Annotated in this window: 106 protein-coding genes and 3 pseudogenes (2 of these 109 only partly in view); 61 read left to right on the top strand and 48 right to left on the bottom strand. The window is 62.0% G+C overall.

Going from position 1 to position 113,237, the window contains the following annotated elements; all coding sequences use genetic code 11:
- The 4 genes from eutC to NR193_RS07685 all read left to right on the top strand — a co-directional run.
- Positions 1-612, top strand: the 3' portion of a protein-coding gene (eutC, locus tag NR193_RS07700) for an ectoine utilization protein EutC (protein WP_256750262.1). 381 nt of this gene lie to the left of the window's left edge; the window shows 612 of its 993 coding nt (coding positions 382-993); its start codon lies beyond the left edge, outside the window; it ends in the stop codon at positions 610-612.
- Positions 613-650: 38 nt separating this feature from the next.
- Complete coding sequence (doeA, locus tag NR193_RS07695; RefSeq protein WP_256750261.1) at positions 651-1,829, top strand: ectoine hydrolase DoeA; 1,179 nt, start codon at positions 651-653, stop codon at positions 1,827-1,829.
- 5 nt (positions 1,830-1,834) lie between these two features.
- Positions 1,835-2,833: a N(2)-acetyl-L-2,4-diaminobutanoate deacetylase DoeB gene (gene doeB, locus NR193_RS07690; RefSeq protein WP_256750260.1), complete on the top strand. Its 999-nt coding sequence runs from the start codon at positions 1,835-1,837 to the stop codon at positions 2,831-2,833.
- A gap of 443 nt (positions 2,834-3,276) precedes the next feature.
- Positions 3,277-3,531 carry a DUF768 domain-containing protein gene (locus NR193_RS07685; protein ID WP_091586006.1) on the top strand — a complete coding sequence of 85 codons (255 nt, stop codon included), beginning with the start codon at positions 3,277-3,279 and terminating at the stop codon, positions 3,529-3,531.
- A 69-nt stretch (positions 3,532-3,600) separates the two neighbouring features.
- Here NR193_RS07685 and NR193_RS07680 read toward each other — a convergent pair whose 3' ends face one another.
- From NR193_RS07680 to NR193_RS07670, 3 genes are all read right to left on the bottom strand, one after another.
- Entirely contained in the window at positions 3,601-4,719 is a 1,119-nt protein-coding gene (locus NR193_RS07680; protein ID WP_256750258.1) for a P1 family peptidase, read from the bottom strand.
- Positions 4,720-4,723: 4 nt separating this feature from the next.
- Positions 4,724-6,289, bottom strand: coding sequence for an exodeoxyribonuclease VII large subunit (gene xseA / locus NR193_RS07675; protein WP_256750257.1), 1,566 nt, complete (start codon positions 6,287-6,289; stop codon positions 4,724-4,726).
- A 79-nt stretch (positions 6,290-6,368) separates the two neighbouring features.
- On the bottom strand, positions 6,369-7,325 hold the full coding sequence (locus tag NR193_RS07670; RefSeq protein WP_091586000.1) for a LysR substrate-binding domain-containing protein: 957 nt from the start codon (positions 7,323-7,325) through the stop codon (positions 6,369-6,371).
- 178 nt (positions 7,326-7,503) lie between these two features.
- Here NR193_RS07670 and NR193_RS07665 point away from each other — a divergent pair, with 178 nt between their 5' ends.
- Positions 7,504-7,794 (top strand): DUF1127 domain-containing protein, encoded by a 291-nt coding sequence (locus tag NR193_RS07665; protein ID WP_091585998.1) that lies wholly within the window; start codon positions 7,504-7,506, stop codon positions 7,792-7,794.
- Between the two features lie 171 nt (positions 7,795-7,965).
- On the opposite strand, the gene NR193_RS07660 is transcribed toward NR193_RS07665, so the two are convergent.
- The 3 genes from NR193_RS07660 to NR193_RS07650 form a co-directional block, all read right to left on the bottom strand.
- Positions 7,966-8,967 carry a DUF937 domain-containing protein gene (locus tag NR193_RS07660; protein WP_256750256.1) on the bottom strand — a complete coding sequence of 334 codons (1,002 nt, stop codon included), beginning with the start codon at positions 8,965-8,967 and terminating at the stop codon, positions 7,966-7,968.
- Positions 8,968-9,057: 90 nt separating this feature from the next.
- On the bottom strand, positions 9,058-10,431 hold the full coding sequence (locus tag NR193_RS07655; protein ID WP_256750255.1) for a glutamate--cysteine ligase: 1,374 nt from the start codon (positions 10,429-10,431) through the stop codon (positions 9,058-9,060).
- A 245-nt stretch (positions 10,432-10,676) separates the two neighbouring features.
- Positions 10,677-11,411, bottom strand: coding sequence for a 16S rRNA (uracil(1498)-N(3))-methyltransferase (locus NR193_RS07650; protein ID WP_256750300.1), 735 nt, complete (start codon positions 11,409-11,411; stop codon positions 10,677-10,679).
- Between the two features lie 150 nt (positions 11,412-11,561).
- Between NR193_RS07650 and NR193_RS07645 the strand changes: the two genes are divergently transcribed.
- The gene (locus NR193_RS07645; protein WP_256750254.1) at positions 11,562-11,957 is read left to right on the top strand and encodes a GFA family protein; all 396 of its coding nucleotides are present in this window, start codon (positions 11,562-11,564) and stop codon (positions 11,955-11,957) included.
- A 9-nt stretch (positions 11,958-11,966) separates the two neighbouring features.
- On the opposite strand, the gene NR193_RS07640 is transcribed toward NR193_RS07645, so the two are convergent.
- Complete coding sequence (locus NR193_RS07640) at positions 11,967-12,602, bottom strand: hypothetical protein (RefSeq protein WP_256750253.1); 636 nt, start codon at positions 12,600-12,602, stop codon at positions 11,967-11,969.
- A gap of 88 nt (positions 12,603-12,690) precedes the next feature.
- Here NR193_RS07640 and NR193_RS07635 point away from each other — a divergent pair, with 88 nt between their 5' ends.
- Positions 12,691-13,389 carry a type 1 glutamine amidotransferase gene (locus NR193_RS07635; protein WP_256750252.1) on the top strand — a complete coding sequence of 233 codons (699 nt, stop codon included), beginning with the start codon at positions 12,691-12,693 and terminating at the stop codon, positions 13,387-13,389.
- A 293-nt stretch (positions 13,390-13,682) separates the two neighbouring features.
- On the top strand, positions 13,683-13,814 hold the full coding sequence (locus NR193_RS07630; RefSeq protein ID WP_256750304.1) for a hypothetical protein: 132 nt from the start codon (positions 13,683-13,685) through the stop codon (positions 13,812-13,814).
- Between the two features lie 37 nt (positions 13,815-13,851).
- On the opposite strand, the gene NR193_RS07625 is transcribed toward NR193_RS07630, so the two are convergent.
- The 3 genes from NR193_RS07625 to NR193_RS07615 are packed head-to-tail and all read right to left on the bottom strand — an operon-like array spanning position 13,852 to position 16,619.
- Positions 13,852-14,625 (bottom strand): metallophosphoesterase, encoded by a 774-nt coding sequence (locus NR193_RS07625; RefSeq protein WP_256750251.1) that lies wholly within the window; start codon positions 14,623-14,625, stop codon positions 13,852-13,854.
- Positions 14,626-14,660: 35 nt separating this feature from the next.
- Positions 14,661-15,797 carry an alpha-hydroxy acid oxidase gene (locus NR193_RS07620; RefSeq protein WP_256750250.1) on the bottom strand — a complete coding sequence of 379 codons (1,137 nt, stop codon included), beginning with the start codon at positions 15,795-15,797 and terminating at the stop codon, positions 14,661-14,663.
- An 18-nt stretch (positions 15,798-15,815) separates the two neighbouring features.
- The gene (locus tag NR193_RS07615) at positions 15,816-16,619 is read right to left on the bottom strand and encodes an FCD domain-containing protein (RefSeq protein WP_256750249.1); all 804 of its coding nucleotides are present in this window, start codon (positions 16,617-16,619) and stop codon (positions 15,816-15,818) included.
- A 209-nt stretch (positions 16,620-16,828) separates the two neighbouring features.
- Between NR193_RS07615 and NR193_RS07610 the strand changes: the two genes are divergently transcribed.
- The 5 genes from NR193_RS07610 to glcF all read left to right on the top strand — a co-directional run bounded on the left by NR193_RS07610 (position 16,829) and on the right by glcF (position 23,078).
- Positions 16,829-18,151 carry a DUF3422 family protein gene (locus tag NR193_RS07610; protein ID WP_256750248.1) on the top strand — a complete coding sequence of 441 codons (1,323 nt, stop codon included), beginning with the start codon at positions 16,829-16,831 and terminating at the stop codon, positions 18,149-18,151.
- Positions 18,152-18,319: 168 nt separating this feature from the next.
- Positions 18,320-19,816, top strand: coding sequence for an FAD-linked oxidase C-terminal domain-containing protein (locus NR193_RS07605; protein WP_256750247.1), 1,497 nt, complete (start codon positions 18,320-18,322; stop codon positions 19,814-19,816).
- 224 nt (positions 19,817-20,040) lie between these two features.
- Entirely contained in the window at positions 20,041-21,297 is a 1,257-nt protein-coding gene (locus NR193_RS07600; RefSeq protein ID WP_256750246.1) for an FAD-binding protein, read from the top strand.
- The gene (locus NR193_RS07595) at positions 21,294-21,689 is read left to right on the top strand and encodes a DUF4870 domain-containing protein (protein ID WP_256750245.1); all 396 of its coding nucleotides are present in this window, start codon (positions 21,294-21,296) and stop codon (positions 21,687-21,689) included. The genes NR193_RS07600 and NR193_RS07595 overlap by 4 nt, the downstream gene beginning before the upstream one ends.
- Positions 21,690-21,752: 63 nt before the next feature.
- Positions 21,753-23,078, top strand: a complete 1,326-nt coding sequence (glcF, locus tag NR193_RS07590) for a glycolate oxidase subunit GlcF (protein ID WP_256750244.1) — start codon at positions 21,753-21,755, stop codon at positions 23,076-23,078.
- A gap of 15 nt (positions 23,079-23,093) precedes the next feature.
- Here glcF and NR193_RS07585 read toward each other — a convergent pair whose 3' ends face one another.
- Complete coding sequence (locus NR193_RS07585; RefSeq protein WP_256750243.1) at positions 23,094-24,014, bottom strand: bifunctional 5,10-methylenetetrahydrofolate dehydrogenase/5,10-methenyltetrahydrofolate cyclohydrolase; 921 nt, start codon at positions 24,012-24,014, stop codon at positions 23,094-23,096.
- A gap of 272 nt (positions 24,015-24,286) precedes the next feature.
- Entirely contained in the window at positions 24,287-25,033 is a 747-nt protein-coding gene (locus NR193_RS07580) for a L,D-transpeptidase (protein WP_256750242.1), read from the bottom strand.
- 215 nt (positions 25,034-25,248) lie between these two features.
- Between NR193_RS07580 and NR193_RS07575 the strand changes: the two genes are divergently transcribed.
- A complete protein-coding gene (locus NR193_RS07575) occupies positions 25,249-25,887 on the top strand; it encodes a DNA-3-methyladenine glycosylase I (RefSeq protein WP_256750241.1) in 639 nt (212 codons plus the stop codon).
- Positions 25,888-25,890: 3 nt separating this feature from the next.
- On the opposite strand, the gene NR193_RS07570 is transcribed toward NR193_RS07575, so the two are convergent.
- Positions 25,891-26,145, bottom strand: a complete 255-nt coding sequence (locus NR193_RS07570; RefSeq protein ID WP_256750240.1) for a hypothetical protein — start codon at positions 26,143-26,145, stop codon at positions 25,891-25,893.
- A gap of 455 nt (positions 26,146-26,600) precedes the next feature.
- Between NR193_RS07570 and hisS the strand changes: the two genes are divergently transcribed.
- The 7 genes and pseudogenes from hisS to NR193_RS07535 all read left to right on the top strand — a co-directional run.
- The gene (gene hisS, locus NR193_RS07565) at positions 26,601-28,178 is read left to right on the top strand and encodes a histidine--tRNA ligase (RefSeq protein WP_256750239.1); all 1,578 of its coding nucleotides are present in this window, start codon (positions 26,601-26,603) and stop codon (positions 28,176-28,178) included.
- Between the two features lie 181 nt (positions 28,179-28,359).
- Positions 28,360-29,481: an ATP phosphoribosyltransferase regulatory subunit gene (locus NR193_RS07560; RefSeq protein WP_256750238.1), complete on the top strand. Its 1,122-nt coding sequence runs from the start codon at positions 28,360-28,362 to the stop codon at positions 29,479-29,481.
- Positions 29,478-30,176 carry an ATP phosphoribosyltransferase gene (gene hisG / locus NR193_RS07555; protein WP_256750237.1) on the top strand — a complete coding sequence of 233 codons (699 nt, stop codon included), beginning with the start codon at positions 29,478-29,480 and terminating at the stop codon, positions 30,174-30,176. Before NR193_RS07560 ends, hisG begins: the two co-directional genes overlap by 4 nt.
- Before the next feature lie 134 nt (positions 30,177-30,310).
- The gene (locus NR193_RS07550; RefSeq protein WP_256750236.1) at positions 30,311-32,083 is read left to right on the top strand and encodes an AMP-binding protein; all 1,773 of its coding nucleotides are present in this window, start codon (positions 30,311-30,313) and stop codon (positions 32,081-32,083) included.
- 168 nt (positions 32,084-32,251) lie between these two features.
- Positions 32,252-32,830: an SIR2 family protein gene (locus NR193_RS07545; RefSeq protein WP_256750235.1), complete on the top strand. Its 579-nt coding sequence runs from the start codon at positions 32,252-32,254 to the stop codon at positions 32,828-32,830.
- Between the two features lie 32 nt (positions 32,831-32,862).
- Positions 32,863-34,728, top strand: coding sequence for a hypothetical protein (locus NR193_RS07540; RefSeq protein ID WP_256750234.1), 1,866 nt, complete (start codon positions 32,863-32,865; stop codon positions 34,726-34,728).
- A gap of 9 nt (positions 34,729-34,737) precedes the next feature.
- Positions 34,738-35,154, top strand: a pseudogene (locus tag NR193_RS07535) (AMP-binding protein); the annotation flags it as partial.
- Positions 35,155-35,249: 95 nt separating this feature from the next.
- On the opposite strand, the gene NR193_RS07530 reads toward NR193_RS07535, so the two are convergent.
- Positions 35,250-35,852, bottom strand: a complete 603-nt coding sequence (locus NR193_RS07530) for a sulfotransferase family protein (RefSeq protein WP_256750233.1) — start codon at positions 35,850-35,852, stop codon at positions 35,250-35,252.
- Positions 35,853-36,269: 417 nt separating this feature from the next.
- On the bottom strand, positions 36,270-36,947 hold the full coding sequence (locus NR193_RS07525) for an MIP family channel protein (protein WP_256750232.1): 678 nt from the start codon (positions 36,945-36,947) through the stop codon (positions 36,270-36,272).
- Positions 36,948-37,263: 316 nt separating this feature from the next.
- Here NR193_RS07525 and NR193_RS07520 point away from each other — a divergent pair, with 316 nt between their 5' ends.
- From NR193_RS07520 to NR193_RS07505, 4 genes are all read left to right on the top strand, one after another.
- Positions 37,264-38,553 (top strand): RsmB/NOP family class I SAM-dependent RNA methyltransferase, encoded by a 1,290-nt coding sequence (locus NR193_RS07520; RefSeq protein WP_256750231.1) that lies wholly within the window; start codon positions 37,264-37,266, stop codon positions 38,551-38,553.
- A gap of 73 nt (positions 38,554-38,626) precedes the next feature.
- Positions 38,627-39,079, top strand: a complete 453-nt coding sequence (locus tag NR193_RS07515; protein ID WP_256750230.1) for a TspO/MBR family protein — start codon at positions 38,627-38,629, stop codon at positions 39,077-39,079.
- A 99-nt stretch (positions 39,080-39,178) separates the two neighbouring features.
- A complete protein-coding gene (locus NR193_RS07510) occupies positions 39,179-39,637 on the top strand; it encodes a PaaI family thioesterase (protein WP_256750229.1) in 459 nt (152 codons plus the stop codon).
- Positions 39,638-39,778: 141 nt separating this feature from the next.
- On the top strand, positions 39,779-40,417 hold the full coding sequence (locus NR193_RS07505; RefSeq protein WP_256750228.1) for a 5'-methylthioadenosine/S-adenosylhomocysteine nucleosidase: 639 nt from the start codon (positions 39,779-39,781) through the stop codon (positions 40,415-40,417).
- Positions 40,418-40,429: 12 nt separating this feature from the next.
- Here the strand turns inward: NR193_RS07505 and NR193_RS07500 are convergent, their stop codons facing one another.
- A complete protein-coding gene (locus NR193_RS07500; RefSeq protein WP_256750227.1) occupies positions 40,430-40,747 on the bottom strand; it encodes a hypothetical protein in 318 nt (105 codons plus the stop codon).
- A gap of 84 nt (positions 40,748-40,831) precedes the next feature.
- On the opposite strand from NR193_RS07500, the gene NR193_RS07495 reads away from it, so the two are divergent.
- Positions 40,832-41,335 (top strand): MarR family winged helix-turn-helix transcriptional regulator, encoded by a 504-nt coding sequence (locus tag NR193_RS07495; protein ID WP_256750226.1) that lies wholly within the window; start codon positions 40,832-40,834, stop codon positions 41,333-41,335.
- Positions 41,336-41,390: 55 nt separating this feature from the next.
- Positions 41,391-42,953, top strand: coding sequence for a glutamine-hydrolyzing GMP synthase (gene guaA, locus NR193_RS07490; RefSeq protein WP_091583892.1), 1,563 nt, complete (start codon positions 41,391-41,393; stop codon positions 42,951-42,953).
- A gap of 48 nt (positions 42,954-43,001) precedes the next feature.
- On the opposite strand, the gene NR193_RS07485 is transcribed toward guaA, so the two are convergent.
- Positions 43,002-44,144, bottom strand: a complete 1,143-nt coding sequence (locus tag NR193_RS07485; protein ID WP_256750225.1) for a helix-turn-helix domain-containing protein — start codon at positions 44,142-44,144, stop codon at positions 43,002-43,004.
- 362 nt (positions 44,145-44,506) lie between these two features.
- Here NR193_RS07485 and NR193_RS07480 point away from each other — a divergent pair, with 362 nt between their 5' ends.
- From NR193_RS07480 to NR193_RS07455, 6 genes are read left to right on the top strand one after another with little or no spacing between them, the layout of a single operon-like run.
- Entirely contained in the window at positions 44,507-45,556 is a 1,050-nt protein-coding gene (locus NR193_RS07480) for a UDP-glucuronic acid decarboxylase family protein (protein ID WP_256750224.1), read from the top strand.
- On the top strand, positions 45,556-46,542 hold the full coding sequence (gene galE / locus NR193_RS07475; RefSeq protein ID WP_256750223.1) for a UDP-glucose 4-epimerase GalE: 987 nt from the start codon (positions 45,556-45,558) through the stop codon (positions 46,540-46,542). Before NR193_RS07480 ends, galE begins: the two co-directional genes overlap by 1 nt.
- A complete protein-coding gene (locus NR193_RS07470; RefSeq protein WP_256750222.1) occupies positions 46,539-48,377 on the top strand; it encodes a glycosyltransferase family 2 protein in 1,839 nt (612 codons plus the stop codon). Before galE ends, NR193_RS07470 begins: the two co-directional genes overlap by 4 nt.
- A gap of 40 nt (positions 48,378-48,417) precedes the next feature.
- On the top strand, positions 48,418-48,741 hold the full coding sequence (locus NR193_RS07465; protein ID WP_256750221.1) for a hypothetical protein: 324 nt from the start codon (positions 48,418-48,420) through the stop codon (positions 48,739-48,741).
- 15 nt (positions 48,742-48,756) lie between these two features.
- Entirely contained in the window at positions 48,757-49,338 is a 582-nt protein-coding gene (locus NR193_RS07460; RefSeq protein ID WP_256750220.1) for a DUF995 domain-containing protein, read from the top strand.
- Positions 49,335-50,303 (top strand): glycoside hydrolase family 26 protein, encoded by a 969-nt coding sequence (locus tag NR193_RS07455; RefSeq protein WP_256750219.1) that lies wholly within the window; start codon positions 49,335-49,337, stop codon positions 50,301-50,303. The genes NR193_RS07460 and NR193_RS07455 overlap by 4 nt, the downstream gene beginning before the upstream one ends.
- 132 nt (positions 50,304-50,435) lie before the next feature.
- Here NR193_RS07455 and NR193_RS07450 read toward each other — a convergent pair whose 3' ends face one another.
- The 9 genes and pseudogenes from NR193_RS07450 to NR193_RS07410 all read right to left on the bottom strand — a co-directional run bounded on the left by NR193_RS07450 (position 50,436) and on the right by NR193_RS07410 (position 59,769).
- A complete protein-coding gene (locus NR193_RS07450) occupies positions 50,436-51,401 on the bottom strand; it encodes a glycoside hydrolase family 26 protein (RefSeq protein WP_256750218.1) in 966 nt (321 codons plus the stop codon).
- Positions 51,402-52,053: 652 nt separating this feature from the next.
- A pseudogene (locus tag NR193_RS07445) lies at positions 52,054-52,416 on the bottom strand (alcohol dehydrogenase catalytic domain-containing protein); the annotation flags it as partial.
- Between the two features lie 10 nt (positions 52,417-52,426).
- A complete protein-coding gene (locus NR193_RS07440) occupies positions 52,427-52,603 on the bottom strand; it encodes a hypothetical protein (protein ID WP_256750217.1) in 177 nt (58 codons plus the stop codon).
- A 324-nt stretch (positions 52,604-52,927) separates the two neighbouring features.
- Complete coding sequence (locus NR193_RS07435; RefSeq protein ID WP_256750216.1) at positions 52,928-53,266, bottom strand: hypothetical protein; 339 nt, start codon at positions 53,264-53,266, stop codon at positions 52,928-52,930.
- An 18-nt stretch (positions 53,267-53,284) separates the two neighbouring features.
- Entirely contained in the window at positions 53,285-53,845 is a 561-nt protein-coding gene (locus NR193_RS07430) for an ATP-binding protein (RefSeq protein ID WP_256750215.1), read from the bottom strand.
- Positions 53,846-53,847: 2 nt separating this feature from the next.
- Positions 53,848-56,214, bottom strand: a complete 2,367-nt coding sequence (locus NR193_RS07425) for a SpoIIE family protein phosphatase (RefSeq protein ID WP_256750214.1) — start codon at positions 56,212-56,214, stop codon at positions 53,848-53,850.
- Positions 56,211-57,389 (bottom strand): class I SAM-dependent methyltransferase, encoded by a 1,179-nt coding sequence (locus NR193_RS07420; RefSeq protein WP_256750213.1) that lies wholly within the window; start codon positions 57,387-57,389, stop codon positions 56,211-56,213. The genes NR193_RS07425 and NR193_RS07420 overlap by 4 nt, the downstream gene beginning before the upstream one ends.
- Positions 57,386-57,907 carry a ubiquinone biosynthesis methyltransferase UbiE gene (locus tag NR193_RS07415; RefSeq protein WP_256750212.1) on the bottom strand — a complete coding sequence of 174 codons (522 nt, stop codon included), beginning with the start codon at positions 57,905-57,907 and terminating at the stop codon, positions 57,386-57,388. Before NR193_RS07415 ends, NR193_RS07420 begins: the two co-directional genes overlap by 4 nt.
- Before the next feature lie 176 nt (positions 57,908-58,083).
- Positions 58,084-59,769, bottom strand: a complete 1,686-nt coding sequence (locus NR193_RS07410; RefSeq protein WP_256750299.1) for an EAL domain-containing protein — start codon at positions 59,767-59,769, stop codon at positions 58,084-58,086.
- A gap of 628 nt (positions 59,770-60,397) precedes the next feature.
- Here NR193_RS07410 and NR193_RS07405 point away from each other — a divergent pair.
- A complete protein-coding gene (locus NR193_RS07405; protein ID WP_256750211.1) occupies positions 60,398-60,610 on the top strand; it encodes a hypothetical protein in 213 nt (70 codons plus the stop codon).
- Between the two features lie 222 nt (positions 60,611-60,832).
- Here the strand turns inward: NR193_RS07405 and NR193_RS07400 are convergent, their stop codons facing one another.
- Positions 60,833-61,771, bottom strand: coding sequence for a LysR family transcriptional regulator (locus NR193_RS07400; RefSeq protein ID WP_256750210.1), 939 nt, complete (start codon positions 61,769-61,771; stop codon positions 60,833-60,835).
- 102 nt (positions 61,772-61,873) lie between these two features.
- Here NR193_RS07400 and NR193_RS07395 point away from each other — a divergent pair, with 102 nt between their 5' ends.
- Positions 61,874-62,881 (top strand): NADP-dependent oxidoreductase, encoded by a 1,008-nt coding sequence (locus tag NR193_RS07395; RefSeq protein ID WP_375162691.1) that lies wholly within the window; start codon positions 61,874-61,876, stop codon positions 62,879-62,881.
- Between the two features lie 251 nt (positions 62,882-63,132).
- Here NR193_RS07395 and NR193_RS07390 read toward each other — a convergent pair whose 3' ends face one another.
- Genes NR193_RS07390 through NR193_RS07375 form a run of 4 tightly spaced genes read right to left on the bottom strand, consistent with a single transcriptional unit; the run spans position 63,133 to position 65,273 of the window.
- Positions 63,133-63,306 (bottom strand): hypothetical protein, encoded by a 174-nt coding sequence (locus NR193_RS07390; protein ID WP_256750209.1) that lies wholly within the window; start codon positions 63,304-63,306, stop codon positions 63,133-63,135.
- Between the two features lie 32 nt (positions 63,307-63,338).
- Positions 63,339-64,466 carry a WD40 repeat domain-containing protein gene (locus NR193_RS07385; protein WP_256750208.1) on the bottom strand — a complete coding sequence of 376 codons (1,128 nt, stop codon included), beginning with the start codon at positions 64,464-64,466 and terminating at the stop codon, positions 63,339-63,341.
- Between the two features lie 13 nt (positions 64,467-64,479).
- Positions 64,480-64,803, bottom strand: coding sequence for a hypothetical protein (locus NR193_RS07380; protein ID WP_256750207.1), 324 nt, complete (start codon positions 64,801-64,803; stop codon positions 64,480-64,482).
- The gene (locus NR193_RS07375; protein ID WP_256750206.1) at positions 64,800-65,273 is read right to left on the bottom strand and encodes a hypothetical protein; all 474 of its coding nucleotides are present in this window, start codon (positions 65,271-65,273) and stop codon (positions 64,800-64,802) included. Before NR193_RS07375 ends, NR193_RS07380 begins: the two co-directional genes overlap by 4 nt.
- A 557-nt stretch (positions 65,274-65,830) precedes the next feature.
- On the opposite strand from NR193_RS07375, the gene NR193_RS07370 reads away from it, so the two are divergent.
- The 9 genes from NR193_RS07370 to NR193_RS07330 all read left to right on the top strand — a co-directional run bounded on the left by NR193_RS07370 (position 65,831) and on the right by NR193_RS07330 (position 74,967).
- Positions 65,831-67,504: an aromatic/alkene/methane monooxygenase hydroxylase/oxygenase subunit alpha gene (locus NR193_RS07370; RefSeq protein ID WP_206077143.1), complete on the top strand. Its 1,674-nt coding sequence runs from the start codon at positions 65,831-65,833 to the stop codon at positions 67,502-67,504.
- A 54-nt stretch (positions 67,505-67,558) separates the two neighbouring features.
- Positions 67,559-68,620 carry an NADH:ubiquinone reductase (Na(+)-transporting) subunit F gene (locus NR193_RS07365; RefSeq protein WP_256750205.1) on the top strand — a complete coding sequence of 354 codons (1,062 nt, stop codon included), beginning with the start codon at positions 67,559-67,561 and terminating at the stop codon, positions 68,618-68,620.
- Between the two features lie 48 nt (positions 68,621-68,668).
- A complete protein-coding gene (locus NR193_RS07360) occupies positions 68,669-69,727 on the top strand; it encodes an aromatic/alkene monooxygenase hydroxylase subunit beta (RefSeq protein WP_256750204.1) in 1,059 nt (352 codons plus the stop codon).
- Between the two features lie 16 nt (positions 69,728-69,743).
- Entirely contained in the window at positions 69,744-70,115 is a 372-nt protein-coding gene (locus tag NR193_RS07355; RefSeq protein ID WP_091583801.1) for an MmoB/DmpM family protein, read from the top strand.
- 73 nt (positions 70,116-70,188) lie between these two features.
- Positions 70,189-71,211: an amidohydrolase family protein gene (locus NR193_RS07350; protein ID WP_256750203.1), complete on the top strand. Its 1,023-nt coding sequence runs from the start codon at positions 70,189-70,191 to the stop codon at positions 71,209-71,211.
- A 5-nt stretch (positions 71,212-71,216) separates the two neighbouring features.
- A complete protein-coding gene (locus NR193_RS07345; protein WP_256750202.1) occupies positions 71,217-72,014 on the top strand; it encodes an iron-sulfur cluster assembly protein in 798 nt (265 codons plus the stop codon).
- Positions 72,015-72,091: 77 nt separating this feature from the next.
- A complete protein-coding gene (locus tag NR193_RS07340; RefSeq protein WP_256750201.1) occupies positions 72,092-73,723 on the top strand; it encodes a molecular chaperone GroEL in 1,632 nt (543 codons plus the stop codon).
- Positions 73,724-73,761: 38 nt separating this feature from the next.
- Complete coding sequence (locus tag NR193_RS07335; RefSeq protein ID WP_111547135.1) at positions 73,762-74,805, top strand: NAD(P)-dependent alcohol dehydrogenase; 1,044 nt, start codon at positions 73,762-73,764, stop codon at positions 74,803-74,805.
- Positions 74,806-74,838: 33 nt separating this feature from the next.
- Positions 74,839-74,967: a hypothetical protein gene (locus tag NR193_RS07330; protein ID WP_256750200.1), complete on the top strand. Its 129-nt coding sequence runs from the start codon at positions 74,839-74,841 to the stop codon at positions 74,965-74,967.
- Positions 74,968-75,085: 118 nt separating this feature from the next.
- On the opposite strand, the gene NR193_RS07325 is transcribed toward NR193_RS07330, so the two are convergent.
- Together NR193_RS07325 and NR193_RS07320 are read right to left on the bottom strand one after the other, a co-directional pair.
- Positions 75,086-77,137, bottom strand: coding sequence for a sigma-54-dependent Fis family transcriptional regulator (locus NR193_RS07325; RefSeq protein WP_256750199.1), 2,052 nt, complete (start codon positions 77,135-77,137; stop codon positions 75,086-75,088).
- A 114-nt stretch (positions 77,138-77,251) separates the two neighbouring features.
- A complete protein-coding gene (locus NR193_RS07320; protein WP_256750198.1) occupies positions 77,252-77,725 on the bottom strand; it encodes a hypothetical protein in 474 nt (157 codons plus the stop codon).
- 722 nt (positions 77,726-78,447) lie between these two features.
- Here NR193_RS07320 and NR193_RS07315 point away from each other — a divergent pair.
- The 5 genes from NR193_RS07315 to NR193_RS07295 are packed head-to-tail and all read left to right on the top strand — an operon-like array spanning position 78,448 to position 85,210.
- Positions 78,448-79,425: an ABC transporter permease gene (locus tag NR193_RS07315; protein WP_256750197.1), complete on the top strand. Its 978-nt coding sequence runs from the start codon at positions 78,448-78,450 to the stop codon at positions 79,423-79,425.
- A 33-nt stretch (positions 79,426-79,458) separates the two neighbouring features.
- Entirely contained in the window at positions 79,459-80,463 is a 1,005-nt protein-coding gene (locus NR193_RS07310) for a sugar ABC transporter substrate-binding protein (protein ID WP_256750196.1), read from the top strand.
- A 27-nt stretch (positions 80,464-80,490) separates the two neighbouring features.
- Positions 80,491-82,611, top strand: coding sequence for an SMP-30/gluconolactonase/LRE family protein (locus NR193_RS07305; protein WP_256750195.1), 2,121 nt, complete (start codon positions 80,491-80,493; stop codon positions 82,609-82,611).
- The gene (locus NR193_RS07300) at positions 82,608-83,720 is read left to right on the top strand and encodes a strictosidine synthase (protein WP_256750194.1); all 1,113 of its coding nucleotides are present in this window, start codon (positions 82,608-82,610) and stop codon (positions 83,718-83,720) included. Before NR193_RS07305 ends, NR193_RS07300 begins: the two co-directional genes overlap by 4 nt.
- Positions 83,717-85,210, top strand: coding sequence for a sugar ABC transporter ATP-binding protein (locus NR193_RS07295; RefSeq protein WP_256750193.1), 1,494 nt, complete (start codon positions 83,717-83,719; stop codon positions 85,208-85,210). The genes NR193_RS07300 and NR193_RS07295 overlap by 4 nt, the downstream gene beginning before the upstream one ends.
- A gap of 120 nt (positions 85,211-85,330) precedes the next feature.
- Here NR193_RS07295 and NR193_RS07290 read toward each other — a convergent pair whose 3' ends face one another.
- The 5 genes from NR193_RS07290 to NR193_RS07270 all read right to left on the bottom strand — a co-directional run bounded on the left by NR193_RS07290 (position 85,331) and on the right by NR193_RS07270 (position 90,462).
- On the bottom strand, positions 85,331-86,068 hold the full coding sequence (locus NR193_RS07290) for an SDR family oxidoreductase (RefSeq protein WP_256750192.1): 738 nt from the start codon (positions 86,066-86,068) through the stop codon (positions 85,331-85,333).
- A 101-nt stretch (positions 86,069-86,169) separates the two neighbouring features.
- Positions 86,170-87,648 (bottom strand): aldehyde dehydrogenase, encoded by a 1,479-nt coding sequence (locus NR193_RS07285; RefSeq protein ID WP_256750191.1) that lies wholly within the window; start codon positions 87,646-87,648, stop codon positions 86,170-86,172.
- 41 nt (positions 87,649-87,689) lie between these two features.
- A complete protein-coding gene (locus tag NR193_RS07280; protein WP_256750190.1) occupies positions 87,690-88,076 on the bottom strand; it encodes a carboxymuconolactone decarboxylase family protein in 387 nt (128 codons plus the stop codon).
- Positions 88,077-88,102: 26 nt separating this feature from the next.
- Positions 88,103-89,524, bottom strand: a complete 1,422-nt coding sequence (locus NR193_RS07275) for an MmgE/PrpD family protein (RefSeq protein ID WP_256750189.1) — start codon at positions 89,522-89,524, stop codon at positions 88,103-88,105.
- A 23-nt stretch (positions 89,525-89,547) separates the two neighbouring features.
- Complete coding sequence (locus NR193_RS07270) at positions 89,548-90,462, bottom strand: NAD(P)-dependent oxidoreductase (RefSeq protein ID WP_256750297.1); 915 nt, start codon at positions 90,460-90,462, stop codon at positions 89,548-89,550.
- Positions 90,463-90,657: 195 nt separating this feature from the next.
- Between NR193_RS07270 and NR193_RS07265 the strand changes: the two genes are divergently transcribed.
- A complete protein-coding gene (locus NR193_RS07265; protein WP_256750188.1) occupies positions 90,658-91,584 on the top strand; it encodes a LysR substrate-binding domain-containing protein in 927 nt (308 codons plus the stop codon).
- Between the two features lie 178 nt (positions 91,585-91,762).
- Positions 91,763-92,635 carry an MBL fold metallo-hydrolase gene (locus tag NR193_RS07260; RefSeq protein ID WP_256750187.1) on the top strand — a complete coding sequence of 291 codons (873 nt, stop codon included), beginning with the start codon at positions 91,763-91,765 and terminating at the stop codon, positions 92,633-92,635.
- A gap of 84 nt (positions 92,636-92,719) precedes the next feature.
- On the opposite strand, the gene NR193_RS07255 is transcribed toward NR193_RS07260, so the two are convergent.
- On the bottom strand, positions 92,720-93,886 hold the full coding sequence (locus tag NR193_RS07255) for an ABC transporter substrate-binding protein (RefSeq protein WP_256750186.1): 1,167 nt from the start codon (positions 93,884-93,886) through the stop codon (positions 92,720-92,722).
- A 582-nt stretch (positions 93,887-94,468) separates the two neighbouring features.
- Here NR193_RS07255 and NR193_RS07250 point away from each other — a divergent pair.
- From NR193_RS07250 to NR193_RS07240, 3 genes are read left to right on the top strand one after another with little or no spacing between them, the layout of a single operon-like run.
- Positions 94,469-95,368, top strand: coding sequence for a branched-chain amino acid ABC transporter permease (locus NR193_RS07250; RefSeq protein WP_256750185.1), 900 nt, complete (start codon positions 94,469-94,471; stop codon positions 95,366-95,368).
- 9 nt (positions 95,369-95,377) lie between these two features.
- A complete protein-coding gene (locus NR193_RS07245; RefSeq protein ID WP_256750184.1) occupies positions 95,378-97,222 on the top strand; it encodes a branched-chain amino acid ABC transporter ATP-binding protein/permease in 1,845 nt (614 codons plus the stop codon).
- Positions 97,219-97,947: an ABC transporter ATP-binding protein gene (locus tag NR193_RS07240; protein WP_256750183.1), complete on the top strand. Its 729-nt coding sequence runs from the start codon at positions 97,219-97,221 to the stop codon at positions 97,945-97,947. The genes NR193_RS07245 and NR193_RS07240 overlap by 4 nt, the downstream gene beginning before the upstream one ends.
- Before the next feature lie 42 nt (positions 97,948-97,989).
- Here the strand turns inward: NR193_RS07240 and NR193_RS07235 are convergent, their stop codons facing one another.
- The 3 genes from NR193_RS07235 to NR193_RS07225 form a co-directional block, all read right to left on the bottom strand.
- Complete coding sequence (locus NR193_RS07235) at positions 97,990-99,003, bottom strand: ABC transporter permease (RefSeq protein ID WP_256750182.1); 1,014 nt, start codon at positions 99,001-99,003, stop codon at positions 97,990-97,992.
- Entirely contained in the window at positions 99,000-100,517 is a 1,518-nt protein-coding gene (locus NR193_RS07230) for a sugar ABC transporter ATP-binding protein (RefSeq protein ID WP_256750181.1), read from the bottom strand. Before NR193_RS07230 ends, NR193_RS07235 begins: the two co-directional genes overlap by 4 nt.
- A gap of 67 nt (positions 100,518-100,584) precedes the next feature.
- Complete coding sequence (locus NR193_RS07225) at positions 100,585-101,514, bottom strand: sugar ABC transporter substrate-binding protein (protein WP_256750180.1); 930 nt, start codon at positions 101,512-101,514, stop codon at positions 100,585-100,587.
- A 426-nt stretch (positions 101,515-101,940) separates the two neighbouring features.
- On the opposite strand from NR193_RS07225, the gene NR193_RS07220 reads away from it, so the two are divergent.
- Positions 101,941-102,723, top strand: coding sequence for an SDR family NAD(P)-dependent oxidoreductase (locus NR193_RS07220; RefSeq protein ID WP_256750179.1), 783 nt, complete (start codon positions 101,941-101,943; stop codon positions 102,721-102,723).
- A 142-nt stretch (positions 102,724-102,865) separates the two neighbouring features.
- Here NR193_RS07220 and NR193_RS07215 read toward each other — a convergent pair whose 3' ends face one another.
- Entirely contained in the window at positions 102,866-103,744 is an 879-nt protein-coding gene (locus NR193_RS07215; protein WP_256750178.1) for an N-acyl homoserine lactonase family protein, read from the bottom strand.
- A 24-nt stretch (positions 103,745-103,768) separates the two neighbouring features.
- Positions 103,769-104,245, bottom strand: coding sequence for a hypothetical protein (locus NR193_RS07210; RefSeq protein WP_256750177.1), 477 nt, complete (start codon positions 104,243-104,245; stop codon positions 103,769-103,771).
- A 204-nt stretch (positions 104,246-104,449) separates the two neighbouring features.
- On the opposite strand from NR193_RS07210, the gene NR193_RS07205 reads away from it, so the two are divergent.
- The 6 genes and pseudogenes from NR193_RS07205 to NR193_RS07180 all read left to right on the top strand — a co-directional run bounded on the left by NR193_RS07205 (position 104,450) and on the right by NR193_RS07180 (position 109,656).
- Positions 104,450-105,439 carry a LacI family DNA-binding transcriptional regulator gene (locus NR193_RS07205; RefSeq protein ID WP_256750176.1) on the top strand — a complete coding sequence of 330 codons (990 nt, stop codon included), beginning with the start codon at positions 104,450-104,452 and terminating at the stop codon, positions 105,437-105,439.
- Positions 105,440-105,591: 152 nt separating this feature from the next.
- Positions 105,592-106,425 (top strand): SDR family NAD(P)-dependent oxidoreductase, encoded by an 834-nt coding sequence (locus NR193_RS07200; protein WP_256750175.1) that lies wholly within the window; start codon positions 105,592-105,594, stop codon positions 106,423-106,425.
- Positions 106,426-106,483: 58 nt separating this feature from the next.
- On the top strand, positions 106,484-107,284 hold the full coding sequence (locus tag NR193_RS07195; protein ID WP_256750174.1) for an N-acyl homoserine lactonase family protein: 801 nt from the start codon (positions 106,484-106,486) through the stop codon (positions 107,282-107,284).
- 39 nt (positions 107,285-107,323) lie between these two features.
- Positions 107,324-107,794: pseudogene (locus NR193_RS07190) on the top strand (NAD(P)-dependent oxidoreductase); the annotation flags it as partial.
- Between the two features lie 30 nt (positions 107,795-107,824).
- Complete coding sequence (locus NR193_RS07185; protein WP_306279994.1) at positions 107,825-108,235, top strand: NAD-binding protein; 411 nt, start codon at positions 107,825-107,827, stop codon at positions 108,233-108,235.
- A gap of 32 nt (positions 108,236-108,267) precedes the next feature.
- The gene (locus NR193_RS07180; RefSeq protein WP_256750173.1) at positions 108,268-109,656 is read left to right on the top strand and encodes an MmgE/PrpD family protein; all 1,389 of its coding nucleotides are present in this window, start codon (positions 108,268-108,270) and stop codon (positions 109,654-109,656) included.
- Positions 109,657-109,876: 220 nt separating this feature from the next.
- Here the strand turns inward: NR193_RS07180 and NR193_RS07175 are convergent, their stop codons facing one another.
- The 4 genes from NR193_RS07175 to NR193_RS07160 form a co-directional block, all read right to left on the bottom strand.
- Positions 109,877-111,199, bottom strand: coding sequence for an FAD-binding oxidoreductase (locus tag NR193_RS07175; RefSeq protein WP_256750172.1), 1,323 nt, complete (start codon positions 111,197-111,199; stop codon positions 109,877-109,879).
- 11 nt (positions 111,200-111,210) lie between these two features.
- On the bottom strand, positions 111,211-112,098 hold the full coding sequence (locus NR193_RS07170; protein ID WP_256750171.1) for an ABC transporter permease: 888 nt from the start codon (positions 112,096-112,098) through the stop codon (positions 111,211-111,213).
- Positions 112,099-112,108: 10 nt separating this feature from the next.
- A complete protein-coding gene (locus NR193_RS07165) occupies positions 112,109-113,059 on the bottom strand; it encodes an ABC transporter permease (RefSeq protein WP_091581854.1) in 951 nt (316 codons plus the stop codon).
- A 107-nt stretch (positions 113,060-113,166) separates the two neighbouring features.
- Positions 113,167-113,237: the 3' portion of a peptide ABC transporter substrate-binding protein gene (locus tag NR193_RS07160; RefSeq protein WP_256750170.1), read on the bottom strand. It continues 1,600 nt past the right edge of the window; only the last 71 of its 1,671 coding nucleotides appear in the window; the start codon falls outside the window, past its right edge — the gene reads right to left on this strand; the stop codon is at positions 113,167-113,169.

The following is a 113,237-nucleotide window of genomic DNA, read 5'->3' as shown; positions in this document are numbered from 1 at the left end:
TCGCGGTCGGATTCGGCTGTCGCCACGATCTTCGGCGCCGGCGTGCAGGCCGGATTGCAGCTGGAAGCTCTCATGCTGGTGCGGCCGATCGCCGAGGCGCGTATCTGGGCGCGCGATGCCATCAAGGCCGAGGTCGCAGCCGGCGCCTTGCGCGAAAGGCTCGGCATCGTCGTGCGCGCCGAGCCCGATGCAGCAAGGGCCGTTGCCGGCGCCGACATCATCGTCACCACCACGCCCTCGACCGAGCCGCTGATCAAGGCGGGTTTCGTTTCCGCCGGTCAGCACATCACCGCGATGGGCTCGGACGCCGAGCACAAGAACGAAATCGCACCAGCCATCCTGCGCATGGCCGATCTCTATGTCGCAGACAGCGCCCGCCAGACAAGACGGCTGGGCGAGCTGCACCACGCCATCGCGGCGGGCGTCATGGCCGCCGACGAACAAGTGACCGAACTCGGCCAGATCATCGCCGGCGAACGACATGGCCGGCGTTCGGCCAGCGACATCACCGTCGCCGACCTGACCGGCACTGGTGTGCAGGACACCGCGATTGCCACGCTCGCTCGCGACGGGGCGCGCGTGACCAATTCCGGAACGATTTTCGAAAGCTGATGCTGGCCGAAAGGCCCAACAAACGAGGAAGCAAAAGAATGATGCCGAACCTGAAATTCTCGCGCGGCGAATATGCGGAGCGCCTCGCCAAGACGCGGCAAGCCATGGAGGCCAAGGGTGTCGATCTCCTGATCGTCAGCGACCCGTCCAACATGGCCTGGCTGACCGGCTATGACGGCTGGTCGTTCTATGTGCACCAGGCGGTCATCGTGCCACCATCGGGTGAGCCGGTCTGGTACGGCCGTGGCCAGGACGCCAACGGCGCCAAGCGCACCGCCTATCTCGCGCACGACAATATCGTCGGCTACGCCGACAACTATGTGCAGTCGACCGAGCGCCACCCGATGGATTATCTCTCCGGCGTGCTTGCCGATCGCGGCTGGGGCAAGCTCTCCATCGGTGTCGAGATGGACAATTACTGGTTCTCCGCCGCCGCCTTTGCATCGCTGCAAAAGCATTTGCCCAATGCCCGCTTCGTCGATGCCACCGCTCTGGTGAACTGGCAGCGCGCGGTGAAGAGCCCCACCGAAATCGACTATATGCGTAAGGCCGCCCGCATCGTCGAAGCCATGCACCAGCGCATTTTCGACAAGATCGAGGTCGGCATGCGCAAATGCGATCTGGTCGCCGAGATCTATGATGCCGGCACGCGCGGCGTCGACGGCATTGGCGGCGATTATCCGGCGATCGTGCCGCTGCTGCCGTCCGGCGCCGACGCCTCGGCGCCGCATCTGACATGGGACGACAGACCGATGAAGCGGGGCGAGGGCACTTTCTTCGAGATCGCCGGCTGCTATCACCGCTATCACTGCCCGCTGTCGCGCACCGTGTTCCTCGGCAAGCCCACGCAAGAGTTCCTCGATGCCGAGAAGGCGACGCTGGAAGGGATGGAAGCGGGCTTGGCGGCCGCGAAACCCGGCAACACCTGTGAGGACATCGCCAATGCCTTCTTCGCGGTGCTGAAGAAACATGGCATCGTCAAGGACAACCGCACCGGCTATCCGATCGGCCTGTCTTATCCGCCGGACTGGGGCGAACGCACGATGAGCCTGCGCCCCGGCGATCGTACCGAGCTCAAGCCCGGCATGACCTTCCATTTCATGACCGGCCTGTGGCTGGAGACGATGGGACTGGAGATCACCGAGTCGATCCTGATCACCGAAACCGGTGTAGAGTGCCTCGCCAATGTGCCGCGCAAGCTGGTGGTGAAGGATTGAAACCGATGTCCAGTCTCCGCCCCTCGCCGATAGCGCCGACCGTCGATTTCGACCGCGACGGTGTCCAACACGGCTTCCTGCGCCTCCCCTACAGCCGCGACGATTCGGCCTGGGGTTCGGTGATGATCCCGATCTGCGTCATCCGCAACGGCAAGGGGCCAACAGCGCTGCTGACCGGCGGCAACCATGGCGACGAGTATGAGGGGCCGCTGGCGCTCTACGAGCTCGCCCGCACGCTCGACCCGAAGCATGTCGGCGGCACGGTGATCATCGTGCCGGCGATGAACTATCCGGCCTTTCGCGCCGGCACACGCACCTCGCCGATCGACAAGGGCAACATGAACCGCAGCTTTCCCGGCCGGCCGGACGGCACGGTGACCGAGAAGATCGCCGACTATTTCCAGCGCGAATTGCTGCCGCGCTCCGACATCGCGCTCGATTTCCATTCCGGCGGCAGGACACTCGACTTCGTGCCCTTCTGCGCAGCCCATATCCGGCCGGACAAGGCGCTGGAGGCGCAGGGGTTCGCGGCTGTCGAAGCATTTTCCGCGCCCTGGTCGATGAAGATGCTGGAGATCGATGCGGTCGGCATGTTCGACACTGCCGCCGAGGAGATGGGGAAACTGTTCATCACCACAGAACTGGGCGGTGGCGGCACCTCGCGCGCGCAAACCGTGCGGATCGCGCGGCGCGGCGTGCTCAACGTGCTGCGCCATGCCGGCATCGTCGCCGGCGCGGTCGAGACGAGCCCGACGCAATGGCTCGACATGCCGTCGGGGGACTGTTTCTCGTTCGCCGAGGATGACGGCATGATCGAGACTATGGTCGATCTTGGCGAACCCGTCGAAGAAGGTATGGTGCTGGCGCGGATCCATTCCGTCGGCCGTACCGGTATTGCGCCCCAGGAAATCCGGGCAAAAATGTCGGGCCTGCTGGCGGCGCGACATTTCCCCGGCCTGGTCAAGGCCGGCGACTGCGCGGCCGTGGTGGCTGTGGAAGTCTGAACGATTCCGCAGGGGATTTCTTGCCTTGCATTCCTCGCTGAGCCCTCTGACGCGGCGGAAAGAAGCAGGATGACGAGCAGAGTCGACATTGCATGAGGATGTCACTATATAGCGGCGGCTTCGACCCGCGAGCCTGAAGGCAGCACCCCGGGGCAACTGTAAATGTGTTACGCATTGCGCCATCTATTGTGACGAAATCGGCTCGGAAACCGGAAAAAAGCAAATAGAAACAGTGGCGCAAAGCTGAGTGTGGCCCAGCCAACGGTACCAACCCTCCAGAATCAGAAAATGCTCTTGAACCCTCGATTTCCTTTGGCTCTGTGGACCTTGGATCAGATCGGCTTGCCGGTTGGCGACGACTCGGCTGGAATAGGGACATGCATCCTTTGCGGGATGCCGACGTTTATGATTACCAACCGGCTTTGCCGCCAGGGAACAGCAGTATGAGTGAACACGCGATCGAGTTCTTGCGGGGATGGATCGGCGAAAAGGTCCAGTGCCAGCCGTCCCAGGCCAGGATCGAGAAGCAGGCCGAGACACTGGCCAAGGAATGCGCTGCCAAGGCGGCGGAAGTCGGCATACCCCTGGAGGACATCCAGGAGGAAGTCGGCGATATTCAGGAACTCATAGCCTCCCGGCTCGAGGAAGCGGCCGAGGCCGACGAAAATCAGCAGGCGTCCAGCAAGGCCGCGGAATGACCGCTTAGGGGCGACCCTGTCTTGAAACGCGGGTCCATTCGGGCCGCGTTTTTGTCTCGGCTGTTCCGTTCAGCCAAACTTCTCTTTCAGCCACGTCTTCGGCAGCGCCGGGACGAAGTTACCGTCGCGCCCAGTCATGTCGTCATTGGCGACCAATGCGTTGAGGATCGCTTCCTCCACACTCTGGATCACCGCATCGAAAAACGGATCGATGTCGGTGTCCGGAACAAAATCAGCGTTGGCGATCCGGCCTGACGGTGCCAGCGCCGCGCTCGCATTGGCGGTCGAGAAGGCGAGAAAAATGTCGCCGGAACTGTGATAGCCGAAGCCGCCGGTCATGGCGACGCCGAGCGGCACGCGGCGTGCCAGCCGCTTCATCTGATGCGGCAGGAACGGCGCGTCGGTGGCAATGACGGCGATGATCGAGCCCTTTTCGGCGCGCGGCGTGCCTTCGCGGATCGCCGGTTCGGCGAGCTCGGCCCCGGCGCGCAGGCCGCGAACCGTGAAATTGTGCCGCTTGCCGAAATTCGACTGCACGAAGGCGCCGACCACATAGGCGCGGCCGTGCCATTCGACGACGCGCGATGCGGTGCCGGAACCGGCCTTGAAGCCGAAGGTGATCATGCCGGTGCCGCCGCCGACACTGCCTTCCTCGATCGGGCCGCTGGCGGCGCCGTCAAGCGCATGGGCAACGTGTTCGAACGTCAGATGGTGGCCGTTGATGTCGTTGAGGAAGCCGTCATAGGTCTCCGCCGCCACCGGCAGGCCCCAGGCGCTGTCGAGTGCCGCCGGCAGCACGCGTTGCATCCAGTGCAGCGTGCCGTCGCGTGAGACGCCGCAGGAATGCGTGTTGGTGATGGTGATCGGAAAGTTGAAAGCGCCGGTTTCCTCGACGATGTGTGAGCCGGTCAGTTCGCCATTGCCGTTCTGGCTGAAGATGCCGGCAAAGACCGGCGTGGCAAGATCGGCGCGCGGCCTGGGCAGGATCGCGGTCACGCCAGTGCGCACCGGTCCCTGGCCGACGACGAGCGCGCCATCGCCCGAAACAAGCGTCGAATAACCGACCGCGACGCCGGCCACGTCGGTGATCGCATTGAACGGCCCGGGCGTCCCATCGAAGCCGATGCCGAAGCTCCTTGCGCGCGGCTTGCCGGATGGTGCTGCCAGATGGTGCGGATTGTCGGTCATGGCCTTAGAATAGCGATCCCTGATTGCCGGGCTCCTTGACCTTGGCCGCTGGCCTGGCCACCGTTTTCGGTTTTGCCGCGCCGCTGGTCGCAACCGCATCCGCGGTGCCGTCGGCGAACTCCAGCGAAAGCGCCATCCCCGACGCCACATCGGCCGCCTGCTTGATCACGGCGCCGTCGGCGTTCTTCACCAGGGCGAAGCCACGCGCCAGCACGGCCTTGTGCGAAAGCGTGGTCAGCAGGCGATCGGCCTGGCTCAGTTGTCCGCGCAGGCGCTCCAACCGCACCGAGATCACCCGATCCTGCCGGCGCGCCAGTGCTGCCAGCGCGTCTCCTTGCAGTTTCTGGCGCCGTGCGATCGGTGCCGGCGACAGCCGCGTCGCGGTGCGCGAGAATCGCGCGCGGCGCTCGCGTACGATGGCGAAGAACGCCGCCTGCGCGCGGGCGAGGTCGCGGCCGGTCAGCGTGCGGGCTTCGTTGATGCGCCGCGACAGCGTGGCCGGCGTCAGCCTTTGGCCTTGAAGCCGTGCCCGCTTGCGGTCGACGCTGACGGACAGGGCCCGGCCGAGCCTGGATGTCGCTTCGTCGAGGCGTCGGCGCGGCAGCGCCAGCAATTGATCGGGCGAGGGCAGCGCGCGGGCGGCCGCTCGGGCCGCCTGCCGCTTGCGTTCGAAATTGCGCAAGACCGCCGCCTTGAGCCGCGCGCCAAGACTGGCAAGCGTCGCCTCGAGGTCGGCCTTCACCGGCACGGCAATTTCGGCCGCACCCGTCGGTGTCGGCGCCCGCACATCGGCGACGAGGTCGATCAGCGTCCAGTCGGTCTCGTGGCCGACGGCCGAGATCACCGGAATGCCGGAGGCGGCGACGGCGCGGGCGAGCGCCTCGTCGTTGAAGCCCCAGAGGTCTTCGAGGCTGCCGCCGCCGCGCGCCACGATCAACAGGTCCGGGCGCTGAATGGGGCCATCCCAGGCCAGTGCGTTGAAGCCGTTGACGGCGGCGGCCACTTCCGCGCCTGATGTCTCACCCTGCACGCGCACCGGCCAGACCAGGACATGCAGCGGAAAGCGGTCCTTGATCCTGTGGATGATGTCGCGGATGACGGACCCTGTCGGCGAGGTGACGACGCCGATGACGCGCGGCATGAATGGCAACAACCGCTTGCGACCGCTGTCGAACAGGCCCTCGGCCTGCAGCCGGCGCTTGCGCTCTTCCAGCAGCGCCATCAGCGCTCCGGCGCCGGCGGGCTCCAGATTGTCGATGACGATCTGGTAGTTGGACTTGCCGGGATAGGTGGTGAGCTTGCCGGTGGCGATTACCTCCATCCCCTCCTCGGGGCGGAATTTCAGCCGGCTCATCGTGCCCTTCCACACCACGGCGTCGAGCCGGGCGCGGTCGTCCTTCAGCGCGAAATAGGCGTGGCCGGAGGAATGCGGCCCGCGATAGCCGGATATCTCGCCGCGCACCCGCACATTGCCGAAGACGTCCTCGACCGTGCGCTTCAGCGCGCCGGAAATCTCGCTCACCGTGTATTCGGTGGCGTTGGTGCGTGATTCGGATGCTGCCTCGCTCATCGTCCGATTGGGCGATGGTTGGCGCCCCACGTCAAGGCGTCCGTGTCACTCCAGGCGTTCATAAGCCGGGAGACCCCGCCTACCAGCCCGGCAGGATCTGGTTCGGCTTGGCTCGCTTCATCTTGGCGAAGGCGAGCGCGGCGAAGTCGAATGTCCCGGTCTCTTCGCCCAGCGGCACGGAGATGTTGTCCAGGCTTTCCGAAATATGGCGGGCGAGCGCGTCGACGATCTCCGGCCGCGATGTCTGGCCGCGCATGATGCCGATGCGGCAATCGGGCAGGGCGCCGAAGCCGTCGGCTTCGCCCAGCACCCGCATGCCGGGCCTGAGCGCGCATTCCGGCAGCACCGAGATCGCCAGTCCCGAAAGCACCGCCGCGGTGATGACGGTTGCCGAGAAACTGGTGAACAGGATGCGATAGTCGCGGTTCTGCCTGTCGAGCACGTCGACGGCGGCGCGCCGCCAGATGCAGTTCGGCCGGCCAAAGGCCATCGGCAGTGTCTGCTGCTCGTGCGTTGCATGGTTGGCCGAGGTGACCCACAGCAGCGGCTCGCGCCGCACCACTTCCGACTGGCCGCGCGTGTCGTTGTGCGTCACCAGCGCCAGATCGAGATTGCCGCGCTTGATATGTTCGACCAGCCCCGGCGTCGGTTCGCAGATGACGGTCAGTTCGACGCGCGGATTGGAGCGCGTGAAGCGCGCCATGATCTCGGGCAGGAAACGGTCGGCATAGTCGTCGGGCGTGCCGATGCGGATCGTGCCTTCGAGCCGCTGGTCGTCGAAGGCCGCCAGCGTTTCGCGGTTGAGATAGAGCAGTCGCCGCGCGTAGGAGAGCAGCTTGTCGCCTTCCTCGGTCAGCTTGTTGGTGCGCCCATCCTTCTCGAACAGCGGCTTGCCGATCCGCTCCTCCAGCCGGCGCATCTGCATGGATACCGCCGACTGGGTCCGGTGCACCTCTTCGGCCGCCCGTGTGAAGCTGCCTGTGTCGGCAATCGAGATGAAGGTCTGCAACTGATCAAGATCGAGCGGCGCTTTCATCGGTCCAATCCATCACTAGTGTTGATGCTAAAGATTAGAAACATTCGTTGGATTAATCAATCGGGCGATGGCAAATTGCCGATATCCACATGAAGGCATGTGAATCGAAGCCGAAACGGCGCTGTCGCCAGCGCCGTTTGGCAAGGCTTTGCCCGTTCGAGTCTGAAGGAGACCGACAATGACCACGTTTGATTTCGCCACCGAGACCTCGCGTATTACCTCGCGTCCGGCCGTTGCGACGCGCGTGGCAAACACCGTCTCCAACGCCTACCGCGCCTGGAAAAATCGTCGCGCCTTCTATCGTCTCGGCGAAATGTCGGATGCCGAACTCGCCGATATCGGCCTGACGCGCGCCGACCTCCATGTCGCCATCGACGTGCCATTTGGCCGCGACCCGACGGCGATCCTGCGCGAAATCGCAAGTGATCGCGTCGAGACGATCGAGGATATCGCCCGCAAGGTGGCGTGATCGGCTGAGTTTCGGTCCTGTTGAACCTTTTCGGGGTTCAGCGCGACCAAGGTTCTGCAGGCTCCCCACTCCCTGCCGGTTCCCCGCCGGCCTGCCTGCACGTTGCCCGGTCCTCCCAAGGACCGGGCTTTTCTTTTCTGCGTTGCCGAAGACCGGCCGTCGGCTTGCCGGCTAGCGCCGGTCCATATCGCGCTTGAACTGGTCGAAAATCGTTTCCACGCCCTTCTGATACTCGTCGCGCTGCTGGGCGCCGGTCTCGAACATCTTGCCGAACAGATCGTCGAACGGGTTCCGTGGCCGGCCGCTCGGGTTGGTCTGCGGCTGCGGTGCCTGAGGCTGCTGCGGTGCCTGAGGCTGCGGCGCCGGCTGTCCGCCGGGCAGGCCGAAGCCGCCGCCACCACCTTGCCGCAGCATCTCCTCGAAGATCTTCCCCAGCGGGTTGTCGCCGTAGGGGCCCTGTGTCTGTGGCGGCTGCGGTTGCGCCCGGCCTTGCGGCTGCGGCGCGCCGCCGCCGAACATGTCCTGCAGCACCTTGCCGAGCGGATTGTCGCCATAGGGATTGGGTGCCGGCTGCGGCTGGCTTTGCGGCTGCGGCGTCCCGCCACCGAACATATCCTGCAAAACCTTGCCGAACGGATTGTCCATCGGAGGCTGTGGGGCCGGGGCCTGCATGCCGCCTTGCCGCATCATCTGTTCGATGATCTCGCCCAGCGGATTGCTGCCGCCACCGAAACCGCCAGCGGCCTGCATCTGGCTGGTCGTCTGCTTGAACAGTCCCCCCATGACCATGGAGGCGATCGCCGGCAGCATCTGCTGCAGGATCTGCTGGCTGACGCCGCTCGCCTGCGCTGCCTGGCTGGCCACGGCGCGCGACAGATCCTTCGAGCCGAACAGATGCCCCAATATGCCGTTGCCCTCGTCGACGCCTTGCGGCGAGAAGGCCCGCGTTGCGTCCTCGAAATACTTGGCGTGCTGGCCGCTCGCCATCGCCGTCATGAAGGCGCCGAGCCCATAGGGGTCCGCGGTGTTGCGTTGCAGCCCCTGCGAGAAGGCCGGCAGCAGTGCGGCAACCGCTGCCTGCGTCTGCTGCATCGAAAGCCCGTATTGCTGGGCAAGCGCCTGCATGCCGTTGCCGTTCTGGGCCTGCGCCAGCATGTCGAACAAGGTAGGCATCGGCTTCTCCTCCGGGAAATCCTCGGCGGAGAGCCTAATTCGTTTCGATGCCCGATTGAAGCGACTTTTGCCGCTCCTTAACGCGCAGGGTCAATAGGCGTATTCCATGAACACCGGCTCGATCGAGCCGCCCCAGCGCGTGTGATAGGCGGAGAGCAGTTCCTCGGCGCTGGTGGTGCCACGCGCGACCACTTCGTCCAAAGTGTTGAGGAACGAGGTTTCGTCGTAGCCGTCGCGGTTCTTCTTGCCGCGGTTCTTCAGGCCCATGCGCGAGATGACCAGCACGTCACGCGCGATCTCGCGCAGAGTGGTGTTGCGGAAGGGCGCGGAAATGCCTTGTTCCGGCACCGCATTGCGCATTGCCAGCACCTCGTCGTAGGCCCAGCTCGAGGTCAACGCCTCGGCGGCGTCGAGCGCTGCCTCGTCATAGAGCAGCCCGACCCAGAAGGCCGGCAGCGCGCAGATACGCCGCCACGGCCCGCCGTCGGCGCCGCGCATCTCCAGAAACCGCTTCAGCCGCACGTCTGGAAACAGCGTCGACAGATGGTTCGCCCAGTCGCCCATCGTCGGCAGCCCGTCCGGCACTTCGTTGCGCGCGGCGCCGGCCATGAACTGACGGAAGGTGACATGTGTCATGTCGTGATAGTGGCCGTCGCGAATGACGAAATACATCGGCACGTCGAGCGCCCATTCGACATAGTCGGCGAAGCCGAAATCAGGCGAGAAGCAGAATTCGAGCAAGCCCGAGCGCTGGTTGTCGGTGTCGCGCCAGATGTCGCCGCGCCAGCTTTGCAATCCGTTCGGGTGGCTCTCGGTGAACGGCGAATTGGCGAACAGTGCCGTCGACAGCGGCTGCAGCTTCAGCGACACCTGCATTTTGCGCCGCATGTCGGCCTCGCTCTCGAAGTCGAGATTCACCTGGATCGTGCAGGTGCGGTACATCATGTCCAGGCCCTTGCTGCCGACCTTGGGCATGTAGCGCGTCATGATCTCGTAGCGCGACTTCGGCATTTTCGGGGTCTCGGCCAGCGACCATTTCGGGCTGCCGCCAAGGCCAAGAAACCGGATGCCCATCGGTTCGGCGATCTCGCGCACCTGCGCCAGATGGGCATTGCCCTCGCGACAGGTCTGGTGGATCGTCTCCAGCGGCGCGCCGGACAATTCGAACTGGCCGCCGGGCTCCAGCGAAATCGCACCCTGGCCGGTGGGCTCGACCAGGCCGATGATGCGGCCGTCATCGATGATGGGATCCCAGCCGAGCTTTTCCTGCATGCCCTCGAGGATGGCGCGGATGCCGCGCTCGCCGCCATAAGGCACAGGCGCGTTGCCGTCGACATAGAACGGGAATTTCTCGTGCTCGGTGCCGATGCGCCACTTGTCGCGCGGCTTGTTGCCTTCGGCCAGGTGCTCGACGAGTTCGTCGATGCCTTCGATGGGCCTGAAATCGGTTGTATCGCGCGCCATGATCAAGCCCTCCGCACATGACCCCGAAAATCGGCCTTCGATTTCGGAAGGGATCATGTGCCCAATCAAAGTGCTACAGCGTTCTTTGCGCGTCCGAAAGGTGGCGCGGCGCTGCAGGGCGGCCGGACGGCCGCCGGCGCTAGATGGACGAAATGTCAGCAGACGATCAAGCGAAAAATCCTGAGCCACAGGTCAACAGGAATTGAACGCCACGGCCCGGTCCGTCCCTTGCAGGAGATGAAGTCTCACCAGTCTCCGATCGTTGCCTGGATCACAGCCAGTGCTGCCACCGCCGCCGTATCGGCGCGCAGGATGCGCGGTCCGAGCGGAATGGCTGTCACGAAGGGCAGGGCGCGCAGCATCTTGCGCTCGTCATCGGAGAAGCCGCCCTCCGGTCCGACCAGCAGGCCAAGCTTCTTCTCCGTCACCGCCTGCAAGGCCGGCAGCGGATTGTTGGTCGCGGCGTCCTCGTCGCAGAAGATCAGCCGCCGCTCTCTGTCCCAGCCGGTCAGCAGGCGATCGAATTTTTCCGCTTCGCGCACGTCCGGCACCGCCAGGATGCCGCATTGCTCGGCGGCTTCGACGACATTGGCGCGCAGGCGATCGATGGAAGGTTTGGCCACTTGCGTGTGCTGGGTGACGACCGGCTGCAGGATGCCGGCGCCCATCTCGGCCGCCTTCTGCACGAGATAGTCGAGCCGGCCCTGCTTCAGCGGCGCGAAACAATAGATGAGGTCGGGCAGCGGTGGCTGCGGCCGCTGCAGCGTCCGCACCCTCAGTTTGACCGCTTTCTTTGACTTCGCTGCGATGGCCGCCGACCATTCGCCGTCACGGCCATTGAACAGCAGGATCTCGGCGCCTTCGCCGAGCCGCAGCACATGCATGAGGTAATGGCTTTGCTGTTGCCCGGCATCGAACTCGACATCCGCCCCGAGATCGTCGGGCACGAACAGGCGTTGCATCTTGTAATTGGCGCGCATTGGCGAGGAATGGGCGACGCCGTCCTTGGCGTCAAGCCATGCATGCCGGCTGTGCAGCAAAGACGACATGGCACTGTCGGAATACCGATGCCGGTCTGTTGCTCGGTCGCGCAGTCTGGAGTGCAGGACAACGCGGTCTGGAGGCGTGGGTTGGACAGGATTACACGAGGCGGCTGTTTGTGCGGTGCCGTCAGCTATGAGTTGACCGGCGAGCTGCGTCCGATCGTTGCTTGCCATTGCAATCAGTGCAGAAAGGCAACCGGCCATTTCGGAGCGGCCACGCAGGTTGAACAGAAGCAGGCGACCATCACCGGCGATACGCTGCGCTGGTTCAGATCGTCCGAGCAGGCCGAGCGCGGCTTCTGCTCCGTATGCGGCGGAAATCTGTTCTGGCGCCGGTTTGACAGCCCGTTCATTTCCGTCTGGGCCGGGACCATAGACGGCAAGACCGGTCTGAAAATGGAAAGCCAGTTGTATCCTGAATCCGCTGGCGACTACTACGACTTGCCGGCGGTGCCCGTGGTGCCGCAATCGGAATTGAAGTAGCGCCGCCGGTCAGCCCGCCCAGACAGGCCGATATCCGGCGCCAAGCACGGCCACGGTTGTCGGCGGCGTAATCGTGAACGGATCGGCGAGCTCGGGCGCATCGAGACCGATCGCTGGTTTGTAACCGCCGAAACTCCAGGGCAGCGCCTCACCGTCACGCAGCGCGTAGGGCCTGTTGCCGGCTGCGATCATCGTGCCGTCCGGCAGGGCCGCCAGCGACGCGTTGTCGAGCTTCACGGCATGCCCACCGGACGCCAGCCGCTCCTTGTGCAGTCTTTTGTCGACCTGCGGCGCGCGCGGCTCGGCGATGCCGAAGGCTTCGCCGAAACGGTGGACAAAGTCCTTGGCCCGTTCGCGCCGGCAGTAGAAGCAGGGGCGATGCCCGGCAGCCAGCGCCGTCACCTCGTCGAGGAAGAACAGTTCCGTCCAGCCGGCCTTGCCTCCAGGCCGGTTGCGGCCCATCGGCTCGCGCCGCACGTTGCCGAATTGGCAGACGCAGATAATCCAGGCGTGAAGCGCCCAGCGCTTTTTCAACAGCGTCTTGGTCTCGGGGTCGTGGATAATGCCGCGGTTGCCCATGAACAGGCCGCGCTCCGGCACGGCGTACAGAGCGCCGAACGGATCGACCCGGTTCTGCAGTGGCATAGCTTTCTCCCCAAATGCGCATCTTGGCTGCAAGGCTGGCGGCATGATATCGCTCGTCGCATCATTTTCATGTCAGCAGGGTTTTGCGATGCGGGTGCTGGTGGTCCAGAATTACGACAATACCGGCCTCGGTCAGCTCGGCGCCGCTCTTGCGGAAGCCGGCGCCGACCTCGATCTGCGCCTCCCTTACAGAGGCGATCCCCTGCCGGATGACGCGGCAGAACATGACGCCTTGGTGGTGCTCGGCGGCGGCCAGAATGCATTGGCCGACGAGGAATACCCCTATTTCCCGGCGCTGCTCGAGCTGACCCGCGATTTCGCCGGCAAGGACCGCGCCGTGCTCGGCATCTGTCTCGGCAGCCAGCTCGTCGCCCGCGCCTTCGGCGGCGAGAACCGCATCGGCGCCGCCAACGAATTCGGCTGGCGCGGCGTGTCGCTGACGCCGGATGCCAAGGCCGACCCGGTGCTGGCGGAATTGCCGGAAGAATTCCCGATCTTCCAGTGGCACGACGACACCTTCGTGCTGCCTGAAAACGCCGTGCGGCTTGCCGGCAACGATGTCGCCGAGAACCAGGCGTTTCGCGTCGGCCGCGCCGTCTACGGCTTCCAGTTCCATTTCGAGGCCGATCGGCCGATGGTGCAGGACTGGAGTTCATCCTTCGCGCCGATCATTGCCGCGCGCCACCCCGACTGGGCCGGCAAGCTCGATGGCGAAATGGCCCGCAATGGGCCTGACGCGGACGCCGCTGGCCTCGCCATCGCCCGCGCCTGGGTGGCGACGATCTGAGCAGTCGCCCCGCCACACCTGCCGCGTGACATAATTGGCACGCAGCGGTGAATCCGCCTGGGGAAAACGCTTTTCATCCTTGGCTTGCAGCCGCCCGCCATCCTAGAAGGCGCGCGCTCCGCATCGGCAGTGCAACCGCGATGAACCATTTGTGTGGCCCATGCGACACACCGCCGATACAGAACACACCTAGAAGCGCGAAATCGTCGAAACTTTGAAGCGAATTCTTCGTTTCAACGCATTGGTAACCGCCTCGTGTACAGATGCAGAAAGCTCAACAAGAGATGACGTCCGTGAAAGCAGCGCTTCTGTCCTTTGCCATGCTGTCAGCCATTGTGCTGTGCGGTCTGGGTATCTATGCCGCCGACGCAGCCAGCAACCACAACGCCGTCGACGGTTACGGCGTCACCGCCTCACTTCGCTAAAAGCTGGGGTGTCTTTCGCGTCCTCGGACGCGGACGCTCATGCTTCCCTTATCGCCATTTCCAGGATGCGTTTGTCCGCGCCGTCGACGACGAGCGCGCTCAGCATGCCTGATTGCCAGGCAAGCGTGTCGACGTTGACACGGTTGGCCATCACCTCGGCCTCCGGTACCGGCGTGTGGCCGTGCACCACGATTTTCGGATAGAGGCCGGAATAATTGTGGAAGACGTCGCGGATCCAGACCAGATCCTGCGGGCTTTGGTTCTCGAGAGGGACGCCTGGCCTGATGCCGGCATGGCAGAAGAAGAAGTCGCCGAAAGTCACTGAGAACGGCAGCGATCGCAGGAAGTCGATATGGCTTTGCGGCACGGCCTCGACCAGGGCTTGATGTCCCTTGCGCATAACTGCCTCGGCCTTGCCGAACCACGCGCTGGTGCCCTCGACAATCGCCACGCCATAGGACTGTGCCGTCTGGATGCCGCCAAAACGGATGAAGAGTCCTTCCGGTTCGGGGGTTTTGAGAAAATCGAGAAAACCGATGTCGTGGTTGCCAGCCAGCATCAAATGGCGCGGGTCGCGTTCTCGCGCTTCGATCAGGAAGTCGATCACGCCCTTGGAGTCTGGTCCGCGATCGACATAGTCGCCAAGATGAATGACGCGCCAGTCGGCAGGCGCCTCCTGCTCGATCTCGGCCTTGATACGTTGATGCATGGCGGCCAGCAGGTCGAGCCGGCCATGCACGTCGCCAATCGCGTAAAGACGCACGCCTTCCGGCCCACGCGCGTCGAGAAAATGAATGCCGGGTTCTGCCAACGTCTCGTAGTCTCCATGGTCAGGCCATCACGGACTTAGCGCCGGAGCTGGTCCTTGCCCATGTCGGTGACCAGACGCTTTCCGCACAGTGCCAGCGTGATGTCCATCTCCTTGCGGATGATTTCCAACGCCTTGGTAACCCCTTCCTTGCCAAGCGCGCCCAGGCCGTAAAGAAATGGTCGGCCGATATAGGTGCCCTTGGCGCCAAGGCAGAGCGCCTTCAGCACATCCTGGCCGGAGCGGATGCCGCCATCCATATGCACTTCGATCGTGTCGCCGACCGCATCGGCGATCTCTTCCAGCGCCATGATCGACGACGACGCGCCGTCGAGCTGGCGCCCGCCATGGTTGGAAACGATGATGGCATCGGCGCCGGTCTTCACCGCCATCAGCGCATCCTCCTTGTCGAGTATGCCTTTCAGGATCAGCTTGCCGCCCCAGCGCTCCTTGATCCAGGCGACATCGTTCCACGACAGATGCGGATCGAACTGCTCCGACGTCCACGATGCCAGCGAGGCCATGTCGCCGACGCCCTTGGCGTGGCCGACGATGTTGCGGAAGGTCCGCCGCTTTGTGCTGGCCATGGCGGCGCACCAGCGTGGGCGGATTGCCATGTCGACGATGTTCTTCAATGTCAGCCTGGGCGGCGCCGAAAGTCCGTTGCGGATGTCCTTGTGGCGCTGGCCGAGAATCTGCAGGTCGAGCGTCAGCACCAGCGCCGAGCATTTCGCCGCCTTCGCCCTGTCGATCAGGTTGAACACGAAATCCTTGTCGCGCAACACGTAGAGCTGGAACCAGAACGGCTTGGTGGTCACGGAGGCGACATCCTCGATCGAGCAGATGCTCATCGTCGACAGCGTGAACGGCACGCCGAATTCCTGCGCCGCCTGCGCCGCCAGCATCTCGCCATCGGCATGCTGCATGCCGGTCATCCCGGTTGGCGCCAGAGCCACCGGCATCGAGACCTTCTCGCCGATCATCGTCGAAGCCAGCGAACGGTTGTCCATGTCGACCAGGACGCGCTGGCGGAACTTGATCTTCTGGAAGTCTTCCTCGTTGGCCCGATAGGTGCTTTCGGTCCACGCGCCTGAATCGGCATAGTCGAAGAACATCTTCGGCACCCGGCGGCGAGCGAGGTCCTTGAGGTCGGCGATGGTCAGAATTTGGCTCATGGGCTTTCCGTTTTGATATCAGGAGCGTTTGCGTGCGGGTTCGGTATCGATGGCGTCGACGCGCTGCTTCAGCCTGAGCCGTGACACGCGCTGCCAGTCGCCGCTGCGCTCGGCCTCGGCCATCGACCGCTCGACATAGATCATGTGGTCCATCGCCGCTTGCCGGGCGGCAGCCGGGTCGCCGGCCTTGACCGCTGCATGGATCGCCCGGTGCTGGGCAAGCAGGGCCTCGCGCGCGCCGGGCACGGTGAACACCAAGAGCCGGTTCTGGAACACGCCTTCCGACAGCAGCCGATAGCAGGACCGAAGCGTGTGCAGGAGCAGGATATTGTGCGCGCATTCGCAGATCGCGTGATGGAACTCGACGTCGATTTCGGCTTCGTGGTCGAAATCGCCGGTCCGGTGCGCCTCGTCCATGCGCGCCATGATGCGGTCGAGCAGCGCCAGGTCGTCCGGGGTGGCACGGCGCGCCGCATATTCGGCCGCGATGCCCTCGATCTCGCGGCGGTATTCCAGATAGTCGGTCACCGCCTTGCGGTGCGTCGAGATCAGGTCCGCCACCGGTTTGCTGAACAGCTGGCCGATGATGTCGGCGACATGCGTGCCGCCGCCGGCCTTGGTCGTCAAAAGGCCGCGCCCTTCGAGCGCCTTCAGCGCATCGCGCAGGATCGGCCGCGACACGTCGAACTGACGCGCAAGCTCGCGTTCGCCCGGCAACCGGTCGCCGGTGCGCAGGACGCCTTCGAGGATGAGGCTCTCGATCTGCTGCACCACCTCGTCGGCGGTGCGCGAATGCTCGATCCTGGAAAAAATGTCGCTCAACAGGGTGCCTGGAAGGTGAACCGGTGTCGCGCAGGATAAAGCCTGCGTCGCCAACTGGTCAAATTATTTATCCAATTGGTCGCAGCGGGTCGGTTTTGCCGCCCGGCGCCATATCATCTTAGGCTAAACTTTGCTGTTTGCGTCATCTGGTGATTGGCTCTAGAGGGACGCGATTGCAAGAGGGTTCACAGAAACCCGGGGGACAAGCCGTGTCAGACGACCCGTCCAATCTCGAGTTCCAGCCGCGTGCCAAGGGCAGCGTCATGGGTTTTCCCGCGCATGAGGGACGCCCCGGGGCGCTCGGCGAGGTCCATGCCCGGCCGCATCCGCTGATCGAAAAGCCCCGCGTCCTCGTGCAGCTCGCCTTCATGACCGAGGGCGGCTCCGGCGTCGATCACGCGGTGCTTTCCGAACTGTCGCGACGCCTCGGCATCGCCGCGCCCGACCGCCAGGCCCGCCACCACGCCATGAAGTGGGGCAAGGGTTCGCTGCGCTGGGAGCGGCATACGGAGTTCTCGACCTATCTTTGGGAAGGGCCGCTCTCCGAAAGCGGCCGGATGCAGGAGGACTCGCCGTTCGGAAACGGGTTTTCCCCGCCAGGAACCGTCATTTCGGGCATCAGGCTCGAAATCCGCAAATGGACGCAGGCGAGTGAGCGATTGATCGCCGGCTTCGATCCGACCAGCCTGTGCCATTCGCTGGTCGAGCGTGGCAATGCCGCCATCGTCACCGACTTTCGCCAGGACGGCGATGGCATGACGCGCATGCTGGTGCTTGATCGCGGCCTGACGCCGGCGCGCACCGGGGCACTGTCGCAGCGGCTGATCGACATCGAAACCTACCGGACGCTGGCCATGCTCGGCCTGCCGCTGGCACTGACCCTATCCGGCCGTGCCCGCCGCATCGAGGACAGGCTGGCCCAGACCACGCTGGAGATGAAGGTCGCCGAAACCCGCGACAGCCAGACCTTGCTTGCCGATCTCACCGAACTTGCAGCGGAGCTGGAAGCCGACGCGGCCTCGAGCCTCTACCGTTTCGGCGCCAGCCGCGCCTATGACGGCATCGTCGGCGAGCGGCTGGAGGCGCTCGAGGAAGAAGCCGTGCCCGGCTACGACACCTGGGGTGGGTTCCTGCAGCGCCGCGTCGCGCCGGCGATGCGCACCTGCCGATCGGTCGAGGAGCGGCAGGCCAACCTGTCGCGCAAGCTGACCCGCGCCACCACGCTGCTGCGCACCTGGGTCGATGTCGAGGTCGAGAAGCAGAACCGCGACCTGCTCGCCTCGATGAACAACCGCGCGCGCCTGCAACTGCGCCTGCAGCAGACCGTCGAAGGCCTCTCGGTCGCCGCCGTCTCCTATTATGTGGTCGGCCTCATCGGCTATGTCGCCAAGGGCGCCTCGATCTTCGGCCATGCCTTTGCGCCCGAGGTCATCACCGCCGCTTCGGTGCCGATCGCCATCCTGCTGGTCTGGTGGGGCGTGCGCCGCGTGCGCAGGATGCATTCCGAGCCCGGCAAACTGGCTGGCGAATAGCAGGCTTGCTCACCCCCGAAGGGAGGAAGGCGGGTCAGGCAGCGGCAGATTGCCGCTGCGGAAGCTTGTCCCGGCCTTGACGCTGGAGTCTCCTCCAAAGCAGGATTTGCAACGAACGCGCTTCACTGGTAAAAGATTTTGACCAGTTGTTCGAAAACGAGGCTGCCGATGTCCGGCCTTGCCATGCCGAAACCAGACGACGCCACGATGCGCCGGCGCGACGAGATCGTCGCCGACATGCGCATCATCGTGCCGGGCGAGGGCGTCGTCGACGCGACCAATCAGATGCGTGCGTTCGAAAGCGACGGGCTCACGGCCTACCGGCAATTGCCGCTGGTCGTGGTCTTGCCTGAAACGGTGGCGCAGGTTTCCCGCGTGCTGAAATATTGCAACGACCGCAACATCCGTGTCGTGCCGCGCGGTTCCGGCACCTCGCTGTCGGGTGGCGCGTTGCCGCTCGAGGACGCGGTGCTGCTGGTCATGAGCCGCTTCAACCGTATCCTCGAAATCGATTTCCCCAACCGCATCGTCGTCGCCCAGCCGGGCGTCACCAATCTCGGCATCACCACCGCCGTCGAGCAGGAGGGCTTCTATTACGCCCCCGATCCATCCTCTCAGATCGCCTGCTCGATCGGCGGCAACGTCGCGGAGAATTCCGGCGGCGTGCACTGCCTGAAATATGGCCTCACCGCCAACAATGTGCTCGGCATCGAGATGGTGCTGATGCACGGCGAGGTGGTGCGGCTCGGTGGCAGTCACCTCGACGCCGAAGGCTACGACCTGCTCGGCGTCATGACCGGCTCCGAAGGCTTGCTCGGCGTCGTCACCGAGGTCACCGTGCGCATCCTCAAGAAGCCGGAGACGGCGCGTGCCCTGCTGATCGGCTTTCCGACCAGCGAGCAGGGTGGCCAGTGCGTTGCCGACATCATCGGCGCCGGCATCATCCCCGGCGGCATGGAAATGATGGACCGGCCGGCGATCCACGCGGCGGAAGATTTCGTCCATGCCGGCTATCCGCTCGATGTCGAGGCGCTGCTGATCGTCGAGCTCGACGGGCCGGGCGTCGAGGTCGATCATCTCATCACCGCGGTCGAGGCGATCGCCATCCGCAACGGCTCGACCACCTGCCGCATATCGCAGTCCGAGCAGGAGCGGTTGAGCTTCTGGGCCGGTCGCAAGGCGGCTTTTCCCGCGGTCGGCCGTATATCGCCCGACTATTACTGCATGGACGGCACCATCCCGCGCAAGGAACTGCCGCGCGTGCTGGCCGGCATGCGCGAACTGTCGGAGAAATATGGCCTCGGCGTCGCCAACGTCTTTCACGCCGGCGACGGCAATCTGCATCCGCTGATCCTCTACGACGCCAATGTGCCGGACGAACTCGACAAGGCCGAAAGCTTCGGCGCCGACATCCTGCGGCTCTGCGTCAAGGTCGGCGGAGTCTTGACCGGCGAACACGGGGTGGGCGTCGAAAAGCGCGACCTGATGCCGGAGATGTTCAACCAGATCGACCTCGACCAGCAGATGCGCGTCAAATGCGCCTTCGATCCCAACCATCTGCTCAACCCGGGCAAGGTGTTCCCGCAGCTTCGCCGCTGCGCCGAACTCGGGCGGATGCACATTTCCGGTGGCAAGCTGCCATTTCCGGACATTCCGAGGTTTTGAGTGGACATGTCGGCGCCTGAACACCCCCCTCTGTCCTGCCGGACATCTCCCCCGCAAGGGGGGAGATCACGCCTTCATGACAGCCATCGCCAATCCCGTTGGAGAAAGAAGCGCCGACATTGCGGCCGGCCAATCTCCCCCCTTGCGAGGGAGATGTCCGGCAGGACAGAGGGGGGTGCGAAGGATCGCGGCATCTCCGCAATTGCCATTGGCGACCCTACTACATGACCACCTTCACCCCGACCACCTCGGACGAAGTCCTGTCCACCGTCGCCTGGGCCGTGGCGGAAGAATCGCCGCTGGAAATCCTCGGCCATGGCTCCAAGCGCGGCATCGGTCGGCCGCTGCAGACCGAGCATACGCTCGACCTGTCGAAGCTCACCGGCGTCACACTCTATGAACCCGAAGAACTGGTGCTGTCGGCGAAGGCCGGCACGTCGCTGGCCGAGATCGAAAAGCTGCTGGCGGAAAACGGTCAGCAACTGGCCTTCGAGCCAATGGACTACGGCCCGCTGCTCGGTGGCGAACCGGGGAGGGGCACCATCGGCGGCGTGCTTGCCGCGAACCTTTCCGGCCCGCGCCGGCTGAAGGCGGGTGCTGCGCGCGATCATATCCTCGGCATCAATGTGGTGTCCGGGCGTGGCGAGGCATTCAAGTCCGGCGGCCGCGTGGTCAAGAACGTCACCGGCTATGATATGTCGAAGCTGATGGCCAACAGCTGGGGCACGCTGGCCGTGTTCACCGACGTCACCTTCAAGGTGCTGCCGGCAGCGGAGACCGAGGTCACGCTCGCCATCCGTGGCCTGCTCGACGACGCGGCTGCCGCAGCCATGGCGCTGGCGCTCGGCTCCAGCGCGGAAGTGTCGAGTGCCGCGCATCTGCCGGAGCGCATCGCCGCGCGTGTCGCCGGCGGCACGCTCGGCAGCGACGCCGCCACGCTGCTGCGCGTCGAAGGCTTTGGCCCCTCGGTCGCCTACCGCATCGCCGCGCTGAAAACGCTGCTCGGCAATGCCGGGCCACTGCAGGAGATTTCCGGCGAAGCCTCACGGCTGATCTGGCGCGATGTGCGCGATATCAGGCCTTTCGCCGACGGCAGCGAGAAGCCGGTCTGGCGCGTGTCGATGACGCCGTCCCAGGGCCACCAGATGGTGTTGACCCTGCGCATGCAGGCTGCCGTCAGCGCCTTCTACGATTGGCAAGGCGGGTTGGTGTGGCTACGTATGGAAGAGGGTGATCCCGAAGCCGCACTGCTGCGCGGGCTGTTGCGGAAACATGGCGGCGGCCATGCGACGCTGGTGCGTGCCGCACCCGCCCATCGCGCCGCCGTGCCGGTGTTCGAACCGCAGGCGCCACATCTGGCTGCGTTGTCGGCCAGGCTCAAGGCCGAGTTCGATCCCAAGGCCATTCTCAACCCCGGCCGCATGGCGCCGGGCGCAGGCTCTGCTACTCTCGGCATCGCAACCCAGGGAGCGACACCATGAGCGACATCAATTCCGGCCAGAACGACAAGCCCGTACCGCGCCAGACCGACCGCTGGCTGGAACCGGGGCCGACCAATGCGCTGGTCATCTACATCCTGTATCTCGCCGGCCTCGTCATCGGCATCAGCGGCCTTGTCGGCATCGTTCTGGCCTATGTCAACCGTGGCAAGGCCGGCGGCTTCGTCGAGAGCCACTACACATTCCTGATCCGCACCTTCTGGATAGGCCTGCTCTATGCGCTGATCTCGGCGGTGCTGATCTTCGTGGTGATCGGCTTCCTGCTGATGTTTGCCGTCGCCGTCTGGTTCATCGCCCGCTGCATCCTCGGCCTTCAGGCGCTGCAACGCGGCGAGCCGGTCAAGAACCCGGAAAGCTGGTTCCTCGGACTTTAGAGCATGATCCGAAAAGCGGGGACCGGTTTTCGGATCATGCTCGGACAGTAAGGGATTTTTCTAGTGCAGACCAATTTTTCGCTTGCCCAGCTTGCCGATCCGCACGTCGCGGAATCGGAAAAGATCCTGCGCAAATGCGTGCATTGCGGCTTCTGCACCGCCACCTGCCCGACCTATGTGACATTAGGCAACGAGCTCGATTCACCGCGCGGGCGCATCTACCTGATCAAGGACATGCTGGAGAACGGCCGCCCGGCCGACAAGGAGATCGTCACCCATATCGACCGCTGCCTGTCGTGCCTTGCCTGCATGACCACCTGCCCGTCGGGGGTCAACTACATGCACCTGGTCGACCATGCCCGCGCTCATATCCAGGAGACCTACAAGCGGCCGATGCTTGACCGCTTGACTCGCGCCATCCTCGCCTTCGTCCTGCCTCATCCCCGGCGCTTTCGCGCAGCGCTCAGGCTGGCGAAGCTGGGCAAGCCGTTCATTGGGCTGTTCGAAAAGATTCCGGCGCTGAAGCCGCTCGGCGCCATGCTGAAGCTCGCGCCGGCATCGATCCCGGCGGCCTCGCCGATGGCCTCGCCGGGCGTCCATGCCGGGCAGGGGACGAAGAAGGGTCGTGTCGCCATCCTCACCGGCTGCGCGCAATCCGTGCTTGATCCCGCCATCAACGAGACGACGATTTCGCTGCTGACAAGGCTGGGCGTCGAGGTCGTGGTGCCGCCGGGCGAGGGCTGTTGCGGTGCGCTGGTGCATCACATGGGACGCGAAGAGGCTGCCCTTGCCTCGGCGAGACAGAATGTCGACGCCTGGACGCGCGCCATCGAACAAGGCGGGCTCGATGCCATCGTCATCACCGCGTCCGGGTGCGGCACGACGATCAAGGACTATGGCTTCATGCTGCGCCTCGATCCGGCCTATGCCGACAAGGCCGCGCGCGTCTCGGTGCTGGCCAAGGACATCACCGAATATCTGGCCGCGCTCGACCTGCCCGAACCCGTGCGCAAGCCGGGCACGGTGGTCGCCTATCACTCGGCCTGCTCGATGCAGCACGGCCAGAAGATCACCCGCCAGCCGAAGGAGTTGCTGGCCAAGGCCGGCTTCATCGTGCGCGAGCCGCGCGAGGGTCATCTGTGCTGCGGCTCGGCCGGCACCTACAACATCCTGCAATCCGAGATTTCGGCCAAACTGCGCGATCGCAAGGTGAAGAACATCGAGGCGACCGGTGCCTCGCTCGTCGCCACCGGCAATATCGGCTGCATCACGCAGATCGCTTCCGCCGCCAGGTTGCCGGTGGTGCACACGGTAAAGCTGCTCGACTGGGCCTATGGCGGGCCAAAGCCGGAAGGCGTTCTGGACGAGAGCCTGATCGCCGCGGAGTAGGGCCTGTCGCGGCGCTTACTCCGCCGCGAGCCTGCCCGCCGTGCCGTAGGTCGCTTCGTAAAGCGCACGCTGCCGGCTGAGCGCCACCATCGTGTTGCGCAGCAGGATCGCGACGGTGATGGGGCCAACGCCGCCCGGCACCGGCGTGATCCATGAGGTAACCTCGCGGACGCTTTCGGTGTCGACGTCGCCGACGATACGGCTCACCCCGTCAGGCCCGGTCTCCGAATTGATGCCGATGTCGATGACGGCCGCACCGGGTTTCACCATGTCTGCCTTGATCAGCCGCGGCTTGCCGACGGCGACGAACAGCGCGTCGGCGCGGCGCGCATGGGCGGCGACCGATCGCGTCATGTGATGGCAGACCGTCACCGTCGCGCCTTCGCTCATCAACAGGAAGGCGATTGGCTTGCCGACGATTTCCGAATGGCCGACGATGACGACTTCCAGCCCCTTGAGGTCGAGGCCGGTTTCCCTGAGCAGTTCGACCGAGGCGGCCGCCGTGCAGGGCGCGAGGTCGAGCTGGTTGTAGACGATATTGCCGATCGAGGCCGGATGCATGCCTTCGACATCCTTGAGCGGGTGCACCGCTGCCTGCAGCGTCCTGATCGGGATATGCGCCGGCACCGGCCGCTGGATGATGATGCCGGTGACGCGCGGATCGGCATTCAGGCCGTGGATCGCCGCTTCCAGCTCGCCTGACGTGATGGTGGCGGGAAAGCGCCGTTCCTCGAAATCGATGCCGGCGAGCTCGGCCTTGGCACGCTGGTTGCGCACATAGACTTCCACCGCCGCCGTGTCGCCGACGGTGATCGAGATCAGCTTGGGCGGAAAGCCTTCGGCTTTGGCAATCGCCGCATCCTCGCGCACGGCGGCGATGATGCGCTGGGCGACCGGGCCGCCTCTGAGATAGCGGCTGTCATCGGACAAGGGCATGGATGAACTCTCTCGATGGAACTTGCGCCGAGATAGCAAAAGAATACGGCGAAGGGCAGCACGAAAGCGAACCGCTATGCCCGTTGCGCGACGTGCGGTCGAGGTTTTAGGCCCGATGCCAGGCCGCGTCTTGCTCGAAAACGGAAAGGGCAGCGCGGTTTCCCGTGCTGCCCTTCCTGACTGACCGCATCCCCATACGGCCCGTCCCCCGTTGTCTCTGGTCTGGCCTGGAAAGCTGGTTGCTTTGCCGGCCAAGTGATTCGCGTCAGGAACTATATCACCTCGACCGTGGTTCCGACATTGACCCGTTCATAGAGGTCGACGACGTCCTCGTTGCGCATGCGGATGCAACCCGACGACACCGCGCCACCGATCGTCCACGGCTGGTTGGTGCCGTGGATGCGGTACTCCGTCGTGCCGAGATAGAGCGCGCGTGCGCCGAGCGGGTTTTCCATGCCGCCGGCCAGATAGGTCGGCAGGTAGCGGCCCTTGGCGGCCTCGCGCTTGATCATCTCAGCCGGCGGGCGCCAGTCCGGCCAGACGCGTTTGTTGGTGATCTTGTGGGTACCTGACCACTCAAAGCCGGGTTTGCCGGTGCCGACGCCGTAACGCCGTGCCTTGCCGTTCTTCTCGATCAGAAACAGGAAATTCTGCGTGGTATCGATGACGATCGTGCCTGGTTTCTGCGGACCGTCATAGGCGACTTCCTGCGGCAGGTAGATCGGATTGATCTGCGGGCGCATGACCATGCGCTTGGCCGGCGCCTGCACGGCCGCCGTCTGCACGCGATCGGGCTGCCCGGGTTGCGCATAGCGCAGGCGCGGCTGTTGCTGCACGGACTGGCGGTTCTGCCGGACGATGCCGGGCGCATGGCCAAGCTGCAGCACCCAGGGCGCGGAAAGGTCGGGGCTCACCATCACGGGCGGGCGGTCGGCATAGCGGTCGCCGGCGGCGGAGGGTGTGGCGCCGGCGGCAAACACAGCCACGGCGCCGAGCAAGGGAAACAGAACTCTCTTCATCTGGAACGCACCTTGATCGTCGAACACAAACGGGTGGAACCGTCCTCCCGGTTCGGCGATCATTGGCGTGGAAGCAGCAACCGAAACATGAATCGGAATGCGTAAAATGCAGGACTGTCAGTAAACCTTTTGGTGTGGTTACCGCCGGGTTCAGGAATCTGGTAAAGCCGCGGTAAATGCAGCGCAAAGGCGCGTTAACGAACGGATTTGTCGCCATGGAAAAAGAAAACACCGGCCTGCTTGCCGGCCCCGACGGTGTCGCGCGCTGCTTCTGGCACGGCAACCTGCCCGACTATCTGCACTACCACGACCATGAATGGGGCCGGCCGGTGGCGGATGACCGCAGGCTGTTCGAGAAGATCTGCCTCGAAGGCTTTCAGTCGGGCCTGTCGTGGCTGACCATCCTGCGCAAGCGGGAGAATTTTCGCCAGGCCTTCGCCAATTTCGAGTTCGACAAGGTCGCCGCCTTCACCGACAAGGATGTCGAACGCCTGCTTGGCAATGCCGGCATCATTCGCCACCGCGGCAAGATCGTCTCGACCATCAACAACGCCAAGCGCGCCCGCGAGATGGCCGATGAATTCGGCTCGCTGGCCGCCTGGTTCTGGAAGTTCGAACCCGGCAAGGACGAACGGCCCGAGATCGTCGACCTCGCCCATCTGCGCGCCAACCCGACCACGGCGGTCTCGGTGCGGATTTCGAAGGAACTGAAGAAGCGCGGCTGGAGCTTTGTCGGCCCGACCACGGTTTATGCCTTCATGCAGGCGATGGGCCTGGTCAACGATCATCTCGAGGGCTGCGCCTGCCGCAGGCAAGTCGAGAAGGAACGGAAGGCTTTCAGACGGCCGAAATAGGGCTCAGGTACCGTTGGCGCCGGCCAGGAAGAGCCCCGCGACGATCGCCGCCACCGTGGCAAGCGCCGGGTAGATCACCAGCAGGCCGGTCATCAACGCGTCGCGCATCGTAGGTCCCTTGCCGTCCTTGGCCGTTACCTCGAACGGGCCCGCGACCTGGCTGACCATTTTCGGCGCATGACTGTCGGCCGGGCGCAGGCGTGCTGGCAGGTTGCTGGCGCCGTTATCGATCGAATTGAATTTTGCTGCCGTGGCCATGGCCCGAACCTCTTGTTTCGGTGCGCTTTATCGGCGGCGATTGTGTCGGCACAATGCCGCACTCATGGCGGGATTGTTTCATTTTCGGCGCGGTTTGTTTCAGGGCTGACTAGCTGTCGGCCTTGATAAGGAACATGCTTTTATCGCTTTGCGCTGCCCCTCATCGCCCTGCCGGGCACTTCTCCCCGTATAGTGACGGGGAGAAGAACGCCTCCATCGAGGGTTTTGCCAATCTCGATCGCTGCTGAGAGGCGCCGAGGTTGCGGCCAGCCCTCTTCTCCCCGTCACTATACGGGGAGAAGGTGCCGGCAGGCGGATGAGGGGCGGCGCGGCCTTCCCGGAACTTGTTCCCCACGGCGAGAAGGCTTGCCAACCCTTGCCGCTCCCTGCGGCATCGGTTAGGACACGCGCACTCGAAACAAGTCCGCATTTACCCAACAAAAAGACCCCAACTCATGGCCGACAAATCGGAAAAGACGAAAGCGCGACTGCCGCGCGGTTTTGCCGACCGCAGCGCCGAGGACATCCGCGCCGTCGAGAAGATGATGGCGACGATCCGCTCGGTCTATGAGCTTTATGGTTTCGAACCGGCCGACCAGCCGCTGATCGAATACACCGATGCGCTGGGCAAGTTCCTGCCCGACCAGGACCGGCCGAACGAAGGCGTGTTCTCGTTCCAGGACGATGACGACCAGTGGCTGTCGCTGCGCTATGACCTGACAGCGCCGACGGCGCGCTTCGTCGCCGAGAACTACGAGCGCCTGCCCAAGCCCTATCGCAGCTATCGCTCCGGCTGGGTGTTCCGCAATGAGAAGCCCGGCCCCGGCCGCTTCCGCCAGTTCATGCAGTTCGATGCCGACACGATCGGCACGCCGGGCGTAGCGGCCGATGCGGAGATGGCGATGATGATGGCCGACGTGATGGAAGCGCTCGGCATCAAGCGCGGCGACTACGTCATCCGCGTCAACAACCGCAAGGTGCTGGACGGCGTGCTCGAAGCGATCGGCCTTGGCGGTGACGAAAATGCCGGCCGCCGGCTGACGGTGCTGCGGGCAATCGATAAACTGGACAAGCTCGGCCCGGAAGGCGTGAGACTTCTGCTGGGACCGGGGCGCAAGGACGAAAGCGGTGATTTTACGAAGGGTGCGGGGCTTGGGCCCGGCGAGATTGACGTAGTTTTCGAATTTCTCGAGCCAACATCAACCGTCGTTATTCCATCGGCGACGATCCAGCCACGGGACAATCCGGAGTTGGCGAATATGAAGGGCGGTATACTTTCGCTCCAGCCTCCGACCTTGGTGCACAACAACATTCGCCTTTCAGAGAGTGGACTCTATCGCGAGGGAATTGCTGAACTCGATCAAATACGGCTCCTAGTTGAAAGTGCCGGCTATGCTGATGACAGGGTGAAGATCGACCCATCAGTCGTGCGCGGCCTCGAATATTACACTGGCCCCGTCTTCGAGGCCGAGCTGCTGGCCGAGATCCCCAATGAGGACGGCCAGATCGTGCGTTTCGGTTCGGTTGGCGGCGGTGGCCGTTATGATGGTCTCGTCTCGCGCTTCCGTGGCGAGCCCGTCCCGGCGACCGGCTTCTCCATCGGCGTTTCCAGGCTGATGACCGCGCTGAAGAACCTCGGCAAGCTCGACACGTCTGATGTCATCGCGCCGGTCGTCGTGCTGGTGATGGACAAGGACACCGACAGCCTCGGCCGCTACCAGAAGATGGTGGCGGAGCTGCGTGCCGCCGGCATCCGCTCCGAAATGTATCTTGGCGGCGCCGGCATGAAGGCGCAGCTCAAATATGCCGACCGGCGCGGCTGCCCCGTCGCCGTCATCCAGGGCGGCGACGAGCGCGCCAAGGGCGAGTTGCAGATCAAGGACCTGATCGAGGGCGCGCGCATGTCGGCCGAGATCACCGGCAACGCCGAATGGCGCGCCGCGCGCCCGGCGCAGGTGACGGTGGTGGAAAGCGAACTGGTCGCCGAGGTGAAGAAGATCCTGGCGGCGCAGGCGGAGGAGAGGGCGAAGTGACGAGCGCCGCGCTCGCTTGTCCTTCTCCCCTTGTGGGAGAAGGTGGCCTCGCGGAGCGAGGTCGGATGAGGGGTGTTCCAGAAAACACCGACCCCTCATTCCGTCCAACACCCCTCATCCGTCTCGGCGCTGCGCGCCAATCCACCTTCTCCCGCAGGGGGAGAAGGAGAGGCGGCGCTTCATGACCTCCCGCTATCCCGCCATATCAGCCGACATCGCCAACCTCTTCGCGGCGCGCAACACGCATGCGGTCGAGGTCGCCGTGCTGCAGCCGGCCGACCCGTTCCTCGACATGGCCGGCGAGGATCTGCGCCGCCGTATTTTCCTCACCGAAAGCGAGACCGGGCAGACGTTGTGCTTGCGGCCCGAATTCACCATTCCGGTCTGCCTTGACCACATAAGTTCGCAGGCCGGCACGCCGCGCCGCTATTCCTATCTCGGCGAAGTGTTTCGCCAGCGCCGCGAAGGTGGCAACGAGTTCTTCCAGGCCGGCATCGAGGATCTCGGTGACCGCGATACCGCGGAAGCCGATGCTCGCTCGATCGCCGACGCACACGCGCTGCTCGCCCTGGTGTTGCCGGGCAAGGCACTGGCGATAACGCTCGGGGACCAGACCATTTTCGAGGCCGTGCTGGCCGCCCTCGGGCTGCCGCGCGGCTGGCGCATGCGTCTTGCCCGCGCCTTCGGCTCGGCGCCGATGCTGGAGGCAGCGCTCGCTGATCTCGCCAATCCGCCGCGCAACGGCCAGCTCTCGGGCCCAGTCGCCGCCCTTGTTCTCGACGGCGATCTGGAAGGTCTCTCCGCGCACATCGCCGGCGGCATGGAAGAGGCGGGCCTGTCGGCATCCGCCGGACGCTCGCCGGCCGACATCGCGCGGCGGTTGATCGAAAAAGCCGAACTGCGCAGCGTGCGGCTGTCGGACGAGGCATTCGCGGCGCTGAAGGGCTTTCTGGCGATCGACGTGCCGCTCGACGCTGCCGCCCAGGCGTTGGACTCTTTCGCCACGGGTGCCGGGCTTTCCCTGGCCCCCGCACTGGAGAAATTCGCGGCCCGCGCCAGGGCGATCGAAGCGCATGGCCTGCCGGCGCAGATAATCCGTTACGATGCCGCCTTCGGCCGTCCGCTTGATTACTACACCGGCCTGGTCTTCGAAATCGCGGCGCAAAGCGGCGACCGGCCGTTGGCCGGTGGCGGACGCTATGACCGGTTGCTGACCCTGCTCGGCGCGAAGACGCCGATCCCCGGCGTCGGCTTTTCCGTCTGGCTCGACCGCATCGATGCGCTGCGGGAGGCGGGGCAATGATCACGCTGGCGATTCCGTCGAAAGGCCGCCTCAAGGAGCAGGCGCTGGAGGTGCTGGCCAAAGCCGGCCTCGCCGTCAGCCTGCCCGGCGACGAGCGCAAGTATCGCGCCCGCATCGAGGGCGCGGAAAGCATCGAAGTGGCGTTCCTGTCGGCTTCCGAGATTGCCGGCGAGATCGGCCAGGGGGCGGTCGATCTCGGCATTACCGGCGAGGATCTGGTGCGTGAAAATCTTGCCGACTGGGAGACCCGCGCCGAAATCGTTGCCCGTCTCGGCTTCGGCACCGCCGATGTCGTGGTGGCGGTGCCCGACATCTGGCTCGACGTGGACACCATGGCCGATCTCGACGACGTCGCCGCCGATTTCCGCCAGCGCCATGGCAGGCGGCTGCGCATCGCCACCAAATACTGGCGGCTGACCCAGCAATTCTTCTCGCAGAAACATGGCATCCAGGTCTATCGCATCGTCGAAAGCCTCGGCGCCACCGAAGGGGCACCGGCAGCCGGGCTCGCCGATGTCATCGTCGACATCACCACCACCGGCTCGACCTTGCGCGCCAATCATCTCAAGGTATTGGGCGATGGTGTGGTGCTGAAGTCTCAGGCTTGCCTGGTGGCGTCGAAGAAGACGCGTGCGGCGGCTGACGAGGCTCTGTTGCGCGACATCGCCAAGAAAATGGCTTCGGTAGCCGGATAGCGTCGGCGCAATCCCCCTCTGCGAACGCTTCGCCCGAGACGGAGAAGAGGCCTTCTTGCCTCAACGACCATCGACGGATTTCCACTGCCCCGCCGGGCTGATAGACTCCGGCCTGTCTTGGGAGGAAAAAAGCCATGCCGGTCAATCTCGACGAGCTGAAGAACGCCACCAACCTGCGCGGACGTGGAACGCGCAGTGGCAGCACCTTCTTGGCACCCGTCGACGGCAAGGCGCATGTCTCGGGCGAGCGCAGCGTGCCGCTGCTCGACAAGACGATTCCCGCGCTGTTTTCCGACACCGCCAGCAAATACGCCACGCAGGATGCCGCCGTTTTCGTCGGCCAGGACAAGCGCTTCACCTGGGGCGAGCTGTCGGACACCGTGGACGCGCTGGCAGCCGGCTTCCTGGCGCTTGGCCTCGGAAAGGGCGATCGCGTCGGCATCTGGTCGCCCAATCGCTGGGAATGGCTGGTGACGCAGTTCGCCACCGCCCGCATCGGCCTGATCCTGGTCAACATCAACCCTGCCTACCGGCTGACCGAGCTCGAATATGCGCTGAACAAGGTCGGCTGCAAGGCGCTCGTCACCGCAGCCAAATTCAAGACCTCCGACTATCTCGGCATGATCGAGACGCTGGCGCCGGAGATCGCCACCGCCACGCCCGGCAAGCTCAAGGCGCAAAAACTGCCGGCGCTCAGGATCGTCATCCGCATGGGCGAGGACAGCTCGCCCGGCATGTTCAATTTCGCCGATGTGCTGGCCATGGCCGGACGCGACGAGCATGACAGCCTCGACCGCATTTCCGAGGGGCTGAAACCCGGCGACGCCATCAACATCCAGTTCACGTCGGGCACCACGGGGGCACCCAAGGGCGCGACGCTGACCCACCACAACATCGTCAACAACGGCAATTTCGTCACCTCGGCGATCAGGCTCACCGTCGACGACCGGCTCTGCATTCCGGTGCCGCTCTATCACTGCTTCGGCATGTCGATGGGCACGATGGGTTGCGTGTCGAAAGGCGCGACCATGGTTTTCCCGGGCGAGGGGTTCGACCCCGGCGCTACGCTGAATGCGGTAGCCGCGGAGCACTGCACCGGGCTCTATGGCGTGCCGACCATGTTTGTCGCCCTGCTCGATCATCCGGATTTCGCGACCTTTGATCTCTCCAGCCTGCGCACCGGCATCATGGCCGGCTCGCCGTGCCCGATCGAGGTGATGAAGAAGGTGATTTCGCTGATGCACATGCAGGAGGTGACCATTGCCTACGGCATGACAGAGACCAGCCCGGTCTCGTTCCAGAGCAGCGTCGACGACCCGCTGGAGAAACGCGTCTCGACCGTCGGGCGGATCCACCCCCATGTCGAGGTCAAGGCCGTCGATCCCGATGGCGCCACCGTCGCCGTCGGCGCGCCGGGCGAACTGTGCACGCGCGGCTATTCAGTGATGAAGGGCTATTGGGACGACGACGACAAGACCCGCGAGGCGATCGACGCCGACGGCTGGATGCACACCGGTGACCTCGCCACCATCGACGCCGAGGGCTATTGCAACATCGTCGGCCGGGTCAAGGACATGGTCATCCGCGGCGGCGAAAACGTCTATCCGCGCGAGGTCGAGGAGTTCCTCTATCGCCATCCCAAGATCAAGGAAGTGCAGGTGTTCGGTATTCCCGACGACAAGTACGGCGAGGAGCTTTGCGCCTGGATCGTGCTCAAGCCCGGCCAGATCACCACCGAGCAGGAGATCAAGGCCTTCTGCGCCGGCCAGATCGCCCACTACAAGGTTCCGCGCTACATCCGCTTCCGCACCGAATTGCCGATGACGGTGACCGGCAAGCCGCAGAAGTTCTTGATGCGCAATGCGATGGTCGAGGAGTTGGGATTGGTGACGCAGAAGACGGCGTGAGCAGAGTTGCGCGTCCCTGACTGCGCACATGGCGGCCGTGGTGCTTTTCGGAATTCTCGCTAAAATACAACTGAGCATTCATGGTCGAAGATTTAATGAAAGGTCATACACTGTAACGAACGTTATATCGAAAAGTGCGTCGTGTTTTAAATATATCGGAGATGAAGAATGTTGGATGAAATAAAAACCGCGTATAAAAATGGCCGCCTGATGCTTTTACTCGGAGCGGGTGCTTCGGTTGGGTCGCGCGATTCCGACAACGTTGAAATGCCTATGGGCGATGGACTCGCTAGAGAGCTGTCAGCACTCATGAATTGGACCTATACTGGCGAATCTCTCAGTACGGTGTATTCGGCAATAAACTCGATCGACTCTGCTCGCCTGCACTCATTCCTGCGAGCGCGTCTTAGCAACACAAAGCCGTCGCCGGCCCTTCTGACGATTGCGTCCTTTCCTTGGTCTCGCATCTTTACGCTAAACATAGACGACTGCACGGAGGCGGCGTTCCGTAAATCTGGGATGCAAAACCTCGAAATTTTCTCAAGGAATTCGCCGCTCGAAGAAATTGATCCGATATTTAAATCCATTCAATTGGTGAAACTGAACGGTTCAGCAGATAGGCCGGAAGACGGTTTTATATTCTCGCCTCAAGAATACGGAGAAGCTCCAATCGACTTCCGATTTGGTATCGCGAGCTGGGTCAAAACCATAGCAGCTACACGTTTGTATTTATTGGTAGCAAGTTAAACGAACCGCTCTTTCAACATGCTATTGCAGAGATGCGCTCGGTCGTTAAGAGAGCTCCGCTGCGCGGATACGTGATAACGCCGTCAGCAAGTGAAATCGACAAACACCATCTTAATAGCTTCAACCTCATACATGTACCCGGAAAGATCGAAGATTTCGCGGAGTGGCTCGTCCGTGAAATGCCTAAGCCCCCAACTGGCTGGGATCTCGCGACTGCTCGACGTCCAGAGTTGAGAAACATCAACCGAACACTTACCGACAAGCAAAAGCGTGCCTTAAATAGCATCACACTTGTAAGCGCAGATACTCTGCCACGTACTAGTTCTGACAATACGCTAGGAGCAATTCGAGAGTTCTATAAGGGATATAAGCCGCGCTGGGCCGACGTTCTTGATGGGGTCCCGGCGAAACTGGCTTTTATCCAGGAGTTCTCCCGACTTGTAGATACGGGGTACGAAAGCAAAAAGTGCATAGCCCTTATCGGCCCTGCGGGGTCCGGAAAAACCACAGCACTTATGATGGCTGCGCTGCACGTGAGTCAAGCGTCAAGTATGCCGGTTTATTTTCTCAGGGAATCAGTGAGCGAGCTCAAGGAGGTCGTGGTGGCCTTGGAGCAAATTAACACATCCGGCTTCTATCTATTCATCGACAAAATAGAGTCGATGCATAACGAGATAGCTGAGCTCCTTGGGGGAACTCAAACTAAAAACATCTGCGTCGTATTTTCTGAAAGACTGAATATTTGGAATAGGCGCGTAAAGGCTACATTGGAGTCAGTATTATCCGGGGTTTTTAAAGTGGAGAAAATCCGTAAGTCCGATGTTGGCGGAATATTGAAAAAGCTGGAAGAATTTGGCCCCTGGACTCGTTTTCAACCTATGAATCCGGAGCAGCGAGTTTCCGAGATTTTCAGCAAAGCCGATCGACAATTGCTGATCGGCTTGATGGAAGCGACTACTGGATTTGGATTTACTCGTATAATCGAGAACGATTTCAAAAAAATAGGAGATGAGAAACATAAAAAATTTCTTGTCATTGTTGGTCTGGCAAGTATTCATAGATCGACATTAAGTGCAAATATAGTTGGGTCGTCTCTTTCGAATCTTGGGATCGCCGAAGATATCAATGTTATGTCCCGCGAAACAGAAGGAATCGTAGTGACGAACTCTGGAAAGTACTCTGCCAGACATCCAGTCTATGTTCGTGAGTTGTTTGAAAAAATAGTACAGACGTCAATGATCAGAGATTGTCTTGTCGCTGTTCTAGAGGCGTTCTCCGATTACGAAACCCCGGTGATCAAGAATGTTGGGAAAGCAGACGGCGTTGTGTTCAAATCGATCATAAATCATCGCTTTGTCAAAGAGATGATGCGAAATGACGAAGAGAAAGTACGATCAGTTTACGAAGTATTTGAAACAAAGTTTCATATTGATGGCCTTTACTGGCTTCAGTATGGCCTCGCTCTGCGTGATTTCGGTAAAAATGGCGAAGCTTTGGAGAAATTCAAAACAGCCAGAGAAGCCTATTCCTCACCTCAAATTGAGCACGCTTACGCCCAACAACTGATGATTATTGCTTCTATGTCTTCGAGTTGGGACGCGGCCGAACCGCTGCTAAACGAATCCATCGAGACGCTGCGCGAGCTCAACCGAGCTGCTGATGAGACCGATACCTATCCTATCGTATCCCTCGCCGAAGGTCACATCTCGGTGCTTTTGAGGTTCTTTGGAGTTGAGGGAGCCAAAGCAATTACTCAGCAATACGCTAACGAGCTGCTTGCCGCCTACAAGAGGCATCCCGGCGCACGCCTTCAGGAAGCGGTAAACAATGTTGTAACCTTTGCTACGAATGGAGTTTGGAGGGAGTCTTATGGGCCGGGCTATCTGGACGAGCAGTGAGCCTAAGCCGACGCCGACGGCTGGATGCACACCGGTGACCTCGCCACCATCGACGCCGAGGGCTATTGCAACATCGTCGGCCGGGTCAAGGACATGGTCATCCGCGGCGGCGAAAACGTCTATCCGCGCGAGGTCGAGGAGTTCCTCTACCGCCATCCTAAAGTGAAGGAAGTGCAGGTGTTCGGCATTCCCGACCCCAAATATGGCGAAGAGCTATGCGCCTGGATCGTGCTCAAGCCCGGCCAGATCGCCACCGAACAGGAGATCAAGGCCTTCTGCGCCGGTCAGATCGCCCACTACAAGGTTCCGCGCTACATCCGCTTCCGCACCGAATTGCCGATGACGGTGACCGGCAAGCCGCAGAAGTTCTTGATGCGCAATGCGATGGTCGAGGAGTTGGGATTGGTGACGCAGAAGACGGCGTGAGGGGATAGGTTGTTCGTATTGTTCGCTTTGCGCCAAGTCCGACCTGAGCGTCGTCGCGGATATCGCCGTGACCTGACCCATTGCAGGCAGCCAGACTAATTCTGTGCAAGAGTCGACTGAAAGTCCTTGGTATTGTTGCGATTGGGATACGGCTGGTCCGGTACGGGCACGCCAAGATGCAGGCAGAGCGGCTCCCACCCGTCGCCCAGATTGTGGATCAGCAGCCGCTTCGGCGGCACTGTCGCAATGACCGCCCTTACATTGGCTTCATATACGGCCATGGCATTGGCGCGATCGTGCGGCCGGCTGTCGAAGACTTGCCTGGAGATCAAGGCAACACCCAGCGACTCCTGATCCGTGCTCTGGCTGATGCCCTGCAGGATCGTCTTCTCGAAGCTTTTCCACCAGCTTTCCGGCGATCGGTATGTCAGGATAACCCGGGCGTCCGGATAGAACTCGATCAGGTCACGCCAATAGTGCGCGGAGGGCCAGTCGATGCAGGAAGCGTAGCCCGCAAACAGCTGGTTCCAGTCTGGTGTCGCGCCCTTCGCCAGCGCACGCCAAAGCCGCTTCTGATCGTCATTGGCCATGACTTCGAACATGTGGTGACAGGGGCCGAAGCCAAGGATCGTCAGCGCCTCGCGCATCGAATCCGTTCCGGTTCGGCCAAAGCCCGTTCCGATTACCCTTATCGCCATTGTCCCCCCTGGTTCAGGTCAGAGCCGGTAGCATCAGTAGCTTGCGAGCATCGTCCTGGGCGATAAGCCAAATACCGCCGCTAGCCATCTCCTCCAGGGAAGCGAAGCGCCTGGGTGTGTGGAAGTAGATCTCGATCACGTTGCCACAAGGGTCGGCAGCTCTGGAATATTAGCTGCGAAAGATGTGCCTGTCTTGCGCATAGTTCGATCGGCTGTTCCGGGCGCACCCGGGACCCCCAAACGCGATCGCCGGTAATGTCCGCTTCTGCAAAAGCGTCGTCAGGCAGGTGGCGCCGTAGCTTGCCACCGCGGCAGATGGCCAGTTCCTCTTCGCGTCAGCAAACGGCAATTCTCGTATCCACCAAAGAAAAAGGCGCGGGTTTGGCCCGCGCCTTTCCTTGGTCAGCCTCTCGAAATTCAGTCCTTTTCGAATACACGTGCCTTGGCGACGACGCCGGCAATGGCGCCGCCGATCAACGGGGCAACGATGAACAGCCAGAGCTGGCTGATCGCTGCCCCTCCGGAAAACAGTGCCGGGCCGATCGACCGTGCCGGATTGACCGATGTGCCGGTCACCGGGATCATGGCGAAGTGAATGCCGGCCAGCGTCAGGCCGATGACCAGTCCGGCAAACGCCGTCGAGTGCTTTTCGGCGGTCACGCCGAGGATCACCGTGACGAAGGTGAAGGTGCCGATCAGCTCCCACAGGAATGCCGAACTCATGCCCCATTTCGTCACGTCCCAACCGTTGGCACCGAAGTTGGTGATGGGTTCGCCGGCCTTGCCGGAGACGATGATCCACAGCGCCAGCGAAGCGAGGATGGCGCCGATGACCTGCGCGATCCAGTAGGGGATGACGTCCTTGGCCGGCAGCCGCCCGGCAAGGAAGATACCGAGCGTCACCGCCGGGTTGAGATGTGCGCCCGAGATGGGGCCGATCGCATAGGCCGCCGCGATCAGGCCGATGCCGAATGCCAGACCGATGCCTTCCTGACCGAGCGGCAGCGCGCCGCCGAAGCCACCCGTCACCACCGACGCCGTGCCGATGAACACCAACAGAAATGTGCCCAGAACTTCCGCCAGATAAGTCTTCATTGCCCTCTCCTCGTATCGATCCGCTGGCCTGCTTTTTCGCGCCGCGAATCATGCGGGCAAGAGTATTCCCAACGGAAAAACTTGGAAAGCAGAGCGGTTGCGCCACAAGCGGTGCTTGCAGTCGCCAGTTGCGAACATTAGAGAACTGTCATCTGTTGATCGATCTGCTGTTACCGGCCACGGATATTTACTGGTCGCGTCGATTCGCTGGCCTCGGTCAGGATTGCCGTCGTGGGACGGAAGCGGGGTTCAATCCAGGCGCGAAAGGCTCTAAGAGCAGGCCGAGAGATATGTGCTCGATTTGATGGAATGACGGATGCGACTGGGCGGACGGCTGGCTGCGGCGATTGAAGTGCTGGAGGACATTGGCCGGCGCCACCGGCCGGTGGCGGATGCGCTGAAGGACTGGGGCCTGTCGCATCGCTTCGCCGGCGGCGGTGATCGCGCGGCGATCGGCAACATCGTCTATGATGCATTGCGTCACAAGCGTTCCGCCGGCTGGCTGCTGGGCGAGGACACGCCGCGCGCCATCGGCTTCGGCGCGCTGTTGCTCGAATGGGGCCAGACGGCGCAGTCCCTGAACGATGCGCTTGACGGCGACAAGTTCGCGCCGCCGCTTCTGACCGCGGCCGAACTCCAGGCAATCGCCGGGCACCGGCTTGCCGATGCGCCGGACGCGGTGCGGGCGGATGTTCCCGACTGGTGCGCCCCGCTTTTCGAGCAAGCCTTCGGCGCCAGCTGGGTCGACGAGGGCGCGGCGCTGGCCACACGCCCGCCGCTCGACCTCAGGGTCAACACCTTGCAGGCCAATCGCGACAAGGTGCTGGCGGAACTGTCGGGAACCGGCGCGAAACCCGCCGCCATCGCGCCGCACGGAATCCGCATTCCGCCGATCGATGGTGACGGCAGGCACCCGAACGTGCAGGCCGAGCCGGCTTTCCAGAAAGGCTGGTTCGAGGTCCAGGACGAAGGCTCGCAGGTGGCGGCCGCCCTTGCCGGCGCCGAGGCCGGCATGCAGGTGCTCGATTTCTGTGCCGGCGCCGGCGGCAAGACGCTGGCGTTGTCGGCGGCGATGGACAATCGCGGCCAGATCTTTGCCCACGATGCCGAAAAGGCGCGGCTGGCGCCGATCTTCGACCGCATCCGCCGCTCGGAAAACCGCAATGTGCAGGTGGTCACCAAGCCTTCGGAACTCGCGCCGCTCTCCAACCATATGGACATCGTTCTCGTCGACGCGCCCTGCACCGGCAGTGGCACCTGGCGGCGCCGTCCCGACGCCAAATGGCGGCTGACGCAAAGGCAGCTCGACGCCCGCAAGGGCGAACAGTCGGCCATCCTCGATGCGGCCAAAGCCTATGTCAAACCCGGCGGTCTGCTGGTCTACATCACCTGCTCGGTGTTCGACGAGGAGAATGGCGGCCAGATCGCGGCGTTCCGGGATCGCAACAGCGGCTTCGTGCCGGACGATCATCGCCAGCTCTGGAACAGCCGTTTTCCAGGCCGTGACGCGGCTGTGCGCATCGTCGCCGCAGGCGGTATCTCGCTGTCGCCGGCGTTGAGCGGCACGGACGGGTTTTACTTCTGCGCCATGCGCCGGACGAACTGACGCTGCCGTTGACAGGTGGCGATAACGCCCCAGTTTGCAGATGCACGCTTCATGCCGCCATCGGGGGAAATCCTTGCAAAGATACCTGACGCTTCTGCTCTTCCTCATCCTGGTGCTGGGTGGAGGCCTGCTGATCGGCTACGCAACGCTGCCGGGCGCCTGGTATGCATCGCTGGCCAAGCCGCCCTTCAATCCGCCCAACTGGATCTTTGGGCCTGCCTGGACGCTGCTCTATGTGCTGATCGCCGTGGCCGGCTGGCGGACATGGCTGCGGGAACCGACAGGATCCGCGATGAAGGTCTGGGGCGTCCAGCTGGTATTGAATTTTTTGTGGTCGCCGACCTTCTTCGGCGCCAGGCTGATTGGTCCTGCCCTGGTCCTCATCGTGCTTCTTCTCGCCAGCATTGTGCTGTTCATTGCCAGGGTCTGGAACCGCGACCGGCTTTCCGGCTGGCTGTTCGCGCCATATGCGGCATGGGTGGCATTCGCCACTTTGCTCAACGCATCGCTTCTCTGGTTGAACTAGCACGCCTCCCGCGACCGTTTTGTTGCAGTGCAGCAAAAGCATTTGCCTGCCGCCCATGCCTCTGCAATAAGCTTATCGGCATAAAGGAAGGCAACGGCCATGGCAGCAAAGATCGTACCCGCCCCGGACTATGAAGACCGCGTCAGGACATCCTTCGCGCGCCAGAAGGCAATGGCGACGATCGGCGCCGAGCTGACCCTGGTGACGCCCGGCATCATCGAGATCGAGATGCCTTATTCGGCGGCACTGACCCAGCAGCACGGTTTCCTGCACGCCGGCGTCATCTCGACGGCGCTGGACTCTGCCTGCGGCTATGCCGCGTTCTCGCTGATGCCGGAAAGCTCCGGCGTGCTGACCATCGAGTTCAAGGTCAATCTCCTGGCGCCGGGCAGGGGCGAGCGCTTCCTGTTTCGCGGCTCGGTGACGAAGCCCGGTCGTACCATCATCGTTGCCGATGGCCAGGCCTATGCCTTCGCCGCCGATGGCGAGGCGAAGCTGATCGCCACCATGACCGGCACGATGATGACCGTGGTCGGACGCGATGGCATCGAAGGGTGAGAGCCCGGTTCGCCGAAGGCGAATTGAAAGGTCCGGTGGACCTTTCAAAGGGCTCGAACCGGGGAGCTGCCGCAGGCAGCGGGCTCCCGGTTGGGTCGGAATGCAACGAGCCCAGCGGAGCGCCAGCAGGAGCAGATCACCGTGACCGGCAAGCTGACTAGTCTATCGGGCAAGGACATCCTCTTCGTCATGGCGGCGCAGGCTGAATACGGCCCGCACCTCAAGCGGCTGTTCACGCCACTGATGACGGGCGTCGGGCCGGTCGAGGCCGGCGTCAGATTGGGCGCCGAACTCTCCTGGCTGAAATCGCAGAAGACCCTGCCGGACCTCGTCGTATCGCTCGGCTCAGCCGGCAGCCGGACGCTGGAGCAGACGGAAATCTACCAGGCCATCTCGGTCGGCTATCGCGACATCGACGCCTCGCCGCTCGGTTTCGAGAAGGGCGCGACACCCTTCCTCGACCTGCCGGTGACGGTGCCGCTGCCGTTACGCATTCCAGGCATAAGGGAGGCCACGCTGTCGACCGGAGGCGCGATCATCACTGGCGCCGCCTATGACGCAATCGCGGCTGACATGGTCGACATGGAGACTTTCGCCTGCTTGCGCGCCTGCCAGCGGTTCGACATCCCGCTGATCGGACTGCGCGGCATTTCCGATGGTGCCGCCGACCTGCGTCATGTCAACGACTGGACCGAATATCTGCACGTCATCGACGAGAGGCTGGCCGGGGCGGTCGGGCTGCTGGAACAGGCGATCGGCGAGGGCCTGCTGGGCGCCTGACCGCGAATCGGATCAAGCGGCCAGGCGCGCGGGATCGCCGAAATCGATGCGCGAAATGCGCCCGCGCACGGCGCCGTTCGCATCGATATAGTCGATTGCTCCCGGCGAATGATCGAGTTTCCACGAACCGGTGGGGCCGTCCTTCCACTCGACCTTGTAGCCGTCGTCGAGCAGCGTCCAAAGTCCATGGAAAAGGGTACCATCCGGCAGCAGCATATGCGCCCGGTTCTCGTTTTCGTAGTGGATGAAGGCATCCTTGCCGCCCATGTCGATGACATGCGTGGTGCCGATCATGATAACGGCGAGCGTATTCTTGTCGAGAATTGTCATGGTCTCTGTCCGTGTGCTTGAGTTGGAAAGGCCTCGACGGGTCGAAGATCGTCAAGTATCTTGACTATATGGAGTCTGGATAAAATGGTCAAGGAGCTTGACGAAAAAACCGAAGCACTGCCGGATCACATCGGCTGGCGGCTATGGCAGGCAAGCCGTGCCTGGCAGACCGAATTCGCCGCCGCGATGCGTGCCGCCGGTCACGGCTGGTTCACCGAAGCGCGCGCCGGACTGCTTGGACATATCGAAAGGAGCGGCATGCGCCAGTCGGCGTTGATCGAACGCTCGGCAATCTCCAAGCAGGCGATCCAGCAACTGCTCGACGGCCTCGAGGCGGAAGGCATCGTCGAGCGCCTGCCCGATCCGCAAGATGGCCGCGGCAAGCTGGTGCGCTATACGCGCAAGGGGCTGGACGCCTTGCGCGACGGCGACCGGGTCAAGATGGAGATTGAACGGCGCTATGTCGATCGCATTGGCGAGGCGCGCTTCACGGCGCTGATGGGCGCTTTGCGGGCGCTTGCGGCCGGAAAGGTTGCGGCAATGGATGAAGACGCTGGCGTTGCGGGTGAGGTCGTGGAATCGAAGTGACAGCAAGGCCTCGCAACCCATTGCGCCGACTCATTTCTTTCTCTAAACGCTCGCCATGAAAACAGCCAATCATCCCGACACCGTCCTGATTGTCGATTTCGGCAGCCAGTTTACCCAGCTCATCGCTCGCCGCATCCGCGAGGCGGGTGTGTTTTCCGAGATCGTGCCGTTCCAGTCGGCCGAAGCGGCGTTCAAACGCATCAATCCCAAGGCCGTCATCCTGTCGGGCGGTCCCGCCTCGACGTCGGATATCGGCAGCCCGCGCGCGCCGCAGATCGTTTTCGACGCAGGCGTGCCGGTGCTCGGCATCTGCTATGGCCAGATGGCCATGTGCGTGCAGATGGGTGGTGTCGCCGAAAGCTCGGACCATCGCGAGTTCGGCCGCGCCTTCGTCGAGATCGAGAAGGACAGTCCGCTGTTCGAGGGCCTGTGGGCGACCGGCCAGCGCCACCAGGTGTGGATGAGCCACGGCGATCGCGTCATCTCCCTGCCCAAGGGATTCGAAGTGTTCGGCAAGTCGGAAGGCTCGCCCTTCGCCATCTTCGGCAATATCGAGCGCAAGATGTACGGCATCATGTTCCACCCCGAGGTGGTGCACACGCCGGATGGTGCCCGGCTGCTGCGCAACTTCGTCCACAACATCGCTGGCATCGAGGGCGACTGGACGATGCGCGCCTACCGCGAGCACGCGGTCGAGGCGATCCGCAAGCAGGTCGGCAAGGGCAAGGTCATCTGCGCGCTGTCTGGTGGGGTGGACTCGTCGGTCGCCGCGCTTCTGATCCATGAAGCGGTGGGCGACCAACTCACCTGCATCCTCGTCGACCACGGGCTGATGCGCAAGGACGAGGCCGCGGGTGTGGTGGCGATGTTCCGCCAGCACTACAATCTGCCGCTGATCCTGGTCGATGCCTCCGACAAATTCATCTCGGCGCTGGAAGGCGAGGCCGACCCGGAGAAGAAGCGCAAGACCATCGGCCGGCTGTTCATCGAGGTGTTCGAGGAAGAGGCGAAGAAACTCGGCGGCGCGGACTTCCTGGCGCAAGGGACGCTCTATCCCGACGTCATCGAAAGCGTCTCCTTCACCGGTGGTCCGTCGGTCACGATCAAGTCGCACCATAATGTCGGGGGCCTGCCGGCGCGCATGAACATGCAGCTTGTCGAGCCGCTGCGCGAACTGTTCAAGGACGAGGTGAGGGCGCTCGGCAAGGAACTCGGACTGCCCGAAAGCTTCATCGGCCGCCATCCGTTCCCCGGTCCCGGTCTCGCCATCCGCTGCCCGGGCGGCATCACCCGCGAAAAGCTGGAGATCCTGCGCGAGGCCGACGCCATCTATCTCGACGAAATTCGCAAGGCCGGTCTCTACGACGCCATCTGGCAGGCCTTCGCCGTGCTGCTGCCGGTGCAGACCGTCGGCGTCATGGGCGACGGCCGCACCTACGAATTCGTCTGCGCGCTACGCGCCGTCACCTCGGTCGACGGCATGACGGCGGATTTCTACCACTACGACATGGCCTTCCTGGGCGCGGCTGCCACCCGCATCATCAACGAAGTGCGCGGCATCAACCGCGTCGTCTACGACGTCACCTCGAAGCCGCCCGGCACCATCGAGTGGGAGTAGGGGCACGGCGACAATAACGTAGCTGAGGAGCGAGTCTGGCAGCCCCAATTAGCTCCCCAGTGCCTTCAGCCAATCTTCGAAGGACACTGCTTTCTCGCCTTCGGCAAACGATGCCGGATACGCGGGATAGCGGCCGGATTCGGCATTGCGTGCCTCCCTCGGGCTGTAGCCGAATTCCTTGCTGAAGGCCCGACTGAAGTTGGCCGACGAACTGAACCCGACAGCTTCGGCAATGTCGACGATACGCCGGATATCCACATGGTCGCTCAGCGCAACGTGCGCCGCCAGTAGCCGCCGCCGTTGGATGTAATGCACGACGCCGCCGCTGGGCTCGAACAGCTGGTAAAGACGTGACCGGGAGACGCCGAGCGCTCGGCATATCTTCTCCGGTCCCAGATCAGGCCCGTCGAGATGGCTCTGGATGTACCGGCGTGCGCGTTCCATAAGCGCGACACCCGTCAACTGCTCAAAAGCGGCTTTGTGGTCCCCCGGCGATCCAAGGCCGGCAACGATCATGTCGCGGGTCGCCTGGACGACCTGGGGCAAATCTTCGGCGCTCAAGCTGCGCAGCCGTGCTTCAACGGCATTCATATAGTCCGCCAGGAGCGTAGCGAAATTGCCGGACAGAACCGAATTGTTCCTCGCATCGAATGGCGCCAACACGTCGGTAAAGAGATCGCGCGGCAAATAGAGGCAGAGGCATTCGGAATCCGTGGTCCGTCCGCGAAACGGATAGCCCAGGGATCTGAGTTCGACAGCGCCGGGCTGGCTTTCGACAACGCGACCGTCAACCTCCGTCCACGACAAGCCTCTGCGCCGCAAGACGATGCACCAATGGTCGATGGAACTCGATCGAAGCTTGGCGGCCGATCGCACGTAGCTGTGGGCCGGCGTGTCCTGTTGGACGATGATCATGCGGCCGAGATTCCAGGCTACGTGCTGGGCAAGGAAGCCGTCCCTGAGTGACTTGTCGTCCGGCAGTCGAGCATCGAGCAACGGCGCCATGTACAGTTGCCAGGCAGGAAACTGATCCTCCAGCGCCAACAAACGGGTCGAAAAAACCAAAGGCTCAAGTATTGGCAGACGGAGTGGCGCCGCTTTATCGCGAGGATCGGTGTCGCGCGGCCAACGCCTCCGCTCGCGACCTGATTGCTGTGCCAGCTTTCCCGGCGCTTCCTCTTGCTTTCCCATGCGTGGCGCCTACCCGAATCGGTATGCCCCAGCCCGCTTCAACTATGTGGTGTGCCGCGCCCTATGGCAAGCGGTGCGGTCGGACAGGCTGGAAGCACAGGCGGGCAGGCCTGCAAAAATCTGAAGCGCAAATCAAAAAATGTATCCCAAGATAACTTTATGAACCCGACGATAACGACAGCCTTCATCAGCGCTAATATAACGGGGCTATGAAGAGAAGGGCGCGTACTTCAGAAAAAGATTGATACGCCAAAGTCAAAAGACACTTCTCGAAAACATAGAGCCAAATCAGGCGAGCATATTCTTTGGAAACCATCCTTGCGGAAGGCTCGCACGGGTATAGTGGAGGCATTTGGGTTGAAATGAAAAAAATTCATTCGGCATTCGTAACATCTATCGACGAAGCGCGATTGAGCGAACGTCGCGTCCTGCGGTCAGCACTCGCCCCGCGGCGCGTTCTGGTCACGGGGGGTGCCGGCTTTTTAGGGTCACATCTGTGCGAGCGGTTGCTCTCACAAGGACGTGAGGTGCTCTGCCTCGATAACTTGTTGACGGGCCGTCTCAGCAACATCGAGCACCTCACGTCCGACCCTAAATTCACGTTTGTCCGGCAGGACGTTGCCTCGCCTGTCGCTGCCGAAGTCGACGAGATCTACAATCTGGCTTGCCCGGCCTCGCCGCGGCACTATCAGGCTGATCCCATACAGACGATGAAAACCAACGTGCTGGGCGCGCTCAACCTGCTCGAACTGGCAAGGCAGCGCGGGATCAAGATTTTCCAGGCTTCCACATCCGAGGTCTATGGCGATCCGCACGTTCATCCGCAGCCGGAATCCTACTGGGGCAACGTCAATCCGTTCGGTCCGCGCTCCTGCTACGACGAGGGCAAAAGGTGCGCAGAAACCCTGTTCTTCGACTTCCACGCGAAGCACGATGTCGAGATTAAGATTGCCCGGATATTCAACACCTACGGTCCGCGCATGCGTCCCGACGACGGCCGTGTGGTGTCCAACTTCATCGTACAGGCACTCCAGAACGAGGACATCACGATCTACGGCGATGGTTCGCAGACGCGTTCCTTTTGCTTCGTCGACGACCTGATCGACGGGTTCTTGAAGCTCATGGCGTCGGGACGATCGCTGGCAAGTCCGGTCAATCTGGGCAACCCGGTCGAATTCACCGTTCTGGAATTGGCCGAACAGATCATTGATCTCACCGGCTCGCGTTCGAAAATCGTTCTCCATCCGTTGCCAGTCGACGATCCGCGGCAGCGCCGCCCCGACATTTCGCTCGCGGCGCGCGAACTCGATTGGGCGCCGAAGGTGTCACTGTCGGACGGCCTCAAACAAACCATCCGTTACTTTGACGGTCTCCTGACGCAGCAGGCGCACGAACACGCGGAGACGGCGTGATGTCCGTGCACAGGATCCTCGTCACCGGTGGCGCCGGTTACATCGGCAGTCATGCTGCCAAACTTCTGAGCGCACACGGCATAGAGCCGGTTGTCTACGACAATCTGGTGACCGGGAACCGATCGTCGGTTCGCTGGGGTCCCTTCGTTCACGGGGACATCCTTGATACGAGCCATCTCGCGCATACCCTGGCTGAGTACCAACCCGCGGCGGTCATCCATTTCGCAGCCTCGGCCTATGTCGGCGAATCCGTCGAAGATCCATCGAAATATTACAGAAACAACGTGGCGGGCACGCTGTCTCTGCTCAACGCCTGCCGTCTGGCCCATGTCGACAAGGTCATCTTTTCGTCGAGTTGCGCCACTTATGGCGTGCCTGCTTCCCTTCCAATCAAGGAAACGACGCCGCAGAATCCCATCAACCCATACGGACGCACGAAGCTGATCGCCGAGCACATGCTCAGCGACTACGCGGCCGCTTACGGCCTGCGTTACGTCGCCTTGCGCTATTTCAATGCCTGCGGCGCCGATCCTGACGGCCAGCTTGGCGAATGGCACGATCCCGAAACACATCTCATTCCAAAAGCGCTGCTTGCCGCGGGAGGCAGGATTTCGCATCTGCCGGTCTTCGGCGATGACTACGAGACGTCGGACGGAACCTGCGTTCGCGATTACATCCATGTCAACGACCTCGCCCGCGCGCACCTGCTTGCATTCGACCATCTGCAGGCGGGCGGCGAGAACCTGGCCGTCAATCTGGGGACCGGGAAGGGATCGTCGGTCCGCGAGATCCTGGATGCGGTTGCCAGGGGCACGGGACGGCGCGTTCCCATCGTGATGCATCCAAGGCGTGCCGGCGATCCGCCGACGCTTTTTGCCGATCCGAGCATGGCCCAGCGGACCTTGGGTTTTTCAACCGAATGCTCCGATCTCGACACGATCGTGCGAACCGCTGCGCCGTTTTTCGGGCTGGAGCCGCGAGCATGACCCGGCATTTCGACAATCGCGCACCAGAGATGGATGACGGCGCCGAACCGCTGATGGTTCCGCTGCTCGCCGGCTACCGCCGCGCTGAGCATCTGGCCGGCGCATGCGTCTGGTTTTCAGCGCTTGTCTATTTCTGGGCGTGGTGGATCGATCCATCGCACTACCTCGGGCTCTTTGGCTTTCTGACGGTTTCGCTGCCGCTTGCCTGGGTCACGTTTCTGCCGGGCTATTTTCTCGCTGTCTTCAATCGTGGCTGCAAACCGAACGGCCCGTTGCGGCTGCCTGCCGACAGCCAAGTTGCGATGGTCGTGACCAAAGCCCCCTCCGAGCCGTTTTCTGTGGTGGCGACGACGCTCAACGCGATGTTGGCTCAGGACGTGCCGCATGACACATGGCTTGCCGATGAGGATCCTTCCCCCGAAACGCTGCGCTGGTGCGAAGAGCACGGCGTCTTCGTTTCCACGCGCAAGGGCAGGAGCGACTATCACCGGACCACCTGGCCGCGGCGTATGCGCTGCAAAGAAGGAAACCTTGCTTTTTTCTATGACCGCTACGGCTATGAACGCTACGATTTTGTGGCGCAGCTCGACGCCGACCATGTCCCCGAGCCCGGCTACCTGTATGAAATACTTCGGCCCTTTGCAGATTCCAAAGTCGGCTACGTGTCGGCTCCTTCGATATGCGACGCCAATGCAGCCGGGAGCTGGTCTGCACGCGGACGGCTCCATGCCGAGGCCAGCATGCATGGATCGCTCCAGGCCGGCTACAATGGTGGTCTCGCTCCGCTTTGCATCGGATCGCATTACGCTGTCCGCTGCGCGGCTCTCAAGGAGATCGGTGGGCTTGGTCCGGAACTTGCGGAAGATCACTCCACGACACTGATGATGAACGCCTATGGGTGGCGTGGCGTCCACGCGCTGGATGCAATTGCCCATGGCGACGGTCCGCGCACTTTCGCGGATCTCGTAACCCAGGAATTTCAATGGTCGCGCAGCCTCGTAATGCTACTCCTCCAATATTCGCCGAGCTTCGTTCCCCGTCTGCCGACCAGACTGAAGCTTCAATTCCTGTTCTCGCAGCTCTGGTATCCGCTTTTCGCGGTGTTCATGGCGCTGATGTTCGCCCTGCCGATCATCGCGCTTCTGCGCAACGAGAACTTCGTCGCGGTGACCTATCCCGGCTTTCTTGCGCACTTCGCGCCGCTTTCAGTGGTCCTGATCGCTCTGGCTTTCCGTTGGCGTGCAACAGGAACCTTTCGGCCATTCAACGCAAAGATCCTGAGCTGGGAGAGCATGCTGTTCCTCTTCGCGCGCTGGCCCTGGGCCTTGGCCGGGACGATCGCGGCCGTTCACGACTGGCTTACGGGTTCGTTTGTCGACTTCCGCATCACGCCGAAAGGAACGTCGGAAGTTGACCAGTTGCCGTTGCTCGTGCTCGCCCCTTATGCATTTCTGTCTCTCGCATCAATATTTCCGGTGCTGCTGATAAGCCACGCCGGCGAAAGCCGCGGCTTCTACGTCTTCGCGATCATCAATTCTGTGCTGTACGCACTGTTGCTTCTGGTTATCGTCGTCCAGCACAGCCGGGAGAACCGCGTCAGGCGCACCCGCGGGTTCAGCCGTACCGCGATGGCGGCGAGCTTGCTTGTGCTCTTTCTGCTGCCCGGCATCGCGACGAGCGAGCGTGGGAAGGACGGCTTGGAATCGCTGGCCTGGGGCGCAGGTAGGCTCAGCCTTTTTGATGCAAGATATTCCGTCGCCGGTGCCGGGCTCGGAACGACGCAGATCAGCAGGACAACATTCCATCCCAGATGGCTTCCACGCGAGCCAAGCTGAGCATCGGATTGGGCTGGCAACAAAGCACAAGGCTAGGAAAATGATGAAAATCGCAGTGATGGGGACCGGTTATGTCGGGCTTGGTGCCAGCATCGGAGGACATGACCCGGTCGGATTGAAGAATGCCGCGCGGGTCTTCGAGATCGTCGTTGCCGAATGGCAGGGCATCCGCCAGCTCGATCTTCATCGCCCGAGGCGTGCGATGCGGTCTCCGATCATGGTCGAGCTGCGCAACGTATTCGGGCGGGGCGCGGCGCAGGCAGCCGGTTTTCAAGTAACGAGTATTGGCTGTCCTGCGCCGCTGCGTCCCACCGCACCCATCAATGAACATCGCCCGGCCGTTGCCGGGGAAAAGATGTTGTGAACGAGAACTGAAATCATGGAAAAGTCACCTCACTCCAGCCGCAAGGCAACGGTTGTCAAAACGGGCCGGGCCTGCCTTCTAACGGCGGCCTGCCTCCTGTCGACCTTCGCATCCGGGAGCCCGATTGATATCGGCTCCGGTGATCCCACACCTCCTGCGAATGCCCACGCCATGACCGCCGCCGAGCTCTACATGCTCTACCGTGACAAGTCGTGGCAGTGGCCCGACGGAGCGGGCCGGCTGCAGACCGACGGACGCCGCTTCACCGCCTGGTCGGGCTCGGGTGACAAGGTCAGCTGGGCGGTAGGACGATGGACCGTAAGCGATCACGGCCGTCTGTGCTTCAAGGCCCAATGGCACACTGTGTCGGGGGTATATCCGAACACCACCTGCTTCAGCCACAAGAAGTTCGGCGACATTGTTTATCAGAGAAGGCAGCCATCGGGAGATTGGTATGTCTTCAAACATGCCAAACCTGCTGACGATGAGTTCAGCAAGCTGGCCGACCAGGATCTGGTCTCCGAGAATCTCGAGCGGATCAAGGCTGGCCTTCAACCTGAACCCCAAATCCACTCTAATAGGAGGACAAAATCATGAAGACCTTCACCAGGAAGGCCGTGCGAGTGACAGCATTCTCGCTCGGCATACTTGCACTATCCGGAGCCGTGCTGGCCGCTAACTTCCCGCTCGGCGTTCCCGCGGCGGGCACGCCGGCGAACGAGCAGGTTACCGACAAGCGGCCCATCATCACCGAGACGTCGATCGACTTTGGCGCCTATGACCCACACGGCGACTTCGGCAGCGACAAGAACGTCAACATCGAACACCTCTTCCTTCCGTGGGAAGACGTCGACCTGTCGACCCTGTCCATTGCCGACGAGTATGCCCTTCAGCGCAAGCGCACGCTTCTGATTACCGTCGAGCCCTGGTCCTGGTCGGTTGACTGGCGGGTGAGCTCGGACCAGCTCCTGAACGGAATCCTGAGTGGCCGCTACGATACCAACATGGCGTCTGTTTGTTCGGCCGCCGCCGCGCTCAAGAGCCCGGTAATCATCCGCTGGGCGCAGGAGATGGACGAGACCGACAACCAGTTCAGCTGGGCACACTGGAAGCCGGAAAGCTACATCGCCGCCTATCGCCGGATGGTTGGTGTGTGCCGCGAACAGCTGAAGACGGCCAAATTCATGTGGTCACCCAAAGGAAATCCCGCCCTGACCAACTTCTACCCGGGCGACGACGATGTGGACATCGTCGGCCTCTCCGTGTTCGGTTACCAGAAATACGATCGCGACCATTTCGGAAAAGACCGGACGTTCACGGAGGCGCTGGAACCCGGATACCGGTTGGCCGAAAGCTTCGGCAAGCCCATCATGGTGGCCGAACTCGGCTATGAAGGCGATCAGACCTATGTGACGAACTGGGCCGAGAACGTCGCGCAGACGCATCAGGAGTTCCCGCACCTGACTGCCGTCGTCTACTTCAACGATCGCGAGATCTATCCTTGGCCGAATGGCTATGGCCGGCCCAATTGGCGGGTCGTCGCCGGACCGGTTACGAACTGAAGCATCGTTGCCGCCGCGTGAAAACATCCGATGTCCGCAATCAATGCGGCAAAACAAATAGTTGGAGCGGGTTGCCGGTTCCAGGCAAGCGCCAGATCCGCTCCAACGACCTTCGGCGTAACGCCAATTGCTTCAGGGGGCGAGATCCGATGCCGTCATGCGCCAATCCGGAGAGCCATACCCATCCGGCCAATGGTATGGTTCCCTGTCGTTGAAATAGACAGCGCACGTCAGGAGCGGGAAGGGGCCCCTGCCTGGCGAGAGCGCCGAGATCGCCGACATCCAGGCTTGACGATAGCTCTTGCGCCCGGCCATTCCCAATTCCGCGATGATGATGGGCTTGCCGAATTTCTCGACGCGCCGATACTTCTCGCCGAACGTCTCCGCAAAACCTCGCGGCCTGCCGTATCGTTGCCGATCCTGCTTTTCCAATCCCCAGACAGACACGCCGACGAAATCGACATAGGCGTCGCCCGGATAATACTCGGTAAGCTCACGCTCACCCTTTGGCGACCAGACGAAGCGGGTTCGCGGTGCTATTTTCCGGCACGCGTCTACAAAGTAACGGTAGGCGGCGATGTAGCCGGGCGCACCGCCGCGCGCCCAAGGGTAGCGGCCCGACGGCCGTTCCATCTCATGACCCCAGCGAACCCAGGAGGCGCCCGGATAGCTGGCGACCGCGCCGCAGACGGTGGCTATTTGCCGGTCGAATTCGCCGTTCCTGATGTCCGTGAACAGATGGTCCCCACCATCGCGCCAATTCGCCGCTTTCGTATAGGGTTCGACCGTGACCATGAGCGTACGCCCCTTCATCTGGGCGAGGTGCATCTTGGCGGCCAGCATCGGCTCATCCACCGCCTGCCAATAGAGAAAGACATGCTCTATGCTTGACTGGTCGGAGTTTTGCAGCAGGTCATGCGGATCGTAGGCGCCGAACGTCACCGTCCGGAGGGCGGACTGTCCGTCGTCAAAAAGGTACGGCTCGATCGAAGCGGCTTTGGGTTTTGCCATATCCGAGTGTAGCCCTGCGGCCCCTGTGCCAGGCAAGGCTAGTTGAAGGACGACAAGCCACGAGGCCAAGGCACTTGCATGCGGCATGGAAAACCTGCCTATGCGGTATATCTGAAGCTATCCCTTGCGAAGAAAGCAGCCCGACGTCCTCCCGAAGCCGCTCGGTGTGCAGATGTAAGGCGCACGGCCGAGAAAACCGTAGCTAGCAACTCGTACGGGAAGCACGCTTGCAGAGACCTTTTCGGGCACTTTCATCGTCCTTTTGCCGGGGAACATAACCGGGTGGCGCGATTCTGTCGATATCGACGACACAGTCGCCGTATCAGGCGCCAAGACACAGCCAGACAAGACACAGCCAGAAACGAATAGCGAGAATACTGATGCCGTGAGGGCAGGTTTCAGAGAATTATAGAGATTAATACCTGAGAACAATTTTACGAATGAAACCACATTGCTGCTCAACAGGTGTGACGATCTTTTGTGCGGCATAACAAGATCTCCCCTACATTTCTTATCTCTATAACTGAAAGCTATTTAATCGCGCTTAACGGGCGCTTGAAAATGCACATGCGGGTTGCAACACAAAAGTCACTGTTCCCAGGGCACAGACTGTGAAAAAAGGTTGCACCGGCCAAGAGAGCAGATGCGGGGGAAAGGGAGATGTTGCAACTTTTTTGCTACTCGTGGTGGGATCCTTCAACCATTTCGGAGGGGTTCAAATGCCGCTGGAAAACGCCAGCAGGATCTGGGTCAGCAGCAGCCCGACGCCACCCGCGGCCGCGTCGACAAAGGCGACGTTTCCTGGCTGAGTTGGATAGAAATCGGTCGCGAAATGGGGGGCGGGGAGACCCTGCATCATCACGGATGCGGCTACGCCATCGTTGATCCTGTCGGGAACCGGCACCAGCGCTGTAGCAGGGATTGCAATCCGTTCCGCATAGATTCCAGGCGCATAGGCCCAGGCGAGGACACGCTGGCCGGGTTCGATGCCCTCGACGCCAGCCCTCACCTTCGGGACCCGCCCGACACCTTCGACGCCAAGAATCTTGGAGTTGGGAACATTGGCCTAGGCCATGCCCCGTCGCACACCGATATCCATGAAAAAAGGGGCGTTACCGCGGCGCCCTCAGCGCCATCTCGGTCAGGCTGGCCAGCGCCGCGCGGTCGGCGCCGCCGCGTCCCACGATCCGGATGCCGGCAATGTTGACGATCAGAAATTCGGCGATTGCTTCCGCGTCCAGGCTCGGGGCGATATCGCCTTCGCGTTGCCCATCGTGAACGCGGGCCACGATGACTCCACGCAGGTTTTTGCCCAGGAGCTGACCTTGGCTCGCTTACTCAATGACGCTGATTTTGACCGTCAAGCGGCGGCAGATCGGCACAGGCAGCCTGACATCCCCCCAACTGGAACGCCCGCCGCCTGTGCCGAGCCCCCACCAAGCCATGCCGAACATCTACGAACGAGGCCGAGTTGTCGTTACCTTCGCATCCTAATACTTATCCTGGCGTACATATCTCGCTCGGTGCGGCGCTCTTGCGCCGTCCCGACTGGCCTGTGCCATCCAGGATTGTCGCCAGCCCACGCAGTCCTTGGCCCATTTCGGGGGACCTGGTCAGTCCATCAAAAGCACCAGAGCGGGATGCAGCTTCTTCAGGTTCGGCAATGATTTCGATTGCCAGGGTATGTCGGGCGTTCCACGCACGACGAGTCGAACATCGGGATGCTTGCGCACCTCGATGGTGAATTTCGCCAGCAGGTTGATGCCGGAAGAGTTGAGAAAGTGAAGGTCTTTCAGATTGAGCGTAATGGAAGTGGGATTTGAGGCAAGAACGCTGGTCGCCAAAGCGGTGATGGGCGCACCGGCTTCGGAACTGGCAAGCCGCATTGCGCCGTCGAAGAAAATATCGCTTCCCTCATTCCACACGCGGTAGTCGTCTGTCTTGATTTCCATGGCCTGGCTTCGTTTCTTCTAGTTGTGCGTTTGCGAGATTGGAATGGAGGCATATGTCTCCAGGCAAATCCGATCGCTTTCTTCGGCCGAGCTGAATATCCAGGCCAGGCGCGCGCCATAGTCGCTCATCAACGTCAGCAATCCGAGTCCGGAGCCTGACACGTCGGGGTTCGCGGCATTCGCTTCAATTTTCTGTATCAGCAGGTCTCTGGGGTCGCCAACCGTGATGTCCGCCAGGAGGCTTTTGAACTCGGACGCGTTTTCCCCATCGACGTCATTCGACACCTTGAGCTTGAAGCACTCCGAATCCATCGACGCCTCGATCACGATCTCACCCGGTGCGCGAAACTTGACGGCGTTCTCGATGAGTTCGTTGACCAGATATCCGATGCTGTGCCGCACTTCCATGTAGTCATTGCGGGACGACCGGAAGCGCAACGCGAAAAGATCGGCGATGAAGTCCGAGGTCGTGGCACAATGACGCCAACTCAAGTCGAGAGGTCCGTCGAACAGCCGCACGCGACTGACGCTCTCCTTCATCCCGATTGCAATGTCAGGGGTCCCGAACAGCGTTGTCATTCCTATCTGTGCCTTATGATCACGAGGGTGATGTCGTCGTAGATCTTCTGGACTCCGATATGGGCCATTAGATCCTCGATGATCCCGGTCTTGATTTCCTCGGCGCTCCCGCCGTAGCGTTTTTTGGCGCTCTGGCAGAGGCGCTCGAACCCGAATAGCCTTTTGTCCTGGTCCTCCGCCTCGGTCACACCGTCGGTGTGCAGCACGATCACGTCGCCACTCTCGAACAGGATGTCACGCGTGTCGATGAACTTCGAAATGTCATTCTCCAGGCCAACCGGCAGACCCAGATCAATCGTATCGATGCGTTCGACTTCCCCGCCCGCACGCACGACGAGAACGTCCTCATGCTGGCCGGATAGCGTTACCCGCTCATCCTCGAAGTCAAGAAACGCCAGCGAGAGATGCTTGCCGGTGTTCGTCCGCTCGATGTTCTTGTAGATCGCTCTGTTCAGCCGGTCCAGAAACTGGTGCGGATCCCCCTCGTTGGTCTCCTGCAACGCGCGTGCGACGGATTGGACCATCAGCATCAGCACGCCGCTCTCGAGACCATGACCGGTCACGTCGCCGATGCCGATCTTGACCCGTGACCCGTTCTGCAGGACGTCGTAGTAGTCACCGCCGACCTCATCGGCCGGCCGCATGTAGGCTGCGATCTCCAGCCCCGGAATCGCATCGAGTTCGAATGGTTTCGGCAGGACCATCAACTGGATCTGCCTGGCAACCGCGAGCTCGGCGCCGAGGCGGACGTTCTCGTCCCGCAGCTTTTCGTTGAGTGCGGAAATCTGCTGATTGGCGTCCCCGAGCTCCCTGGTTCGTTCGTCGACGAGTTGCTCGAGGTTTTCCGTGTGAAAGCTGATCTGCTCAGCCATGCGGTTGAAAGCGATCCCTGCCGCTCCAACCTCGTCGCGCGTCGGAATGCTCACGCGGACTGAATAGTCCTTGGTCTGGAGCCGCTGGGCAGCGCCGGCAAGCGCCCTGAGGCCTGCGGTGATCCGCTTCGAAATTCCGAGCACGGCCGCGAAAACAATCAGAAGCGAAACGATGATCGCACCGATCTGAAAGAGCAGGATACGATTGGTTGCGCGCGAAATACTCTCCTGCGCGGCGAACAGGGACGCGTAGATCTCCCGTTCGGGAACGATGATCCCGACTGACATCGTTTCGGACTTGATCGGTCCCGAACTCCACAGATTGGTCGGTTTCAATCTCTTGAGGACGACGATGTAGGGTACGCGCTCGCCCTTGTTGTCGAGCATGATATGCTGAATGACGCCGTCATTGTTCTGGTCGAGAGGCAGCGACGCGATTGCCGGCTGCGTACTTCCCCGCAGGGACCTCTCCAGGCCGGTGACGCCTTGCGTGCCTGCATCGCTTGATGAAGTCAGGCCGATGATCGCCTGGCCCGACGGATTGATCGCCACCACGTTGCCAGTCGACATCGTGAGGAAGCCGAACCCGGTTTCAGCGATCTTCACACGTTCGACGACTTCCGCGAGCTGGTCGAGAGTGATGTCCGCCCCCGCAGTGCCGGCGACACCGGTGCGATCGCGCGTCCACAGCGGGTGGAAGAAGCTCACGATCAGCTTTCCCGTGATTGCATCGGTGTAAGGCGCTGTCTGGGTAATGTTGTCAGGGACGGGACGAGAGGCTGGATCCGCGGCCCATTGCTGCCATGAACCATAGATCCCCGGAAAGAAGAACTCCCAGAACTCCGCCTTGTTGTGGCCCGGATAGAGCTTGTCGAAGGTCTGTGCCTGGTCCGTATACGGAACCGTCCTGAAGATCGGCCGTTCTTTTGGGCCAATATAGTACATCTGCAGTTTGGACGACCCGCTGGCCATGAGGGTCGGCGCGACGAGATCGATCACGGTACTGTCTTCTATTTCCTTCTGAACGCTCGGCAGCGGAGTGTGGTCGGCACCCAGCAGGTAGCCCCAGACGCTTACCACCGAAGGGGCGCCCGGCAGGTTCTGCGCCCAATCTCCCTGCGCGTCATAGACGACCTTCACGGAGCCGGGCGCTTCATGCGAAAGCGTCGCTCCGACCTGTTGCTGCCTCGTCGGATCGTCGATCTGGGCCTGCAGCACGCCAGCCAGCGCCTTGACGTCGCCATGAACCCGATCGAGAAGCAGGTCGACGCTCAACGCCGTCGATTGGGCATAGGAACGAATGTACTCCTGGTTTGCGGTCGTCAGGCCCTCACCGACTTCCGATGTGGCGTCGCGCGACAGCTTTTGGACGTTCCAAAGCGCCAGACCACCGCTCAGCAGGAGGTCGAACAGTACGGCGCCGCCAACGACCAATACGAATTTCGCTCGAAAGGAGCGCAGGCCGAAGCGCGGTGCAGGTTCATTGTCGGCGGTCATTGCGGCCTTCGCCCCGATGCGACCCAGATCGGCCAACCCGCATAACCCTTGGGGTGGAGCGCAGCGAAAATGTGGTCCTGGAAGCCCTGCCGGAACCGTGCGACGAACTCCGCTCCATCGCCGCGCCTGGTCGCCATCTCGCCCGCATAGACATCCTCCCAGGCCGCAATGACATCGGCGAAATCCTGCGGATCGCCGTCCAGGTTAGTGACCATGAAGGTCTCGACACGGATGTCTTCGAATCCGGCTTCCATCAGATATCGCCGGCTCTTGGGCCCAAGTTCGACGTCCATCTCGAAATGCCCGAACAGCTTCGCCACCTCGTTGTAGGTCCAACGAATGCTTTCGGCGCGCGGCTCGCCGAGGCAATGCGAATTCTTCTCATTGGTGATGTAGACCCGCCCCCCCGGCTTGCAAATGCGGTAGAGCTCCTTGAGGATGAGCTCAGGCCGATTGAAGATCTGAAGGGAATGCCGGCAGGTCACCAGGTCGAACTGCGCTTCGTCGAGCAGCATCTCCGACGCATCGCCATAAGTATATTCGATTCCCCGGATATCGAACTCTCGCATCACCTGTCGAGCGTAGTTCAGGCTTGATGTGGAATGGTCGAGGGCGACGATCCGCGATGGCTGGAACTCCTTCTGCACGAGCACGGCGAAATCACCGATCCCGCAACAGATGTCGGCCATGACGATCCCCTGCCTCATGCCGTGTCTTGGCAAGATTGCGCGCTCGTGGCGCCAGGTCATCTTCGTCTGTGAGCGCAGGATCGGTACGAACCCGCCTTCCTCGAGGAAGCCCTGCCCCGGATAGAATTCGCTGTCATACTCCTCGACCGTGATGTTCGGTTCGATTCCGCTCAAGCGGCCAAATTTTCGCGAGGTCCATCCGACGACGCTTGACGTGATGATGACGAATTTGAGATCGGGTCGAGCGCGGCAGGCGTCGATGATGATCCTCGAAAAGGCGTGAAATGCAGCATTGTTCATCTGCGTCAGGCGTCTGACATTGACGTAGAGAACGCCCCGCACGCGGCCGATCGCGTCACGAAGCAATGCGATGCTGGGCCCAAGCTCATCGATCGCCTGAGGCCGGACCACCCCGGATATGGAGAACTCCTGGTTGTTGGCGTCGTATTGCGCCTTGAAGCGTGGGAGAAGGTCGTAAGGGCTCAATGTTGCAGGCCCTCAAGCGGAAGATCCACGACGAGCCTGATCGCATCGCCGTCGGCTTCCTCGATCCTGAGTGTCGCGTTGTAGTCGACAGCCAGTTCCAGGAGTACGATCTCCCGGCTGGGCGCGAGATCCCCAGACACCGAACTAAGGTATCGCTCCCTGGCCTCCGTTCCCGCGACTTGCGACACGGCCTCTTCGTAGAATTGGCGCTCCTCCGGCACGCAGGGGAATGTCAACTCGATCCTGTCCGTCGCGCCATGGCGAGACACCCTGCATGCCAGTTCGCCGTCGGCATGGCGGGTACGAAACGCGACTTCCAGCAGTTCGTTGAAGGCAGAGGAAAAGAGATTTGAATGCCGGACCGAGTCTGATCTATTTTGACTGATCATGCGGGCCATGTATGTCGAGACATAATCGCAGTGTCTCCAGGCGGAGACGAAACCTTTAATTTCCATGTCGATCTGGATCATGGGCTCAAAAGTCGGCTCGCCAGCCAGGTCATGTTGAACAGGTCCCATCGGCATCCTCCCTTGTTCCGTCAGTATTGAGCCCTGGTGGGGCGATGACCTCCGAGGCGGAAAATTTCACCGCGCCCGTCATGAGTCAGTCTCGCACCGACTCGAAGGATTGCGCGGTATCTGTCTTGGTCGTTTCTACGAATCTCCACTTCATCGTTAACAAAGGGTGCAGGGCGCTAGACCGCCCGATTTGTTTCCTCCGCCGATCGTACCACCCTCAGCGGGGACCGCCTGATAAAATCGTTGGTTGCCTCGGCTCCGAGCGGCCGTCCCAGGAAATTACCTTGCAAGCAATCGCAATTTTCCTTGATAAGCCATCGTGCCTGTGCCGACGTCTCGACCCCCTCGGCAGTGACGCTTATTCCCAGGCCGTGTGCCAGATTTATGATCGATCGCACGATCGTTTGGCTTTTGAGATCGGTCTCCAGATCCGCAATGAAGTACTGATCTATCTTCAACGTGTCGAAGGGAAAGTTCTTAAGGTAGCTCAACGACGAATAGTACGTCCCAAAATCATCGAGCGAGATTCGTATTCCCAATACGTTCAGAGTATTTAATGTGTCGATATTGTCGATCGTCTTCTCAAGAAGAACCGTCTCGGTTATCTCGAGTTCAAGTCTGTCGGCTCGGATTCCGACTGCGTCGATGATCTGAGCAACCGTGTCTGTCAGCGAACCGCCAAGGAACTGAGCCGGCGACAGGTTCACCGCGACTGTCAGCGAAGAAGGCCAGGTCAATGCCTGGCGACAGGCTTCCTCGAGCACCCATCGTCCAATCTCGTCCATCAAACCGTCGGCTTCCGCGATCGGTATGAACACGCCGGGGGGAATGATTCCGATCTCGGAGTGCCGCCACCGCAGTAGCGCTTCGAAACCGATCACCGACGAGGGAGGCCGAATGAGCGGCTGATACTCCAGATAAAGCTCACCCCGCTCCAGCGCGGTTCGAAGGCTGCGCCTCAGATTCTCGCGTTGCTCAAGCAAGAGCAGCATTGAACGGTTGAATGTTCGAGCGCAACCGCGTCCATCTGTCTTGGCTGCGTAAAGTGCAATGTCAGCGGCTTTCATCAACTGCTCGCCATCGGTCCCGTGTTCCGGCCCGAAAGCAATTCCGATACTCGCGCCGACGAAGACGGGAATGCCGTTGATGATGAACGGATCCTTGAACGCGTCGATCAGCAATCCGGCGAGGCGCTCAGCTTCTGCTGGCTGCTCCTTTCCCAATTGGATGACAGCGAACTCATCGCCGGCATACCGGTACGCGGATTCGCCGTCCTGCAGCGCGTCGCGGATGCGACCCGCCGCGAGCTGAAGAAGCGCATCGCCTGCTCCGTGGCCGAGCGTGTCGTTGACCGCTTTGAAATCGTCAAGGTCGATCTGCAGCAGGGCGGCTTTCGGCTTTGGTTCGCCGAGGGCTGCCAGTGCTTGCTGCAGCCGCTCGCCAAATCGCCGCCGATTCTGCAGTCCGGTCAGCACATCGTGCGTCGCCTGATGGAGCAGAACGACATGCTCTTGCTCCTCCGCTACGCTCCGCCCGCCGCGCTCCCTTGATTCGATGATTCCCACACCATTTGCAGTAGCGAAAACGAAAGCGGAGCGCGGCGCTTCGCCGGATGATCGCGGCAAATCGATGCTTGCCGGTGAGCCGCCGTGGAACACACGAAGAAATTCGTCGCGATACCTCGCATCGAGGAAGCTCGGGTAGATCTCCCAAACGGCTGCACCCGGCGCCACTGCGCTTCCGTACACGCCTTTGAGCTTGATTGCGTAGTGCGTCAGACAGAAGTCGCGGTCATAGAACGACAAAAGTTCAGTCGTGTTCGCCAAAAGGTCAGCGAGAAGCGTTTCGTCGGGACGTGGAATATCGCTTGAGGAAGGCCCCTCACTCTCCGTGCCGACGCCTGATGCCTCTGGGTGCAAGAGCCACCTCCATAGGCGGTGCGAATCCACGTCCCCCAGTCCAGGAATAGCATAACTGTCAAGCTTGGCAAACTTTCACTTGCAGTCTTAACAAGTGCCGCATTCGGCGTAGTTGCAATGCATGCTCCACTTTGATTGGCGGCGATAACGGTTGACAGTCCCATTTGGTTAATAAATCGGGAATTGGCTATATGATTGATGGCGTGATGGGCGCGACAGGAAATATTCTGGTCCGTGGGGCGGCGTGGCCTTCAGCGCAAGCCCCGACGACTATTTCATTCGTGAGCTAGCCGGCGACCCATTGGCGTCCCCGCCATTTTCCGGGCAATCCCCCAAAGCTTACGCTGAGGGGCCTCCGAGGCAGGTGCCTGGCTTCTTGGCACCGAATGCACGACGCCATTCCATACAGTGCGCTTGCCAGTGTTTCGAGTGAGTCCCGGATACTTTTCGAGATGAAAAATCGATAGTCGGGGGCAACCAGATCCATGGTTTGGAGTTTATTAGCACCTGGTCAATCACGCCCAGGCAAGCGGCCGATTGTTCTGGAGTCACTCTCAGGAGAGCGGAGCCGATGCCTCAGCTGGCAGTGTTTCTAATCAAGAATCTCGCTGTTGGAGCACTGATCGGGCTGGCGGTAGCGTGCTGGCTCTTGGCAACCGGTGCCATTGGCGGCCATCTGCGATCTGGCATTGATGCCTATCTCGCCGTGGGGATGGTCGCTTATTCAATGGCATCAACATTTGCGCTTGGGTTTCTGGCGACTGCATTGTTGTTTTCGAAATAGGCCACTCACTTATGGCTGCAGCATTGCCGGTGAGGTCAGTTTTGAATTCCGAGTCGGCGCACAACTGACTGATAAATGCACGGGTGCGCTTCGAGGCCTGTGGCCTTGATGTCTTGCGCCTGACTGGGTCAAAGTGGAGACCGGCCGCAGGTTCTTACCCGGTGAACGGCGTCTCGCTCAAGCGATGCAGACAGTACTTTTCTGCTTTTCTCAAAGGGGCGGTCAGACCGGCAGTCCGGCCGCAGCCTTCATCCGTTCTTGAAAGACCTCTTGCAACCGGGTCAGGAAGGCCCGCACTGCGGGGTTGGTGCGGCGGCTTTCCGGCCAGAGCGCGGTGATATTGTGCCGCTCGACGGCGAATTCGGACAGCACCGGGACCAACTCGCCACGCGCCACATAGGGCGCCGCGATAAAGGTCGCGCTGATGCCGATCCCGCCACCGGACGCGAGTATCGCGACCAGCGCATCGCTCACGTCGACGACGACGCCGGACGGCGGCACGATCTCGATCACCCGGTCGCCGATCCGAAAAGGCCAGCGCAAAGCTTGGCCCGTGCTCTGGTAGCGGAGGTTGACGGTGTCGTGCCCCTCCAGTTCGTCCGGGTGCATCGGAGTACCACGCGCTGCCAGATAGGCTGGCGAAGCGAAGGCACAGAGCCGATGCGGTGCGAGCCGGCGCGACAACAACCGCGAGTCCGCGAGGTCGCCAATGCGTACCGCGATGTCGATCCCTTGCTCGATGATATCCACGATCTGGTCGTTCAGCCGTAGATCGACCATCACCTTGGGGTAGAGCTTGCGGAACGCCGGCAGCGCGGGCGCTATCACATGGACGCCGATCGGCAGCGGCGCTGCTATCCGCAAGGTGCCCGACGGCTCGGAGCGCGCCGTCATCGCCGCCTGCTCGATCTCTTCCGCATCGCGCAGCAATCTGAGCGCGCGCTCATGCAACTCGCGGCCCTCTGGCGTGAGCGTCAACGAGCGGGTCGTGCGGGTGAAGAGCGAAATGCCCAGATGCTGCTCGAGTCGCTGCACGCTCTTGCTGACGGCCGAGGGCGAGATCGACAGGGAACGGGCAGCAGCGGTGTAGCTTCCCATCGACCCAGCGCGCGCGAAAGCGATCAAGCCGGTCAGTCGTTCGAAAGCCATTTGTTCCTTCATGGCATTATTGAAACGAAATCAGCTGCAATTATCAACCTCATAGTGACGGAATATATGACCGGGGAGCAATGATGCGTTCTCGTGGAGATTCTGGTGAGCGATATGATGAAGGCGATCCGATTACACGCATTCGGCGGTCCCGAGGTGCTGTGCTACGAGGATGCGCCGAAACCTGAGCTGAAGGCGGGCGAGGTGCTCGTCCGCGTTCACGCGATCGGTATCAATCCCCCCGACTGGTATCTGCGCGACGGATACAAGATGCTTCCTCCCGAGTGGCAACCGCAGGTGTCGTTCCCCGTCATTCCGGGAACAGACATATCGGGCGTTGTCGAGGCGACCGCTGACGATGTTGAGAACTTCTCCGTCGGAGACGAAGTGTATTCAATGGTTCGCTTCCCCGTGGGCCTTGCGGGGGACAGCAAGGCTTATGCCGAGTACGTCAGCGCGCCAGCGTCGGAAGTCGCGCTCAAGCCGGCCGGCATCGATCATCTTCACGCCGCTGGAGCGCCGATGTCGCTGCTCACCGCGTGGCAGTTCCTGATAGAGTTGGGGCATAATGAGCCGAACCCGCTTCAGCCGAACCAGCATGAGCCGGTGCCGCTCGAGGGGAAGACCGTCCTGGTAAACGGCGCCGCGGGCGGTGTGGGGCACTTCGCGGTGCAAGTAGCGAAACTGAAAGGCGCGCACGTCATCGCCGTGGCCTCGGCTAGACATGAGTCACTTCTGCATGGGCTCGGTGCTGACGAATTCATCGACTACACCAAAACGGCTCCCGAGGACGTGACGCATGACATTGATCTTGTCATCGACGCCCTCGGTGGACCGAGCACCGGTCGGTTCCTGCGCACGCTGAAGCGCGGCGGCGCATTGTTCCCAGTGTTCCCCCTGGGCTTCTCCGGCGCCGAGGAGGCCGAGAAGCTGGGCGTCACGGTTTCGGCTACCCAGGTCCGTTCGAGCGGGGCTCAGCTGAGGGAAGTCGCCCGATTGCTCGATGACGGGACAATTCGCGTCGTCCTGGACAGTATCTATCCGCTTGCCGACGCCCGCAAGGCGCATGAACGGGCGGCCCAAGGGCACATCCAAGGCAAGATCGTGCTCAACGTGGTCTGAAGGCTGAAGCGTGAAGGACCATCCTTTGGCTGGCGCCTCGCCGCGAAAGTGACAGGTGATGAAAGAAGCGGGTTGATGACCACGGACGGCGGTCTGCGTCAGCCAACCCTGGCCACCGAAACCGCTTCCTCGAGTCTCAGCGGTCAGAGAGTGGTCGCGGGGACGGCGACCATGACGTCGCGCCGGGGGCATAAGCCGGCCCTGCGCCACAGGATCGCCTCGTCGCCCGAGGAACGGACAGTCTCGTTGGCCTAGTTGGTCTTCAACTGGCCGACACGGTTTTCGGCGATCCAGCGGGCGGCGAGCACCAATGCACCCATGCTGAAATCCTTGCCGTGCTTGGCCACCATTTCTTCGGACAGCTTGGCCAGCCGTTCGAAAAATTCGTCCTTGCTTTCGTCCTCTGCTGTGAGTTCGGTCTGCATTTCATCCTCCTGTCTCATACGGATTGCGTCCGTCATTTGAATATCTGCGCGGGAAAGGTGACGATGGCTGCGGTGCCATCGACGGAACCTACCGCCAGGTGGTGTCCGTCGCCCGACCAGGCAAGCGCCGTGATCGCACCGCCCAGGGGTCTGACCAACAGTTCGTCGAGCGCGCCTATCTGGGCGATGGTGATCCGGCCGTTGGCATAGCCGGCCGCGACGAGTTTCTTTTCCGGGTGTGCAGCCACCGTCTCGACAAGGACCAGCCCGGCGCGACCTGTCTCCAGCGCACCCGAGGTTTCGCCGCCAATCGGTGGCGCAGTCATCGACCAGCCGGCGATCCGGAAGGCGCCGGACGCAAACAGCGCATTCCCCGGTTGGCTCCAGCACACGGTGCGGACCGGCGATGGAAACCCTGCGACCACGTCTGCTCGGCCATCAGCCAGGCTGACCAGCGCAAAGCCGCCGGTTTCAAGCCCGCAGGCCAGCCACGTCCCGTCTCTGCTCCAGCGGATCGAGATCGGGCGCGCGGCAAGGGGGATCTCGCGTATCAAGGAAGCGTCGCCTTCGATTGCCCAGATCGACAGCCCTTCGCCAAGACTGCAGGCAAGTCGCCGCCCGCCTGGCGAGAAGGCAAGTGCATCTGTCGACGATGTCACATCGCGTCCCAATCGCGTGGCGTCGTCCTGGCCGTGCGACAGGAAGACATCATGCCCGTTGCTGACAGCCGTCATGTCCGCCCTGCTATTATGGTCGAGGGCGACGATTGGCCCCTCGATCCGGACCAGGGAGGCTGCGACGTCACCGCCGGGGGCCAGATGCAGCACTTCGCCGCTTGCCGCGCCGACCAGAAAGCCGGAATGCGCATAGCTGGCGAGCGGGACATCGGCATCTCCGAATACCCCCGTGGCAATCAATGGCACCGGCGCCTTTTCCCTGGGGCGGATCGTCGTCTGGCCGAGATCGTTGCTCACCCTGATCCGCGCTTCCGGCGGCTCGTGATCTGCGACCGCAGCAATGGCGACGGTTCCGTCCACCGAAGTGAAAGCGACAGCCGAACCGTCGGCATTGAAACGCAGGTCGGCGATCGCCGACGGCCGCTGCCAGCCGCGGGCCAGAAGGTCGAACAAGGTCAGGTTCTGCATCGTCTGCTGGTTCATGCGGTCTCTCCCTTCAGGTCTCGTCCGCCGTTGCGGCCAGCCGGCGATCGACGTCCTCGACATCACCTTCGGCCGCGACGATGCGATCCTCGCAAGCCGCGCATGCCTGTATGATCGTCGCTGCATTCTGCTCGGCCTCATGCAAATCCCGCACCAGTTGCGCGCTGGCGCCGCTTCTGCCGATTTCGAGTTCCAGGCGCAGCATCTCCATTTCGATGCCGGCGCGTTTCTGGTTGAGCCGCAGCGCCTCCGCGGTGAGGGCGGAGACGCTGGAGACGAGATTGAGCCGGCGAGCAAGCAGCGCGTCACGCCTAGCAGTTTCGGATCCTTCGGTCATTTTTCACTCCCCGAGGATCCCTGCGGCTTTTCGAAAGCCGACAGCAATTTGGGCAGCGTGCCGGCCTGCGACCGGAACTGTTTTTCGGCCGTTTCGATGTGGCTCTTCAGCTGGTCCCAGATGTCTACGCGGATCATCGATGTCGTGTCGCCGGTCAGGCGTTCGATCTCGTCGACCCGGAACTGACGCGTCAGCGAAACCCCGGCAAACACGAAGTCGCGCAACAGGATCGCATGGTTCTCGATGAATAGATGGATCATCGGATGCGTCTCCATGGTGACGCCGCCGGCGGCAAGCTCGGCCCGGATGAAGTCCTGGAAATGGCTTTGCAGGCGGTGCTGGCTCTCGCCCATGAAGCGCATGACGAAGACCAGGTCGCGCGGCATCAGCTTGACGAGATCGCCGGTGACGCCATCGGCATGGCTGGACATCGGCTCGGATGACCCTCGGCTGTCCTTGTCGTTCGGCATGGTCTTTCTCCAGCGCGAAGCCCGTCGATGGGCTGTTGCCTTCAAATAATAGAGAAAGGCGAAGAGTTAAACAGATAATATGAGTTTTGAAATTTGCTGCGATTGCTAACTAAATATGTTGCATATGCGAATATACGGTAAATATTACAGCCGTAAGTTACAACTGTAAAAGAACGTTACAGTTGGGCGGTGGATATCCTGTTGAAGAAGTGATGATGTTGTTTTGCACGCCAGCCACAAGCGCTGTTTCGAAACTGGCACGGCGCTTGCTTTGTAAATTTCCATAAGAAGCCCATCGCGCTTTTGACGCGGTGCCAAAAGAACGAAGGAACGGAGGAAGCAGAACCGCTTCGATACGCCCATCGCACATGCGGTTGGCGCCGCGGTCCCTGCCAGACGCCTCGAGAACCTTTGCCGCGATCCACTTGAATGGCCGGACCATGAGTCGCGCCCGGATGCGCAACCCTTTGTCATGCCGTTCGCATTCTCACTTGCGGTGCTGTTCGCCGCTTCATGCCGGGGTCAAGGGACCTGCGGCTCAAACCTGGTGGAGGCTTATGACCATGACGTCTCTGACGCTCAACAAGATTACCTCGCAACGCGGAATCTCCGTCGGCGAGGCGACCAAGAAGATTGCCGATCTCGGCTGGAATCCTTCCTACGTCCAGGAAGCGATGACGTTTCCGACCGACTACAAGATCAACAAGACGCCGCGCGACCCGATGAAGCAGGTTTTGCGGTCGTACTTCCCGATGCAGGAAGAGAAGGACAATCGTGTCTACGGCGCGCTCGACGCGGCGTTGCGTGGTGACATGTTCCGCAATGTGGAACCGCGGTGGGTCGAGTGGATGAAACTCTTCCTGGCCATCATTCCCTTCCCGGAAATCTCCGCCGCCCGCTCGATGGCGATGGTGGCCCGCATCGCGCCCGGCGAGGAACTGCGGACCGGCTTCACCATGCAGATGATCGACGAGTTCCGTCACTCGACGATCCAGATGAATTTGAAGAAATGGTACATGGAGAACTACATCGATCCGGCCGGCTTCGACATCACCGAGGAAGCCTTCGGAAAGTGCTACGCCACCACCATCGGCCGGCAGTTCGCGGAAGGCTTCATCACCGGCGATACGATGACCGCCGCATGCATGTACCTCACCGTGGTGGCCGAGACCGCCTTCACCAACACGCTGTTCGTCGCCATGCCTTCGGAAGCCGCCCGCAACGGCGACTATGCGCTGCCCACCGTCTTCCTGTCGGTGCAGTCCGACGAGAGCCGGCATATCGGCAACGGCCACTCGCTGCTGATGGCGGCGCTCAAGGAGCCGGAAAATCACCTGCTGCTCGAGCGCGACCTGCGTTACGCCTTCTGGCAGAACCACGCGATCGTCGATGCGGCCATCGGCACCTTCATCGAATACGGCACCACCAACCGCGACAAGAACAAGGAGTCCTACGCGGAAATGTGGCACCGCTGGATCTATGAGGACTACTATCGCACCTACATGCTGCCGCTCGAGAAATACGGCATCAAGGTTCATCACGACGACGTCCAGGCGGCCTGGGAGCGCATCACCAAGAAGAACTATGTTCACAAGGTCGGACAGTTCTTCGCGGTCGGTTGGCCGGTCAATTTCTGGCGCATCGAAGCCCAGACCGACAAGGACTTCGAGTGGTTCGAGCACAAATATCCGGGCTGGTACGCAGAGTTCGGCGACTTCTGGAAATGGTACGCCAAGCTCAGCCACAAGGGCGAGAAGGTGCTGCTGTTCAACAGCGACGTCGGCTACGTCTATCCGCACCGCTGCTGGTCTTGCCTCGTACCCTGCCTGATCCGCGAGGACATGGTGGTCGGCGAGATCGACGGTCAGCTCCATACCTTCGCCCACGAGCTCGACAAGTGGACCGCAACGGTCGCCTTCGCCGACGAGTATCAGGGCCGGCCGACGCCCGCGATGGGCCGCTTCAGCGGCAAGCGCGAGTGGGAGACGCTCTATGATGGCTGGGACCTAGCCGATGCGATCAAGGACCTGAACTTCGTCCGTTCCGACGGCAAGACGCTGGTTCCGCAGCCGCATCTGCGCTTCGACGACAAGGAGATGTGGACGCTCGACGACGTGCGCGGCAACACGCTCGGATCGCCGCTCAACGCACTGCGGGCCATGTCGCCCGCGGACCGCGAGAAGCACCTGGCGGAGTATGCCAAGGGCTTCACCATCAACCCCTGCAACTGATCAGGCCAAAGGGGGGCGGGTTCGTCCCGCCCCTTCCTTTCACTGGAGGTCCGTATGTCGGAAACCCACACGGTCAGGCTCAGCCCAGTCGGCGTCGAATTCGACGTCGAGCATGGCGAAACGGTACTCAACGCCGCGTTCCGCCAGGGCATAGCGCTGCCGCATGGCTGCAAGGAAGGGCAATGCTCGGCCTGCAAAAGCGTGTTGCTCGAAGGCGAAGTCGACATGTTGAAATATTCGACCTTCGCACTGAACGACATGGAGAAGGAAAGCGGCCACGTCCTGTTGTGCCGCTGCATCGCCTACTCCGACCTGGAAGTCGAGCTTCTCAACTACGACGAGGAGATTTTGGCGAAAGCGATCGCCGTGAAAACGTACAAGGGCCGGATTGCTCGGATCGAGCAGCTGACCCACGACATTCGCGGCATCGAAATCGAACTCGGCTCCCCGATGAAGTTTTGGGCGGGGCAATATGTCGACATCACGGTTACCACGCAAAAAGGGGAGACGATTACGCGCTCGTTCTCCATGGCAAATACGCCGGACCAAACCCAAAAACTTTCCTTCATCATCAAAAAATACCCTGAGGGAAAGTTCTCGGGAGAACTCGATTCCGGAGGAATCAAAGCCGGAGCCGAAGTCACCGTCGTCGGGCCCTACGGAACCTGTTTCCGCCGCGACGAACGGCAAGGACCCCTGATCCTGGTCGGCGCCGGATCGGGCATGTCGCCGATCTGGTCGATCCTCAACGATCACCTGAAGAGCGGCGAGAAACGTCCGGTCTATTTCTTCTACGGCGCCCGCACCCGCAACGACCTGTTCTATCTCGACAGGATCGCCGAGCTGGTCGGCAATCATTCCGACGTCACCTTCATTCCCGTGCTGTCGCACGCGAATGACGACGCCGAATGGCAAGGCGAACGTGGCTTCGTGCACCAGAGTGTCGACGCCAAGCTGAAGCAACTGGCGGTCGACGGGCAGGGCGATGTCCATGCCTGTGGCCCGCCGCCGATGATCGATGCGCTGCAGCCGGTCCTGTTCATGAACGGCTTCGAGACCGAGCGGATCTTCTTCGACAAGTTCACCACATCGGCAGGTGCAACGCCGGCCCATTGAGGGACGGCCATGCCCAGCCAACCACAACTGCAACAAGGGAGAGAGACTATGCCCGCAACTTCGAGTTCAGTCGGATCAGGAGCCGCCGGCGCGGCAATCTTCGCCGACTCCGACAGCCGGAAATACCGGTATTTCGACCCGAAAGGCCAGCGCGCCACCCACTACGAGGACATGACGGTCGACGTCCAGCCCGACCCGGAACGGTACCTGATCCAGGACTGGATCATCTCGTTCGCCGACGGCAAGGGCGCCTATGTCAAGCAGAACACCGCCGCGCAGAGCTCCAACTGGCATGCCTTCCGCGCCCCTGACCAGGAATGGGAGCGCACGCACTATCAGCGCCAGTCGAAGATCGAGACGATGGTGCAGAGCGTCATCAACAACGCGCGCAAGTCGGGCACCCCGAAGACCTTCGACAAGGCCTGGGTCAAGATCCTGCAGACGCAGCTCGGCGCCTGGAAACATGCCGAATTCGGGCTCGGCACATCGCTGATGCAGGCGCAGCGTTACGGCTACACCCAGATGATCAACAACGCGACGCTGACCAACTCGTCCTACAAGCTGCGACTCGCCCAGGACATCACGCTCTACCTCGCCGAGATCGGCATGGACCTGCCAGGCTGGGACGACGAGCTCGGCAAGAAGGCCTGGCTCGAGGACAAGAACTGGCAAGGCACGCGCGAAGCGGTCGAGACCATCATGGGCGCGACCGACTATCTCGAGCAGTATTTCGCCATCAACATCGTCTTCGAACCGCTTGTCGGCGAAGTGTTCCGCTCCGGCTTCCTGATGCAGATCGCCGCCGCCAACCATGACTTCATAACGCCCGCTGTGATTTCGGCGGCCGAGGCCGACTATGAGCGCAACCTCGCCAACACGATCGACCTCATGCACATGCTCGCCAATGACGAGAAGCATGGCGCCGCCAACCGCAAGCTCTTCCAAGGCTGGGTCAAGAAACACGGCGCGCTCGCCGACAAGGCAGCCCTCGGCCTGCAGCCGATCTGGTCGATGCCGCATTCCAAGCCGGTCGCATTCGCCGATGTCCGCGCCAAATCCGAAGAGCGGATTGGCCAGATCCTCGGCGAACTCGGCCTCAAGCGCTGAAACAGGAGAAATCGTCATGTCACTATCAGCACGCGACGCAAGCCATTCCAACATCTTCAAGGCGATGAAGGACATCACCTTCGAGCAGACGATTTCGCACCAATGCGGCGTCACCATGAACGACTCGGTCGAGGCCAGGGCCATCGCCGAATTCATGGGCCAGAAGCCGGGGGTGACCATCACCTACCAGCCGGCGCTGATCCGTATCGACGGTGACGGCAAGCTGATCTTCAAGATGGACGCGATCGGCGAATATCTCGGCCGCGAGATTTCGGCCGAGACCTTCGAGGTCAACACCTCCACCCATTACGGCCGCATGGTTCGCGTCGACGACAACACCGTGATCCTGTTCGGCAACATGGACGAGATGTTCGAGTACATCGAATAGCCGCGAAACAAATCTGGCGCGCCGCCGGGTGCGGCGCGCCGAACCGATCAACGCGATTGCTGCGGAGGCAACAATGTACAGAACACCGGAAGGCAAGGACATTTTCGTGGTCGACGGCCACACCCATTTCTGGGACGGCAGCCCGGAGAACCAGAAGAATATCCACGGCAAGCAGTTCATCGAGTGCTTCTATGCCTATCACACGGGCTTGAGCCCGAAGGAGCAGCTGTGGGAGAAGAGCAAGTTCGAGAAATACAGCGCCGACGACCTCTATCGCGACCTGTTCATCGACGGGCCCGATGATGTGGCGATCGTCCAGTCGACCTATCTCAAGGACTTCTACAAGAACGGCTTCAACACGATCGAACGCAACGCCGAGGTGGCCAAGCGATATCCCGAACGTTTCATCGTCAACGGCGCCTTCGATCCGCGCGACGGCGAAAAGGCGCTGGAATACATCCACTTCCTCAAGGAGACCTACAACGTCAAGGGCGTGAAGATGTACACGGCCGAATGGAACGGCGCTTCCAAGGGCTGGAAACTCACCGATCCCGACGCCTACAAATGCTTCGAACTCTGCGACAAGCTCGGCATCAAGAACATCCACGTCCACAAGGGCCCGACAATCATCCCGCTCTCGAAGGACGCCTTCGACGTCCATGACGTCGATCATGCGGCGACCGATTTCCAGAACCTCAACTGGATCGTCGAGCATTGCGGCCTGCCGCGTCTCGACGACTTCTGCTGGATCGCGACGCAGGAAACCAATGTCTATGGCGGGTTGGCGGTGGCGCTGCCCTTCATCCATGCGCGACCGCGCTATTTCGGCGAGGTCATCGCCGAGCTGCTGTTCTGGCTCGGGCCGGAGAAGATCCTGTTCGGTTCCGACTACGCGATCTGGACGCCGCGCTGGCTGGTCGAGAAATTCTGGGCCTATCAGATCCCGGGGGACATCGCCGCCGAACGTGGTGTGCAACTGACCGACGAGATCAAGGAGAAGATCCTCGGCCTCAACGCCGCGCGTCTCTACAACATCGACGTCGAAGCCAAGAAGAAGGCGCTTGCCAGTTCGCCCTTCAGCATCGCGGCGGAGTAGGGGCCATGGCAACCGCCAGCGTTTCCGGCGGCCGCGAGAAGGAACTCTGGCGGCGCCTTGGTGAGGTCAACGACCCGGAACTCGACGAACCCGTCACCGAGATGGGCTTTGTCGAGCGGGCCGCTGTGACGGGCGATGGCAGCGTGGAGATAGACTTCCGCTTGCCGACCTACTGGTGCTCGCCCAACTTTGCGTTCCTGATGCTGGACGGCGTCCGCAAGGCGCTCGACCAACTCTCCTGGGCGCCGGTCTATCGCGTCAAGCTGCACGACCACATGTTCGCCGAAGAGGTCAATCGCGGCATGGAATCCGGCAAGACGTTCGGCGACATCTTTGCCATGCTTGCCGAGGATCAGGATCTCGGCGCCTTGCGCGAAACCTTTGCGATGAAGGCATTCAAGCGGCGCCAGGAGGCGGTTTTGCGCGGCCTCAAGGCGCACGGCCTGACCGATCGGGAAATCCTCGGCATGGACCTGCCGGCATACGACGTGGCGCGGTTCGAGCCAGATGAGGCGGCCAAACAGAAGCCCAGATACCGGGCGGCCCTGCTCGAGCGCTTTCCCGACCGGCGGGCGGATGATCCCGTCTTCGTGACCTGGGAAGGGCAACACATACCGGCTGACGCACTCAGCGCCCATCTCGCCGAACTGCGCGCTGTGCGCATCAACATGGAGTTCAACGGCGCGCTGTGCCGGGGGCTCAAGCAGACCAGATACAAGGAACTGGATGTGGTCGACGGCGAACCGACGCTGGTCGATTTCATTCTGGATCGCGTGCCGGCCAGGACCGCGCCGATCGCCTGAAGCAGAGCTGACAGCAACGGCCTCCCTCGCACGAGGCCCCCAACCAACAACCCGCCCGTAAGGCGGAAGGAGGAATCATGCCCAAGATAATGCTTCACAATTCCGAGGCCCGCCGCGCGCTCGCCCGTGGCGTCTTCCGGCTTGCGGCCGCTGTCGAGCCAACGCTCGGTCCCAAAGGCATGAACGCCATGATCGACCGGCCGATCGGCACGCCGATGGTGACCCGCGACGGCGTCAGCATCGCCTCCGAGATCGAGCTGCACGACCGTTTCGAAAACATGGGCGCGCAAGTCGTCCGCGAAGTGTCGATGCAGACCAACGAGATCGCCGGCGACGGCACCACGACGGCCATCGTGCTCGCCAACGCGCTCATCCAGGGCGGCATCGAGGCGAACGAGCGCGGCGCCAAATCCGTCGATCTGTGCAAGGGCATCGACCTTGCCGTGGCGGCGGTGGTGGCAGCACTCAAGGCTTCAGCCAAGCCGGCCAAGGGCAACGGCATCCTGGCGTCGGTCGCCAACATCGCTGCGACCAACAGCAAGCTTGGCGCGCTGGTGGCGGAAGCCCATCAGCGGGTGGGTGCCGAAGGCGTCATCACCACCGACTTCAGCGTCACCACCGAGACCACGCTCGATGTCGTCGAGGGCATGTCCTTCGAACGCGGCTACCTCTCCCATCACATGGTGACCGATCAGGAGAAGATGGAGGCTGTGCTCGAACGGCCATACATCCTGATGACCGATCTCAAGATCAAGGAGCCCGGGCAACTCGATGCGGTTCGCCGCATCGCCGACGAGGCTGGCCGGCCGCTGTTGATCGTGTCCGAGGAAATGTCGCCGGAAGTGGTGGTGACCCTGCTCGGCAAGCAGGGACCGGGGAGATATCTCGTGGTCCACCCGCCAGAATATGGCCATTGGCGCAAGGCGATGATGGAGGACCTGGCCATCATCACCGGCGGCAAGGTGATCGCGCGCGATCTCGGCGGCCGGCTCGAGGATGTCACCGCCGAGGATCTCGGAACGGCCGACCGGGTGAAGACCAGTTCGTCCTACACCTCCATCATTCGTGGCGGCGGCGACCATGCGGCGATAGCCTCGCGTCGCGCCCAGGTGCAGCGGCAGTATGAAGCTTCTCCGCCGAACATCGACCAGGACAAGCTGCGCGAGCGCCTGGCCAAGCTCTCCGGCGGCACCGCGATCCTTTATGCAGGCGGCGTCACGCCGGTCGAGCAGAAGCGGACCATCCAGCTCATCGAGGATTCGCTGAATGCGGTGCGCGCAGCCTCGGAGGAGGGCGTGGTCGCCGGCGGCGGCTCGGCGCTTGCCCAGATCGCGCCGCTGCTCGACAAGGTGGCGGCTGGCGTCGATGGCGATGTCGCCGAGGGCGTGCGCCTGGTGCGGTCGGTTCTGTCGCGCCCGCTCTGGCGCATCGCCGCCAATGCCGGTGCCGATCCCGAAGCTGTGGTGGTCGAGGTCACCCGCATCAATGGCGGCTACGGCTACAACGCGTCGACCGGTGCGTATCAGAACATGTTCGAGGCTGGGATCATCGATCCGGTCCGCGTCACCTACACGGCGCTCGCCAACGCGGCTTCGGTGGCGACGCTGATCCTGACCACCGAAACGCTGATTGGCGATCTTGCCGAGGACGAGGATCCGACGGCCGGGCCGGCGCGCGGCGGCGGTTCCGAAAAGCTCGGCCGGGCCTGAAGCAATCCAGACAATCTCGACGTTGAAGGGATACGACGATGAAAGCTGCCAGACTGTACGAATACGACCCGAAGATGAACGTCCAGCTCAGGATCGAGGAGGTCAAGGCGCCGACGATCACCGCTCCCGATGAGGTGATCGTGCGGGTGGGGGCTGCCGGCCTCTGCCGCACCGACCTGCACATCATCGAAGGTGTGTGGAAGCCGACAATGGACCCCGAAGGCACGCTGTTGCCTTACATCATGGGCCACGAGAATGCCGGTTGGGTCGAGGAAGTCGGCAGCGGTGTCAGGTCGGTCAAGCGCGGCGATGCCGTGATCTGCCATCCCTTCCGCTCATGCGGCATCTGCCTCAACTGCCGCCACGGCGAGGACATGTATTGCGACAACGGCCAGTTCCCCGGCCTTGGCATGAATGGTGGCTTCGCCGAGTATTTCATCACCAGCGAGCGTTCGCTGATCAAGCTGAACGCCAACATCACGCCGATCGAGGTGGCGCCGCTCGCCGATGCCGGCATCACTGCCTACCGCGCCGCCAAGCGGGCGGCGAAGCTGCTGCGGCCAGGGAGTTATTGCGTGCTGCTCGGCATTGGCGGGCTCGGCCATATCGCGCTGCAATCGCTGCATGCGATCTCGGGTTGCCGCATCATCGCCGTCGATCGCGAGCCGGCGGCGCGGGTGCTGGCCAAGGACCTTGGCGCCGACTTCATCCTCGATGGCGGGCCGAATGTCGTCGAGGAGGTCAGCCAGATCACCGGCGGCGGCGCCCATGTGGTGATAGACTTCGTCGGTGAACTCGGTGTCGAGAACATCTGCTGGAAGATGGTGCGCAAGGGCGGGCAACTGTTCGTCGTCGGCTATGGCGGCAACATCAACGTACCGACCGCGCATCTGGTCATCGAGGAGATCAACATCGGCGGCAGCCTGGTCGGCAATTTCACCGAGCTTGTCGAACTGATGGAGCTGAACGCCGACGGCAAGGTGAAGATGCACTACACCGAATACAATCTCGCCAGCATCAACACCGCGCTCGACGATTTCAAGAACCGGCGGTTCACCGGACGTGGCGTCATCGTGCCCTGAAAGCCTCCGGACTGAACGCGGCACGAAACGGGCGTGCCGCGTCATGGCGCGGCTCTTTTTCTGCTTGGTGCCGCCGCTTATGGCGGCATCATCAAGGTCGCGGCCGCCGTGGTGATTTCGCGGATCATCAGCAACATACTCGGCTACCCTCGGCGAAAGTGACCGGCGCCGTCATGAAGAGCGGATCATCTCCGCGACCGCTGCCTGACGGCAATTCGGTCAACGAATTTTCCCCAACCCGCGGCGCGAATGCCGCGGGTTCTTGTGCCGGTGGGCGAATCTAGAGGAAACCGCGCCGGATGCCGTATTGGCCGAGCTTGCGATAGAGCGTCGGCCGTGAAATGCCGAGCCTTAGCGCAACCTTGCTGAGATTGCCGCCCTCGGCGACAAGCGCATTCTTGATCGCCTGGCGTTCGGCATCCTCGAACGAGCACACCGGCGCTTCGAGCATGGCTGTGGGATGGTCGCCATGCATGGCCATGGTGTCGCGATTGCCCGCACTGATTTCTCCGGGAAGGTCCTGCAGCTCGATCGTGCCGCTGCGCGCCAGTATGTGCAGGCGCTCTACCAGGTTCTTGAGTTCGCGCACATTTCCCGGCCAGCGATAGGCAAGCAGCGCATCGAGCGCGTCGTTTGAAAACTCCAGCGGATCATTGCCTGCCAGCTTCGCGATCTGCCGGTTGAAATGCTCGATCAGCAACAGCACGTCGTCGCCACGATCGCGCAGGGCCGGGACATGAATCGAGACCGCGCCGATGCGGTAGTAGAGATCGCTGCGGAAGCGCCCTGCCGCGACTTCCTGCTTGAGGTCGCGATTGGTCGAGGCGACCAGCCGCACGTCCACAGGGCGGCCTCTCGAGTCACCGATGCGGTGGACCACGCGCTCCTCCAGCACACGCAACAGGAAGGGCTGGATTTCGAGCGGCAACTCGCCGATTTCGTCAAGGCTGAGCACGCCCCCATTGGCAAGCTCGAAGATGCCCGGCTTGCCGTCACGCGAAGCTCCGGTAAAGGCGCCGGCGACATGGCCGAACAATTCGCTGCCGAACAGGTCCTTGGTGATCGCGCCACAATTCATGGCGATGAACGGGTCGTTTTCGGTGCGCCGGCTGCCGGCATGGACAAGTCGTGCGAACAGCTCCTTCCCGACGCCCGTTTCGCCTTCTATCAGCAACGAGGTGACACCGTTCGACCCGGCCACCCGGGAGGCGACATCGACGGCAGCCAGCAATTTTTCGCTGTCGCCGATGATCATTGCCGCGGCTGTCCGCAGGTGTTTGTTCCCCTCTCGATGTATCACCGTCATGCTGGAGACGGCCGGCACCGAGGGAAATACCAGAGCCGCGCCACGAAGGTCGCCATCGAGTTTCAGCGGCGTGACGTGGCAGGATCGCATATGCGCCGGCAGCGCGTTGGCGAGATCGGTCTCGGAGCCGGAGGCCGGCAGGTTCATCAGCCAACGACCGCGTCCCGGCTCCATCGGGCCGTCCATCATCTCGGTGGTGTCGCCGTTGGGCACGTTGTTGCAGAAGATCGCGCGGCCGCGATGATCGACGATCACCAACCCGTCCTTCTGGCGGTAGCTGGGTGCCGAGGATATGAAGGCTTCGAGCAGGCGCGTTCGCTGCTCTTGCTGCTGTTCGGCCAGCGCCTTTTCGATCTGCCTGGCGGTGGCGGCGACGAGCGCCGTGTTGTGCGGCCGGAAGATCGGCGAGTAGCCCGACAGGTCGACGACGCCGATGATCTTGCCGTCCAGAGGATCGCGGATCGGCGCGCCGGCGCAGGTCCAGGATTTGATGCCGGCGCAGAAATGTTCGGCAGCGTGGACGAAAATCGGCTCGCCGGTCCACAGCGCGGTGCCAATGCCGTTGGTTCCGACGGCGTCCTCGTTCCATTTGCCCCCGATGCCCAGATGAATGTCCATGCCGTCATGCAAGGTCTTCTTGTCGCCGATGGCATCGATCAGCACGCCGTCACTGTCGGCGAGCACCAGCATCGCTCCCGTTCCTTCCAGCAACTGGCCAAGGGACGCAAATGATCGTCGCGCCGCCGAAAGCAGCTCGGCGTTGGCGCGGGTCAGATATTCGATCTCGTCACGGTCGCTGCTTAGCGGCGCTTCAATCCCTTGAGCGTTGATGCCGCCGGTGGCGCTGCGATACCAGGAATCGTGGATGAGGGAGCGGACGTGGACCGGATCGCGAGCGGATGTCGGCTCGTCGGAAAGAAAACTCTCCCAGGCACGCATGGTAGCGCGCTCATCATAGTCGATCCTGTCTAAAACCAACTGTCCGGTGGCCATCGACGCACGCGTCGGAAGAGCATCGTTTTTCATCGGATTAGAGCCGCTCGCGTGTTTCATTCAGTCATCACAGTACCTTTTGAGGTATGCCATTTCTGTATGCTGTCGCGGATTGGACGTGCGCGAACGACGCCCGAATGCCGGCTGTCAGTCGATGCCGAGTTTCGCACCGATGTCGGCTGCAAGCTGCTCCTCGGCATAAGCCGCGGTCAGCCGGGACCCATCCAGCTCGGCAAGCGCCTGCGCGATGGTTTCGTCGACCGGTGAGAAAAAGCCATTCTGCTTCGTCGCCAGGACGAAGATCTGTTCTCCACCCCGGTTGCGGACGTCGCCGATATGATGAAGCTGGCGGCCGGTGTTCTGATCCTTGGAGATCACACGACCGTTCATGGTGACGCGGATGGACGGGCTCGCTTCGGTGGCGGTCGCCGCGCTGCCGCCGACATGGATGATCAGTCCCTCAGCCTTCGGTTGCTGGCGTGGCTTCCTGGAAGCCGAATAGCCGCCGCCGCTGATCTGGTCGGCAAGCTGGACGATGGTCGATCGGTTCTGCTCGATCAGCCTTTTGACCTGCATGTCCTCGCGCCGCGGGCCATCCCGCTTGGAGATGATCTCGACCATGAATCCTCCCAGATTCGCTCGGCTGTGCCGAGGGTTACGGCTCGTTTGTTGTTCTTTTGTGGCGAACCCTACACCACCTCTGTGAGGTTCGCCATTCCCCACTAGATAGCGCCAAAATTCACATCGCTGGTAGTAGGTGGCTGCTACACGGATTTCCGGCACTCGGACGTTTGGGCAAGGCCCGAGGGTCAGACTGCCTTGCTTTGACGTCCTTTAGCCCGCGATCGCGATCGAGTTCATGGACGGCAGGAGATCGCAACCGCGATCCTCACGCGGTCCACCTCAAAGGCGCTGCCGCCATGCCTCGATCAGATCCAGGTCTCGATTGCGCGGCGTCGCGAGATGAATTGCCCGACCGGTACCGTCGAAAGCGCGAACAACCCGAGCAAAGTGAATACCGCGTTGCGGTGCGTAGAGAAAGGCGACGACCACGCCCCAGAGGATTGAGCCACCTCGGATGTCGATCTGTCCGATTCCGCAAATGCGTTGATTGCGCGCTCAACATCAAGCTTTGAACGTGGGCCGACATTTGCGTGCGAACGCGAGCTTGTCCCTCGGGCCGACCGGCCTTCCCTCGCGGTAGAGCCGCTAGCCAACATAACTGATATTCCATGGACAGGTCTGTCTCGGCTTCTCCAAAAAAGGGATGTTCGTTCCAGCTCGATGCCGATCGCGCAGGTTCGCATCCACGGATCGACATCGGCCGGTCTGGGAGGTCCGAGATGGGGAAGATGCGATTGTCGCAAGAGGGCGTGGTGTTCGCGCTGGCCGCTGCGATGTTCGCGGTCTTCGCGCTCACGCTCAACAATTTCCTGACCGCCGGCAACCTCATCGCGCTCGTGCGCAGCGTCTCGATCCTCGGCATCCTCGGGCTCGGCATGGGACTGGTGGTCATCGGCCGGGGGATAGACCTTGCAATGGTGGCCACGATGGTGGTCTCCCTGTCGTGGGTCTTGTCCATGGCGCAGGCCGGCACGCCGTTCGAAACCGCCCTGGCATATGGCTTCCTGCTCGCTGTCGCCATTGGCTTGGCAAGCGGCATCCTAATTGCCTATGCGGACATCCCGGCGATCTTCACGACCCTGGCCATGGGGCTGGTGATCTACGGATCCGGGCGCGCCTTCCTGTTTCAGATCGACGTGCAGAACACCCCGGCCGGCGTCGCCTGGTTTGATTTTCTCGGACGCGGTTTGTTGTTCGGGCTGCCGATGCCGATCGCCGCCTTCGCCGTGCTTGCCGCGCTAATTGCCCTGCTGCTTTTACGCACACGCTTCGGCCGGTTCATCTATGCGGCCGGAGACAATCCGCTGGCGGCCCGCATCACCGGTTTGCCGCTGCGACCACTGATCGTGGTGCAGTATGTTGTGAGTTCGGTGATCGCCTGCCTTGCCGGCGTTGTCATGGCGGCGGCCGTGTCCGGCATGAGCACCCGCGTCTACAACTCCACCATGATCTACGATGTTCTGCTCGTCGTGGTGCTGGGCGGGATCAGTTTGAGCGGCGGACGCGGCGGTGTGCGCAACGTGCTGGTGGGAACGCTGCTGGTCGGCGTGCTGCTGAACGGCATGACCATCCTCGACATCACCTACACCACGCAAAACCTGATCAAGAGCCTGATCCTTCTGCTCGCGATCATGGTGGACAGTTTCATCAACCCCAGGGACGAGCAGACCTCGCAACAGAGCCAGGGGGACATCTGAACGACATCTTTTGCGATTCAACGGGAGGAAACCATGAAAATTCGCACTATTCTGGCCGCAGGCCTGATGGCCCTCGGGCTTGTGGGCACCACGCATGCCGATGACGGGTTGGATAACCCGTCACGCAATCCATTCTACGACGGGCTGAAGGGAAAGCGCGTCGTCTTCATCCCCCTGGCGATGGGTTTCGATCTTACCGAGGGGTGGGCCGCGATCATGCGCAAGCAGGCGGCCGATCTCGGCTATACGCTCGAAATTCGCGATCCGAACTGGAGCACGGATGCGGGTACGCGAGCGCTGACCGCTCTGATCGCCGAAAAGCCCGACCTCATCATAGCGCACAATCCCGATGTGCAGTCCTACGCCCGCTTGCTGAAGCGCGCCATGGACGCCGGCATCAAAGTGATCCAGCTCAATCTCGAATCCGTCGTTCCGACCGACGCCTATGTCGGCGCCGACTGGTCCCGGGTCGGCTACATCGAGGCAGACGCGCTGGTGAAGCAGTGCGGGGCGGGGTCAGGCAAATCCGGCAAGATCGCCATTATCCGTGGCCAGCCGACAGCAGCCTCCGACCTTTATGAACTTTATGCCTACAAGCAAACCTTCGCCAAGGATCCGTCGATCAAGATCGTGTCGGAACAGGCCGCTCAGTACGATCCCGCGAAGGCCCGCGCGATCATGGAGACGGTGTTGCAGCAGCATCCCGACCTTTGTGGAGTCGTCGGAAACTGGGACAACCAGGACGTGGGCGCGGGCGCCGCGATCCAGGCGGCCGGGAAGGCCGACGACGTCTATGTCGTCACCTCCGGCGGCGGCAACCAGATCGGTTGCGACAACATCAGCAAGGGCCTGCTCGACCTGATCATCAGTTACGATGTGCCACTCCAGGGCAATGCGATCAACCAGCAGATCGTGCAGTCGCTGCTGTCGCCGGCGAAGGCCGGAGAGAGCAAGACCGCCTACTACACGCCGCTGACGCTGCTGACGAAGGACAATATCGGTCCGCGTACCTGCTGGCAGCTCGACCAGCTGAAGTAGGCCAACCGAGGAATATCAAAGATCATCATGGCCAGCAGCGACACATTTGCCTATCTGCGTTCGCGCTATCTCCCCGATCACCTGGTCGGGGAGATTCTGTCGAAGCGCTGGATCGACAATGCGATCCCTTTTTCCGCCCTCGTGCTCACGATCGTGGTGCTGGGCTCGATCATTCCCGACTTTCTCTCCCTGTCGAGCCTTTCCGACCTCGCCCGGCAGTTCGCGGAATTCGGGCTCGTGGTGCTTGCCCTGACAGTCGTGATGATTTCAGGCGGCATCGACCTTTCGGTCGCTTCCGTCTTCTCTTTGGCGGTCTTGTTCTCGCTGATAGGGGTAAACGTCTACGCATTGCCGATACCAGCCGTCCTGGCCGGTATCCTGGTCTTGGGCATGTGTTGCGGCGCCATCAACGGCGTTCTGGTCGGCTACCTGCGCCTGCGCGCCTTCCTCACCACCCTGGTCAGCCTGATCATCTTCCGCTCGATCTATGAAATCGTCTTCGTGAAGATGTCCACCTCGATGATGTCGGGCTTCTCGATGTCCGACCTCTGGCTGTTCATCGGCGAAGGCACGGTGCTCGGCGTTCCGACCTCGCTGGTGATCACACTGGTTATCGCCCTTTCCTGGCACCTCGTCCTATCACGGATGCGTCCCGGCTGGCGGCTCACCGCCGTCGGCGGGGCTCGGCGCTCGGCCTTCAACGCCGGCATCGACGTGCGCTTCATGGTGTTCCTCACCTATGTCGCCTCCAGCACGATGTGCGCGCTGGCCGGCTTCCTGTTCGCCGCGCGGCTGGGCAGCACGGGGTCCGACACCGGCGTCGGGCTCGAGGTGCAGGCGCTCACCGCTGCCGTCCTCGGCGGCACGGCGATCGGCGGCGGCCGAGGCTCGGTGGCGAAGGCGATCATCGGCAGCCTGCTGGTGCTGATGCTCACCAACGGCCTGATCAACCTCGGCATCAGCGGCCCGATCACCTCGACCATCCTGGGAGTGATCCTGCTCACTGCCGTGTTCGTCGATATGCGCTGGCAGAAGCACCGCCACCGCATTCTCGCCAAGGTCTATGTCTCGCCCGCCTATCTTTCCCTGCCGCCGGCTCCGAAGGTCGACGCACCCGGCTCGCCCTATGTGCTGAACGACCGCTTGCGCTCCGTGGAGATCATCGGGCTCGGACAAATCGAGGGCCCCGAAGACGTCATCCTCGATCGCGACGACAATCTCTATTGCGGTACCAGGCATGGCGATATTGTCCGTTTCTTCGGTCCCGACCACAAACGCTCCGAGGTGTTCGCGCATATAGGCGGCCATCCGCTCGGCATGGCGTTCGACCGCGGCGGAAACCTGCTCGTCTGCATCGGCGGCATGGGTCTGTTCCAGGTTGCGCCCGACAGGACCGTTACCAAGCTCACCGACGAGACGAACAGGAGCTGGACGTCGGTCGTGGACGATTCGCGGCTTCGCCTGGCCGATGACGTGGATGTCGCGCCTGACGGCCGCATCTATTTCAGCGAGGCGACGATCCGTTACGAGCAGGAGGACTGGGCGACCGACGCGCTGGAAAGCCGTCCGAGCGGACGCATGATCTGCTACGATCCGAAGACGGGCAAGACGCACACCGAAATTCCGAAATTGGTCTTCGCGAACGGCGTCACCATGTGTCCCGACGGACAGTCTTTCATGTTCGCGGAGAGCTGGACCTGTTCCATCAGCAGGTATTGGTTCGACGGACCCAAGAAGGGCAAGACCGAAAGTGTCATCTCCAGCCTGCCCGGCTATCCCGACAACATCAACCGGTCCTCGGACGGCAATTACTGGCTGGCGCTGCTCGGCATGCGCGGGCCAGCTCTCGATCTTGCGATGCGCATGCCCGGGTTCCGCAAGCGCATGGCCCGACGTGTTGCGCCCGATCAATGGCTCTATCCGAACATCAACACCGGCTGCGTGGTGAAGTTCAATGAAAAGGGAGAAATCCTCGACAATCTGTGGGATCTCGGAGGCCGCAACCATCCGATGATCACCTCGATGCGCGAGCACAAGGGATGGCTGTATCTGGGCGGCGTTTCGAACAACCGGATCGGCCGCTACAAGCTGCCCGACGCCGACCCTGACTGGTGCGCGCAGGATGCTTATTGGGGGCCGCGCCCATGATCGGTGCCATCAAGCGCGCCTGGGCGAACTTCCGTGGCTTCGATCTGACAGGCAGTACCGTGCCGCCGATGGACGGCCCGCTGCGGCCGAATGCGAAGCTCGACGCGGCTCCGGTGCTGCTGGATCTCGCCGACGTCGACAATCTTGTGCTCTGCGGGCAACAGATCCTCTGCTCGGTCGCTCATGAGATCCACACGCTGGCGCCGACGGCTGGCTCTGAAGGGCAGGGGCTTTCCATCAGCCGGGCGAGAGGCATGGGTAAACCCGTGACCAGCATGGCGGCGAGCGCGGACCTGCTGGCTGTCGCCGTCGAAGGCGAGGGTATCCGCATCGAGAGCCCGGACGGCGCATCCTCGGAACTGATCAGGCTCGACGCGCTCGATGCGCAGTGTGTCACGGCGATGGCTTTTGCCGACAGCTCCACCTTGCTCGTCGCGGTGGGATCCGACCGCAATCCAGCGCACGGTTGGAAGCGCGATCTGATGACCAAGACGGCGGCGGGGTCGATCTGGCGTATCGACATTGGCACGCGCACTGCCGTTTCGATCGCTTCGGGGCTCGCGTTTCCGTCCGGGATTATCGTATCGAAGGACCGGCTCTTCGTCTCGGAGGCCTGGCGCCACCGTGTGATCTCGATGGGCATCGACGGCTCGCGCCAACAGATCGCCCTCGGCTCGCTCCCCGCCTATCCGGGGCGCATCGTACCGGCATCGGAAGGCGGCTTCTGGCTGGCCATGTTCGCGCCGCGCAATCCACTTGTCGAATTCGTCCTGAAGGAGGACGAGTATCGCAGGCGCATGATCGAAACGATCGACCCGGACTATTGGATCGCGCCCTCGCTGGCTACCGGGAGAAGCTTCCTCGAGCCCATACAAGGCGGCGCGCGCAAGAAGCTCAACATGCTGAAGCCCTGGTCGCCAACCTGGTCGATAGGCCTCGTCGTGCGCTGCGACAGGGACATGGCCATGGTGCGAAACTATCAAAGCCGCGCCGATGGCGACGTGCACGGCGTGACCTCCATGTGCGAAGCCGGTGGCCGGCTTCTCGTTGCGGCAAAGGGGTCGGGAAAGATCGTGGCGATCCATGAACTGGCGGGGCACATAGCATGACACCCCTCGTCCAATTGCGCGGCGTTTCCAAGGACTTCCGGGGCGTCCTGGCGATCTCGAACGTGGATTTCGAAATCCGTCCCGGCGAGATACACGCCATTTTGGGTGAGAACGGCGCGGGAAAATCGACGCTGATGAAAGTGCTCGCCGGCGTTTACCAGCCGAGCTCCGGCGAAATGCTGCTGGATGGCCAGCCGGCAACACTGAATTCCCCATCCGACGCGCTGAACCGCGGGATAGCGATGGTCTTCCAGGAGACCAATCTGGTGCCATCCATGTCGGTGGCCCAGAATATCTACCTGGGCGACGAAAAGCTGTTCAACCGGCTGCGCGGATTGAACATCCAGGCGCAGCGCTACCTGCTGTCGCTCAACTTTTACGTCGATCCCACCGCCCAGGTCTCCTTCCTGGGGGCCGGAAAGAAGCAATTGGTCGAGATCGCGCGCGCCGTCCACCACAATGCGCGGCTCATCATCTTCGACGAGCCGACCGCCACGCTGACCCCCGAAGAGAAGTTCCACTTCTTCAACCTGGCCCGCCGCCTGAAGGAGGAGGGGATCGCGATCATCTTCATCAGCCATGCTCTCGAGGAGGCACTGCATCTGTCGGACCGCATCACGGTGATGCGCGACGCCAAAGTGGTCGTGACCGACGAAACGAGCAAGTTCGATCGTGACCGGATCGTGCAGGCGATGGTCGGCCGTAGCCTTTCCGGCGAACTCTATTCCGGCCAGGCGCGCGTGGCGCGCCCGATGGGCAGAAAGATTCTCAGCGTCGAAAATCTGTCGATGGGCAATACGGTACGCAACACGTCGTTCTCCGTGTTCGCCGGCCAGGTGACGGGCCTGTTCGGCCTTGTCGGCGCGGGGCGCACGGAAACGATGAAGATCGTCGCCGGAGTGCTGAAGCGCGATTACTTCCACGGCGGCACGGTGCGCTTCGAAGACCGGCCCGTCCGCTACCGAACGCCGCGGCCGGCGGTGCGTGACGGCATCGTCTATGTCACCGAGGATCGCAAGATCGAAGGTTTCTTCGAAACCATGACGATCGCCGGCAACATCCAGCTTGGACACCTCGCCAACGGCAACAATCCGCTCACGCCGGTAGCCCCCCGGCAGGGCCGGGAGCTGGCCGTCGAATGGACGAAGCGGCTCGGGGTCAAGGCGATCGACGCCGACGCCCGCGTCATCGAACTTTCCGGCGGCAACCAGCAGAAGGTGGTTCTGGCCAAGGCGCTGGTCCAGAAACCCAAGCTGGTCATCCTCGACGAACCGACACGTGGCGTCGATGTCGGAACGATCGTGGAGATTCACAACTTCATCAACGAGCTTGCCGACAGCGGCATGGCCGTCGTCGTCATTTCGTCCTACCTGCCCGAGATCATGACGCTTTCAGACCGCATCCTGGTGGCGAGGCAGGGACGGATCGTCGAGGAGATGGACGTCGCCGAGGCAACCGAAAGCCGGATCATGTATGCGGCGGTCCACTGAGAGCGTCGTAGCTTGCCGAAGTGGCCGGCCGCGCACGCGCGGCCAGCCATTGGCTTCGACAAGGACTGATCGGGAAAACGAGATCGCCCAACGCGACATTGATGCGCCGGTTCCCGGTTGCTATCCCCTGTTCGTGGGCAGGACGAACATCTGCGCGATCTGGACGTGAGGCGGCTGATCCAACGCGAATAAGACGCATCGGGCGATGTCTTCGGGGTCGAGCGCCATGCCGAAACGCTCAAAGTATTGTCGAGCCGCCTCCTCGTCGCCGCGATGGCGCGAGGCGACGATGTTCGTGCGGGTAAGCCCCGGCAGGATCTCGATCACGCGTATCGGTGTCTCCGCCAGTTCGGCGCGAATGATATCGCTCAGCATGTGCACGCCCGCCTTGCTGGCAGAATATGGCGCCTGGTCCGGCACTATACGGATCGCGCTGATGGAGCTCATGTTGACGATGTCGCCAACTCCGCGTTCGATCATTCCAGGCAGGATCGCCCGCGTCACGCGCATGAGCCCGATCAGGTTGGTCTCGATGATCGCCGACCAGTCGTCCGCCGACCCGATATCGAAGCGGGTACGCCCGCCGATGTCATGACCGGCATTGTTCACCAGTATGTCGATGTCGCGGAATTCGAGCGGCAGCCGGCCAAGGCATTTGGCAACGGCAGCGCCGTCGGTGATGTCCAGGTGGAGCGGAAAGACATCGGCGCCAAACTCGCCAGCCAGGGTGGCTAGGTGGCCTTCCTCGCGATCTGCCAGCACGATGCGGTAGCCCTTGCCATGCAGGCTCTGGCAAACCGCGCGTCCGATGCCACTCGCGGCACCAGTGACGAATGCGATCCTTTGGCGATCCGTCATGTCACCCGCTCCAGCCCAGCCATCATCCCACGCAGCGCCAGACGATCACACTTTGGTCGATCAACAGGGTGTCGTGGCGATCGTCGTTCATGGTCGGGGCTTCAGCGCTGCACGAACGGGTTGGGCACGCTGCCACTGATGTCGATCCAGACGCTCTTTTCCTGCAGATATTCCCGAATCGCGGACAGGCCGCTCTCGCGGCCGATGCCGGAACGCTTGAAACCGCCGAACGGCGACATGTAGCTCACCGCCCGGTAGGTGTTGATCCACACCGTGCCCGCCTTGAGTTTCTGCGACATGGTCAAAGCACGCGTTATGCTTTGCGTCCACACGCCTGCGGCCAGCCCATAGATCGTGCCGTTGGCGATCTCGATCGCCTCCTCGTCGCTTTCGAAGGGGATGATGGCCAGGACAGGACCGAAAACCTCCTCCTGCGCGATGCGCATCTTGGGACCGACATCGGTGAAGATCGTTGGCTCGACGAACCAGCCTTCGCCGCAGGCCGGATCGGTGGCCCGCTTGCCGCCGAGCGCCAGCTTGGCGCCTTCCGCATTGGCGATCTCGATATATTCAAGGATCTTGGCGAGTTGCGGCCGCGTCGTGATCGGCCCGACCTGCGTATCGTCGCGCGAGGGATCGCCGATCCGGGCAGTCCTGGCGAAGGCAACCAGCGCGTCGACGAAAGCCGGATAGATCGAGCGATGAACGAGCGCCCGCGACCCCGCGATGCAGGTCTGGCCGCTGGCGGCGAAAATGCCTGAGACAACGCCCTTGACGGCATCGTCCAGAACCGCGTCCTCGAAGACGATGTTGGCGGATTTTCCGCCGAGTTCCAGGGTGACAGGTTTTATCGAGCGCGCCGCGATCTGGTAGACGCTCTGGCCGGTGCGATCGCCGCCCGTGAACGCAATCTTGTCGACACCCGGGTGAGACACCAGGTGCTCGCCGATCTCGTTGCCGAAGCCGGTGACGATGTTGACGACTCCCGGCGGGAAGCCAGCCTCCTCGAAAAGCGCTCCGAACTCGAGCGCCGAAGCCGAGGAGAACTCGGAGGGTTTCCAGACGATGGTGTTGCCGGCCGCCAGCGCCGGGGCCAATTTCCACGTCGCCAGCATCAGCGGCGAATTCCACGGGGTGATGGCGGCCACCACGCCCAGCGGCTCCTCGCGGGTAAAGTTGAACACGCCGGGCTTGTCGATCGGGATGACGCGTCCCTCGACCTTGTCGGCCAGTCCGGCGAAATAATAGTACCATTGCGGCATGTATCTGAGCTGGCCGCGCATCTCTGCGATCAGCTTGCCATTGTCGCGGGTTTCGATGTCGGCCAGGCGGTCGGCATTGATGGTGAGAAGATCGGCGAAACGCCGGATCAAGGCACCGCGGGCGCTTGCGCTCAACGCCGACCATGACGGCGCGTTGAAGGCCTGCGCGGCGGCCACGACCGCACGGTCGACGTCCCTCGCACTGGCGCGGGGGATTTGAGCCCAGGCCGTGCCGGTAAAGGGATTTTCGGTGTCAAACGTCCGATCGTCCAGCGCATCCACCCACTGGCCGCCGATCAGCATCTGATATTTTTTCATGTTGATCCCGCCTGCTGCTCCAATGGCCAAGAAGACGTTGGTCAAGCCTTGTCAGCATCAAATTCTGCGAAGGCCTCACGCGCGATGCGGAACGAATCCACCCCCGCAGGCACACCCGCATAGATCGCCGCCTGCAAGAAGACTTCGCGAACCTCGTCGCGGGTGACACCGTTGCGCAGCGCGCCCTTGATATGCATCTTGAGCTCGTGGGGCCTGTTGAGGCAAGTGAGCATGGCGAGGTTCAGCATCGAGCGCGTCTTGCGTGGCAACTCTTCGCGACCCCAGACCGCACCCCAGCAATACTCTGTCACGAGTTCCTGCATGGGACGGTTGAAGTCGTCCGCCGCGGCAAACGACTTTTCGACGAACTCCTTACCCAGCACTTCCTTGCGGATCGCCAAGCCGCGTTCGAAGACTTCCTTGGACATGTGAACCTGCTCCTGTTTGGGAATGTTTATGAACTCTGCCTTGACGACAGACGCGTGTGATTGCCAGCCCCTTGTGCCGGCGATCGCGTTGCTTGTCTTTTGGCCGCTCGCTTAGCCGCGCAGAGCGACAGCAGCCGACCGGCATCTTTCTTGGTGTCCAGCCTGTCGACAAATTCCTCGATGGCCTCGGCCTCGGCAGCGCCGAGGATATTCGCCGCCGCCAGGCGGAAGCGCTCGCGCACCTGCGCCTCGGTGGCGGGCACGACGTCGGGCAGGCCCATGGAAAGCTGGCGGCCGTCGCCGAGAGTCACGTCGATGGCCGCACCCTGCTGGCCAGGGAACAGCGCTGTCAGATCCGGGCTGGCAACCAGTTCGCTCACACTGATCAGGCGCAGCGTTTCGGGATCGGCGAGGTCGCTGTAGATGTCCTCGGACAGCCGGCCGTTTGCAAACACGGCTCCCACACCGAACGGAATACTCATCTTCGCCTGGAGGGCTCTGTCGAACGGTCCTGTCCGATCGCATCCTGGATATGCGGCGGCGGCGGCGGGTACGCTGATGCGGATGCGCTCGACCGGTGCGGCATCGGAGCCGATCATCTCGACGAGCTTCAGTGCGGTCTGGCAGGCCGTCTGGGCAAAATTGCAGGCTGGCGCCGCCTTGTGATAGACGTTGAAAATGTCCGCCTCTCCGTTGGGGAAGAGTTCGATCCGGCCAGGCATCGGCCGTCGTGCGAGCGCGGCAAAATACCCCGACCGGCCTTCAAGTATGTCAGGGCTGCCGAAGGCTCCGGATTCGGCCAGCCGGACGGCCATCCAGGCGTTCCGGACGGCAAAGCCTGGATGGAAGAACATGTCGGAGCCACCGCTTTGCGGCCACTGGTTCAGCCCGGAGGCGGTGTTCGCAGCGAGAGCAATCGCCGCTTCTATCTGCTGTGGGTCAAGCTTCAGCATCCAAGCGCCGCCGCATGCCGATCCGATGGGGGCGACCAGTCCTGTCGGCCGGAAAAGTGATGACAGCGTCGGATCGATCAGCATTCTTCCAAGGCGTCCGCCGACCTCATAGGCGACCACCGCCGACCGGAGCAGGTCTATGCCGCAAACCGTGTCCGTCTCCGCCAAAGCCAGCAGCAGCGGCCAGACGACCACGCCATGGTGGCAAACCGATGCGGCGTGCATGTCTTCCCTGACGAGGCCGTGGCCCTTCACGGCATTCACAAAGGCGGCATCTGCTGGTGTCGCCGTCGCGCTTTCGCCAATCATGTGGCCGCCAGGTGCTGCCCACACCGCGCAGACCGCCTGCCGGCTGGGCTCCAGCTTGGAAGCCTCGAACGCACAGCCGAGGAAATCGAGCAGGCACAGCTTGGCCTTGCCGATGGCTGCCGGACTAAAAACCGGCGGGGCAAGGTTCGTCAACGCAACTGCCAATTCCATCGAGCGCGTCGTCATAGCTGCTCTCCACAAGGTGGGCTCTAGGCGCGTATCTCCACGCCGGCCCATTCCTCGATGATGCGAACCATCGAAGTGAAATCCGAATCCGGCCCGAAGCGCGCATTGGTAGCCGCGAGCATCTGCCGGACAACAGAGCCGCCGATCATGGGCACACCCAAATTCTCGCTTTCATCTACACACATGCGTACGTCCTTGTACGACAGGGCCGTGGAGAAACCGAAATCGAAGGTTCCCGGCAATACGGCACGAGGGAACTTGTCCTGCGTCGCACTGTTTCGCCCGCTCGAAGCATTGATGATGTCGCACATGACCCGGGGATCCAAGCCAGCCTTGACGCCCATTGCGAGAGCCTCGGCCGACAGCAGAATGACGCCCGCGGCGATCATGTTGTTTCCGAGCTTGGCGACCTGCGCGCTTCCTGGCGCTTCTCCGCAATAAAACCTGCGGCCAAAATTGGCCAGGACAGGCTCGATTTCCTCATAAGTCTGCTTGGGGCAGGAGATCATCACGGCCAGCGTGCCGTTGCGCGCGCCTGCGATCCCACCCGATATCGGTGCGTCCACCCATGCAATGCTCTTGCTCGCCAGAGACTGCGCGATGATCTTGGCCATGGTCGGTCCGGTGGTGGACACGTCGACCACGGTTTTGACCCTAGAGCCGGCCGCGATTCCGTCCGCACCCAAAACCACTTCCTTGACGATGGGGGGCGTCGGCAGGCTGCAGAATACGATGCTGGCTTCATCCGCGACCGCCTTGGGAGATACAGCAAATGTCGTGTGTTCCGCAGGCAGCTCCCGCGCAGCGTCCGGCCGCGTGTCATAGACGACCACATGGTGGCCGGCCTCGGTCAGTCGGCGTACCATCGGCGCACCCATGCGGCCGAGGCCGATGAACCCAAGCGTTTGACGCTGCACGACTTTTCCTCTCGAATCGATATTGGATTTGGGCAGTTTTCGGATCGGCCCAGACTAGGCCAATTCCTGCCCACGGGATAATGCTCGCCGCGCGCATAACAGCTTTGCCAAGGGCCAGCCAAACGCTTGTCAACGGCTTCGATGTGTCCCAAACTCTTGCCTTCGTTGCATCCCAACGGAAATCGCTCTTCCGCGTTGTGCGACGAGGCAAAGTCCATGTTCGATCTAAGGCAGCTACAACTGTTCACGGCAGTGGCGGAATTCGGCAGCTTTTCGCGGGCCGCCGTTGCCCTGTCGGTCAGCCAGCCGGTTCTCAGCAGGCAAATCAAGTCGCTGGAGGAGAGCGTCGGGATCGCGCTTCTTTACCGCAACGGTCGTGGAATTGTCCTGACGGAGGCGGGCAAGCTTCTGCAGAGCTATGCGACAGCAATCCTCGAGCAGTCCTCGCGCGCGGCGAGCGAACTCGGAGCGCTGCGATCGAACCCGCGCGGTGCGATCGTGCTTGGCATGCCTCCATCCGTGGGAGTTGTCCTGACCGCACCGCTCGTCCAGCACTTTCGCGAGCAGTTCCCGCAGGTAAGCATGCGGGTGGTCGAGGGATTTAGCGGCCATCTTCTCGAATGGCTTGTCATGGGAAAGATCGACGTGGCGGTGCTTTACAATGCGCCGCGCATGAACAACCTTCTTGCGGAGCCTATCCTGCGCGACGAATTGTTCCTGCTCGGCGCCAAGGACGATCCCTGCAAGCTCGGTTCGTCGCCGGTCGATGCTGCCGTCGTCTCGAAGATACCGATGATCCTTCCAGCCCGACCGCATGGACTGCGGGTGCTGCTGGACCAAATCTTCGGCTCGGTCGGCATCGAGCCCAAGATCGAGGTCGAGGTCGAGGCGATGCCTTCGACGCTGCGCCTCGTGGAGGCAGGAATGGGCTATACGATCCTGTCCTATTCGAGCTGCCACAATCTGGTTGCGGAAGGCAGGATCAGCTACTGGCGCATCCAGAATCCGTCGATAGAAAGGGAGTTGTTGCTCGCAACATCCAGTCAGCGGCCTACCACCACCGTTATCCGGGCACTGACGACCATGATAAGGGACGAGGTGCGCGCTCTGCGCAAAATGGGAATCTGGGAGCCGAAAGCGTAAGCGCGGCCAACCGTCTCCTGGTCATCGGTCGCTCTTCATGCCGGAACCGATATATCTGTTATCCCGAACGCGAACAGTGAGTTCGCTTCACTTGGTCGTGGCTGAGCGTCACATTGTGGCAAAGCGCGAGCGCGAGGAGGATCCGCGTGCGCACCTTGCCTGCTGGAGGAGTACAACCATGACCGAAGAGCCAAGAAAGCAGACTCCGGGCGTCTACCGACGAAGAGTGGGCGACGCGATGGTGACCGTGATCAACGATGGCTTTCTCGATATCCCGCTGGCCATTCTGCGCGGGACCGAGCGTGGCGATATGGAAGGATTGATGCGGGAGCACTTCCACGAAGGCGGACCCCGTCTTACGGTCAATGCATTTGTCATCGAGACCGGCAGCAACACGATCCTCGTCGACGCCGGCGGCGGGTCGACGACGGTGTATTCGATGGGGCAACTGCCGCGCAACTTGTCCGCTGCGGGCTTCGATCCCTCGGATTTCGACACTGTTCTCCTGACACATATCCACCCTGATCACTCGAGCGGACTGATGGACGAATCCGGCAAGCCGCTCTTCCCGCGCGCCGATATCATCGTCCACAAGGATGACTTCGACTTCTGGTCCGATCCCGAACGACGCGGCCGCTCGGCTGCGGCGGTACCCTACACGGGTTCCGCCGACGCCCTGCTTTCAAGCCATCACGGTCGCTTCCGCCCCACGGAGGGAGGCGAAGTCATACCGGGCATCACCCAGTTGCCGCTTCCCGGCCACACGCCGGGCCATAGCGGCTATCAGCTCGATTCTGCCGGCGAGACACTCGTTATGTGGGGCGACACAGTGCATGTTCCGGAGCTCCAAATTCCTCGACCGCAGATCACCAGCGAGTTCGATGTCGACGAGGCGCTCGCGGCGGCCAACCGTCGCAAGATTTTCAACCATGTAGCGAGCGAACGGCTGCTCGTAACCGGCGGCCACCTGCATCTGCCGGGCTTTGCCCATATCGTGAAAGCTGGCGACGGCTTCCGACTTGTCCCGGAGACCTGGCGGGTCGAACTCTAGACCGGCGATTTTTGAAAATGCCGAGGGCCGGCCCCAATGGGGCCGGCCCTCTTCTGTACGCGCTTGGGAGGGGCGACAGAACGATCAGTCGGTGACTTCGACCCAGGTCTTGCTTTTGGCGTCGTGCTTGACGAGCGTGACCTGAGCCGCGGTGATGGTGATGTGGCTCGTCTCCGAGAAGCCGATGTTGCCCGTCATGCCTTTGAAGTCCTTCACGGCGTTGAAGCCTTTCTGCAAGTCTTCCGGCTTCGTCGACTTCACGTCCTTGATCACCTGCGCCAGCATTTTGATGCTGTCATAGGCGCCTGCCGAGAACGGCGTGGCATCGACGCTGAACTTCTTCTTGTAGGCGTCGCGGAAAGCCAGGAGTTCCGGGCTGGGATGAAGCTCGGTGGTCAGCATCGCCGTGATCATGCCGTCCGACAGGTCGCCCGCCAGGCTTGAAAAGGTGTCGTCGGCATTCGTCTCGTCATTGCCGTAGACGATCGCTTCATAGCCTATCGAGTGAAGGTCCTGCATGAAGGCGGCCTGGTCCTGCGGGGTCAGCCACACATCCACGCATTTGATGCCGGCCGCCTTGATGGCGTTGACCTCGGGCATCAGGCCGGCGGTGGCGCCTGTCGACCAGTTCTCGGTGATGGTGTGATCCATCGCGATCTTCTTGCCAGCCTTGTCATAGGCCAGCTGTATGCCGAAAAGCCCGCCCTGTCCGTAGGTCGATGGATCGTGCAGCACGGCAAGCCCGTCGGGGCAATGTTTCAGGGCATGCTCGCCGATCTTCTCTCCCCAGGCAAAGGTGTTGAGCCCGAAGTCGAACACCCACGGATTGGGCGGGCTCGTCGGTCCGTTCGGGTTGACGGTAAGGCCGCCGTCGTCGACGACGCCGATGGTCGGGAACTTGTGGCGCTCGGCAAGCTGCGCGGTCACCGGACCCGTATCGGGCGAACCCGCGATGACGATGGCGCCGGCCGACATCAGCTTTTGGTAGAGCTGACCGGACAGTGTCGCCGACGCGTTGTCGTTGTGCGCGTCGAGCTTGAGCATGTGGCCGTCGACACCTCCGGCGGCATTGACTTCATCGACCGCCATCTGCGAGCCGTTGACGGTGGCAACACCTGTCGATCCATAGGCACCAGTTGTGCCGGCAATCAGGCCGACAAGATAGTCGTCGGCAGCATTCGTCTGGATGGTCGCACCGCACAAGGCCGTTGCCGCCAGCAGCAAGGTGGACGTCGTCGCGAGCTTTCTCATATTCGTTCCCTCCCTGCGATCGGGGGCTTATCTTCGACAATCCGATCGCTGCTTTTTCAGCCCTGCGCCTCACTGGGACGCGCGTGTCTTCGTTCTGAATTTGCCACCCACGACCCCCTTCTTGTCAACGCGAGGTCAGCCCCCCGAGGGCATGCCCAACAGCTCTCTCAAATGCGGTCACGAAGTGGATTTGCGGACGCCATCGCAAGCGCAGACGTTCCGTCGCAACATCTCTGCCTATCGATTAAACTATTGATATAAAAGGAATTTTTATTCCAGTCCGGCCGGGTTTTAGAGAGCTCGCCTCGCGGTGCCGATGGGTTTGTGGCTGGCGCCACGGGTTAAGCCAGAGCGCCGTTCGTCGCGTTCCTCATAGCTGTTATGTCACCCGCATAAGCTATTTCCCCACGGGCTTTTTCGACTAGGTGTTCGGTATTGGCGCAACGTGCCAAATCCGGATGTTGCGACAGGAAAGCCCGGCCAAACAGTTCCCGCGAACATGCTAGGTTCGACCGGATTCCGCGGAGCTGTTGAAGCCGCAAAAAATACCCGGCGACGGCCGGATGATGGGGGAAGCCAACAGTGCTGCAGTTCCTGCTGAGTGGCATTGCCATAGGATCGATATACGGTCTCATCGGTATGGCATTGGCGATTTCGTTCTATGTCACCCGCATCATCAATTTCGCTCAGGGACAGCTGATGATGGTGACGGTGATGATCACCGCCGAGTTGGTATCGTCCGGCTATTCTGTCTGGCTGGCCGCGGCTGCCGGCTTGGCCTCGTCATGTGTGATCGGCATTCTGTCCTACCTGATCGCCGTGCGGCCAATCCTGCTGTCAAACCGTTTCAGCTTCGGTTGGCTGGTATCAACGCTGGGTTTCGCGGTGATCGTCGAGAACGCGGCCGCCTACATATGGGGCCCGACTTCGCAGGCCTTCCCACCAATCCTGAACAATATCAGCGTGCCGATCGGCAGTGCCGTACTCACAGGCCAGCAGCTTCTCTCGATCGTCACTGCCACCATTCTTGCGGCTGGCTTCGAAATCGTGCGACGCCACACGCTGTTCGGCAAGCTCGGTATGGCGACGGCGGCTGATCCAGAAATGGCATCCGCTATCGGCGCCAACACCACCGTGGTCGCCATCGTCGCTTTCGCGGTCTCGGCCGCTTTTGCCGGCGTTGCCGGATTGCTTATCGGGCCGACGACCTTTGCCAACCCCTATCTGGGCGACACGTTCGGCACCTACGGCTTCATCGCCATGATGATTGGCGGCGGCACGGAACGGCCGATCGCCGCCATGTTCGGCGGTCTGGTGCTGGGCGTCTGTGCCGAAGGCGCAAACGGGCTCATCAACTCGCAGGCTTCGGATTGGTTTCCCTTCATCGTGCTCGTCGTCATCCTGATCGTCTCGCCCAAGGGATTGTTCAGCGCCAGCAATCCGCTCTTCCGCCCGCGCCGCCCGGCCGCGGCGAGCCGCTGAGGTCGGGGTATGAAGTCCACGACCGATCACCAGGCATCGGCAGCCATCCCGGGGTCGCGAGCCGGCGGCTGGCGCGCGGTGGCGTTTCTTGTCGTCGTTCTCGCTTACCTGGCGGCGACGGGCTATGTGGCACAATCCGATCTCGGCCTTCAGAACCTCGTGCTGGTGGCCGCCGTCTTCGGTATCCTCGCTATCAGCCTCGACCTCGTCGCCGGCATGCTAGGGCTGTATTCCCTTGGCCAAGGCGGCTTTTTCGGGATCGGCGCCTATGTGACGACAATCCTCGCCAATGACTATGGCTGGAATGTCTTCGGACTGCTTGTCTTCGTTCTTGTCGCGACCGGCCTCGTCGGCGTGGCGGTGGGCGCCATGTCCTTGCGCGTCAGCGGCCTTTACTTCGCCATCACCACCTTCATCTTCACGCTGGTGCTGACTGTCCTCGCGACCGACATGGTCAATGTCACAGGCGGCCTCCAGGGCTTGCTTGGCCCCGCCTTTCCGGACTTTCCGGACGGCTTGCAATGGCTCGGCACGCCGCTGGTCTGGTGCACCATGGCCGGGCTTTTCCTCAGTCTCGCGCTGGTCTGGAACGTCAGGCATTCGCCATTCTATCCGATCCTCCTCTCGATCCGCGATGCCGAGCCGTTTGCAGAGGCCGCAGGCGTGCGGACAGCCGCGATCAAGGTCGGCGTCTTCGGCGTCTCGGCCGCGATGGCCGGAGGAGCGGGTTGGCTGTTTTCTTTCCTTGGCGTCGTATCTCCGGGCCAGTTCGACTGGTCGGTGTCGCTCAACGTGCTGGTGATGGTGCTTATAGGCGGCATCAACACCACCATCGGCCCTGTAATCGGCGCGATGTTCGTCTCGATGTTCCCCAACGTCGTCAACATCAATCCATGGCTACAGGAGATTGTGTATGGAGCACTCTCCATCCTCGCCATCACTCTTTTGCCGGACGGCGTCGTCGGAATCGCCAAGCGCGTTTTGGCGCCCCTCACTGGAAGTTTCGCTGCGGCGACCGATATCGTTGCCGTCAACGAAACGTCCGCTGCGGCAATCGTCCCCCCCGCAGCGGTCCCAAGCGCAGGGTCCGACATCATCGTCGAATGTCGCGGCATCGAATTCGGCTACGGGCTCGGACCAAAGGTACTGCGCAATGTCGATCTCGCGGTCCAGCGCGGCCACATCCACGGCCTCATAGGTCCGAACGGCTCCGGAAAGAGCACGCTCGCCAACGTCATTTCAGGCCGTCTAACGCCTCATGCCGGCCAGGTTCTGGTCAAGGGGACACGTGCCGACGGCATGCCTGCGAGCAGCCGCTCGAAACTCGGGCTTCGGCGAACCTTCCAGGCCGCGCAACTGGTCAAGGAACTGACACTGACGCAGAACGTGATGGTCGGCCTGTTCGATCGGGTGCCGCGCATTGTGAGCCGTGCCGCGCTCTGGCCGATGCTTGCCTCAGGGCGCCGCGATCTGGCGGCGATGCATCGACGCTCCGCCGAAACACTTGCCCTTGTCGGGGCAGGCGAATGGACGTCCCGGCAGGTCGGAGACGTTCCGCATGGCATCGAGCAACTCACCCAACTCGCGTCGGTCTGTGTGGCGGGGCCGGATGTCATCGTTCTCGATGAACCGGCAACTGGCCTGTCCGCGAAGGAGGTGAGGCATCTGGCAACGATCCTTGCCAATCTCAAGACCCAGGGCGTCACGATGATCATCATCGAGCATCAGACGCGCTTTCTGTTTCCGCTGTGCGATCGCGTCACCGTGCTCAACGCCGGCGAAGTGATCCTAACCGGTTCGGCCGACGAGGTGCGTGCCGACCCCGTGGTCAGACAGGTTTATCTCGGCGAATGAACGAACAATCGTCCCCCGTACTTGAGATCAGCTCGCTGAGCGCAGGCTACGGCCGCTTCGACGTCGTGCGCGACATCGGGCTGTCGGTTGGCAAGGGTGAGGCCGTCGCATTGCTTGGCCCTAACGGCGCAGGCAAGACCACGGTGTTGCGCGCGATCATGGGCCTGGTCAAACAGCGGCGCGGCCTGATCCGCATCGGCGAGACCGACGTATCCAGTCTGCCAACCCATCGCATAGCGCGCGGCCTCGCCGCCATTGCGCCGGAGGGACGGCGCCTGTTTCTCGACCAGTCGGTGGAAGACAATCTGCTGTTGGGCGCGCTGCATTTGCGGCATGACCGGACCAGAGTCGAGAGGCTGCTGACCTCGGTCTACGATCTTTTCCCGGTGCTCAGGAACTATCGTCATCGGCTGTCGTCATTCCTCAGCGGGGGAGAGCAGCAGATGGTTGCCATCGGCCGCATGCTGATGAGCGATCCCGAGATCATGCTGCTCGACGAACCCTCCGTCGCGCTTTCGCCTGTCGCAGTCGACATCGTGGTCAAAGCGATGCTGGAGTTGCGCAAGCGCGGCGCATCGCTGCTGCTCGTCGAACAGCGCATCGATGTGGCGACCCGGGTCTGCGACCGGCTCTATGTCATGGCGCACGGCGAGATCGTCGAGGAAATGACGCCGGAAATCGTCCGTTCCGGCGGCATGTCGATACTCAACAAATATCTCGGCTAGAATCCGGGCGCAGTCTGGAAAGTCGCGCCGCCGGGCTTTCGGTCAGGCCGAAGCGGCATAGCGCCGCGCAAGCGCGGACATCCCCACTGCGAGCACGAGTATCCCGCCCTTGAAGATTGGCTGGAAATGGGTGGGCGCGCCGAAGATACTGAGCCCGTTAAATCCCACAGCCAGGATGAGCACGCCGACCAAAGTCCCGGAGATATGGAATTCGCCTTCCCTTAACGTGGCGGAGCCCAGGAAGACGGCGGCGAAGGCGTCGAGGAGATAGCCGTCGGCCGCCGCCAACGTGCCGCTGCCAAGCAGCGAGGACAGCAGTGTTCCGGTCAATGCGGCGCAGAAGCCGGCAGTGGCAAAGGCAAAGATCTTGATGCGGTCCACCCGGATGCCGGAGAGCCTCGCTGCCTCCAGATTGCCGCCGACAGCCTGCATCTTCTGGCCGATGTCGGTCTTGTTCAGGATGACCCAAAGCGCAATCAGCACGATCACCATGATGATTACCGGATTGGGAAGGCCGAAGACGAGGCGACCGAGGGCAATATCGGTGAAGGCGCGAGGAATTCCGGTCGCGATCGGGAAGGAACTGTAGGTGAAGCCGATTCCCGTCAGCATCGTTCCGACGCCCAGTGTCGAGATGACCGCGTTGATCCTCACCTTCGTCACGAGCACGCCGTTGAAGGCGCCTATCGCGGCCCCGAGCAGCAGCGCACAGACAATGCTGAGCCAGATCGGAAAACCCTGGTAAGCCATCAGCCCGGTAACGATCAGGCCAACAAAGCTCGCCACATAGCCAATGCTCAGGTCGAACTCGCCCACAACGAGCGTATAGGTCAGCCCGGAGGCAATGATCGCGGTCAGGGACGCCTGGCTGAGGATATTGAGGAAGTTGGCGCGGGAAAGGAAGATTCCCGGTGCGTTCGCCGAGAAAAAAATCACCATCAGCAGGAGCCCGACGATCGTGCCGTAGCGAGAGAGCCAGATCAACGCGGTCCGCTTCCACGAGGACTTTCGCAGCGATGCCGCGTCCTTCGCCGCGGTTCCGGCCTGGGCCATCATGCGATGTCTCCTTCTTCGTCGTTGCTATCATGGTAGCTGAGTTCGATGATCCGGGCCTCGGTGACGTCGGCGCCAGCCAGCTCGCCGGTAACGCGGCCTTCGCGCATGACAAGGACGCGGTCGGCGAGAAGCGTGAGTTCCTCGACGTCCGATGAGATCGCAAGGATGCCGACGCCTGACCGGGCGAGTGCGCGGATCGCATCGTGTATCTCCTCACGCGCGCCCACATCGACCCCTCGCGACGGCTCGTCGAGAATGAGGAGCTTGGTTCCGGCATTGAGCCAGCGGCCGATCAGCGCCTTTTGCTGGTTGCCGCCTGAAAGGCCGCCGATCTTCGCCTCGACGCTGGGTGTCTTGATCCCCAACCGGGCCACGAGTCCCTCCGCCTGCCGGCGGGCCTTCTTGTCGGAGACAAACGGGAGACCTGGAATGGCACGCAGCTTCTTCAAGGTGGATATGTTGATGTTGAAGGCTACCGACTGCTGCAGTATCACCCCCTGAGAGCGGCGTTCCTCTGGAACCAGCGCTATACCGGCGCGGACCGCCTGAGCCTCGTTGGCGATATCGAGCCGTTTGCCGCCGAGCTCGAAATGGCCGGCATCCGGCCGCGTCACACCGGCCATGAGATGGGCAAGTTCGGTCCGTCCGGCCCCGACAAGGCCGCCGAGTGCAAGGACTTCACCTTGGTAGAGATCGAAGCTCACGCCCTTCACAGCGCTCTTCCAGGCAATGTCGCGGACAGAGAAGATCGGCTGCTGGCTACGGTCGGTCGCGAAGCGGTCGCGCTCATCCGGTGGGCGCACGTCATGGCCGATGATGGCTCTGACCAGGCCCTTCTTGTTGAGCGCTCCGCGCTCCGCGGCATCGACGATCCGCCCGTCACGCAACACGGTGATCCTGTCGCACAGCTGAAGCACCTCTTCCAGCCGGTGAGAGACATAGAGGATGGCGACGCCCTGGGTGGAGAGATCGCGGATGATGGCGAAGAGTTGCTCGCTCTCCGGACCAGAGAGCGACGCCGTGGGTTCATCCATCGCGATCATGCTGGCGTCGCGCACGAGCGCCTTGCTGATCATGACGAGCCAGCGCTGAGCCACCGAGAGTTCGGAGACCTTCGTCTCGAGTGGAAAGCGAATGCCGACACGTTCGGCGGCGGCGCGGGCGGCGACGCCGGAACGCTGCCAGTCGATCATGCCGAAACGAGTGACCTTGGGTGCGCCGAGCAATATGTTCTGCAGCGCGTTGAAATGCGGGATCAGGTTCAATTCCTGGTGGATGAAGGCGAGACCGGCCTGCTCTGAAGCCCGCGGCGACCCCTTTTGCAGATCTTCGCCGGCAATCGTCACGCTGCCCTCGTCAGCCACCGTTACCCCGGCCAGACAGCGTATCAGCGTGGACTTGCCGGCGCCGTTGGCGCCGACCAGGCCATGCACCTTGCCTCGCTCGATGTCGAGATCGGCGTGGTCGAGAGCGAGTTCTCCAGCGAAGGATTTGGTCAGGCCGCGGATACGCATCCAGGGCCCGACTGGCGCGGTGGACGGCATCTAGCAGTGCCACCCCGCCCGGCGCCTCAAACTGGTCTCACATTCCATTGGGATGTTCGGCCATGAATTTGTCGACGTTGTCCTTGGTGACGACGATCCCTGGGATCTGGATATCCTTCGGCTGCCAGGAGGAGCCGGCCTTGATCGAGTCGAGGACCGCCTGGAAGACTTCCTTGCCCTCCTGGAAGGCCGGCTGCCAGACGGTCGCCGTCAGGTCTCCTTCCTTGACCAGTTGCAGCGCTTGCGGGCTGCCGTTGATCGAGACGGTGGTGACGTCGGTGCGACCGGCCTGACGCATCGCAGCCACGGCTCCCTGCATCGGCTCGTCCCAGCAGGCCCAGATGGCCAGTGGCTTATCCCCGCCGGCGGGATGTGCGGTGAGCCAGGCCGCGGCGGTCGCGTTTCCAAACTGGACCTGTCCCGGCGCCGTCACTTCGCTGTAGTCCACCTTGACGTCGGACTTGCCCTTCACGCCCTCATCGAAGGCAATACCACGATCGATGCAGAGCTTTCCCGGGTGGAAGGTCATCGCCAGCACGTTGGCCTTCTCGCCAACTTTGTCGGTCAAGAACTTGACCGAGTCGTCGCCGACCTGGCGACCGCTGGTCGTCACCACGATGCCGGGAACGATCTCGCCGCCCCAGGTGGCGACGGGAATGCCTGCGTCGCGCGCTGCGGCGAGACCGGAGCCAATGGAACTGCTGGCAAAGGCAAGCACGAAGATCGCGTCGACGTGTTGTGCGGCGAAAGAATTCATTGCCGCGTTGGCCTGGTCGGCGCTGGCCTGGGTATCGGTCACCTTGACATCCCAGCCGGCAGCCTTGGCGGCTTCGGTCGCACCGCCAATGACGGCTATGTTGAGGGCGTCGTTGGCCAGAAGTGCAACCACGCCAAGCGTTTTCGCCTCGGCGACGGTGGCAACCATCATGGCGCTGGCCGTCAAAGCGGCAAGCAGCAGTTTGTACATTTGGAAACTCCTCCCTTTCGTTTCAGACCGTCCCCACGACGGGGCCGGCGCCTTCCTTGCACGAGGTTCAGTGAATTCGTTTGCCCTCGCATCCCAAAGACCCGCCCAGCGGCCAAAGAGCCTCGAACGGGTAGCCTATCCAGAGGTCGAGCAGCGCCAGCAGATCGGGTTCTACGGTCTTGCTCAGGGTTTGGTCCCTCGTATCTGATAGCGGTATCACGTTTACATTCGGAAGTTCGGCAACCGGATAGCCATAAATTGCCCGAAAACCCATCTTTTGCTCAAAAACGAACAGCCATTGTCGTCTTCTTTGCGTCTCTCCTTATTTTTGCTTGTTAGCGGTATCACGTCAAGGCTATGGATGGCGAGGGCGCAGATGAATTTTGCCGCGAATATCTTGCGGTCGTGACTACAGGAGGACCAACCATGCAAGTGAAGTACGATTTCTCCGGCAAGAACGTCATCTTGATCGGCGCAACCACCGGCATTGGCCGTGCCACCGCGCTGGCCTTCGCCGGGGCGGGCGCAAATCTCTATGTTTCGGGCATCGGCGCCGAACTCGGAGAGAGCCTCAAAAAAGAGGTGAGGCCGCTGGGCGTCGAGATCGAGTTCCTGGAAACCGATGTACGCGACAGCAAGGCGATGGCCGTGCTGCACCAGAAAGCCTTCGATCGCTTTGGCAGGATCGATGTCGCCTTCAACAACGCCGGCGTGCCAGGCAAGACCGCGCCCGTGCACGAACTCGACGACGCGGACTACGATCTGCTGATGGACGTCAATTTGCGGGGGATTTTCAACGGGCTAAGGCATCAGATCCCGCATATGACTGCAAAGGGTGGCGGCGCAATCGTCAACACGTCTTCGCTGTTCGGCGTCATGGGTTTCGCCACCACCGCCGTCTACTGCGCAAGCAAGTGGGGCGTGATCGGGCTGACAAACTCGGTCGCGCTGGAAGTGGCTCGCAAGAACATCCGTGTCAATGCCATCGCGCCCGGCTCGGTGATGACGCCGCTGCTGAGTGGCATGTTCGGCAGCGAACAGGGCGCGAAAGACACCGTCTTGCCGATGATTCCCATGGGGCGTATCAGCGATCCGTCGGAGATCGCCCAGCTTGTGCTGTTCCTCGCCTCGGACGCGGCCTCATTCATCACCGGCCAGGCCATCGTGATAGATGGCGGCGGCTTCGTCGCTGGCGCGGACCAACTTTGAGTATTGCAAGCAAGGATCCAGTTCGAGGCTGCGCAACTGCCGGATTTCAGGCCACATACATGGCTCCCAGGCTCTGGCCGCGCTGCCTCGCTTGAGATCTGGCACTGGTGGGGCAGGAGGCCTGAGCGGCCCCCCCCAAGGCTCAGTCGACCCTACTTTTCTCGCCCTTTGCAAGCGCGATCTCCACCACCTGCAAACCCTTGTCGGTAAGCCGTGAAGGAAATGTGGTGCGCAACCGATCCTCGTGTACAGGAATCACCCGCCGCACCTCGCCGCCCACCGACTTCAGCATTTGCGCGCTGGAGAATATCAAGTTGTGCTGGCTTCCGACGGCCAGGCCAATCGGCACGATCTGCGGCGCCTCGGGATCAAGGCCAGTCAGATTGTCGTATGTGTAGATGAGGTCGCCAGCGAAGATCCACTTGTCCTCGCCTTCCGCGGCACCGTCGTTGCGCACGGTGACGTACATGCTGCCGTAGGTGTGGGTATCTGCCGCCAGATGGACGTCGATGCCCGGCAGGACATCCGCCTGGTCGCCGTCGATGCAGATCATCCGCCCTTCCTTCGCCGCCTCGACGGCGCGAACGATATCCGCCGGATCGCCGCCGCCGGTCAGGAAACGATATTCCGGGCTCAACGTCAGAGCCCAGACCCATTTGTCCAGTTCGCTCTTCTGAACATAGAATTTTGCGTTTGGAAACAGATGTATGGCACCCATGTGGTCGAAATGGGCATGCGTAATGAACACGCTGGTCACGTCTTCCGGGCTGACGCCGCACTCGGCCAGCACCTCGCGCGGCCCGTGATAGTTCGACACACCATAGGCGGTCGCCAATTGTTCGCCATAGGCAACGTGGTCGTAGCCTGTGTCGATCAGGATCGTCTCGCCTTTTCCCTTTAGCAACACGTAGGCATAAGGCAGCTTGCGTGTGCCCTGGTGCTGGGGTCCATACATCATGACGCTGAAGGGAAACTTCTCCACCGCCGCGTATTCGAGCACCCAAATCGAGTAATCCGCCATACTGTCCTCCCTGATACCGTTGGCCTAAGTGACGTCCTGCAGCAGGCGCTGCGGCGCGTGGGCCGCGCAGCACGCCTGCCCGAAATCGACAAGTTCGAATCCCGGCAACAGGCGCGCCGTCGTTCGAAGGTGATCGCTCGACGACCGCAGCGTCCGCACGAGTGCATCGCTTTGCCCGGAGGCATCGTCCCGGAGGCAATCCAAGGTCGCGACGCAGGCCTGGAGGAGTGCGGCGGCGGCAGCGCGCAGGTGATGATGATGATGTGCAGCAATCTCAGGGACCGCAATCGCGCGCACCTCTTCGGATGCTCGCATTGCTGCCTCCCGCGCACTGGCGAGCGCGCCCTCGGCGAGCGAGGCACGGTTGCGCGAGGTCATCAGAAGCAGCGCAAAGCCAGCGAGCTGCGTCAGTGTATCGCTGACAAGCTGCTGAACCGGTCGGGCGGCCGCCACATAGCGCAGCACCACCTGGTCCGCTCGGCTGTTCGCGATTTTGTCCATTGCGATCTCCGCAGCATTCTGAAGGCACGCGCCTGTTAGCAATACCTGTTTTTGGTAGCGGTAACAATAGAATCTCAGAATTCTGTGGTGAAGGCTTGTTTGTGGGCGCGCGCAATGATTTGATTTCTGCCGCCACGTCGGACTGTGACAGGAATGCCGAAAAAATCATCTGGAGACGGAAACACGCACGGTGGGAGCGCGAGGATGCGCGACGTGGCGGTCCGCGCCGGCGTCTCCACCATGACCGTTTCACGAGTGCTGAACGAGCCCGGCAAAGTCTCCGAGGAGATGCGCGAAAGGGTGCTTCGGGTGGTTCGCGAGATCGGCTATCTGCCGAACCACCTGGCAGGCAACCTCTCGTCGAGCCGCTCCACGACGATCGGCCTTATCGTCCCGAGCATCGACAACTCTATCTATACGCAAACGGTCAAAGGCCTTTCGGAAGTGCTCAAGCGCTCGGGCTTCCAGCTGATGATCGCAGAATCAGGGTATGATCCCAACGAAGAGGAAGAACTGATTACGATCTTCCTCAGCCAGCGTGTGAGTGGCTTGGTCTTGCACAGCACCGAGCATACGCCGCAAGCTGCGGAGAAGATCCGGAAATCTGGCATTCCCGTCGTCGAAAACGGCAATATACCGGAAGAACCATTGGACATGGTGGTCAGTTTTTCCAACCACGATGCATCCTACGCGATGACGATGCATCTCGGCCGGCTTGGATACCGCAAGATTGCTTTCGCCAGTCTTTACTCGGTGCATAACGACCGCTCGAAAGACCGGCTGAAAGGTTATCAAGCCGCGCTGAAGCAGCTTGGACTGGATCCCGACCCCCGTATCGTGCTGGAGACCGAGCGAGGCCTCGCCGCCGGGGCAGAAGTGGTGGCCCGCGTGATGCAGAGCGTACCAGAAGTCGACGCCTTGTTTTGTGCGGGAGACGTGCTGGCGGTTGGCGCCCTCTTTGAATGCCAGAAACGCGGCTGGCCGGTCCCCGGCCGGATTGCTCTGGCAAGCTTCGATGATGTGGACCTGCTGCGCCACGTCAGCCCATCCGTCAGCACCCTAAGGCTCCCGCGCTATGACATCGGCGAGCGGACGGCGCGAATCCTGCTGAGTCGAATCATGGACGGCGCCGAGCATCTGCGCGGCAGTGTGATCGACCTGAAATTCGAATTGATCCAGCGCGAAAGCACCTGACCTCAGATATCCGGTATCACCCGTTGCATCGCTGACGTCGCTGCTCTAAACTTAATATCTGTTACCGGTAACAGAACGGGAGTCGCCGCACAGCCCGACATTCGGGCCAGGGCGAGGACTTTCGTGATGCTCACAAAGCAGCGGGGCAAGGTATGAGCGTGTCGACGGAAACAGCACAACCGATGCTTCCTGTCCCGACAAAAGTTCTGAGCGAACGCCGCGCGCTGATCACCGGCTCCACTGCGGGGCTGGGACAAGCGATCGCCGCTCGGCTTGCCGAGGCCGGCTGCAGCGTCATGCTGCATGGGCTCGAAGCGCCCGAGGCGGTCGAGTCACAGCGTCAAGCACTGGCCCAAAGGACAGGCGCGCAGGTTGCCTATCACAGGGCTGATCTGTCCACGCCCGCGGGTGTCGAGACGCTGGTTGCAGCCGCAAGCGCCGAACTTGGCGGGGTGGATATTCTTATCAACAACGCGGTCGTACGGCATTTTGCGTCGATCATGGATTTTCCACCCGAACAATGGGATTTGGCGCTGGCCGTGAACCTTTCGGCCATTTTCCATGCCGTCCGGTTGTTGCTGCCGCGGATGCGGGCGCAGAACTTCGGGCGCATCTTCAACATAACCTCCGTCTACGGCATGCGCGGCACACCAGGCCGAGTCGGCTATGTGACGACGAAATCGGCCATACTGGGCCTTACCCGGGCCGTGGCGTTGGAGAACCTGGACGTTGACGTCACCTGCCATAGTCTCTGTCCGGGTTCGGTTCTGACACCCGGTACCGAGAGCCGGGTGGAAGAATTGATGGCGGATCGAGGCATTGACCGCGGCGCGGCGGAGCGCCTCTTTCTCGAGGGCAAGCAGCCCGGCGGCAGCTTCGTCTCGCCACAGAGCGTCTCCGATCTCCTGGTTTTTCTCTGCGGGCCGATTGCCCGTGACATGACGGGAGCCATGCTTCCGGTCGAGGGAGGGTGGCTTGCGAGCTAAGCGGATCCGATCGACGTGATTTGGCGCCATACCGGCTTGGCAGCGAAAGGAGCCACGCATGGATGATACTTATGAGCTCTACGCGGTTCGCTACGGTCACCACGACCGCAATGCAGCCGCGAATTTTATCGGCGGCGATCCGCATGATGGTCCGATGCCTCTCGACTACTTTGTCTGGGCCATCGTCGGCAAGACGCGGACCTTTGTGTTCGACACCGGCTTTGACGCCAAGGTGGCGCAGAAGCGGCAACGGAATTTGCTGCGGCCGGTCGGCGAGGGTCTGAAGATGATCGGGATCGAACCTGACAAGGTCGAGGACGTCATCCTGTCGCATATGCATTTCGATCATGCGGGTAACCACGACCTGTTTCCGAATGCCCGCTACCACGTCCAGGACGTGGAGATGGCCTATTGCACCGGGCGTTGCATGTGCCACGACTATCTGCGCCACCCCTTCGCCTACGAGGACGTGGCCAACATGGTCGCCAAGCTCTTCGCCGGGCGGGTAGCGTTCCATGACGGGATCAGCGAGATCGCTCCTAATCTCACAGTGCATCGCGTCGGCGGCCACTCGAAGGGATTGCAGGTGGTTCGGGTGAAGACAGCGCGCGGCTGGGTGGTGCTCGGCTCCGACGCCTCGCACTTCTATGCCAATTTCGAGCAGAACCGACCCTTCCCGGTGCTGGAGAGCGCCACTGATATGCTGGAAGGCTACGCCACGATGCGCAAGCTCGCGAGTTCGCCCAAGCATGTCATTCCCGGCCATGACCCGCTCGTCCTGACGCGCTATCCGGCCGCATTGCCGGGGGTCGACGATATTGTGCGTCTGGACCTCAATCCGATTGCGGAAGCGCCGTGAGCGCACGGAACCGGGCAGCACTCGACTTTAACGGAGTTTACGATGACCAACCTCAGACTGGGCTTTGCCGGTATTGGACGCATGGGAACGCCGATGGTGAAACGGCTCATGGCGGCCGGGTACACCGTAAGCGTTTACGACACCAACGACGTCGCTGCTTCGGCGTTGATGAAAGAGGGAGCGGGAAGGGCCAAGACCCCGGCGGAGCTGATGGGTCTCTCCGACGTGGTCCTTTTATCGCTTCCAACGCCTGAGATTGTGCACGCCGTGGCGCTCGGCCCCGATGGGCTTGTCTCGGGCAAGGGAGCAAAAATCGTTATCGATCTGTCGACCACCGGCCCGCGCACCGAGCGGCAAGTGGCGGAAGGCTTGAGGGCCGCTGGCATTACGACGGTCGACTGTCCGGTGAGCGGTGGTGTCGGCGGCGCCGAGAAGGGCACGCTCGCCATGATGGTTGCGTGCGACGTTTCGACGATGGAGACGGTGCGACCGATCATCGAGACGCTCGGGAAACCTATCCACGTCGGCGCCGAGCCGGGCATGGGTCAAATGGTCAAGGTGATCAACAACCTCATGTCGGTCACGGCGCTGTCCATTGCCTCCGAAGCGCTGGTGCTCGCCACCAAGGCTGGGCTCGATCCCGATATCCTGATCGAGATTGTCAATTCGGGCAGCGGAAGCTCCAATGCGACGATGACCAAAATTCCGAAATTTGTCCTGACCCGCAGCTTCGATTTCGGCTTCTCGATTGGCCTGTCGGCGAAGGATATCCGTCTCTGCCTCGAGGAGAGCGACGCGCTCGGCGTGCCCATGATCGTGGGCGGCGCGGTACGGCAACTTCTGACGGTAGCAAAGAGCGATCTTGGTGCGGACGCGGACCTTACCGAAATCATCAAGCCGATAGAGGACTGGGCCGGCGTGACGGTCGCCGGCGGGAAGGCGAGGGGCTGATCCGTGGCAATTTGCAGATCGGAGGTTCGCTTGTGACCGGCGACATCTCACAGCCTTTCGCCGCAGGCCTCTCGCGCCGGCTCGCCGCCTTTGTGCATCGCTCCCGCTGGGAGGACGTCCCGGAGCCGGTCCGCGCGCACGCGATGAGGGCAGTTTTCAATGGCTTCGGAACAGCACTCGGCGGGTCGTCCGATCAGGCAGTGCTGCGGCTGACCAAAAGCCTCGCGCCCTTTTCGGCTGGCGAGAACGCGACCGTGATCGGCCATACGCAGCGGCGGGACGCATTGACGGCCGCTTTCCTGAATGCCGCGGCCATGAATGTCTTCGACTTCGACGATACCCATGCCGGTACGATCATCCATCCCACCGCGCCCGTTGCGCCCGTCGTGCTTGCCCTGGCTGAAACGCGACCGGTCAGTGGTGCGGAACTCCTTCACGCTTTCACTCTTGGGGTGGAGGTCGCTTGCCGCATTGGCAACGCAGTCTCCCCTAACCACTACGACCGCGGCTGGCATATCACCTCCACATGTGGAATCTTCGGTGCCGCCGTGGCCGCCGCGAAGCTCCTCAAGCTGGGCGAGAACGAGATACTCTGGGCGCTCGGCAATGCTTCCGCGCAAGCTTCAGGTCTCGTCGAGACGCTCGGCTTCATGGCCAAGAGCACTGGCGTCGGCAATGCGGCCCGCGGCGGTCTCGTCTCGGCCCTGATGGCGCAGTGCGGCGTCGAAGGCCCCCCACAGCCTCTTGAGGGACCGCGTGGCTTTCTCAAAGTTTGCTCGGGCCAGCCCAAGCCTGAATTGATCGAGGGCGGGCTGGGCAGCGAGTGGGAAATCTTGCGCAATATGTTCAAGCCCTATCCCTGCGGGGTGGTGCTGAACCCTGTTATCGATGCTTGCCTCGCTGCTCGTGCCACCCCCAACTTCTCCGCCAACCAGATTGTCGAGGTTGTCGTGCGGGGTGCACCCTTGCTCAAGGCTCGTGCCGACCGGCCGGAAGTCACCACGGGGCGCGAGGCGCAGGTGAGCGCCCAGCATGCGGTGGCGGTCAGCCTGCTGCGCGGTCATGCTGGTGCCGAAGACTTCAGTGATGCGGCGGTGAACGATCCCGAGGTCAGTATCCTGCGCGCCAAGGTTCGCCCTGTTGAGATCGATGCCAGCACGCCGGTTGAAGCCGCTCATGTCTCGATCCGATATGCGGATGGCTCTTCGGTTGTCGTGTCCGAAAAAGTCGCGACCGGCAGCCTCGCTCGACCCATGTCTGACTCAGCACTCCGAGAAAAATTTGCCGCCCTGGCGAGATACGGTTGCCCCACACTCGCCGTGGCTCCGCTTGCCGACGCGCTTTGGACGCTTGTCGATCAAAAAAACGCCGGCGATCTCATGAAGCTTGCTCGGCCACGCTCCGAGGTTGTGCGCGAATAAGCGTCCATCGATGCGGATATCTGTCCATGCTTGACATCGCGGAGTTAGCATTGAACCAAACGTAAGGCCCACCATGACCGTTGATTTCGCAACGAAAAATGCCCTGGTTGAGAGCGATTTTCCCTTTAAAATCAGGAGCGTGACTTTTTCACAGCTTGATGTCGGAATCTGCGCGACGTTGTAGGATACTCTACAATGATTTCGAGCCCTTCGTTCTTGGCTAGGCGTGGGGCGGGAGTTGAGACCCGCTCGTCTTTGCACGCAGCCAGTCCGAGACGCGATAGTATCGCAACATTGCGGCTGGAGCGAACGACATGAAGAAGGGCGCCCGCCGAAGTGGCTCGAGCTTCAGCGATAGGTCTTTTTCCGGGACCCCCTTCGCCCATTCGCCGAGTATGCCGCCGAGCATGCTTCCGGTCGGCACGCCGCGCCCGGATAGCCCTGTCAGCGCGACGACGCCTGGCGCGAGTTGATAGAATCGCGGGATGGTGCGCTTCTGCATGTCCAGTTCGCCGAACCAGAAGTACTCCCATCTCAAGTCGCTGCCGAGCTGCGGATGGAGCCAGCGCAGGCGATCGGACATGAGGCGGTGTGTGAAGGCCATGTCCCGTCCGCGGCGGCCCATCGGGAACATCGAGGCGACGATGCGTCCCTCGGCGTTATACTTGTAGACGAAGATGTCGCCGCGACCGTCATGCATCGTGGTATTGCGCGGCAGGATGGTTTGGCGCTCGCTGGCGGTCAGCGGTTGGGTGGCGGCCACGAACACCCTCTGGATCTTGTAAGTCTGGTCGAGGCCGGGCCATCCGTCGACGGTGTAGGCGCCAGTCGCAAAGATGACCTTGTCGGCGACAACGGTTCCTTCGCCGGCGTGCACTGCCCAGGCACCATCCTGCCGCATGACATCGCGGACCGGAGACCCCGTGTGGACTGTGCCACCTTCCTGCATGACGGCGCGGGCCAGGCCTCTTGCGTATCCCAGTGGATTGAGGTGACCGGCCTCGGAATGAAACCAGCCGCCATGGTATCGCGGGCTGCCGGTGATTTCCTCGGTCGCCTGTTTGTCGAGCACCCGCGTGTTGGCGCCGACCGCATTGTACTGCTGCGCCTTTGCCTCCAGCTTGGCGACCGCGCCTGGCGTCAGTGCGCCCATGACGTAGCCGTTCTGTTGCCATTCGCAATCGATGCCGTAGCGCTCGATCATCCCCGCGACTTGTCTGTTTGCCCCTGTCTGCCGGGCGATCAGCCTTTCGGCCCACGGTTCGCCCAGCATGGCCCGCAGTTCGGGCAGGCTGTAGTGGGTGAAGGTTGGCGTGCAGTGGCCCGCATTGCGGCCCGAGCCGCCGAAGCCGATCTCCTGGGCTTCGAGCAGAACCACATCTATGCCGTCACGGGCGAGATCGAGCGCGGTGGTCAACCCGGTGTAGCCGCCGCCGACGATGCAGACGTCCGCCCGCCTGCGGCCTTGCAATGGGCTGGTCTCTGGCGGCGGCGGCGCGGTCGCATACCAGAGCGAGACTTCAAACGGTGAAAACCTTGCCATTCCGGGCGACCTCACAGCATGTCGCTTCGTGCGTCGAGCGCATCACGCAACCCATCGCCGATAAAGTTGAAACTGGTGACCGCCAGGGTGATGGCGGCACCAGGAACGATTGCCAGCCACGGCGCGCTGTCGAGATATTGCTGGGCGCCGTTCAGCATGTTGCCCCAGCTCGGCAGCGGAGGCTGGATGCCGTAGCCGAGGAAGCTGACATAGGCTTCCAGAAGGATGGCGCGGGCAACGGTAAGCGTGGCCGCGACGATGATTGGACCGATCGCATTGGGCAACAGCTCGCGAAACATGATGTGGCTGTTGCTGAGCCCGAGCATGCGGGCGGCGACGATGAAGTCGCGTTCGCGCAGCGAACGCACTTCCGCCTCGACGATGCGAGCGATTTCCATCCAGCTCGTTGCCGCGATGATCAGCGTGATCATGATCGGGCTGGGTTTGATGAAGGCCGCCATCGCCAGCAGCAGGAAGATGTTGGGGAAGGACAGCGTCGCGTCGACGAAACGCATCAGCACGGTGCCGATGCGGCCGCCGAAGAAGCCGGCGGCGATCCCCAGCACTGTGCCGAAGACCGTGCTGATAACCATCGCGGCGAAGCCGACCAGGAGTGAAATGCGGCCGGCCATGAAGAGGCGCGCCGCGATGTCGCGGCCAAGCGGATCGGTGCCGAAGAAATGATAGCCCGTGAACGGTGGCGAGAAGCGGCCACGCAGGTCGATGTAGAGATCGTCAAAGGGTAGCAGCAAGGGCCCGAAGACGCAGGCCAGCACCAGCACGATGATCATCACCAGGCCGAACATCGCCAGTCGATGACGGGCAAATCGGCGCACGGCGCGGCCATGCCACCAGCGTTGCCTGGCGTGGGTGGGGACAAGGAAATCCGACTGGGTCATCGCTTCGTCCTCAGCTCAATCGAATGCGTGGATCGACGAATGCTACGGTGAGGTCGGCGGCCAGATTGCCGGCCAGGACGAGGACCGCTGACATCATCAGCAGACCCATCACGACGGGATAGTCGCTGTAGCCGAGACTATCGAGGAACAGCCGTCCCATGCCGGGCCAGGTAAAGACCGTCTCGGTCACCAGCGCGCCACCCAGTATTGTCGGCAGTTGCAGCCCCAGCAGGGTGATCATCGGCAGCAGGGCGTTTCCGAGGATGTGGCGGATCAACACGCGTCGGGAACTCAGCCCCTTGGCCCGGGCCGTTCGCACGAAATCCTGACTGATGACGTCGAGCGTAGCGGTGCGCATGTAGCGGCTCCACACGGCGACATTGACCAGCGCAAGAACGATGCTCGGCATGATGAGATGGATCGCGTAGTCGCCGAACGAGCCATTGCCGATGGTGTACATGTTGCCGGCCGGCAGCCATCTGAGCCGCAGCGAGAAGATGTAGATCGCGATCAACCCGAACCAGAAGGTTGGGATCGACAGCGCTATCATCGCGCCGACCGTCGCCGCGTAGTCGAAGATCGAGTATCGCCTGAGCGCGCCCAGGACACCGATCCAGGTGCCGACAAGGATGGCGATCGCGGTCGAGACCCCCATCAGCAGCAATGTCGCGACAAGGTGCTCCCAGATGATGTCGAGCACAGGCCTGCCGTCCCGGTAGGAACGGCCCCAGTCGCCGCGAAGCAGATGTGCCAGCCAGTCGAGGTACTGGACAGGAAGAGGTCGATCGAGCCCCATTTGCGAGGCGATGCGGTCGAGATCGGCCTGCGTCATCCCCGGCGTCAAGCTGAACTGCGACAGCGGTCCGCCCGGTGCCAGGTTCAGGACGGCAAAGCCAATCACCGAAACCAGCAGGAGCAGGACGAGACTTTGCCAGAAGCGTCCCAGCAGATAGCGAAGCATGCCGGTTGTCTCCGTTTTGGGTGTCCGTCGGATACAGTCGCGCCAGAGGCGCCTTGTCGGCCATGCGGGCCGAGCCGGTCATTGCCGGCCCGGCCTCGTTTGCGCGGCTATGCCCAGTACCAGACGGCCACGTCCCAGGAGTCGATGCGCACATTGATGTTAGGCTCGACGCCTTCGA

It is taken from the genome of Mesorhizobium sp. Mes31 (genome assembly GCF_024519675.1).
Lineage (GTDB): Bacteria > Pseudomonadota > Alphaproteobacteria > Rhizobiales > Rhizobiaceae > Mesorhizobium.
The sequence above is the reverse complement of the archived record's forward strand: the minus strand, read 5'-3'. Positions and strand labels throughout refer to the sequence as shown.

Bases quoted from the DNA above. Each gene is read 5' to 3' on its own strand.
- NR193_RS07640 (WP_256750253.1), bottom strand. From the start codon at position 12,602: ATGCCACTGCAGAACCGGGTCGATCCGTTCGGCGCTCTGTACGCCGTG.
- NR193_RS07210 (WP_256750177.1), bottom strand. From the start codon at position 104,245: ATGGACAAAATCGCGAACAGCCGAGCGGACCAGGTGGTGCTGCGCTAT.
- NR193_RS07655 (WP_256750255.1), bottom strand. From the start codon at position 10,431: ATGGCGCGCGATACAACCGATTTCAGGCCCATCGAAGGCATCGACGAA.
- NR193_RS07450 (WP_256750218.1), bottom strand. From the start codon at position 51,401: ATGCCGCATGCAAGTGCCTTGGCCTCGTGGCTTGTCGTCCTTCAACTA.
- NR193_RS07390 (WP_256750209.1), bottom strand. From the start codon at position 63,306: ATGCAGACCGAACTCACAGCAGAGGACGAAAGCAAGGACGAATTTTTC.
- NR193_RS07265 (WP_256750188.1), top strand. From the start codon at position 90,658: ATGTTCGATCTAAGGCAGCTACAACTGTTCACGGCAGTGGCGGAATTC.
- NR193_RS07355 (WP_091583801.1), top strand. From the start codon at position 69,744: ATGTCACTATCAGCACGCGACGCAAGCCATTCCAACATCTTCAAGGCG.
- NR193_RS07295 (WP_256750193.1), top strand. From the start codon at position 83,717: ATGACACCCCTCGTCCAATTGCGCGGCGTTTCCAAGGACTTCCGGGGC.
- NR193_RS07310 (WP_256750196.1), top strand. From the start codon at position 79,459: ATGAAAATTCGCACTATTCTGGCCGCAGGCCTGATGGCCCTCGGGCTT.
- doeA (WP_256750261.1), top strand. From the start codon at position 651: ATGATGCCGAACCTGAAATTCTCGCGCGGCGAATATGCGGAGCGCCTC.
- NR193_RS07550 (WP_256750236.1), top strand. From the start codon at position 30,311: ATGCCGGTCAATCTCGACGAGCTGAAGAACGCCACCAACCTGCGCGGA.
- NR193_RS07685 (WP_091586006.1), top strand. From the start codon at position 3,277: ATGAGTGAACACGCGATCGAGTTCTTGCGGGGATGGATCGGCGAAAAG.
- NR193_RS07620 (WP_256750250.1), bottom strand. From the start codon at position 15,797: ATGAGCCAAATTCTGACCATCGCCGACCTCAAGGACCTCGCTCGCCGC.
- NR193_RS07345 (WP_256750202.1), top strand. From the start codon at position 71,217: ATGGCAACCGCCAGCGTTTCCGGCGGCCGCGAGAAGGAACTCTGGCGG.
- galE (WP_256750223.1), top strand. From the start codon at position 45,556: ATGTCCGTGCACAGGATCCTCGTCACCGGTGGCGCCGGTTACATCGGC.
- NR193_RS07395 (WP_375162691.1), top strand. From the start codon at position 61,874: ATGATGAAGGCGATCCGATTACACGCATTCGGCGGTCCCGAGGTGCTG.
- NR193_RS07290 (WP_256750192.1), bottom strand. From the start codon at position 86,068: ATGACGGATCGCCAAAGGATCGCATTCGTCACTGGTGCCGCGAGTGGC.
- NR193_RS07570 (WP_256750240.1), bottom strand. From the start codon at position 26,145: ATGGCCACGGCAGCAAAATTCAATTCGATCGATAACGGCGCCAGCAAC.
- NR193_RS07275 (WP_256750189.1), bottom strand. From the start codon at position 89,524: ATGACGACGCGCTCGATGGAATTGGCAGTTGCGTTGACGAACCTTGCC.
- NR193_RS07385 (WP_256750208.1), bottom strand. From the start codon at position 64,466: ATGAACCAGCAGACGATGCAGAACCTGACCTTGTTCGACCTTCTGGCC.
- NR193_RS07520 (WP_256750231.1), top strand. From the start codon at position 37,264: ATGCGACTGGGCGGACGGCTGGCTGCGGCGATTGAAGTGCTGGAGGAC.
- NR193_RS07485 (WP_256750225.1), bottom strand. From the start codon at position 44,144: ATGGGAAAGCAAGAGGAAGCGCCGGGAAAGCTGGCACAGCAATCAGGT.
- NR193_RS07400 (WP_256750210.1), bottom strand. From the start codon at position 61,771: ATGAAGGAACAAATGGCTTTCGAACGACTGACCGGCTTGATCGCTTTC.
- NR193_RS07665 (WP_091585998.1), top strand. From the start codon at position 7,504: ATGACCACGTTTGATTTCGCCACCGAGACCTCGCGTATTACCTCGCGT.
- NR193_RS07680 (WP_256750258.1), bottom strand. From the start codon at position 4,719: ATGACCGACAATCCGCACCATCTGGCAGCACCATCCGGCAAGCCGCGC.
- NR193_RS07370 (WP_206077143.1), top strand. From the start codon at position 65,831: ATGACCATGACGTCTCTGACGCTCAACAAGATTACCTCGCAACGCGGA.
- NR193_RS07495 (WP_256750226.1), top strand. From the start codon at position 40,832: ATGGTCAAGGAGCTTGACGAAAAAACCGAAGCACTGCCGGATCACATC.
- NR193_RS07165 (WP_091581854.1), bottom strand. From the start codon at position 113,059: ATGCTTCGCTATCTGCTGGGACGCTTCTGGCAAAGTCTCGTCCTGCTC.
- NR193_RS07540 (WP_256750234.1), top strand. From the start codon at position 32,863: ATGCGCTCGGTCGTTAAGAGAGCTCCGCTGCGCGGATACGTGATAACG.
- NR193_RS07455 (WP_256750219.1), top strand. From the start codon at position 49,335: ATGAAGACCTTCACCAGGAAGGCCGTGCGAGTGACAGCATTCTCGCTC.
- NR193_RS07635 (WP_256750252.1), top strand. From the start codon at position 12,691: ATGCGGGTGCTGGTGGTCCAGAATTACGACAATACCGGCCTCGGTCAG.
- xseA (WP_256750257.1), bottom strand. From the start codon at position 6,289: ATGAGCGAGGCAGCATCCGAATCACGCACCAACGCCACCGAATACACG.
- NR193_RS07200 (WP_256750175.1), top strand. From the start codon at position 105,592: ATGAGCGTGTCGACGGAAACAGCACAACCGATGCTTCCTGTCCCGACA.
- NR193_RS07360 (WP_256750204.1), top strand. From the start codon at position 68,669: ATGCCCGCAACTTCGAGTTCAGTCGGATCAGGAGCCGCCGGCGCGGCA.
- NR193_RS07500 (WP_256750227.1), bottom strand. From the start codon at position 40,747: ATGACAATTCTCGACAAGAATACGCTCGCCGTTATCATGATCGGCACC.
- NR193_RS07175 (WP_256750172.1), bottom strand. From the start codon at position 111,199: ATGGCAAGGTTTTCACCGTTTGAAGTCTCGCTCTGGTATGCGACCGCG.
- NR193_RS07465 (WP_256750221.1), top strand. From the start codon at position 48,418: ATGATGAAAATCGCAGTGATGGGGACCGGTTATGTCGGGCTTGGTGCC.
- NR193_RS07510 (WP_256750229.1), top strand. From the start codon at position 39,179: ATGGCAGCAAAGATCGTACCCGCCCCGGACTATGAAGACCGCGTCAGG.
- hisG (WP_256750237.1), top strand. From the start codon at position 29,478: ATGATCACGCTGGCGATTCCGTCGAAAGGCCGCCTCAAGGAGCAGGCG.
- NR193_RS07595 (WP_256750245.1), top strand. From the start codon at position 21,294: ATGAGCGACATCAATTCCGGCCAGAACGACAAGCCCGTACCGCGCCAG.
- doeB (WP_256750260.1), top strand. From the start codon at position 1,835: ATGTCCAGTCTCCGCCCCTCGCCGATAGCGCCGACCGTCGATTTCGAC.
- NR193_RS07575 (WP_256750241.1), top strand. From the start codon at position 25,249: ATGGAAAAAGAAAACACCGGCCTGCTTGCCGGCCCCGACGGTGTCGCG.
- NR193_RS07660 (WP_256750256.1), bottom strand. From the start codon at position 8,967: ATGCCTACCTTGTTCGACATGCTGGCGCAGGCCCAGAACGGCAACGGC.
- NR193_RS07585 (WP_256750243.1), bottom strand. From the start codon at position 24,014: ATGCCCTTGTCCGATGACAGCCGCTATCTCAGAGGCGGCCCGGTCGCC.
- NR193_RS07530 (WP_256750233.1), bottom strand. From the start codon at position 35,852: ATGGCGATAAGGGTAATCGGAACGGGCTTTGGCCGAACCGGAACGGAT.
- NR193_RS07195 (WP_256750174.1), top strand. From the start codon at position 106,484: ATGGATGATACTTATGAGCTCTACGCGGTTCGCTACGGTCACCACGAC.
- NR193_RS07185 (WP_306279994.1), top strand. From the start codon at position 107,825: ATGGGTCAAATGGTCAAGGTGATCAACAACCTCATGTCGGTCACGGCG.
- NR193_RS07220 (WP_256750179.1), top strand. From the start codon at position 101,941: ATGCAAGTGAAGTACGATTTCTCCGGCAAGAACGTCATCTTGATCGGC.
- NR193_RS07460 (WP_256750220.1), top strand. From the start codon at position 48,757: ATGGAAAAGTCACCTCACTCCAGCCGCAAGGCAACGGTTGTCAAAACG.
- NR193_RS07305 (WP_256750195.1), top strand. From the start codon at position 80,491: ATGGCCAGCAGCGACACATTTGCCTATCTGCGTTCGCGCTATCTCCCC.
- NR193_RS07235 (WP_256750182.1), bottom strand. From the start codon at position 99,003: ATGATGGCCCAGGCCGGAACCGCGGCGAAGGACGCGGCATCGCTGCGA.
- NR193_RS07245 (WP_256750184.1), top strand. From the start codon at position 95,378: ATGAAGTCCACGACCGATCACCAGGCATCGGCAGCCATCCCGGGGTCG.
- NR193_RS07225 (WP_256750180.1), bottom strand. From the start codon at position 101,514: ATGTACAAACTGCTGCTTGCCGCTTTGACGGCCAGCGCCATGATGGTT.
- NR193_RS07470 (WP_256750222.1), top strand. From the start codon at position 46,539: ATGACCCGGCATTTCGACAATCGCGCACCAGAGATGGATGACGGCGCC.
- NR193_RS07405 (WP_256750211.1), top strand. From the start codon at position 60,398: ATGCCTCAGCTGGCAGTGTTTCTAATCAAGAATCTCGCTGTTGGAGCA.
- NR193_RS07380 (WP_256750207.1), bottom strand. From the start codon at position 64,803: ATGACCGAAGGATCCGAAACTGCTAGGCGTGACGCGCTGCTTGCTCGC.
- NR193_RS07170 (WP_256750171.1), bottom strand. From the start codon at position 112,098: ATGACCCAGTCGGATTTCCTTGTCCCCACCCACGCCAGGCAACGCTGG.
- NR193_RS07240 (WP_256750183.1), top strand. From the start codon at position 97,219: ATGAACGAACAATCGTCCCCCGTACTTGAGATCAGCTCGCTGAGCGCA.
- NR193_RS07340 (WP_256750201.1), top strand. From the start codon at position 72,092: ATGCCCAAGATAATGCTTCACAATTCCGAGGCCCGCCGCGCGCTCGCC.
- NR193_RS07230 (WP_256750181.1), bottom strand. From the start codon at position 100,517: ATGCGTATCCGCGGCCTGACCAAATCCTTCGCTGGAGAACTCGCTCTC.
- NR193_RS07580 (WP_256750242.1), bottom strand. From the start codon at position 25,033: ATGAAGAGAGTTCTGTTTCCCTTGCTCGGCGCCGTGGCTGTGTTTGCC.
- NR193_RS07215 (WP_256750178.1), bottom strand. From the start codon at position 103,744: ATGGCGGATTACTCGATTTGGGTGCTCGAATACGCGGCGGTGGAGAAG.
- NR193_RS07205 (WP_256750176.1), top strand. From the start codon at position 104,450: ATGCGCGACGTGGCGGTCCGCGCCGGCGTCTCCACCATGACCGTTTCA.
- NR193_RS07315 (WP_256750197.1), top strand. From the start codon at position 78,448: ATGGGGAAGATGCGATTGTCGCAAGAGGGCGTGGTGTTCGCGCTGGCC.
- NR193_RS07260 (WP_256750187.1), top strand. From the start codon at position 91,763: ATGACCGAAGAGCCAAGAAAGCAGACTCCGGGCGTCTACCGACGAAGA.
- NR193_RS07350 (WP_256750203.1), top strand. From the start codon at position 70,189: ATGTACAGAACACCGGAAGGCAAGGACATTTTCGTGGTCGACGGCCAC.
- NR193_RS07320 (WP_256750198.1), bottom strand. From the start codon at position 77,725: ATGGTCGAGATCATCTCCAAGCGGGATGGCCCGCGGCGCGAGGACATG.
- NR193_RS07415 (WP_256750212.1), bottom strand. From the start codon at position 57,907: ATGGGACCTGTTCAACATGACCTGGCTGGCGAGCCGACTTTTGAGCCC.
- NR193_RS07600 (WP_256750246.1), top strand. From the start codon at position 20,041: ATGACCACCTTCACCCCGACCACCTCGGACGAAGTCCTGTCCACCGTC.
- NR193_RS07365 (WP_256750205.1), top strand. From the start codon at position 67,559: ATGTCGGAAACCCACACGGTCAGGCTCAGCCCAGTCGGCGTCGAATTC.
- NR193_RS07435 (WP_256750216.1), bottom strand. From the start codon at position 53,266: ATGGAAATCAAGACAGACGACTACCGCGTGTGGAATGAGGGAAGCGAT.
- hisS (WP_256750239.1), top strand. From the start codon at position 26,601: ATGGCCGACAAATCGGAAAAGACGAAAGCGCGACTGCCGCGCGGTTTT.
- NR193_RS07605 (WP_256750247.1), top strand. From the start codon at position 18,320: ATGTCCGGCCTTGCCATGCCGAAACCAGACGACGCCACGATGCGCCGG.
- NR193_RS07335 (WP_111547135.1), top strand. From the start codon at position 73,762: ATGAAAGCTGCCAGACTGTACGAATACGACCCGAAGATGAACGTCCAG.
- NR193_RS07480 (WP_256750224.1), top strand. From the start codon at position 44,507: ATGAAAAAAATTCATTCGGCATTCGTAACATCTATCGACGAAGCGCGA.
- NR193_RS07545 (WP_256750235.1), top strand. From the start codon at position 32,252: ATGTTGGATGAAATAAAAACCGCGTATAAAAATGGCCGCCTGATGCTT.
- NR193_RS07280 (WP_256750190.1), bottom strand. From the start codon at position 88,076: ATGTCCAAGGAAGTCTTCGAACGCGGCTTGGCGATCCGCAAGGAAGTG.
- NR193_RS07255 (WP_256750186.1), bottom strand. From the start codon at position 93,886: ATGAGAAAGCTCGCGACGACGTCCACCTTGCTGCTGGCGGCAACGGCC.
- NR193_RS07430 (WP_256750215.1), bottom strand. From the start codon at position 53,845: ATGACAACGCTGTTCGGGACCCCTGACATTGCAATCGGGATGAAGGAG.
- NR193_RS07375 (WP_256750206.1), bottom strand. From the start codon at position 65,273: ATGCCGAACGACAAGGACAGCCGAGGGTCATCCGAGCCGATGTCCAGC.
- NR193_RS07650 (WP_256750300.1), bottom strand. From the start codon at position 11,411: ATGCGCGCCAATTACAAGATGCAACGCCTGTTCGTGCCCGACGATCTC.
- NR193_RS07300 (WP_256750194.1), top strand. From the start codon at position 82,608: ATGATCGGTGCCATCAAGCGCGCCTGGGCGAACTTCCGTGGCTTCGAT.
- guaA (WP_091583892.1), top strand. From the start codon at position 41,391: ATGAAAACAGCCAATCATCCCGACACCGTCCTGATTGTCGATTTCGGC.
- NR193_RS07670 (WP_091586000.1), bottom strand. From the start codon at position 7,325: ATGAAAGCGCCGCTCGATCTTGATCAGTTGCAGACCTTCATCTCGATT.
- NR193_RS07285 (WP_256750191.1), bottom strand. From the start codon at position 87,648: ATGAAAAAATATCAGATGCTGATCGGCGGCCAGTGGGTGGATGCGCTG.
- NR193_RS07425 (WP_256750214.1), bottom strand. From the start codon at position 56,214: ATGACCGCCGACAATGAACCTGCACCGCGCTTCGGCCTGCGCTCCTTT.
- NR193_RS07525 (WP_256750232.1), bottom strand. From the start codon at position 36,947: ATGAAGACTTATCTGGCGGAAGTTCTGGGCACATTTCTGTTGGTGTTC.
- NR193_RS07325 (WP_256750199.1), bottom strand. From the start codon at position 77,137: ATGAAAAACGATGCTCTTCCGACGCGTGCGTCGATGGCCACCGGACAG.
- NR193_RS07560 (WP_256750238.1), top strand. From the start codon at position 28,360: ATGACCTCCCGCTATCCCGCCATATCAGCCGACATCGCCAACCTCTTC.